Genomic DNA, 108,664 nt, shown 5'->3' on the forward strand with positions numbered 1-108,664 from the left:
CGCGTCCGCTTTGGCCGGTTTGGGGTCGGGACAACTGTTTGCCGGCGGTGGTTACGCGCTCGTCGCGGTCGTCGGCGGCGTGTTGGCGCTGCTTCCGTTGGCACTACTGGTATCCCGTGACGGCCGGTAGCCGAGTCGTTGTCGGCAAATCTTCCGTCGCCGCGGTCGCGGTGCGCTGGCGAAGATGGGCCGTGGCTGACTCTGTGCCCTTCACGGACAACTTCTCGGACCTCTCCAACACGCAGGGGTACCAGTTCGAGTTCCGCTGCGAACGCTGTGGGAACGGTTTCCGTTCCGCGTTCCAGCGCGACAACATGGAAACCGGGCGAAGCGTGCTTCGCACGGTCGGCTCGTTCTTCGGCGGGACGCTGCGGGACCTGAGCAACTCGGCCGACCAGTGGCGTTACGACCGCGCGACCAATTCGCCCGCGAAGGACCGCGCGCTGACGGCGGCGGTCAAGGAGATCACCCCGAGCTTCCGCCAGTGCCGCGGCTGCGGCGACTGGATGTGCCACGACCAGTGCTGGAACGAGGAGATCGGCCAGTGCCTGCGCTGCTCGCCGAGCGTCGCGGAGGAGGTCTCGCGCGCCCAGGCGTCGGCGCAGCGCGACCAGATCTGGGACAAGGCCCGCGAGAAGGACTGGACGGCCGACCTCGACCTCGACACCCGGGCGAAGGTCACCTGCCCGGGCTGTGGCCTGAAGGCCGAGGGCGGGAAGTTCTGCTCGTCGTGCGGGACCTCGCTGGCGCTCAAGGTCCGCTGCGGCGGCTGCGGGAGCGAGGGCAACAAGCCCGGCGCGCTGTTCTGCTCGGACTGCGGCGGCAAACTCTGACCGGAGTTCCCGGCACTTCATAACGAATCGATAACCAGCAGCCTCGGCGTTCAGGCGCTGGGGCTGCGCCATTGTGACCAACCGTGACGCCGCCGGTTGGCTCAGAACCGCCGCTAACCCATTCGGCGCAGTGGGTGTCGTCAAATCGGCCCACGTCGTGGGAGATTCACCCGATTGGGCCGAGTCTCATCCTTTGATCACGGCTGGACGCTTTGCCCGCTTGGCGCGAATATCCCGTTCAGATCTGCTGACGTCAGATTTCCGTTGTGCCCCAACGGTTTCCGTTCGTGGTGAAGAACAGGGAGAACCATGCGATCAACTCCGTCGCGCCCGGGCCGGTGGCGAAAGGTGGTGACCGGCGCCGCCGCGCTCGCTCTCGCGGTCGGCGCCGTCACGTACACCGGTTCGGCCACCGGCGCCTACGCCGACGTGCAGACCGTCACCGACGCGAAGACCGCGTCCGACGGCAAGCAGTACTGGGTGCAGAACCACCTGGTGACGAAGGATCTGGCCGCGCAAGCTCGGTCCGCGAGCGGTACGCCCAAGAAGTGGCTGCTCGTCTGGGCCGGTGACGAGAACATCGCCGACACCCTCGTCAAGGACATCAAGAACCTGCCGGGCACGCTCGGCGGTGGGCTCAACAAGATCAAGAACGCCTTGCCCGGCCCGGACTTCCTCGCCGTGATCGACGCGACGCAGGGTTCGCCCACCTACGGCAAGGTCGTCAACACCGCGACCGTGGGCCCGCTGGTCGAGAACGAGCCGCACCACATGCAGTACGTGTGGCACCAGGGCGACACGATCTACGCCGGCGCGCTGTTCGCCGCGGCGACGTACGCCTTCGACGTCAGCGCGCTGCCGCAGCTGAAGCTCAAGGGCGTCAGCCTGCCGACCAACACCCTGGGCGGCAGCGTCCCGGACGCCTACTGGGTGCTCAAGGACGGCACCGCGTACGGCACGTACATGGGCGGGCCGGTCGTCCCCGGCCCGCACAGCTACGCCGACGGCTCGACCCAGATCGGCAACGGCTTCGCGGGCAGCCCCGGCGAGGTCGTCCACTTCGGACAGAACGCCGAAGTCCTGTCGGAGTCCCCGGCGGCGACCCCGCAGGGCGACAACCAGAAGCTCTGCGACAACCTGCCGCAGCTGGGCAAGCCGACCTGCGCCAACCCGCACGGCATCCAGGCCCGCGAGGATCTCAACACGCTCGTCACGAGTGACTACGCCGAGCCGCGCAACATCATTCTCGACCCGGTGAAGCAGCCGTCGCCGTACCTGCGCCGGCCGACCGTGCGGACCTGGGACATCTCCGACCGCAACCACCCGAAGCTGAAGTCGGTGTCGTACCTGCAGGACGGCCCGCGCGCCGATCCGGCCGACCCGCTGCACGCCGAGAGCCGCGCGGTCATGGAGACCACGGTGACGAACGTGGCCGGCCACAAGGGCGCGTTCGCCCAGACCATGCAGGGCGGTGCGGTGTTCTACACGCCGGACATCACCGCGGCCGAGCCGCACTGGATCGAGGTGTTCGACGACGGCGCCGCCAACAAGTCGATCTACGCCAACAACGACTCCAACGGCGCCAGCTCCAACGGCGGCTGGATCCAGACCAGCCCGGACGACAAGTACCTCTACCGCGCGATCGTCGGGCGGCAGAAGGGCACCCTCTCAGCCGACGACCCCGGCACCACCGGCGGCGTCTACGTCCTCGACATCCAGAAGCTGGTCAACGCCGGCGACCGGATCGAGGACATCGAGGGCCGGGTCGACACCAAGGCGAAGGCGCAGCAGGGCGGGGGCGGCGACCTGCCGACCGTCGTCGGCGCCGCCCCGATCAACCCCGGCACGCCGGGCGCGGGCCCGCACTGGGGCGCCTACGACAACTGGGCGCTCGGCAGCGACGGCTTCTACCACGAAACCACGTCGCCGCAGCATCTCGCGGTGTCGAACTACTTCGTCGCGCGGTCCGGTTTGGACGGTGACCACAAGGTAAACCTGCTGAACCTCGGGCCGGACGGGAAGGTCGCGGTCGACCAGAACTTCCGGGACGAGTTCACCGGCCAGGTCGGCATCAACTTCAACCGCAAGTCGTGGCCGCACGGGGACTTCGGCAACGCCAAGCCGCACTCCGAGCTGTTCGTGGTCGCGGACGCGGACATCAAGTAGCCGACCGCGGGCGGGGTCGTCCGCGGCCCCGCCCGCTCTCCCGGAAGGTCCCTGATGGAACACGACCACTCCGCGCCCACCGGATCGTCCACTGTGGACGTCTTGGCGCTGGTGCTCCGGCTGTTACTGCTGCTGTCCACGGCGTTCCTCGCCGGTGGTGGCCTCCTGCGGCCGCCGGGCCGGCGGCCGCCCCGCGTGCTGTACGTCCTCGGCGGGGTCTCGGCGCTGCTCGCGGTGGTGTCGTCCTTCGCCGTCGACATCAACGTCGTCGCGCTGGCGATCCACGTCGTCCTTGCGGTGGCGGTGCCGGTCCTCCCGCGGGCCACTCGCTGGACGTCGCTCGCCCTGCTGGTGCTGGTCGTGCTGGAGACGTCGTCGGGAGGCACGGGCGTCGAGTTCGCGCTCGACTCGGTGTTCGTCGCCGGGGCCGCCGTCTGGTTCGGCTTCGCGCTGTCCGGGCCGGTGACGACGTCGTCGATCCGGCCCGGTCCGCTGGCTCTCACCCTCGGTGGCCTGCTGGTCCTGGCCGGCGCGGTGCGGTTCGGCGTGTCCGGTCTCGGGTTCGACCGGCGGCTCTACACCACGCTCTTCGGGCTCGCCGTGCTCGCCGTGGTGGTCGTCCCGGTGGTGGTGAGCGGGCTCGCGGTGGCCCTGCGCGGGCGCGCCTACCGGTTCGGTGCCGCCGGCGTGGCCCTCGGGTTCCTCGCGTGGAGTGCGCTGGGCGCGATCCCGGCGCCGCCGCCGCTGCCCGTGCCGGGTGTGCCGCTGCTGGCCGACGCGCCGGGGTTCCCGGTACTGGTGAGCCCGCAACGGCCGGGGCACAACGTCGTCCACTTCCCGCCGGGCGCGGGCGACGACCTCTCCGCCGGCGTTCGCGGTGGCCTGGTCACCAAGGCCGTCGCCCGGCCCGGCGCCGAGGGCACGTGGGCCGACGTCGACCTGCCGCCCGGCCGCAGCGACCTGGAGATCCGCCGCGGCGACACCACAACGGTCGTCGAGGTCGACGCGGGCAACGCGCCCGGCCCGTCGATCACCGAGGCCGACGCGCCGGAATGCGCGTCAGCGGCCCTCGGCAGCCTGGTCGCCGGCCGCGCCGATGTGCTGGCGGCGTGCCCGTCCGACGCGCTGACGCCGGAGGACAGCGGGGCGCTGGTCAAGCTCGTCGAGTTCCTCGCCGGGCGGAAGCCGTCCGCGATCACGCTGGCCGAGGACGACTCCCCGCGCGGAGTCGCGGCGGCGAAGCTGGTGCGTGAGACGGCGGCGCGCACCGGGCTGGCCGTGCGGCCGGACGCCGGGCCCGACACCGCGCTCGTCGTCGTCTCCGGCTGGGCCACCGGGTACACGGCGATGACGCGGGCCGCCGAGCTGCAACGCCTGGAGCCCACCCACCAGTACGGGCTCTACCTGGCGCCGTGGCTGCTGAACGGCCCGATCGTCAACGCGGTCGCGAGCGCGTCGCTGCCGCTGCGGTTCGACCCGCGGGAAGCGACCGCGGTCGGGTACGCCGTCGCGGTCGGCGACCGCTTCGGCGGCGAAAGCCCGACGCTCGGCGGCTTCCGGAACTGGCTGGGCGCCGAGCACGCGGCCGGCGACGTGCAGATCTTCGCCGCCGCGCAGGTCAACGCCATGCCGATGTACCCCACCGAACCCCACGCCACCGGAATGGTGATGGACCGCGACTACGCGGGCCAGTGGGTCCCCGACGGAACCATCGTGCCGATCACGTCGGTTCTCCGCTGAACCCCCCTCAGGGGGAAAACACTGCTAGGAAAGGAAAGTCATGAAGCGTCTTGCTGCCCGCGTGCTGCTGCCGCTCGTCGCGGCGACGGCGTTCACCGGCCTGGCCGCCGGTGTCGCGAGTGCCGACCCGACCGACGGCTCGGTCTGGCTCGTGCCCGGCGTCGACCTCGGCAGCCTGCTCGGGCCGATCGGCCAGCCGGTCGACCTGCTCGCCCCCGTCTTCGACCTGATCACCGCTGTTTCCTGAAAGGGAGAGAACCCATGAAGAAGAACCTCGTTCGCGCGGCCGGTGCCGCGGTCCTCGCCGGTGCGGCCCTGTTCGGCGCGGCGGCGCCCGCGCTGGCCGCCGACGCTCCCGGCGTCGTCGTGGTCGACGAGCCGGACACCAGCGGGCTGAACAACATCTGGACGTTCGCGCCGCTCGGGGTCCCGGTGCTCGGCCTGATCCAGTCGATCAACGGCGTGCCGGGCAAGATCCTGCCCTCCTTCTGACCCTCCGGCGGCCCCTCGCCCGAGGGGCCGCCGTTTCCCTTGGGAGTCCCCATGAACCGGCAGCTCGCCGGCAGGCTCGGCATCGCGGTGATCGCCATCGCGGCGGTGACCGCCGGCATCTTCATCCTGGGAGACAACGGTTCTCCGCCACCATCGCCGTCGGTCGCGGTGGTGGGGGAGCCGTCGCTGTCGTCGGTCCCGCCGCGCACGATCATGGCGACGGCGACGTACACCTCGACCCCGCCGGCGCCGTCCGGCTACCAGGTGACCTACGAGCTGGCCGGCACCGGCACGGCGACGGTCGTCTACGACTCGAACGGGCTCGGCCTGGTCCACCAGGAGCCGGCCGTCGCCTTGCCGTGGCGGAAGGAGCTCTCGTGGCCGTCGGCCGGGTCGGTCCAGCTGCTCGGGCAGGGGAGTGGCGCGGTGGAGTGCCGGATTTCGCTGGGCGGGCGCGTGGTGACCTCGCAGAAGTCGGCGCCGGGCGAGGTCGCGGCCTGCACCGGCCGGCTCAGCTGAGGGTCTTCGCGAACCAGTGCTCGGCGAACTGCTCGTCGTTGAAGGGCTCGACCTCGTCATAACCGAGCTTCGCGTAGAGCGCGCGGGCCTCGACGAGGTCGTGGCGGGTGTCGAGCCGCATGAGGGTGGAGCCCAGCCGGAGGGCGGCGTCCTCGGCGGCCGCCACCAGCAACGGCGCGATCCCCGAGCCACGGTGTTCCGGCTTGACGAACACCTTCGTCAGCTCGCTGATCCCGGGCGCGACGACCCGGGTCCCGGCGCACCCGGCGACCTTCCCGTCCCGCCGGCCGAGGAGGAAGGCCCCGGTGGGCGCGACCAGGTCGGTGCCGGGTGCCTCGGCCACGTAGTACGTGAGCTCGGCCTCGGTGATCGGACGCCCGTAGTAGCGCGAAGCGACTTCATCCATGTACTCGCGCATGATCGCGACGGCGGCCGGGTGAGCGACGTCGATCTGGGTGATCTTCCAGTTCACGTCCTCATCTTGGGGACGCTGTCCAGCGAATTCGGCCGGCCCCGGGCACCATGAAGGTATGACGACTGTCACGAAACGCCTGACGGTGGTGGCCGTCCTGCTGATCACGGCAGGAGCGATCCTGCTGTCGGTGGGCGCGCTCGGCTTCCGGTCCGACGAGCAGGCCGACGCGAACATCGGCGCGGGGTTCGCCCTCCTGGCGGGGCCGTACATCGTGGGGCTGGGGCTGGTGTTCGCCCTCTCGGCGGGCCTGACGCACCTGACTACCCGGCGCCGCTGACCCCCTGGGCCCACAGCGCCGCGGGAAGCTGCTCGGCGAGGTCGGTGAGGAACTCGGCCTCGGCGGCGATGTTCTCGCGGGTGGCGCATCCCTGCGCCCAGGTCCGCGCGGACCCGTGTTCGATCGCGACTGCCTGCTGCCCGAACCGCGGGTTCGCCGCCAGCCACTGAGCCAGCGCACCCTCCAGCCGTGAGTCCGGCGGCAGCGTCGGCATCGAGAGCGCCTTCCCCGGGACGATCCGCAGCTCCGGGCACGGCGGCACCGCCACCTGCGTCACGTGGATGTCGCGGAAACCCGTGTGGTCGTCCGAGCGCCGGTACGACTCGCGCGTGTCGATCGCGATCACCGGGCGGTCGCGGTGGCGGAACTCCACCCACGCCGTGCGGGTGCTCTCCGCCAGCGGCCGGCCCGACGGGTGGGCCACGCCGAACGTCGGGGCCGGACCCGGGCCGACGCCGCTGTGGAACGTCCCTCCCCGCTCCGCCGCGAACGCCTTGAACCAGTGCTCCTCGCGGCCCTGAACGAACTTCGTGTTCGAGCGCCACCAGATCGCCACGGCTGCCGCGACCACGACGACGCCGATCAGCACGGCGACCACCGTCACCATCAGAAGTCCAGGTCCGAGCGGGTCTCCTCGTCGGACTGGTCCTCGCCCGTCGAGCCGTAGCCGCTCGCCTTCTTGGCGTTCTTGACGTGGCTGTTCAGCTTGCCGAGGTGGTCGTTGACGTTCTTCGCGTCGTTGTCGCTCGGGTTGGCCGGGTTGAACCCCAGCACGCCCTTGACCGCCGCTTCGCCGCCCTTCTTCAGGGCCTCCTCGGCGCCGGTCTTCAGGATCGACGGCTTGTACTGGATGTTGCCCGCCGCGTCCTTGACCGGGTTTTCCCACGCCTTCGCCCAGCGCTTGCCGAGCATGCCGTCCTCGCCCATCGTCTTCTCGAGCAGCGACTTGCCCGAGTTCTTCTCGGCGATCTCCGACAGCTTCGTCGCGGTCTTGCCTTCGGCCAGCTTCTGGCCGAGCTTCGTGGCGGCCAGCTTGTCCTTGAGCTTCTTCAGCCAGTCGAGCACCTTCTGCAGGAGCTCCCGCAGCTTCGACACCTTCTGCGTGGTCCGCGCGGTCGTCGCGACCGCTTCGCCCTCGGTGGCCGCGCCCGCCGCCGCGGTCGACGCGCCGCAGGTCGGGACCGCGGCCGCCAGCGCCGGCACCCACAGCATGACCAGCCAGGTGATGAACTCGGTGAGGATCGCCTTGATGAGCTCTTCGATGAAGCTCATCAGCATGCTGTTGAGCTGCAGCATCTGCGCGAGGTCGCCGGACTTCCCGGCGACGCCGCCGATGCCGTGCGCGAATTCGCCGAGCGACGTCCTCGCCGCGTTGCCGGCGTCGCCCTGCCAGCCCTGCAGCCTCTCGTCGGCCACCTGGCCGAAGTTCTTGGACAGCTGGTCCAAGCCGGTGGCGATGGCGCCGAAGTTCTCGGCCGCGACGCCGAGCGCCGGGCCGTCGCCGCTGACGAAGTGGATCGCGTCCTGGACCGGCTGGACGACACTGATCAGGAAGTTCAGCCCCTGCCCGACCAGCCAGCCGAGCGGGTCGGTGGCGATGTCGGTGATCGTGCTGGAGCTCGACTGGATGAAGCTCGCCGTGTCCGTGGCGATCGTGCCCAGGCCCAGCGTGATGTCGGCGCCGTCCGGGTGCGGCGCGGTCACCGCCTTGGCCACCGACACGAAGTCCTTGCCGACGGTCACGGCGCCGCCGACGAACGGCGTCGCCTTGACCGCGTTGTCGACGTTCATCCCGAGCACGGTCTTCGGGTCGTCGGACTTGACGGTGATCCCGCTCGCGACGTCTTCCACCTCGGCCATCGCGTCCCCCTTCAGTGCTTCGGCTCGCGCGGCCCGTCGAGGAGGACCTCGAGCTGGCCGAAGAACGTCGTGTGGTCGTCCTCGACGCCCTGGTAGACGTTCGCCGCTTCGGTGAACTTGCCCTGGGCCGAGGTCAGGCCGTCGGCCATCGACTTCAGCAGGTCCTGCAGCTCGCGCAGCGTCTCGTCGTAGCCGCCCTTGGTGAAGACGCCGACCACGCCCCAGGACTTGTCGCCGACGTCGGCCTGGCCCACCTTCTCGGTGATCTTCGCGCCCTGCTCCTGGTACTTGCCGAGGTCGCCGACGTACTTGCGCAGCGCGTCGACCTCCACCTGGTAACCGCCGGCTCCGTCGGGCATCAGTCCTCCTCGTCGAACAGGGTGCGCAGGAAGGAGTCGCCCGCGGACCCGCCGCGCGCGGGCGGTGCCTGCGGCGGGGGCGGCGCGTCGGCCTGGCGCAGCACCCGCTCCTCGGAGAAGTCCTCGGCGGGGGCCGGCGGCGGCTCCGGCGTTCCTTCCGCCAGCTTCGACCGCATTTCCTCGACGGTGGTTCCGAACACGACGGCCTGGGTTTCGAGGACCTGGTCGACCAGGCCGAGGTTGTCGCCGAGGTGCTCCTCGACGAGCACCGCCTGCCGGCGGGCGGCCTCGCCGACGGCTTCGCGCAGCGTCGTCAGCAACGCCGCCGACAGCGCCTGTGGGCCCTTCGCGAGCGCCGCGTCGGTGAACTCGACGTCGAGGACCGCGCCGCCGGGGCCGGTGACCACGGTCACGCCACCGTCCGGTGAGGACGCGCTCGCCCGCAGCTCCGTCAGCTCCTGCCGCATCGCGCCGACGCCGGCGAACCGGTCGTCGACGTTCCGGATGCTCGACTGGAACCGCTCGAACTCCGCCACCAGCTGGTCGAACTCGGCCGACATGCTCTTGTTCCTCCCCGATCGCCCGGTGCCCGCCACCCATCGTGGCTCGTCGGCGACAGTGTGACGAACGAAACGCCCGATCCGATCCCTGTGCGTCACCCGACCGGGTAATGGGTAGGTTTCCGGCCGCAAGGGGAAGCAGGGGAAGAGCGCTAGGAGTGCGTGATGAGCAGCAGCGAAGGGGCCGCGGGGCCCGACGAAGAGAAGAAGCCGACCGGCAGCCACGCGGCGCCCGAGGGGGCGGGCGTGCACCCGCTCATCGACCTCTCGCGCGACCCGAACCCGGGCAAGCCGGACCACGCGAAGCCCGACGAGGACTGATCCACCGCCCGGCGCCGCGCGCGCTCCGAACGACTCGTTCACGTCGTCCGGCGATGTGAACGAGTCGTTCGAGACGCCACCCGCCCGCGGAACATCCGCGAGGCCGGACGTGTTGTAAGAGATGGCCGCGGAGCCTGGTTGCCCGCGGCAGCCTCGAAAACGCGGGACCCGGCGACGCCGGGCGCGTCGGCACGACCGGACTGCGGAACATCCCGCGGCCCGGTGCAGTTCAGAGGTAGGCTGGACGTTCGCCGACCTTCGGACCCCCCGCCGCGCTCTGCCCGTACCCGGGCGGGTATCTTTGGAGACCGTGCCCGGCAGGCGTCGGGCCGCTCCGCGTGCCGTGCGGCATGGGCGGGGTGCTCAGGCACCCGGTCACCGGCTTCGGCAGGTCGGGGTTACCGACGGAAAATCCCTCCGGGAAGTTACCGGTCGAGAGACCGTGACGCGGGCCGACACGCCCGACCGCGGGGGCCGGTGAAGACACGAAGAAGCAGATCACGACAGGAAGCTGGTCCATTGCCCACGATCCAGCAGCTGGTCCGCAAGGGCCGCCAGGACAAGGCTGCCAAGCAGAAGACCGCGGCCCTCAAGGGGAGCCCGCAGCGGCGTGGCGTGTGCACTCGCGTGTACACCACGACCCCCAAGAAGCCGAACTCGGCGCTTCGCAAGGTCGCGCGTGTGAAGCTGACCAGCGGCATCGAGGTCACCGCCTACATCCCCGGTGAGGGCCACAACCTGCAGGAGCACTCGATGGTGCTCGTGCGTGGTGGTCGTGTGAAGGACCTTCCGGGTGTCCGTTACAAGATCATCCGCGGTTCGCTCGACACGCAGGGTGTCAAGAACCGCAAGCAGGCGCGCAGCCGGTACGGCGCGAAGAAGGAGAAGAGCTAATGCCCCGCAAGGGTCCGGCCCCCAAGCGGCCGCTGATCTCCGACCCCGTCTACGCCTCCCCGCTGGTCACCCAGCTGGTGAACAAGGTGCTAAAGGACGGGAAGCGGTCCTTGGCCGAGCGCATCGTTTACGGCGCGCTCGAAGGCGCTCGCGAGAAGACGGGCACCGACCCGGTCGTCACGCTGAAGCGCGCTCTCGACAACGTGAAGCCCACCATCGAGGTGAAGAGCCGCCGCGTCGGTGGCGCCACCTACCAGGTGCCGATCGAGGTCAAGCCGGGTCGCTCCACCACCCTCGCGCTGCGCTGGCTGGTCTCCTTCTCGCAGGCCCGCCGCGAGAAGACGATGATCGAGCGCCTGCAGAACGAGCTCCTGGACGCTTCCAACGGCCTCGGTGCCTCCGTGAAGCGTCGCGAGGACACGCACAAGATGGCCGAGTCCAACCGGGCCTTCGCGCACTACCGCTGGTGATGACCGCCCGGCTGTCGATCAAGCCATGCCGGGCCCCAAGCTTGAGAACAGGGGAACACTCTCGTGGCACGTGACGTGCTGACCGACCTGAACAAGGTCCGCAACATCGGCATCATGGCCCACATCGACGCCGGCAAGACGACGACCACCGAGCGGATCCTGTTCTACACCGGGGTCAACTACAAGATCGGTGAAGTCCACGACGGCGCCGCCACCATGGACTGGATGGAGGAGGAGCAGAAGCGGGGTATCACCATCACCTCGGCTGCCACCACCACCTTCTGGGACGACCACCAGATCAACATCATCGACACCCCGGGCCACGTCGACTTCACCGTCGAGGTGGAGCGCAACCTCCGGGTGCTCGATGGCGCGGTCGCGGTCTTCGACGGCAAGGAAGGCGTCGAGCCGCAGTCCGAGCAGGTCTGGCGGCAGGCGGACAAGTACGACGTCCCGCGCATCTGCTTCGTCAACAAAATGGACAAGCTCGGCGCGGACTTCTACTACACGGTCCAGACGATCATCGATCGTCTCGGCGTCCGGCCGCTGGTCATCCAGCTGCCGATCGGTGCCGAGAACGACTTCGAAGGCGTCATCGACCTGGTCCGCATGAAGGCGCTGACCTGGCGTGGCGAGGTCCAGAAGGGCGAGGACTACTCCGTCGAGGAGATCCCGGCCGAGCTGGCCGAGAAGGCCGCGGAGTACCGCGAGAAGCTCGTCGAGACCGTCGCCGAGGCGGACGACGCGCTGATGGAGAAGTTCCTCGAGGGTGAGGAGCTGACGGAGGCCGAGATCAAGTCCGGCATCCGCAAGCTCACCATCACCAGCCAGGTCTTCCCGGTGCTGGCCGGTTCCGCGTTCAAGAACAAGGGCGTGCAGCCCATGCTCGACGCGGTCATCGACTACCTGCCGACCCCGCTGGACGTCCCGGCCGTCGAGGGCCTGCTGCCCGACGGCGAGACCGTGGCGTCCCGCAAGGCGTCGGTCGACGAGCCGTTCGCCGCGCTCGCGTTCAAGATCGCCGCGCACCCGTTCTTCGGCAAGCTGACCTACATCCGGGTGTACTCGGGCAAGGTCGCCGCCGGGGCGCAGGTCGTCAACGCGACCAAGGAGCGCAAGGAGCGCATCGGGAAGATCTTCCAGATGCACTCCAACAAGGAGAACCCGGTCGACGACGCCCAGGTCGGCCACATCTACGCGGTCATCGGCCTGAAGGACACCACCACGGGTGACACCCTGGCGGACCCGCAGAACCCGATCGTGCTGGAGTCGATGACGTTCCCCGAGCCGGTCATCCGGGTCGCGATCGAACCGAAGACGAAGGCCGACCAGGAGAAGCTGTCCCTGGCGATCCAGAAGCTGGCCGAAGAGGACCCGACGTTCCAGGTCAAGCTGGACGAGGACACCGGCCAGACGATCATCGCGGGCATGGGCGAGCTGCACCTCGAGGTGCTGGTGAACCGGATGAAGTCCGACTACAAGGTCGAGGCGAACATCGGCAAGCCGCAGGTCGCCTACCGGGAGACCATCAAGAAGACGGTGGAGAAGCTCGACTTCGTCCACAAGAAGCAGACCGGTGGTTCCGGCCAGTTCGCGAAGGTCATCGTGAAGCTGGAGCCGCTCGAGCGCACCGATGGCGCGCTCTACGAGTTCGTCAACAAGGTGTCCGGTGGCCGTGTGCCGCGGGAGTACATCCCGTCGGTCGACGCGGGCGCGCAGGACGCGATGCAGTACGGCGTCCTGGCCGGCTACCCGCTCGTCGGGTTGAAGTTCACCTTGCTGGACGGTGCTTACCACGAGGTCGACTCTTCCGAGATGGCGTTCAAGATCGCCGGTTCCATGGCGATGAAGGAAGCCGCGAGGAAGGCCGGCCCGGTGATCCTGGAGCCGATGATGGCGGTCGAGGTGACCACGCCCGAGGACTACATGGGTGACGTCATCGGTGACCTCAACTCCCGTCGTGGTCAGATCCAGGCCATGGAGGAGCGGGCGGGCATCCGCGTCGTGAAGGCGCTGGTCCCGCTGTCGGAGATGTTCGGCTACGTCGGTGACCTCCGGTCCCGTACCCAGGGCCGGGCGAACTACTCCATGTTGTTCGACTCCTACGCCGAGGTTCCCGCGAACGTCGCGAAGGAAATCATCGCGAAGGCGACGGGGGAGTAACTCCCCCACCGCGCGCGGGCATTAAGGGACTCTCCTGAACGTCCGCAGCACCGACGAAGGAATCCCGCCGACGCACTTTTCCCGCGGAGGCGGCGTCAACACAGCGGGGGTCGGCAGCCACGCCGGCCCCCGAGCACAAAGCGAAATCAGTCCAGGAGGACATTCCAGTGGCGAAGGCGAAGTTCGAGCGGAGCAAGCCGCACGTCAACATCGGGACCATCGGTCACGTCGACCACGGCAAGACCACGCTGACCGCGGCGATCACCAAGGTTCTGCACGACAAGTACCCGGAGCTCAACGAGTCCCGGGCGTTCGACCAGATCGACAACGCGCCGGAAGAGAAGCAGCGCGGCATCACGATCAACATCTCGCACGTCGAGTACCAGACCGAGAAGCGTCACTACGCGCACGTCGACGCCCCCGGTCACGCGGACTACATCAAGAACATGATCACCGGTGCCGCCCAGATGGACGGCGCGATCCTGGTGGTCGCCGCGACCGACGGCCCGATGCCGCAGACCCGTGAGCACGTGCTGCTCGCCCGCCAGGTCGGCGTGCCCTACATCGTGGTCGCGCTGAACAAGGCCGACATGGTCGACGACGAGGAGATCCTCGAGCTCGTCGAGCTCGAGGTCCGCGAGCTGCTGTCCTCGCAGGAGTTCCCGGGCGACGACGCTCCGGTCGTGCGCGTCTCGGGCCTCAAGGCCCTTGAGGGCGACGAGAAGTGGGGCGACGCCGTCCTCGAGCTGATGACCGCGGTCGACGACAACGTGCCGGACCCGGTGCGCGAGCTCGACAAGCCGTTCCTCATGCCGATCGAAGACGTCTTCACGATCACCGGTCGCGGCACCGTCGTCACCGGCCGCATCGAGCGTGGCGTGGTCAACGTCAACGAAGAGGTCGAGATCGTCGGCATCAAGGAAAAGTCGACCAAGACCACGGTCACCGGCGTCGAGATGTTCCGCAAGCTGCTCGACCAGGGCCAGGCGGGCGACAACGTCGGCCTCCTCGTCCGCGGTATCAAGCGCGAGGACGTCGAGCGCGGCCAGGTCGTCGTGAAGCCGGGTACCACCACCCCGCACACCGACTTCGAGGGCCGGGTCTACATCCTGTCGAAGGACGAGGGTGGCCGTCACACCCCCTTCTTCAACAACTACCGCCCGCAGTTCTACTTCCGCACGACCGACGTGACCGGCGTCGTGACCCTCCCCGAGGGCACCGAAATGGTCATGCCGGGCGACAACACCGACATCTCGGTCGCGCTGATCCAGCCGGTCGCGATGGACGTGAACCTGCGGTTCGCCATCCGCGAGGGTGGCCGCACCGTCGGTGCGGGTCAGGTCACCAAGATCATCAAGTGATTCGACGCCCGGCCCGGGGGCAATACACCCCCGGGTCAGGGGCGTCAAATCACGTGTGCGACACTATTCAGGTTGCTCGTCCTGGGGCGGCCGATCCCTTCAAGGGTCCGGCCGCCCTGGCGCGAGTGGCCACGGTCCGCCGAGCTCTTCCTTCGGGTGAGGCGAGCGGGCAAAGGCGGTGAGACGGTCAGCCGGCTCATAGCCTCCTCACGTTGAGGAAGACCAGGCAAGACGACGATCCCGCGGGATCCGTCTGTGCGTCGGGCGCGACACGCCCGACCGCGTGGACCGGGGACAGGGCCGTTGAACTGCGGAAACCCAGGCCCAGGGTGGCAACACCCGGCCGGGTTTGTGAGATAGCGGCACGAGACGACAAGGAACGAGCAGCCACCATGGCGGGACAGAAGATCCGCATCCGGCTCAAGGCCTACGACCACGAGGCGATCGACACCTCGGCGCGCAAGATCGTGGAGACGGTCACGCGCACCGGCGCCCGTGTTGTCGGGCCGGTGCCGCTGCCCACCGAGAAGAACGTTTACTGCGTCATCCGCTCGCCGCACAAGTACAAGGACTCGCGCGAGCACTTCGAGATGCGCACGCACAAGCGTCTGATCGACATCCTCGACCCGACGCCGAAGACGGTCGACGCGCTCATGCGCATCGACCTGCCGGCGAGCGTCGACGTCAACATCCAGTAAGCGTTGGGCGAGCGGCGGAGATAAGAGACTCATGTCTGACAGGCAAATGAAGGGCATCCTGGGCACCAAGCTCGGCATGACCCAGGTCTTCGACGAGCAGAACCGGGTTGTCCCGGTCACCGTCGTGAAGGCCGGTCCGAACGTGGTGACCCAGGTTCGGACGCAGGACAAGGACGGCTACACGGCCGTGCAGCTGGCGTTCGGCGCGGTCGACCCGCGCAAGGTGAACAAGCCGCGCACCGGCCACTACGACAAGGCGGGCGTGACGCCGCGCCGCTTCCTTGCCGAGCTGCGCACCACCGACGCCGAGACCTACGAGGTCGGCCAGGAGATCACCGCCGAGGTGTTCGCCGCCGGCGTCGAGGTCGACGTGACCGGTACCAGCAAGGGCAAGGGCTACGCGGGCGTCATGAAGCGCCACGGCTTCAAGGGCCAGGGCGCGAGCCACGGTGCCCAGGCCGTGCACCGCCGTCCGGGCTCGATCGGTGGCTGTGCCACCCCGGGCCGCGTTTTCAAGGGCGTGCGCATGGCAGGCCGGATGGGTGTCGACCGGGTCACCACGCAGAACCTGACCGTGCACGCCGTGCGTGCCGAGGACGGCCTGCTGCTGATCAAGGGCGCCGTGCCCGGTCCCAAGGGCGGCCTGCTGTTCGTGCGCAGCGCCGCGAAGGGTGGTAACTCCGAATGACAAGCGTCGAGCTGAAGACCCCGGCCGGTAAAGCCGACGGCACCGTGGACCTCCCCGAGGAGATCTTCGACGTGCAGGCCAATGTCGCGCTGATGCACCAGGTGGTGGTGGCCCAGCAGGCCGCCGCGCGCCAGGGCACGCACGACACGAAGACCCGTGGTGAGGTCTCCGGTGGCGGCAAGAAGCCGTACCGGCAGAAGGGCACCGGCCGTGCCCGCCAGGGTTCGACCCGCGCGCCGCAGTTCGTCGGCGGTGGCGTCGTCCACGGCCCCACGCCGCGCGACTACTCCCAGCGCACCCCGAAGAAGATGAAGGCCGCCGCTCTGCGTGGCGCCCTCTCCGACCGGGCGCGCGCCGGCCAGCTGCACATCGTCACCGAGCTGGTGACCGGTGAGAAGCCGTCCACCAAGGCCGCCAAGGCCGTCCTCGCCGCGGTGACGCAGGCGAAGCGTGTGCTCGTGGTGCTGCACCGGGACGACGAGTACAGCTGGGTTTCCCTGCGGAACCTGCCCGAGGTGCACCTGCTCTGGGCCGACCAGCTCAACACCTACGACGTGCTGGTCAACGACGACGTCGTGTTCACCAAGGCCGCGTACGACGTGTTCGTCGCCGGCCCCGCCCGCGGCAAGACCGTCAAGGCTTCGGCGCGGTCGGGCGAGGTCACGGAAGGGAGTGACGAGAAGTGAGTTCGGTCGCCATTCCGGACCCCCGCGACATCCTGCTCGCGCCGGTCATCTCCGAGAAGTCCTACGGGCTGCTCGAGGACCACAAGTACACGTTCATCGTCCGCCCGGACGCCAACAAGACCCAGATCAAGATCGCGGTCGAGAAGGTGTTCGGCGTCAAGGTGGTCAGCGTCAACACGGCCAATCGCCAGGGCAAGCGGAAGCGGACTCGCGCAGGCTTCGGCAAGCGCAAGGACACCAAGCGCGCCATCGTGACTCTTTCGCCTGAGAGCAAGGCGATCGAGATCTTCGGCGGACCCACCGCGTAAAGGACTGAGCTGACAATGGGCATCCGCAAGTACAAGCCGACGACCCCGGGTCGTCGCGGTTCGAGCGTCTCGGACTTCGCCGAGATCACTCGCTCCACTCCCGAGAAGTCGCTGCTTCGTCCGCTGAGCGGTTCGGGCGGTCGCAACTCGTCCGGCAAGATCACCACCCGGCACAAGGGTGGCGGCCACAAGCGCGCTTACCGAGTCATCGACTTCCGTCGCAACGACAAGGACGGCATCCCCGCCAAGGTCGCGCACATCGAGTACGACCCCAACCGGTCCGCTCGCATCGCGCTGCTGCACTACGCCGACGGCGAGAAGCGCTACATCATCGCGCCGGAGAAGCTGAAGCAGGGCGACCTGGTCGAGAACGGCCCCCGGGCCGACATCAAGCCGGGTAACAACCTGCCGCTGCGCAACATCCCGGTCGGCACCGTGATCCACGCGATCGAGCTCCGCCCCGGTGGCGGCGCGAAGATGGCGCGGTCCGCGGGCGCGAAGGTGCAGCTCGTCGCCAAGGACGGTCCGTACGCCCAGCTGCGTCTCCCCTCGGGCGAGATCCGCAACGTGGACGTGCGCAACCGCGCCACGGTCGGCGAGGTCGGCAACTCCGAGCACGCCAACATCAACTGGGGCAAGGCGGGTCGTAACCGCTGGCGCGGCAAGCGCCCCACGGTCCGTGGTGTCGTCATGAACCCGGTCGACCACCCGCACGGTGGTGGTGAGGGTAAGACCTCCGGTGGTCGCCACCCGGTCAACCCGAACGGTAAGCCCGAGGGTCGTACGCGCCGGCGCAAGCCGAGCGACGCCCTCATCGTCCGCCGCCGGCGTACCGGCAAGAACAAGCGCTGAGCAGGGAGGTAGAACAACATGCCACGTAGCCTTAAGAAGGGCCCCTTCGTGGACGACCACCTGCTCAAGAAGGTGGACGCGCTGAACGAATCGGGCAAGAAGACGGTCATCAAGACCTGGTCGCGCCGCTCGACGATCATCCCGGATTTCCTGGGTCACACGATCGCCGTGCACGACGGCCGCAAGCACGTCCCGGTGTTCGTCACCGAGGCGATGGTGGGTCACAAGCTGGGCGAGTTCGCCCCGACGCGGACCTTCAAGGGTCACATCAAGGACGACCGCAAGTCGCGCCGCCGCTGAGCGGGCACGAAACCAGACAGGAAGTAGCGATGAACGCCCAGAACGACGTGACGACCGAGGCTGAACTGCCTACGGCGTACGCGCGGGCTCGCTTCGTCCGGGACTCGCCGACCAAGGTGCGCCGGGTGATCGAGCTCATCAAGGGACGTAGCGCCGCCGACGCCTTGGCCGTGCTCCGGTTCGCCCCGCAGGCGGCCAGCGAGCCGGTCGCGAAGGTGCTCGCCAGCGCCGTGGCCAACGCCGAGAACAACCTTCAGCTGGACCCGGAGACACTCTGGGTCAAGAACGCGTACGCCGACGAGGGCCCGACCCTCAAGCGGATCCGCCCGCGGGCCCAGGGCCGTGCGTACCGGATCCGCAAGCGGACCAGCCACATCACCGTCGAGGTGGAGTCGCGTCCGGCCGTCGCGCCGAAGGCTCAGAGCAAGAAGAAGGCAGGTGGCCGGTAGTGGGCCAGAAGATCAACCCGCACGGTTTCCGCCTGGGTATCACCACGGACTGGAAGTCGCGCTGGTACGCCGACAAGCAGTACGCCGAGTACGTGGCCGAGGACGTCAAGATCCGCAAGCTGCTGGCGACGGGCATGGAGCGCGCCGGCATCTCCAAGGTCGAGATCGAGCGCACCCGTGACCGCGTCCGCGTCGACATCCACACCGCCCGGCCGGGCATCGTCATCGGCCGCCGCGGCGCGGAGGCCGACCGGATCCGCGGCGCGCTGGAGAAGCTGACCAAGAAGCAGGTCCAGCTGAACATCCTCGAGGTCAAGAACCCCGAGGCCGACGCCCAGCTGGTCGCCCAGGCGGTCGCGGAGCAGCTTTCCAACCGCGTGGCGTTCCGCCGCGCGATGCGGAAGGCGATCCAGACCTCCATGCGCTCGCCGCAGGTCAAGGGCATCCGCGTGCAGTGCGGCGGTCGTCTCGGCGGTGCCGAGATGTCCCGCTCCGAGCACTACCGCGACGGCCGCGTCCCGCTGCACACGCTGCGCGCCGACATCGACTACGGCTTCTTCGAGGCCAAGACGACGTTCGGTCGCATCGGCGTCAAGGTGTGGATCTACAAGGGTGAGCTCGTCGGTGGCCTGAAGGCTCGCGAAGCCCGTGACGCCGCCGAGCGCGCGCCGCGTCGCGACCGTGACCGCAGCGACCGGCCGTCCCGCCCGCGTCGTTCCGGCGCGTCGGGCACGACCGCCACCTCGACCGAAGCCGGTCGCGCCGCCGCGGCCGCCACGACCGAGGCGGCCCCGGCCACCGAGACCGCAGAAAAGACGGAGGGCTGAGACGTGCTCATCCCGCGCAGGGTCAAGCACCGGAAGCAGCACTCCCCGAAGCGCCACGGCGCCGCCAAGGGTGGCACGAAGGTCAGCTTCGGCGAGTACGGCATCCAGGCGCTTGAGCACAGCTACGTGACGAACCGGCAGATCGAGTCCGCTCGTATCGCCATGACCCGTCACATCAAGCGTGGTGGCAAGGTGTGGACGACCATCTACCCGGACCGCCCGCTGACCAAGAAGCCGGCCGAAACCCGCATGGGTTCCGGTAAGGGTTCGCCCGAGTGGTGGATCGCCAACGTGAAGCCGGGCCGCGTGATGTTCGAGATCTCGTTCCCGAACGAGGAGACCGCCCGTGAGGCGCTCCGCCGCGCGATCCACAAGCTGCCCATGAAGTGCCGCATCGTGACCCGTGAAGGTGGTGAGTTCTGATGGCGAACGCAGGTGCTTTGGCATCGGAGCTGCGTGAGCTCACCGCGGAAGAGCTCGTCCTGCGTCTGAAGGAATACAAGGAGGAGCTCTTCAACCTCCGCTTCCAGATGGCGACCGGGCAGCTCGACAACAACCGCCGTCTGCGCACCGTCCGCACGGACATCGCGCGGATCTACACGGTCATGCGCGAGCGCGAACTCGGCCTGTCCGTTGCCCCCGACGCCGAGAGTGAAGGTGCCGCATGAGCGAGCCCACCACCGAGACGCCGGCCCGGAACGACCGCAAGGTCCGCGAGGGCTACGTCGTCTCGGACAAGATGAACAAGACGATCGTGGTCGAGCTCGAGGACCGCAAGAAGCACCCCCGTTACTCGAAGGTCGTCCGCACCACCTCCAAGGTGAAGGTGCACGACGAGAACAACGAGGCGGGCGTGGGCGACCGGGTCACCTTGATGGAGACCCGCCCGCTGTCGGCGACGAAGCGGTGGCGCCTGGTGCAGATCGTGGAGAAGGCCAAGTAAGCAGGGCTCTTCGGAGTTCTTAGTTCCGCAAGGCTCGCTCGTCGGGCGAGAACCGGCGCGACATACAGGAGTTGACGTGATCCAGCAGGAGTCGCGGCTTCGGGTAGCCGACAACACGGGTGCGAAGGAAATTCTCTGCATCCGCGTTCTCGGTGGTTCCGGGCGGCGCTACGCCGGCATCGGTGACATCATCGTCGCCACCGTGAAGGACGCCATCCCGGCCGCCGGGGTGAAGAAGGGCGATGTCGTCAAGGCCGTCATCGTCCGCACGGTCAAGGAGCGTCGTCGTCCGGACGGTTCTTACATCCGGTTCGACGAGAACGCCGCCGTGCTCATCAAGAACGACAACGAGCCCCGGGGCACCCGCATCTTCGGCCCGGTGGGCCGCGAGCTGCGCGACCGAAAGTTCATGAAGATCATTTCGCTCGCGCCGGAGGTGCTGTGATGAAGGTGAAGAAGGGCGACACGGTCGTCGTCATCGCCGGCAAGGACAAGGGCGCCAAGGGCAAGGTCATCCAGGCCTACCCCGAGCGCGACCGCGTGCTGGTCGAGGGCGTGAACCGGATCAAGAAGCACACGCGGATCACCCAGACCCAGCGCGGTGCGCAGTCCGGCGGCATCGTCACGCAGGAGGCCCCCATCCACGTCTCGAACGTGATGGTGGTCGACGCGGAGGGCAAGCCGACCCGGGTGGGTTACCGCTTCGGCGAGGACGGCAAGAAGGTCCGGGTTTCGCGCCGGAACGGTAAGGACATCTGATGACCACCGCAGAAAAGGTCGCGCCGCGCCTCAAGGTGCGCTACCGCGAAGAGATCAAGGGCCAGCTGCAGGCGGAGTTCTCCTTCGCCAACGTCCACCAGATCCCGGGCGTGGTGAAGGTCGTCGTGAACATGGGCGTCGGTGACGCCGCCCGTGACAGCAAGCTGATCGAGGGCGCGGTCAAGGACCTCGCCCTGATCACCGGCCAGAAGCCCGAGGTCCGCAAGGCCCGCAAGTCGATCGCGCAGTTCAAGCTGCGCGAGGGCCAGCCGATCGGCGCGCGCGTCACGCTGCGCGGCGACCGGATGTGGGAGTTCCTCGACCGGCTGCTGACCATCGCGCTGCCGCGTATCCGCGACTTCCGCGGGCTTTCGCCGAAGCAGTTCGACGGCCACGGCAACTACACGTTCGGTCTCAACGAGCAGTCGATGTTCCACGAGATCGACCCTGACTCCATCGACCGCCCGCGCGGCATGGACGTCACCGTCGTCACGACCGCCACGAACGACGACGAGGGCCGGGCGCTGCTGCGCAAGCTCGGCTTCCCGTTCAAGGAGAACTGAGCCGATGGCCAAGAAAGCACTGGTCCACAAGGCCGCGAAGAAGCCGAAGTTCGCCGTGCGCGGCTACACCCGCTGCCAGCGGTGCGGCCGCCCGCACGCCGTGTTCCGCAAGTTCGGTCTCTGCCGGATCTGCCTTCGCGAGATGGCACACGCGGGCGAACTGCCCGGCGTCCGCAAGTCCAGCTGGTAAGAGCGTTTCTTTAAAACTCCACTTCGCCACAGGCCCCGCCCGCTCCGGCGGGCGGGGAACCAGGGCGAGAAAGGTTGACAGGTCACCATGACGATGACCGACCCCATCGCAGACTTCTTGACGCGTCTGCGTAACGCGAACTCGGCGTACCACGACGAGGTCGTGCTTCCTCACTCGAAGCTCAAGGCGAACATCGCCGAGATCCTCAAGCGCGAGGGCTACATCGCGAGCTACCGCGACGAGCCGGGCGAGAAGCACAAGAACCTGATCGTCGAGCTCAAGTACGGCCCCAACCGTGAGCGGAGCATCGCCGGCCTGCGGCGCGTCTCCAAGCCCGGTCTGCGGGTCTACGCAAAATCGACCGAACTGCCGTCCGTGCTCGGTGGCCTCGGCGTCGCGATCATCTCGACGTCCTCCGGCCTCCAGACGGACCGTCAGGCCAAGCGCAACAGCGTGGGCGGCGAAGTCCTCGCCTACGTCTGGTAAGGAAGGGGGCACAGACATGTCACGCATCGGAAAGCTGCCGGTCGCCGTCCCCTCCGGGGTCGAGGTGACCATCGACGGTCAGCACATCAGCGTCAAGGGCCCCAAGGGGACCCTCGAGCACACCATCGCCGAGCCGATCACGGTCGAGCGCGACGACGACGGCACCCTGCTGGTCAAGCGCCCGGATGACGAGCGCACCAGCAAGGCTCTGCACGGCCTCACCCGTACCCTGGTGAACAACCTGGTCGTCGGTGTGACCGCGGGCTACGAGAAGAAGCTCGAAATCCACGGTGTCGGTTACCGCGTGCAGGCCAAGGGCTCGGACCTCGAGTTCGCCCTCGGCTACAGCCACCCGGTGAAGATCGAGGCGCCGGAGGGCATCACCTTCAAGGTGGACAGCCCGACCCGGTTCTCGGTCTCCGGTATCGACAAGCAGAAGGTCGGCCAGATCTCGGCCGTCATCCGCAAGCTGCGGCGCCCGGACCCGTACAAGGGCAAGGGCCTGCGGTACGAGGGTGAGAAGATCCGCCGCAAGGTCGGAAAGACGGGTAAGTGATCATGAGCGACACGACTACGAAGCGCAAGCCGGTGGGCAAGGACATCTCGACCCGCCGCCGCGTCGCGAAGGCCCGTCGGCACTTCCGGCTCCGCAAGAAGGTTTCGGGCACGGAGCAGCGTCCGCGCCTGGTCGTCAAGCGGTCTTCGCGGCACATCGCCGTGCAGGTCATCGACGACCTGGCCGGCCACACGCTGGCCTCGGCGTCCACCCTCGAGGCGGACGTTCGGGCGCTGGACGGCGACAAGAAGGCCAAGGCCGCCAAGGTCGGGGAGCTCGTCGCCGCGCGTGCCAAGAACGCCGGGATCTCGGCTGTGGTGTTCGACCGTGGGGGCAACGCCTACCACGGCCGCATCGCCGCGCTCGCCGACGCCGCCCGTGAGGCGGGGTTGGAGTTCTGACGATGCAGAAGCTTGTTAACGGAAGGAAAGCCTGATGCCGGGACGTACACGGCAATTCGGCGGCGGACAGGGCGGACCCGGCGGGCAGGGCGGCAACGACCGCAATGACCGTCGCGGTGGCGGCCGGGACCGGCGCGACAGCGGCCGTGGCGGGGCCGGCCAGGACAAGACCCCGCACCTCGAGAAGGTCGTGACGATCAACCGCGTCGCCAAGGTCGTCAAGGGTGGTCGTCGCTTCAGCTTCACCGCCCTGGTGGTCGTCGGTGACGGCGACGGTCAGGTCGGCGTCGGCTACGGCAAGGCCAAGGAAGTTCCCGCGGCGATCGCCAAGGGCGTCGAAGAGGCGAAGAAGAACTTCTTCCGCGTCCCTCGCGTCGGCGGCACCATCCCCCACCCGATCACGGGTGAGGCGTCCGCCGGTGTCGTGCTGCTGCGTCCGGCGTCCGCCGGTACCGGCGTCATCGCCGGTGGTCCGGTGCGCGCGGTGCTGGAGTGCGCGGGCGTCCACGACGTGCTGTCGAAGTCGCTCGGCTCCGACAACGCGATCAACATCGTGCACGCCACCGTCGCGGCTCTGAAGGGTCTGCAGCGTCCCGAAGAGGTCGCGGCTCGCCGTGGTCTCCCGCTCGAGGACGTCGCTCCGGCCCGGATGCTGCGCCAGCGCGCGGGCCAGGGGGTCTGACATGACTCAGCTCAAGGTCACCCAGGTCAAGAGCAAGATCGGCACGAAGCACGCTCACCGCGAGTCGCTGCGCACCCTCGGGCTGCGCAAGATCCGCCAGAGCGTCGTGCGTGAAGACAGCCCCCAGGTGCGCGGCCTGATCCACACCGTCCGCCACCTGGTGGAGGTCGAGGAGGTCAAGGCATGACGGCCATCAAGATCCACCACCTGCGCCCGGCTCCGGGCTCGAAGCGCGAGAAGATGCGCGTCGGTCGTGGTGAAGGTTCGAAGGGCAAGACCGCCGGTCGCGGTACGAAGGGCACCAAGGCCCGGAAGAACGTGCCCGCCGGCTTCGAGGGTGGGCAGATGCCCATCCACATGCGGCTCCCGAAGCTTCGCGGCTTCAAGAACCGCTTCCGCACCGAGTACCAGCCGGTGAACGTGGGCGACATCGCCCGCGTCTTCCCGGACGGTGGCAAGGTCGGCAACGAAGAGCTCGCCGCGGCGGGGCTCGTCCGCAAGGGCAAGCTCGTCAAGGTGCTCGGCAACGGTGACGTCGACGGCGTCAAGCTCGACGTGACCGCCGACGGTTTCTCCGGCTCCGCCAAGGAGAAGCTCGAAGCGGCCGGTGGCTCCGCCAGCACCAACTGAGCTGATCCTCGTTCGAAGGCCCGCCTGGTTCGCCAGGCGGGCCTTCGGCGTTCCCGGGTTCGCTTGTGGTCGCCGTGGCCCGGCGGAAGGATCGGCGGGATGGACCCCACTCCCGGCCGGCCGGCCCGTGCTTTCCTGGCGCCCGCGCTCGTCGCGCTGGCACTGGCCTTGACGGTCGCCGGGACCTTCCTGCCGTTCTTCCGCACCGAGCAGGCGGTGGGCTGGGAGGCGGCCGGGGTCGCCCGTTCGGTCGTGGGTGCCTGGCGGGTCGACTTCACGTTCTCGGGTCAGGCGGAGATCAGCTCGCCGTCCGCGCCGCTCGGGCTCCCGTTGGTGCTGGCGAGCGCGATCCTCCTGGCCGCGCTGATCCTCGGCGTCCGCCGGGCGGCGACCCGCCACCCGGGCGCGGCCGCGACCCGGACGGCGTGCGGGGGAGCGGCCTTCCTCACCGGCGCGGTCTGCACGATCGGGATGCAGGGCGCGCGCGGCCTCCTGGACGGCCGTACCCAGACGGTGACGACCCTGATGCCCGGCATGTGGGTGCTCCTGGCCGCGGTCCTGGCCGCGGCCGCGGCGGCGGTGCTGAGCCCCCGCGGGCCGGTGGCCGACCGCCCGGAATGGGCGGATCCCGCGGTCGCGTTCGCGGACACGACGACGCCGCCGTCGGGCGTCGCGATCACGGTGCTGCCCCCGGAAGACGACTGACCGGACAGATTCCTTGCCGCGGCGTGGATCCGGACGGAGGATCACAGGGTGGACAGACCGTCGCAGAAGCCGCCCGAGCGGCCCGGCCCGCCGTCCGAGGCCGGGGAGTCGCCGCTGAGCTTCCCGGTCGAGGCCCCGAAGCTCGCGGATGTGGAGCCGGGTGCGGGGGAGCCGCTCAGCTTCCCGGCGGAGGCCGGTTCGTCGCCCGCGGACTCGCTGAGCTTTCCGGCCGAGCTTGCACCGGCCTTCCCGGCAGAAGCCGCGCCTGCCCCGTCGCCTGTCCCGGCGGAAGCGAATCCACTGCAGTTCCCGGCAGCGGCCACCGCAGCGCACGCCGATCCGCTCGCTTTCCCCGCGCCACCCCTGCCGAGCACAGACCCGCGCGCCCAGGCAGCGCAACCATTCCAGCCCGTCGAGCAGCTGCCGTTCCCGGTCGCCCAGCTGCCCGGCGCAGTCACCACTCCGCCACCAGCGCCACCTGCCCCACCAGCCGAGCCCGCCCCGGCCGCCGAGGCACCTTCCCCAGCCCCCTCCGGGCTCCTGCGCTTCCTCCCAGCCGTCCTCACCGCCGTAGCCGCGCTCATGACCGCCTTCGGCTGCTTCCTCCCGCTCTTCCGGCTCCAGCAGCACGTCAGCGTCCGGCAGCGGTTCTTCGAAGCCCGGCTCACCGTCACCGAAACCGCCTGGGGCAGCCGCGTCGAAATCCCCGGGCAGGATGCCGTCGACCAGGGGGCCTCGCCGGTCGGCATCCCGCTGATCCTCGCCGTCATCGTGCTGGCCGTGGCCGCTTTCGCCGCCCTCTCGCGGCCGGGTCGCGGCGCCGGCCGGTGGCTGATCGGCGCGGGTGCGCTCTTCACCGCGGGTGTCGTCACCACCGTCGGGATGAGCGGGCTCGGGTGGTCCGCCATGGCCGACAGCATGGACCTCGAAGTCGTCACCGCGGCCGGCATGTGGCTGCTGATCGGGGCCACCGTCCTGGCCGCCGTCGCGGCCGTGCTGGCCTACCTGCCCGCCTGGCGGCGCACCGGCGACGACTGGGCCGACCCGGCTCTCGCCTACGCCGACACCCCGACCCCGCCCAGCGGCGTCGCCATCACCGTGCTCCCGCCGGAAGAACCCGGACAACCCGGGCAACCCGGATAACCCGCTCGCCACGGCGGTTACCGTGGGAACCATGTCGTGGCTGCTGGTCTTCTTCGGGGCGTCCGTGCTCATCGCGCTTACGCCAGGGGCGAACAACCTGCTCGGCCTCCACCACGGGATGACGCACGGTGTTCGCCGCGGCCTCGCCGGGCTGGCCGGCAGGCTGGCCGCGTTCACGCTGTTGATCACGGCCGTGGCGGCCGGGCTGGGGCAGCTGCTGGCCGCGTCCGAGACCGCCCTCGCGATCATCAAGTGGGCCGGCGCCGCCTACCTGCTCTACCTCGGTGTGCGCATCCTGTGGTCCACGATCCGGCGCCGGGACGACGCCGGCACCCCCCACACCAAGGCAGAACCGGCGACGGCGTGGCGCGTCGCGCGCAAGGAGTTCGGCGTCGCGATCACCAACCCGAAGGCGATCCTCATCTTCACGGCGTTCGTGCCGCAGTTCATCGACGCAGCTCACGGGCCCTTTTCGGCCCAGATCGCGCTGCTGGGCGCCGTCTACCTGCTGGCCGAGTTCCTGGCCGGCTCGGTCTACGTCGGCGTCGGCGCCGCGGTGAAGTCGATCGAGCTCACGCGGCGGGCCCGGCGCAACGTCGACCGCGGCACCGGTGTGGTCCTCGTGGGGCTGGCCGGCGTGCTCGCGACATCGAGCGCCTGAACCGGATCTTGCCCTCCTGTGTCAAGGAATCCGGGCAACCCGGTGATGTGGATCAACCCGCCGGAGCAACCTTGGTACGGAAAACGCACACGCACTGCGGACACGCCCTGTGAAGCTGTTAGAGTCGGCGACACGCTTCGGGACGAGTGTGCCCCGAAGCGTTCCTGGCTTGCGTGCCAGTAGTGCTGTGTGTTCCCGCCGGCCACCCGTGCCGGCCAAGCCGATCGTCGGTTGAGGACGGCCGACGACGCCGAGGAGGTCCCCCGCGTGTTCAGCGCCTTCCGCTCGGCTCTCGCGACGCCGGATCTACGCAAGAAGATCCTGTTCACGCTAGCCATCGTCGCGGTCTACCGAATCGGTGCGACCATTCCGGCACCCGGGATCTCCTACGGGGCGGTCCAGGCCTGTAGTTCCCAGGCGCAGCAGGAAGGCGTCTACCAGCTGCTGAACCTGTTCAGTGGCGGTGCGCTGCTGCAGCTGTCGCTCTTCTCGACCGGCATCATGCCGTACATCACGGCGAGCATCATCATCCAGCTGCTGACCGTGGTCATCCCGCGGTTCGAGGAGCTGAAGAAGGAAGGCCAGTCCGGCCAGAGCAAGCTGACCCAGTACACCCGGTACCTGACGGTCGCGCTGGCGATCCTGCAGGCCACCGGCGTGGTCGCGCTCGCGGACCGCAAGCAGCTCTTCCCGGACTGCGACCAGCCGATCATCCCGGACAACAGCGTCTACTCGCTCGCCATCATCGTCATCACCATGACCGCGGGCACCGCCGTCATGATGTGGCTGGGCGAGCTGATCACCGAACGCGGTGTCGGCAACGGCATGTCCGTCCTGATCTTCCTGAACATCGCCGCGCGCATCCCGGTCGAGGGCGGCAACATCCTCAGCAACGGCGGTGGCGTCGCGCTGACGATGATCTGCGTCTTCGGCTTGGTGATCATCGCGAGCGTCATCTTCGTCGAACAGGGGCAGCGCCGGATCCCGGTGCAGTACGCCAAGCGCATGATCGGCCGCCGGATGTACGGCGGCACGTCGACCTACCTGCCGATCAAGGTGAACCAGGCCGGCGTCATCCCGGTCATCTTCGCGTCGTCCCTGCTGTACCTGCCGGACCTGATCAGCCGCCTCGTCGGCGACCAGAACAGCAACTCCGGCTGGCAGGTCTTCATCAAGAACTACGTCGTGAACCAGTCCAGCTGGGTGCACATCGCGCTGTACTTCGCGCTGATCATCTTCTTCACGTACTTCTACATCACGATCACGTTCAACGTGGACGAGCGCGCGGACGAGATGAAGAAGTTCGGTGGCTTCATCCCGGGCATCCGCCCGGGCCGTCCCACCGCGGAGTACCTGAGCTTCGTCCTCGGCCGGATCACCCTGCCGGGCTCGCTGTACCTGGGCATCATCGCGATCCTCCCGAACTTCTTCCTGTCGGTGACCGGTAGCGGGAACAACCAGAACTTCCCGTTCGGTGGCACGGCTGTGCTGATCATGGTCGGTGTCGGGCTCGACACCGTGAAGCAGATCGAAAGCCAGCTGATGCAGCGCAACTACGAAGGGTTCTTGAAGTGACGCGGCTGGTTCTCGTGGGTCCGCCCGGCGCGGGCAAAGGTACGCAGGCGGTGGCTCTGTCGGAGCAGCTGCGCATCCCCCACATCTCCACGGGCGAACTGTTCCGCGCGCACGTCGGCCAGGAGACCCCGCTGGGCCAGGAAGCCAAGCGCTACCTGGACTCGGGCGAGCTCGTGCCCGACTCGGTGACGAACGAGATGGTCCGGGAGCGGCTGGCCGAGCCGGACGCGAAGGTCGGCTTCCTGCTCGACGGCTTTCCCCGCAACACCAAGCAGGCCGAGGTCCTCGGCGAGATCCTGAGCGACGCCGACGTCTCGGTCGACGCCGTGATCCAGCTGCAGGTGCCGGAGGACGTCGTCGTCGGGCGTCTCATGTCCCGCGGCCGCGCGGACGACACCGAAGAGGTCATCCGCCGCCGCCAGCAGATCTACGTGTCGGACACCGCGCCGCTGCTGGAGTACTACGCCGACATCCTGGTGACGGTCGACGGCGTCGGCAGCGTCGAGGAGATCTCCGGCCGGGTGCTGAAAGCGCTGCGCGACCGCACGTGAATCTCGGAGGGTTGCGTGTACTGCAAGTGCTCCGCCGTGGGCGCATGATCGAGGTCAAGACCCCGGACGAGCTGCAGGCGATGCGGGCCGCGGGCCTCGTCGTCGCCCGCACGCTGGCGGCGGTCCGCGCCGCCGCGAAACCGGGCGTCAGCACGGCCGAGCTCGACGAGCTGGCCGAGCAGACGATCCGGGACGCCGGCGCGGTCCCGTCCTTCAAGGGCTACCACGGCTTCCCGGCGTCGATCTGCGCGTCGGTGAACGAGCAGATCGTCCACGGCATCCCGGCGAAGAGCCAGGTGCTGGCGGACGGCGACATCATCTCCGTCGACTGCGGGGCGATCCTCGACGGCTGGCACGGCGACTCCGCCGTCACGCTGGCCATCGGCGACGTCTCCGGCGCCGACCTGGCGCTGTCCGCGGCGACCGAAGCCGCCATGTGGGCCGGTATCGAGGCGGTCAGCGCCGGCGGCCGGCTCACCGACATCTCCTACGCCGTCCAGTCGGCCGCCGAACGCGCGGGCCGCGACGACGGCATCGAGTACGGGATGATCGTCGAGTACGGCGGGCACGGCATCGGGCGCCAGATGCACATGGACCCGTTCCTGCCGAACATCGGCAAGCCGGGCAAGGGCCCGCGGCTGAAGGCCGGTATGGCCCTGGCGATCGAGCCGATGCTGACCGGCGGCGGCGGGGAGACCCGCGAGCTGGACGACGGCTGGACCGTGGTCACGGCCGACGGCTCCCGCGCGGCCCACTGGGAGCACACGGTGGCGATCACCGAAGAGGGTCCCTGGGTTCTCACCGCTCCTGAAGACGCCTGACCTGCGCATTCACCCGTCTGTGGTGATCGAGGTCACGCCCACCTGGGCGTTCTCCTAGCATGATTACCCCCGGTTTGGGGGTCGCGACACGGGTTGCGTACACTGTCAAGTCGGCGCACTTATCGCGCCCGGATCCTGCGCGTTCGTGAACTCACGGTCTTGGGACTCGGGCTGAAGTGTGTCGACGTTGCACCCAGACAGGCACTCGTGCTCATCTGATCACACAGTGTAGCGACAGGCAGTGTCGACAAGGAAAAGCGGAGGACATGGCGAAGAAAGACGGGGCCATCGAGGTCGAAGGCCGCGTAGTCGAGCCGCTCCCCAACGCGATGTTCCGCGTCGAGTTGGAGAACGGTCACAAGGTCCTGGCACACATCAGCGGCAAGATGCGGCAGCACTACATCCGCATCCTGCCCGAGGACAGGGTTGTCGTGGAGCTCTCGCCCTACGACCTCTCTCGTGGTCGCATCGTCTACCGCTACAAGTGATCACGAAGAGCAGCTAAACAGGAGAGCAGAAGACGTGAAGGTCCAGCCGAGCGTCAAGAAGATCTGCGACAAGTGCAAGGTGATCCGCCGTCACGGCCGGATCATGGTGATCTGCGAAAACCTGCGGCACAAGCAGCGGCAGGGCTGATCACTCGCACTCGACCAGAGTGGATTGACGGCTACACACCCTCCCCGCACCTGCCGGGCCACGCGAGTGGCCCGGTTCACCCCCGGACTTCAGGCCGGGGCCGGGACACCCGAAGCGCAAGCAGAGGGCACGACAGGCGAGTCGGTCCCGGAACCGGACGGGGAGCAGACCTGAAGATGAAATCTATGAAGGAGCATCAACGCCAATGGCACGACTCGCTGGCGTAGACCTCCCCCGCGAAAAGCGGTTGGAGATCGCGCTTACGTACATCTACGGCATCGGCCGTACCCGCTCGAAGCAGCTCATCAAGGCTGCCGAGCTCAACGCGGACACCCGCGTGAAGGATCTCGGCGATGACGACCTCGCGAAGCTGCGTTCGTACATCGAAGAGAACTTCAAGGTCGAGGGTGACCTTCGCCGCGAGGTGAACGCCGACATCCGTCGGAAGATCGAGATCGGGTGTTACGAGGGCATTCGGTGGCGTCGTGGACTGCCCGTCCGCGGTCAGCGCACGAAGACCAACGCCCGTACCCGCAAGGGTCCGAAGAAGACGGTCGCCGGCAAGAAGAAGGCTGGCAAGAAGTGAGCGTCCAGGGCAAGAAGGTCGTGCAGATGGGCGGCGTCCAGCGCCGCGGCACGGCTTGCGTTTCGCCCAAGGCGCTCTACGCCCGCCCGATGGCGCTCCGCAACCTGTACACCGACGCCGGGTCGATCATCCGGCGCGGACAGGCCGAAGCGGTCGCCGCTCACCAAGAGAACGCGCGCTAACAGGAGAACCCTCAGAACATGCCACCGAAGTCTCGTACCGCGGCGGGGGCCAAGAAGGTCCGCCGCAAGGAAAAGAAGAATGTCGCGCACGGCCACGCGCACATCAAAAGCACCTTCAACAACACCATCGTCTCGATCACGGACCCGACCGGTGCCGTGATCGCGTGGGCGTCGAGTGGGCACGTGGGCTTCAAGGGCTCGCGCAAGTCCACCCCGTTCGCCGCGCAGATGGCCGCCGAGAACGCTGCCCGCAAGGCTGCCGAGCACGGCATGAAGAAGGTCGACGTCTTCGTGAAGGGCCCGGGTTCGGGCCGCGAGACGGCGATCCGCTCGCTGCAGGCAGCCGGCCTCGAGGTCGGCACCATCCAGGACGTGACCCCGCAGCCTCACAACGGCTGCCGCCCGCCCAAGCGGCGCCGGGTCTGAGGAACGGGGAGGAGTAAGAAGAAATGGCTCGTTACACCGGCCCCGCGACGCGTATTTCGCGTCGCCTCAAGGTTGACCTCATCGGCGGCGACCAGGCTTTCGAGCGTCGCCCCTACCCGCCGGGCCAGCACGGCCGCGGGCGCATCAAGGAGTCCGAGTACCTCCTGCAGTCGCAGGAGAAGCAGAAGGCTCGCTACACCTACGGCGTTCTCGAGCGTCAGTTCGTCCGGTACTACAAGGAAGCCGTCCGGCGTCCCGGTAAGACCGGTGAGAACCTGCTGCAGATCCTCGAGTCCCGCCTGGACAACGTGATCTACCGCGCCGGCATCGCCCGCACCCGCCGTCAGGCGCGTCAGCTGGTGAGCCACGGCCACTTCCTGGTCAACGGCGTCAAGGTCAACGTCCCGTCCTACCAGGTCTCGAAGTGGGACATCATCGACGTGCGGCCGAAGTCGTTCACGATGCTGCCCCTGGTCGTGGCCAAGGAGTCCTACGGCGACCGCCCGATCCCGGCGTGGCTGCAGGTCGTCCAGTCCAACCTCCGCGTGCTGGTCCACCAGCTGCCGGAGCGTGCGCAGATCGACGTTCCGGTTCAGGAACAGCTGATCGTCGAGCTCTACTCGAAGTAATCGAGTTACGGCGGTGGCGCCTCCGGGCGCCACCGCCGCGCCATCCCTTCGACGTCATATGGCGGGCGTCGTCTGGAAAGGAATTAGGAAGAATGCTGATTTCCCAGCGGCCGGCTCTCGGCGAAGAGACGGTCAACGAGACCCGCTCCCGGTTCACCATCGAACCGCTGGAGCCCGGCTTCGGTTACACCCTCGGCAACTCGCTGCGGCGCACGCTGCTGTCGTCCATCCCGGGCGCGGCCGTGACGAGCATCCGCATCGACGGCGTGCTGCACGAGTTCACCACCGTCCCGGGGGTGAAGGAAGACGTCACCGACATCATCCTGAACCTCAAGGAGCTCGTGGTGTCCTCGGAAGAGGACGAGCCGGTCACCATGTACCTGCGCAAGCAGGGCCCCGGTGAGGTCACCGCCGCTGACATCGTGCCCCCGGCCGGCGTCACCGTGCACAACCCGGACCTGCACATCGCGTCGCTGAACGGCAAGGGCAAGCTCGAGATCGAGCTCGTCGTCGAGCGCGGCCGCGGTTACGTTCCGGCCCTGCAGAACAAGCAGGCGGGCGCGGAGATCGGCCGGATCCCGGTCGACTCGATCTACTCGCCGGTGCTGAAGGTGACGTACAAGGTCGAGGCCACCCGTGTCGAGCAGCGCACCGACTTCGACAAGCTGATCCTGGACGTCGAGACCAAGCCGTCGATCACGCCGCGCGACGCGGTCGCGTCGGCCGGCAAGACGCTGGTGGAGCTGTTCGGTCTCGCCCGCGAGCTGAACGTCGACGCCGAGGGCATCGAGATCGGCCCGTCGCCGCAGGAAGCGGACACCATCGCTGCCTACGCGATGCCGATCGAGGACCTGGACCTCACCGTCCGGTCGTACAACTGCCTCAAGCGCGAAGGTATCCACACGGTGGGCGAGCTGGTCTCGCGTTCCGAGGCGGACCTGCTCGACATCCGCAACTTCGGCGCCAAGTCGATCGACGAGGTCAAGCTCAAGCTCGTCGGCCTCGGCCTCGCGCTGAAGGACAGCCCGCCCGGGTTCGACCCGACCGCGGCTGCCGCCAGCTACGACGGTGAAGGCTGGTCGGAGGGTGTCGGTGGCATCGCCGACGGGATTTCGGACGGCCACGACGATGGCCAGGACTACGCAGAGACCGAGCAGCTCTAGGGCTCTGTGCCTGGACGCTGCGAGCTGAACTAGTAGGAGAACCAATGCCCACCCCTACCAAGGGAGCCCGGCTCGGCGGGTCGTCCGCGCACGAGCGGCTGATCCTGGCCAACTTGGCCACGCAGCTGTTCGAGCACGGCAAGATCACGACGACCGAGGCGAAGGCGAAGCGGGTCCGTCCGCTGGCCGAGAAGCTGATCACGAAGGCGAAGCGGGGCGACCTGCACAACCGTCGTCAGGTTCAGCGCGTCGTCCGGGACAAGGACGTCGTCCACAAGCTGTTCGCCGAGATCGGTCCGCACTTCGCGGAGCGCCCCGGTGGCTACACCCGCATCACCAAGACGATGGCCCGCAAGGGCGACAACGCCAAGATGGCCGTCATCGAGCTGGTGAACGAGAAGACCGTGACGAGCGAGGCCGAGCGCGCGCGCAAGACCAAGTTCGCCAAGGACGAGAAGCCGGCCGCCGTCGAGGCAGCCCCGGCCGCTGAGGAAGCCGCTTCGGAGGCTCCTTACGGTGAGGGCAGCCACGCCGCGCTCGAGGACGGGACGCAGCCCGAGGGCTTCCCGATCAAGGGCAACGACGAGTCGAAGTACTACCACACCGAGGAAAGCCCGTACTACGAGCAGACCAAGGCCGAGGTGTGGTTCGCCTCCGCCGAGGCTGCCGAAGCCGCGGGCTTCTCGCTGCCGCCGTCGCAGCAGGACGACGAGTCCTGACGACGGAATCCGTTCCGGACGAGCCCGCCACTCCCCCTGGGGAGGGCGGGCTCGTCCGTCTGCGTCTGGACGTCTCCTACGACGGCACGGACTTCTCGGGCTGGGCCCGCCAGCCGGAGCGCCGCACGGTGCAGGCCCTTCTGGAAGAGGCCTTGCAGCGCCAGCCGCCGGGGGCGTTGGTGCCGAAGTCCGTGGTGGTCGCGGGCCGCACGGACGCCGGGGTGCACGCGACCGGCCAGGTCGTGCACGTCGACGTCGTACCGCTCGATCCCGGCGCCGTGGGCCGCATCCCGGTCTCGGCCGAGGGTATCCCGGACCTGACCCGCATGGCCGGCCGCTGGAACCGTCTCCTGCCCGGCGACGTCCGGGTGCTGGGTGCCCGGGTCGCCCCCGAAGGGTTCGACGCCCGGTTCTCCGCGGTGCGGCGGCACTACCGCTACCGCGTCTCGGACGCCCCGTGGGGCGTGGACCCGTTGCGCCGCCACGACACGCTGGCGTGGAACCGTCCACTGTCGACGGACGCGATGAACGCGGCGGCGACGTCCCTGCTGGGCCTGCAGGACTTCGCGGCGTACTGCAAGCAACGCGACACGGGCACGACGATCCGCGAGCTGCAGCGCCTGGAGTGGCGGCGGGTGGACGAGCACCTGCTCGAGGTCGAGGTCTCGGCGGACGCGTTCTGCCACTCGATGGTCCGCAGCCTGGTCGGCGCGTTGCTGCTGGTGGGCGACGGCCGGCGAGGGCGTGACTGGCCTTCGGAAGTGCTGGCAAGTGGGGCCCGCGACAGCGCGGTGGCGCCCGCGCACGGCCTCACGTTGACGGCCGTGGACTACCCGCCGGACGCCGAGCTGGCGGCCCGGGCGGAGCAGACGAGGAACGTCCGCACGTCACCCGGACAAGATCAACAGATCAGGTGAAGGCGGCGAGTGCGCCGCCGGGAATGTGGCATGTTCGAGGCATGTCGACAAGTCTTCGTCGTATCACCGCGGGAATCGTGGCCGTCTTCGGCGCCGCCGTGATGGTCCCCGCCGCGGCCACCGCGGCGCCGATCCCGTTTCCCTGCGGGTACAGCTCGCAGGGCATGGACGCGCACTACCGGCACTGCGTCAACAGCTTCGCCCTGATCCACGTGGACTGGGACAACGGCAGCCACTACACCGACTGTTACGGCCCCTGGGACGAGCAAACGCTCTGGCACGACGGCACCCACCGCCAGGTCAACGCCTACTTCGTGAACACGCCGCCGAGGCTGCTGAAGAACGCCTCCGGCAACTGGATCTGCAGCGCGTCCCAGCCGGACGCCTAGAAAGCCGTGAGGGGCACCTTCAGGGACTTGTAGTCCCTGAAGGTGCCCCTCACGGCGTTGCCAGGAGCGGGTAGACCTCAGTCGCCGCGGCGGACCGGGCCGAGGAGCTGCTGCTCCTTGCCCGTCGTCACCAGGCGCAGCGGCCGCCACAGGTTGCGGCCCAGGGCCACCACCTGGTCGTCCTTCAGCATCGTCAGCTGGCGCATCATCTGCGGCGGCAGGTTCCAGATGCGGCCCGCCAGCTCGGCTTGACCGGCCGGGAGACGCTGCATCAGCACCAGGTCCGCCGCGTTCGCCGTCACGCCCGCCTGGGGGTGCAGGTACGGCAGCACGTACACCGTCGTCTGCCACGGCGACCGCGGCGGGAACAGGTCCTGCGGGGTCGGGCCGCCGTCGGTCACGACCAGCAGCGGCGCGTCCTCCGACGGCCGCGGCAGCTCGACCGGCGACAACCGCCTGATCTGCACCAGCGGCGACGGACGGCCGTCGCGGCTGCCGGCCGCCCGGGACAGCACCTGCCACTCGGTCGGGCGCCCGGTCGCGACCACGACCCACGCCCCGACCGCCATCGCGCGCATCGCCACCTGGCGGGCCAGGTACAGCCCGCCCACCAGCACGATGCGGGTCGGCGTCGAGCGCAGCGCCGAGATCGTCAGCGGCTCGCCCTTCAGGCCCGAGCCGAGCACGATGCCGCCGCGGTCGCCCGAGGGGCTGACCGCGTCGAGCATCGCGGGGTCGACGGTGAACTCCGGCGCCACACCGGTGTTCTGCCCGGCATCGCGGACACGGGAGCTCATGCGGTTCCTCCGATCGGCAGCGTCGCGGCGAACGCGGAGACCTGCAGCCCGCGCAGGGGCGTCAGGTTCACGTCCAGCCGCTCGGCCAGTCCCTGCAGCCGCTGGTCGGCGGCTTCGAGCTCACGCGGGTTGCGCGCACTCAGCCGGACCACGCCGCGCAGCCCGATCTTGCCCTCGTCGGACGCCGGGGAAATCGACATCGCCAGCGTCGCCGACAGCGCGCGGACGCTCGTCAGCGCGTCGAGGCTGCCGGCGATCTTGCCCTTCGGCCAGCCGGTGATCGCGTAGCTCGCGTGGCCGATGCCGGCCGCGGTCACGCCGGACCACCGCTCCTGCAGCGTCACCTTGCTCGGCGAGCCGGCGACGGACGTGAGCTCCGCGGCGGAAATACTCGCGCGCAGCAGCTCGTCCGGGTCGAGCGGCCGCGTCGGCACGCCCTGCGACTCCAACGCGTTGCGCACCCGCGAAAGCGCGCCGATCAGCGCGCGGTGGGCGCCGACGACGCCGCCGCCGCGCTCCCGGATCGCCGCCGGGCACCGCTTCGGGTCCAGCCGGATCGCGACCCACGTCGTCCGCCGCGCCGCCGCGGGCAGCGGCCCGAGCACCTCCATGTAGGAGCTCAGCGCGGGCGAATCCGCCGGCAGCGCCGCGCTGCCCGGGTAGCAGTGCCAGATCATCTGGATCGAGTCGAGGATCACGCCGCGGTCCTCGAGGCACGGCGCGAGCGCCGACAGCGGCAGGCTGGGCGCGCCACCGGCCTGGGTGATCAGTGCCGGCGCCGGCTCGACGAGCAGCACCGCCGTCCAGGTGCCGTCGTTCCAGGCGAGCCCGACCTGCTGGCGTTCGTGGTCGACGCCGTGCGCGACCACGAGGTCCGGCACGGCGACGCGCAGCAGGTTCACGCGGGCGTCGTCCGGGCCGGTGACGGTGGTCTCTTCGGCGGCCAGCTCCTCGACCGTGCTCGGCGGCAGCGGCTCCGCGATGCGGTCGTGGTTGCGGAAGGAGTAGCGCATCGTCAGCCCGATCCACTGGGTGAACCAGCGGCCGCGCCAGCGCAGCAGCGCGACGATGAGGGCGAAACCGACGACGCCGATCGCGACGTACTTCATCGACATGTTGATGGCCAGCAGCACGAGCCCGATCGCGAGGCCGACCTCGAGCACGACGAGGTTCGCCACGGGGAGCGGGCCGAGGTTCACGCCCGAGGACCGGCGCCGCGCGGGGGGCGCCATCCGCACCGGGCTGGGCGGCGGAGTGGAGGGGCCGCTGTCGTCGGGTCCCTGGGGCCCACCGGGGCCGCCACCGCCGGGGCCACCGGGACCACCAGGTCCACCGGGACCGCCGCCACCGGGACCGCCAGGTCCGCCGGGGCCACCAGGTCCACCCGGGCCAGGCCCACCGGGGCGTCCGCCGGGGCCACCAGGTCCGCCGGGACCGGGGCCGGGACCACCAGGACCGCGCGGGGGCATCCCGGGGCCGCCGGGGCCACCACCGGGTCCGCCGGGAACGCCACCCGGTCCACCCGGAACGGCTCCCGGACCACCTGGGCCACCGGGTCTCCCCGGCCGCGGCGGCGGGCCGGGCGGGCGGCCGGAAGGCGGGGGCCCGGGCGGGCCAGGCGGACGTGGAGGAGTGGTGACGGACATCCGCGCTTTCTCTTCCCCTCGTGCTTGCTGCGTACCCGGAAGCCGGGTCCCGGGGGATCCGACCCTAGCCGGAGTTGGTAGAAACCCCACACCAGACGGTCCCCGTACGGCTATCCTGCGGAACCGTACCGCGACGGGGAGAGCTGTAGGTCGAGAATGCCATCAACACCCACGACTAAGTCTCAGGTTCAGGCGTACAAGTTCGTCCTGCGCCGGATGCAGTCGGCGCTGGTCCGGCGCGACGCCGTGATGTTGCACGACCCGATGCGCACCCACACGAGGGCCACGATCGTGGGAGTGGTGCTGGGCGCTCTCGGCATGATCGTGTTCGTCGTCTGGGGGCTGCTCAGCCCGGCCCCGTCGGTCCCGGAGGCCGGCGGCATCGTGATCGGCGAGCAGTCCGGCACGGTCTACGTGGTGATGGGGAACCCGAAGATGCTCGTCCCGACGTTCAACTTGGCGTCGGCGCGGCTTCTCCTGCTGGCCCAGTCGAAGCAGCCGAGCACGGGCGACAACCCCGGCGCCGCGCCGGCGGCCGCCCCGGCCGCGGCGAGCACCGCGGCTGTGAAGAATCCCACGGTCGTTTCCGACGACCAGCTGAAGGACATTCCGCGCGGAAAGCTGACCGGAATTCCGGACGGGCCGCAGCTGATCCCGACGGATTCCCAGCGGATCACCCCCAATTGGGCGGTGTGCGACCAGGTTCTGCTGGACCCGACGCAGCCGAACCCGGACATCGGCAAGACCGAGACCTCCGTCTTCGGCGGCGTCGCCCCGAGCAGCCTCGGCACCGAGCTGGGTGAGAAGGAAGCGCTCCTGGCCGCGGCGGACAACGGCAAGACGTACCTGATCTACCGCCTGCCGAGCACGCAGAACCGCCCGAACGCCAACACCGTCCGCGCCGAGATCGACACCAGTGACTCGCACAACTCGGTCTCGACCGCCCTGCAGCTGCTGAACCAGCGGCCGCGGAAGATCACCCAGGGCCTGCTGAACGCGATCCCCGAGGTCCCGCGCCTGACCCCGCCGCAGATCCCGGACGGCGCGGCCCCGGCCGACCTCGACGGGCTGGCGTCGGGCGACGTCTTCTCCACCCAGCCCACCGGTGAGCAGCCGCAGTACTGGGCCATCACCACGACCGGCATCCAGCAGGTGTCCCAGGCGGTCGCCGACGTCATGCGCGTGGCGAAGCACGGCAGCGCGAGCGAGCTGCGGACCCTCGGGCTCGACAAGCTGTCCGGCATCCGCGTGCTGCGGTTCGGCGACCCCGACTACATCGCGGTCGACGAGTTCCCGCGGACGGTCCCGACGATCCTCGACGCGACGAAGAACTCGGCGGTCGCCTGCCTCGGCTGGTCCGTGGTCGGCGACGGCACCAACCGCGACGGCCACACCTCGGTCTACATCGACACCCAGCTGCCGGGCCAGAACAGCCACGGCCCGAAGTTCGCCACGACCAAGGTGACCACGCCGGGCCCGAACCGCGTGCCGATCAACGGTTTCTACCTCCAGCCCGGCTTCGGCGCGGTGGTCCAGTCCGCGACCGGCCAGGCCAGCTTCGGCAAGGGTGCGATCCAGCTGATCTCCGACCGCGGCATCCGGTACAGCGTCCCGGACGCCGCGACCGCCGACGCGATCGGCTTGAACAACCGGCAGCCCGCGCCCGAGTCGATCATCGGCCTGCTGCCGACCGGCGCTTCGCTGAACACCCAGGACGTGCTCAAGCAGTTCGACTCGGTGCCGATCGACCCGAATGCCGGCGCGTTCCCGAGCCAGACCCCGCAGGCGGGCGGCTGAGGCGGAACCATCGGGCGGCGGCGGACGTCACACGCTCGAAGGATCTTCTGGTGAGCGGAGAGGTGCCATGGCCGGCTTGCGGATGGACGGCGTGGTCGTCGCCGAGTACGCCCGGACGGCCGAGGAGGCCGCTGACGACCTGAACGCGGCGGCGGCCGACGTCTGCGGCGAGGGGGTCTCCGGCGAGTCCTACGGCGCGCTGGGGGCGCAGATCGGGCTCGGTGAGTCCTACGGGCGCGCGGCCGGCGCGCTGCGGCGTCAGCTGACCGACGGCGCCGAGGCGCTGAAGTCGGCCGCGGAAGCGCTGCGGCACGTGACGGTCCGCCACAGCGAGCAGGACGCGGAGGCCGCGGAGCTGATCGAGCGCGCGGGCCGGGTCGAATGATGTTCGCCGAACCGGAAGGCTCCACGGAGTCCATCGCGCACCCGCTCGCCAAGCCGGCCGCCGCGGTGCCCGCCGTTCCCGCGGTGGCCTTCGGGGCGGACGCGGAAGGCGACGAGATCGCCGCGACGGCCGAGCCGTACCTGGCGTACCTCACCGACGTTTCGCACCAGCTCGGGCTGATCGATCCCGTCGAGACGTACTTCCGCCCGCTGATCGGCCGCTGGGGCGACCTCGGCGCCGAAGCCGGACGGCTGCGCCAGGCGGCCGGTGCCGCGGCCGAGGTGTCCGCGCGGCTCGACGACCGGCTCGGCCGCCTCGACGCCGGCTGGGAAGGCCGTGACGCCGACGCGTTCGTCGCGTACATGCGGGAGATCGGCTCCGCGGGCGGCGACCTCCAGGAGGCGCTCACCGTCCTCGCCGGCGCGCTCGACGAGCTGGTGACCACCCTCCGCCACGTCGTCGTCGACCTCGCCGAAGTGCTGGTCGACGCCGCGGACCTGATCTCCGAAACGATGTCGCTGCCGAGCGGCGGCACCAAACGGGCGCGTGTGCAGCTGCGGGAGACGCAGGACTCGGCGAAGGCGCTGTACGAGACCGCGCGGGACGTCCTCGAAGCGTTCGACCGGCTTTGCGACGGTGTGGACGATCCCGACGCGACCGCCCGGAGCATCGAGATCGCGCACCGGTACCCGGAGGAGCGGTTCCGGCTGCAGGCAACGGAATCCGGCGCTGCTGCCGTCTCGGGTGAAGCTACGGCCCCGGCGTCGGCCGGTTCGGACGAGGTGATGACACCCTCGTCAGCGAGCGGAGACCCGGCGGAGCCGAAGCAGACCGGCGCGGGCACGCCACCGGAGGGAGCGGCAGCTTCGGCCGCTCAGCCCGCTGTCCCGGATCAGCCGGACACGGCGAACAACGCGACGTCGGGCATGCCGATGATGCCGATGATGGGCTTCGGGTCCTTCGGCGGAGGCGGCGGCCAAGGCCGGCGCCAGCCGAAGACGCGCTCGACGACGTCGCCGTCGGAGCTGCTGGGGGAGCCGGGCCTGGTGGCCCCGCCGGTGATCGGTGAGGACGAGAACGCGGCGCAGCAGCAGAAGAAACCCTCGGCGCCACCGGCGAAGTGAGGCGGTTCCCCGGCCCGCGGGCCGGGGAACGTCAACGCCGGGAAGCCGTTTCCTCGGGCCGGTTGCGGCGGATCGTGCGCATCACGAACAGCGTGATCAGCAGCGCCACGATGCCGCCGCCCGTGCCGGCCAGTGCCACGATCATCGGGGTCGAGTTGTGGTCGTTCGCCGGCGGAAGCTGGGCCAGCTGCGGGGACGGGATCGGGGCCTGGTTCCCCAGCTCCGACGGCAGGCTCTGGGTCAGCGCGGCCACCGGGTCGATGACGCCGTAGCCGACGAAGTTGTCCCGTCCGCCCGGAGCCGCCGGGTGCTGGGCGGTCTCCTTGATCCGGTTGATGATGCCCCGCCCGCTGAGCTGGGGGAACTTCGCCTTGACCAGGGCGGCCAGGCCCGCCACGTACGGCGCGGCGAAGCTCGTCCCCTGGATCGCGCTGGCCTTGTCGCCGCTTTCGAACGTCAGGTTCGCCAGGCTGTTGGAGCCTTCGGCGGGGTCGAGCGAGATGATCTGCGTTCCCGGCGCCGCGACGCCGACCCACGGGCCGTGGACGCTGAACGGGGCCACGCTGCCGTACTCGTCGATCGCGCCCACGGACAGCACGTCGTCGGCGAACCACGGCGGCGTCACGATCGTCTTGGGCTTCTTGGCGTCCGGCTGGTCGTTCTGCGGGCAGGTGTCCGTCGCGTTGCCGGCCGCGGCGACGATCACGATGCCCGCCTCCGCCGCGTAGTGCACGGCGGCCTGGACCTGCTGCTCGCCTTCGGTGATGTTGCCGTCGGCGGTGCGGCAGTTGTCGACCGACATGTTGATGACGTCGGCTTCCTTGCGGTCGGCGATGCCGCGGATGATCTCGGCCAGCGTCTTCAGCGTGCCCGCCGTGCCGGCCTTCTCCAGCTGGCGTCCGCCGTTGGACTGCCCGGGAGATGTCTGGTCGCCGTCACCGGAGCCGGTACCGCCACCACCGCTGCCGGTCGGCGGGAGCGAAGACTCCGACCCGGTGGGCGGGGTGGTGCTCGACGACGGCGTGCCCCCGGCGGTGTTGCTCGCCGGCGGCGTCGACGTCGAGGTGTCGGGCTCGTAGTTCTCGCTCAGCTGGCGGTAGGACACGATCGTCGCGTCCGGGGCGACGCCGATGAACCCGACCTCCGGGTTGTCCGGCTTGCCGGCGATGATGCCGGCCACCTCGGTGCCGTGGCCGTCGCAGTCCTCGAGCCCGTCCGGCTGGCCGTTCGTCGGCTTCGCGACGTACTCGCCGCCGCTTTGGAGGTTGCGCAGCCACGGGTGGCGCGTCACGCCGGTGTCGACCACGGCCACCTTGACGCCGCCGCCGGCGCTGCCGCCGGTGGCCCCCTTGACGATCTCCTGCGCCTTCGAGATCTGCAGGTACTCCTGGCCCCACGGACGGTTCTTGAGCACGATGTTCTGGCCGAGCGTGCTGCGCTGGACGCACGCCTTGCTCGGCTTGTACTTCTTGTCCGGCTGGCGCGAATCCGGGATCAGCTTGCCCATGTCCACCGGCGGCGGCGTCGCGAAGTAGCCGTTGGCCGGCGCCGTCTGCGCCCAGACCGGCAGCGCGACGGCCAGGGAGGACAGGATGCCGATCGTGCCGGCCAGCACCGCGGTCGTGGTCCGCCGGGTGGGGCCGAAACGCCGTCCTACTGCCATCCGAGATTCACCCGATCCGGTCACTTGAAGTTCAGGTGCCGCAGGGTGGTGTACAGGTCCATCACACCCAGGGCGAGCGGGAGCACGGACGCGATGCAGAGCGCCTCGATGATCTCCACCGTGCGCCGCAGCGGCGGCGAGAAGCGCTGGTTCGGGAAGATCACGCCGACCACGAGCGCGCCCGCGGCCAGCAGGATCAGGATGCCGAAGACGTAGAGCAGGCGGTTCTGCGCGCTCGCCGAAACCAGCCAGCCGATCGCGATCCCGGTCGCCGAGACGAGGCCCGTGGTGAGCAGGGCGACCGCCTGGCTGCCGTTCGCGTACGCGCGGGCGCGCAGGAGAAGAACGAGCGTCGCGACGACGCCCAGGATGATCCCGAACGTGCCGGGCCCGGAGGCGGCGATGATCGCGGACACCGCGACCGTGACGCCGCAGCCGACCATCAGGCCGGTCATGTAGTTGTGCGCGATCGCCGTGCGGCGCTCGATCGCCCGGTAGTCCGGGAAACCGGAGTCTTCCTTGAGCTCCTCCGCGCTGCCCGGGACGTGCGGCAGCGGCAGCTTCGCGAGCCAGATCGTGGCGCGCGGCAGGATCGAGATGCAGGCGAGGGCGACAGCCACCGTGCCGGCCGCGATGCCGGCCGCCGGGTGCGCGACGAGCGTGCCGAACAGGAACGCCAGCGCCCCGAAGGTGCCCGCGGTCGCGGCGGCGATGAACGTCGTGATGCCGGCGCCGATGACCATGATGCAGACGGAGGCGACGATGATCACGAGGACCGCGCCGAGCAGCAGGTTCGCCCGCAGCGACAACCCCGGCACGATGTAGAAGCCGCTGACGAACGCCAGCGGCAGGCCGCCGGCCGCGGCGACCAGCACCCCGGTCGCTTCCGCCTGGTAGGCCTTGGCGAGCGTCGCGCCGACCGCGACGCACGCGATCGCGCCGATGCCACCGGCGATGGCCGCGCCGAGCGCGCTGCCGCCGTAGAACGACCCGCTCATGAACAGCGCGATGGCGGCGGCGACCAGCGCCAGCCCGCCCGCGACGTGCCCGAAGCGGTTCGCCGTCTCCTTGGTCCAGGGACGGAAGCTGTCGGGGGAGGACTCCGCGATGGCGTCGACGACGTCGTCGTACAGCGGCGGCGGCGGGTTCTCGTTGCGCTTGCGCAGCTGCAGGAGCTCACCGTCGACGACGCCGAGCGAGGCCAGCGTGCGGCTCGGGTCGAGCGGGGCGTCGCCGAGCTTCGCCAGCGCCCAGCCGCCGTGGCGGGCCCCGCCGTCCGGCGAGGACTCCTTGGCCATGTCCAGCAGCATCGGCAGGAGATCGGCCACCGCGACATCGGCGGGCAGCGCCACGTCGATCCGGGTAGAGGGCGCGACGACCGTCACCCTGCTGAAAACTGTCGTGCCCGTAGCCACTGCACTGCCCCCGCTCTGATGAGACTGCTCCCGGGGGAACTTATACCGGACCGGGGTGCCGACATCATCGAACGTCCGAAATTCACCGTCATCCGCTGGTCGGCGGCCGGAGCCCGGGATTACTGTCGGTGGCGGGCCCTACACTCGTCAGGCGAGGTCAGGGTGGGCAGGCGGGCGGTTCCGGCATCCGCCGGAAATCTTCCGCGGCGTTCGATAGGTTGTTCCGCGCACCTTGCGCACTAAACGGTGGCCGCCATCGTCGAGTTTGAATGAGGGGTCCTTCGATGAGCACGCTGCAGTTCAAGAAGTCGCCGCGGCTGGCGGCACCGCGTCCGCCGGGCGGTGAGGTGCACCTCGAGCCGCCGCCCGAGGTGCCGCGCGTCATCCCCGGCAACATCGTCATGAAGGCGCTTCCGGTCGTCATGATCGTCGCGTCGCTCGGGATGATGGTCTTCATGTTCCAGGCCAGCAACCGGAACCCGATGATGATGGCCATGGGCGGCATGATGGTCGTCGGCACGCTCGGGATGATGGCCGGCGGTGGCGGCAAGGGCGGCGGCGCCAAGCGCGCCGAGATGGACGAAGACCGCAAGGACTACCTCCGCTACCTGGGCCAGATGCGCGACCGCGCCCGCGAGGCGATGGTCGACCAGCGGGCCGCGCTCGAGTGGGTGCACCCCGACCCCCAGTCGCTGTGGCCGCTGGCCGGCAGCCGCCGCATGTGGGAGCGCCGGCAGAACGACCAGGACTTCCTGCACCTGCGCGTCGGGCGCAGCTCGCACCGCCTCGCGACGCGGCTGGTCCCGCCGCAGACCGGGCCGGTCGACGAGCTGGAGCCGATCGCCACCCTCGCGCTGCGCCGGTTCGTGCGCGCGCACTCGATCGTGCCGGACCTGCCCACCCAGATCACCCTGCGCGGGTTCGCCGCGGTGAGCATGCAGGGCGACCGCACGCTGACCCGCGGCCTGACCCGCGCGATGCTCGCGCAGATGGTCAGCTTCCACAGCCCCGACGACGTGCTGATCGCGGTCGCCACCGCGGGCCGGGCGAAGGAGGAGTGGGAGTGGGCGAAGTGGCTCCCGCACGCCCAGCACCCGACGCTCGCCGACGGCATCGGCCAGCTGCGGATGATGGCCGGTTCGCTGGCCCAGATCGAGAACTGGCTCGACGAAGAGCTGCGTGACCGCCAGCGGTTCTCCCGCAACGCCACGCCGGCCCCGGACCAGCCGCACGTCGTGATCATCATCGACGACGCCGAGGTCACCCGCGAAGAGCAGATCATCCTCGAAGAGGGCTTGGTCGGCGTCACGCTGGTCGACCTGTCGGACTCCATCGGCAACCTCGCCGCCCGCCGCGGGCTGCGGCTGGTCGTGGAGGCCGACAGGCTGGGCGCGCGCAGTGCCGGTGGCGTCGAATGGTTCGGCCGGCCGGACACCCTGAGCCTGGTCGAGACCGAGTCGCTGGCCCGCCTGATCTCGCCGTACCGCGTCGGTGGCGGTGCCGGGCAGGAGGTCGGCGACGAAGAGCCACTGCTGTCCAACCCGTCGCTGCTGGAGCTGCTCGGCATCCCGGGCGACCCGATGACGTTCGACGTGCAGCAGGCGTGGCGCCCCCGCCCGATCCGCGACCGCTACCGCGTGCCGTTCGGCGTCGGCGAGTACGGCCAGCCGGTCGAGCTGGACATCAAGGAAGCCGCCGCCGAGGGGATGGGCCCGCACGGCCTGTGCATCGGCGCCACCGGTTCCGGCAAGTCGGAGTTCCTGCGCACGCTGGTGCTGGGCATGCTCGCCACGCACTCGTCGAGCACGCTCAACTTCGTCCTCGTCGACTTCAAGGGTGGCGCGACCTTCCTGGGCCTGGACAAGGCGCCGCACGTCTCCGCGGTCATCACCAACCTCGCGGACGAGGTCACGCTGGTCGACCGCATGAAGGACGCGCTGGCCGGCGAGATGAACCGCCGGCAGGAAGCGCTGAAGAACGGCGGTAACTTCAAGAACGTCTGGGAGTACGAGAAAGCCCGTGAGAACGGCGCCGACCTCGACCCGCTGCCCGCGCTGTTCATCGTCTGTGACGAGTTCTCCGAACTGCTCGCGGCGAAGCCGGACTTCATCGACCTGTTCGTCGCGATCGGCCGGCTGGGCCGGTCGCTGCAGATGCACATGCTGCTCGCGTCGCAGCGCCTGGAAGAGGGCAAGCTGCGCGGCCTCGACTCGCACCTGTCGTACCGCATCGGCCTGAAGACGTTCTCCGCGGCGGAGTCCCGCGCCGCGATCGGCGTGCCGGACGCGTTCGAGCTGCCCTCGGTCCCCGGTGGCGGGTACCTCAAGTTCGACACCTCCACGCTGGTCCGGTTCAAGGCGTCCTACGTCTCGGGCCCGTACCGGCCGGCCGGCATCCAGGCCGCGGGCCCGGCGGCGACCGTGGTCCGCGCGGACAAGCGGCCGCAGCTGTTCGTCCCGGACTTCATCGAGCTGCCGAAGGAGCCGGAGCCGCAGGAGATCGAGGCGGCGCCGAAGGTCGAAGAGCGCCAGCAGCCCGAAGAAGCGGTCGAACCCAGCGAGCTGGACGTCATCGTCTCGCGGCTGATCGGGCAGGGCCCGCCGGCGCACGAGGTGTGGCTGCCGCCGCTGAAGGACCCGAACTCGCTCGACACGCTGCTGCCGAACCTGAACCCGACCGACGACCGCGGCCTGTCCCCGGTGGGCTTCTTCGGCAACGGGCGCCTGCAGGTCCCGCTGGGCATCGTCGACCGGCCCTACGAGCAGCGCCGCGACCCGTTGTGGGCGGACTTCTCCGGTGCGGCCGGGCACGGTGTGATCGTCGGTGGTCCGCAGGCGGGCAAGTCGACGATGCTGCGGACGCTGATCATGTCGATGGCGCTGACGCACACGCCGGAAGAGGCGCAGTTCTACTGCCTCGACCTCGGTGGTGGCACCTTGGCGGGGCTGGCCGACCTGCCGCACGTCGGTGGCGTGGCCGTGGCCCGGCGCGAGCCGGACAAGGCCCGCCGGATCGTGGCCGAGCTGACCACCCTGCTCACCGAGCGGGAAGGCCGCTTCGGCGCGATGGGCATCGACTCGATGACCGAGTTCCGCAACCGCAAGCGCCGCGGTGAGATCCGGCCGGACCAGGACCCGTTCGGCGACGCTTTCCTGATCGTCGACAACTGGCGGGCCCTGCGGGACGACTTCGAAGAGCTCGAGGGCACGATCACCCGGCTCGCCACCCAGGGTCTGTCCTACGGCGTGCACGTCGTCATCGCCGCCAACCGGTGGGCCGACATCCGCCCGGCGATCAAGGACATGATCGGCACCCGGTTCGAGCTGCGCCTCGGTGACCCGACCGAGTCCGACATCGACCGCCGCGTCGCGGTCAACATCCCGGCCGGGCGGCCGGGCCGCGGCCTGACCCGCGAAAAGCTGCACATGCTCGGCGGCCTCCCGCGGATCGACGGCTCCAGCGACCCGGAGACGATCGCGTCCGGCGTGGCCGACGCCGTGGCGAAGATCAAGGGCGCCTGGCGTGGCCGCGCCGCACCGCAGGTCCGCCTGCTGCCGGACATGATCAGCTACGAGGACGTGCTGAAGCTCGACCAGCACCGCGACTCCAAGCTGATCCCGATCGGCGTCAACGAAGAGGACCTGCAGCCGATCTACCTCGACTTCAACGCCGAGCCGCACTTCTACGCGTTCGCGGACGGCGAGTCGGGCAAGACGAACCTGCTGCGCCAGATCGCCCGCGGTATCTCCGAGCGGTTCACCTCCAAGGAGGCGCTGATCCTGCTGGTCGACTACCGGCGCACAATGCTCGGTTTCGTCCAGGGCGACTCGCTGCTCGGGTACGCGGTGTCGGCGGCGCAGCTGGAGAGCATGGTCAGCGACGTCTTCAACTCGATGACGCGGCGCCTGCCGGGCCCGGACGTCACGCAGGAGCAGCTGAAGACGCGGTCGTGGTGGAAGGGGCCGGAGCTGTTCGTCCTGGTCGACGACTACGACCTGGTGGCCACCTCGTCGAACAACCCGCTGCGGAAGATCTCGGACTTCCTGCCGCAGGCCAAGGACGTCGGCCTGCACCTGGTGGTCGTCCGCCGCACCGGTGGTGCCAGCAAGGCGATGTACGACCCGATCATCGGCAAGCTCAAGGAGATCGCGGCGCCGGGCATGGTCATGAACGGCTCGCGGGAAGAGGGTGCGCTGGTCGGCACCATCAAGGCCAGCGCGATGCCGCCGGGCCGGGGCAACCTGCTGACCCGCAAGGCCGGCAAGCAGCTCGTCCAGGTGTCGTGGATCCAGCCCGACTGAGCACGGCGGTGGGGCGCACCCGACGAAGGGGTAGGTTCCTCCCCGAGGGTGCGCCCCGTCGGCCGGGCGCGGGGGAACGCGACAAGTACTGCGGGAGTTGCTGGTGACGGTCCGGGTTGCGGTGGACTTCGGGACGTCGAGCACCTGCGTCGTCGCCTCGGTGAACGGCCGCGAGCCGCAGGTCGTGGTGATCGACGGCCAGCCGCTGATGTCCTCGGCGGTGTTCGCGGCGGCGGACGGCACGCTCTTCGTCGGCCAGGAGGCCGAGCGGCAGGCGGCCGTCGACCCGTCGCGGTACGAACCGAACCCGAAGCGCCGGATCGACGAGGGCGAGCTGCTGCTCGGCGACAGCGTCCTGCGCGTCACCGACGTCGTGCACGCCGTGCTGGGCCGCGCGGTCGCCGAAGCGCGCCGCCTCGCCGGCGAGGCCGAGGTCGACCTGCTGGTGCTGACCCACCCCGCGGACTGGGGCGCCATCCGCACCCGGCTGCTGCGGCAGGCGGCCGGTGGGCTGGCGCGCGAGGTCGCGCTGGTGCCCGAGCCGGTCGCGGCGGCGGTCTACCACGCGGCGACGTTCGCGCCGCAGGACGTGACGAACGACCGCACCGTCGAGTTCAGCGGCCGCCCCGGCGACGCGCTGGCGGTGCTGGACCTCGGCGGCGGCACGGTCGACGTGAGCGTGGTCCGGCGGCTGCCGCCGGACACCGCGCGCGACCGCGCCGGCCGTCCGCAGCGCGGCGGCTTCCAGGTGCTCGCCACCCGGGGCGACCCGGCCTTCGGCGGCGCGGACATCGACCAGGCGCTGCTGGAGCACGTCGGCTCGCTCGTGGCCGGGGCGGACCAGGACGCGTGGCGCCAGCTCGTCGAAGGGCGTGAGCTGGTCGACCGGCGCCGCCGCCGCGTGCTGCGCCAGGACGTGCGGGGAGCCAAGGAAACGCTGTCGCGGCACGCCTACACCGACGTGCCGATGCCGCCGCCGTTCGCCGACGCGCACGTGACGCGCGAAGACCTGGAACGGCTGATCACGGCGCCGCTGGGGCGCGCGGTGGAGCTGACGGTCGCGTCGATCGGCGACGCCGGCCTGCGGCCGAAGCAGCTCACGGCGATCTTCCTGGTCGGCGGGTCGAGCCGGATCCCGATGATCTCGCGGCTGGTGCACGAACGCACCGGCGTCGTGCCGACGAGCCTCGACCAGCCCGAGACGGTGGTCGCGCGCGGCGCGCTGCGGGCGGTGCTGGTCGACCCGGACCGCACGGGCGCGCTGCCCGGCGAGGCGATGGCCCGGCTGGGCGCGGTGCCGGGAGGTGCCCTCAACCCGGCGGCGCAGCGCACGGAGGTCGTCCGCCCCGGCGACGTCGCCCCGCGCCCCGGTGACGCGGGCCAGCGGCCGGTACCGCCGCGCACGCCGTCCTCCGGGCCGGTTCCGGCCGCCGCCAACGGGTTCCCGAACCGCGCGGCCCCGCCGCCGTCCCCGCCCCACGGGCAGCCGGTGGCCCGGCCGCCGTGGACCCCGCCCGCCGGCCAGTCCGCCCCACCGGGCAACCGCCCCGGCGGGGCCACCGCGTCGCCGGAGAAGAAGCCCGGCCGGGGGAAGCTCTGGGGGATCGTCGCCGGCGCCGTGGTCGTCGTGGCCGCGCTGGTCGTCACCGGGATCGTCGTGTTCGGCGACTCCGGCGGCCAGGCCGAGACGGGCCGGACGCTTTCGCAGTACGACTTCAAGTTCGTCTCGCCCGAGGACTGGGTCCAGACCGACGACCGGGTCGCCCAGCGCCAGGTCGTCATCCACCCGCTGGAGTCCCGCGACGGCAACGACCTCCTGGTCGCCCAGGAGTTCGTCATGGACTACGACGCGACGGCGGAGCCGCAGAAGCTGGTGGACTTCCTCAAGGGCGGCGTGGACGGCGATACCGAGCACTACAGCTCCTTCAACCCGAGCCTGTCGTACGCGGGCAAGACCGTGATCGGTTACCACGAGATCAAGAAGGACCGCCCCGACCTCCAGGTCGACTGGTACGTCGTGGCGAAGGGCCGGATCCGGGTCCACGTCGGCTGCCAGTACGCCACGGCGCAGCTGCGCGACCGGGTCGCCGCCGCCTGCACGCAGGCCGTGCGCACGGTCGAGATCCTCAACTGAGAGAGGAGGGCACGCGGTGCCGTCCGAAGAGTTCGAAAGCGCCGCGTCGGCCTTCCGGCGCGCCGGTGAAGACGCGGTGACGCACGCCCGGCGCGTCGCCGGGAACGCGAAAGCGCGCAGCCGGCGCCACCACAGCGAAAACGTCGAACTGCTGAAGCGCAGCGGCCGCGGCGCGAAGTCCGGCGACCCGACCCCCGGCACGCTGCGCGCCGCCGCCGAACGGTTCCGCCGTGCGCGCGGTTTGCCGGTCCCGGCGGTTCCGGATCCGGCCGATTCGGTTCCTTCGCGTTCGCAATCCTCCGCTCGTGCCCCTCGAACGGGTGACGAGGATGAAGACTTTTCCCAGATGCGAATCATGAAACGCGACAGCTGAGTTCCGGTCGGTGATCGCTGTGCGTGTGCTAACCACGCTGGTGGAGAACACTTTTTCGGGTGACGCGTCGCCGTCTCGGGGCACTTTCGGAATACGCGCGGCGATCGGTTCCCGGCGCGAGCGTTCACGCAAGCAACTACTTGCCGGCAAAGCACGACACGGGGGAACCGGACGTGGCAATGTCTGCGTCGTAGGGCCGTACGAACGAACAAGCTTGGTACGGCCAACCACCACTCTTCAGAAGGGGGTCACCGGTATGTCCGCCGGACAGGGATTCCAGGGAACAGTCGAGCAGTTCACCCAGGCCGAGGAGCGTGTCACCGAGGTGCGCGCCGGCATGGACCACAACCTCGTGCAGCTGCGCGACCGCATCGAAGCCACCCGCGCCGGCTGGCAGGGTATGGCGCAGAAGGCGTTCGACAACGTCATGCGCCGCTTCGACGACGACGCTCGCCAGATGAACCAGGCGCTGCAGCGCATCGGTGACCTGCTTCGCGAAGCCGGTTCGAAGTACGAGAAGTCCGAGCAGCAGCAGCAGGAGATCCTGGCCGCCGTCAACAAGGGCTTCGACGCGCTCGGCTGATCGCCATCCTGACCTTTTCTTCCACTCACTCAAACTTTCTCAGCACAGAAGGAGCGCACCATGCCCAGTGACGCCGGCATTGTCGTCAATTACGCCACGATCCAGCTGGCCGCGGACGACTGCAACTCCACCGGTGGCGAGCTTCAGCAGGCGTTCGACCGCCTGAAGGACGACCTCAAGCCGCTGGTCACCACCTGGACCGGTTCGGCGAAGGAGCAGTACGACCAGGCCCAGCGCACCTGGGACGCCAAGTTCGAGGACCTCAAGCAGGTTCTGGCGCAGATCGCCGCCGCCCTGCCGGAGATCGCCAACGGCTACCAGGCGACGGACAACGCCGTCGAAGGCCTGTTCTGATCCGCTAGCCCCGGGAACCACGGCGGGCCCGCACTCCGGTGCGGGGCCCGCCGTTTTCGTTTGGAGCGTAAGGAAAAACTCAGTGCGGCGCGCCGACCTCGTACTCGGGCCGGTCGTTGAGCACCCGCACGGTCACCTTCTTGTCCTGCTCGCCGATCTTCACCGTGCAGTCGAACGTCGTGCCGTTCTCGGCGGCTTCGTTCGACGGGCACTGCGCGTTCTTCACGTCCGGCTCGCCGTAGTTCTCGTTGAGGACCTTGACCACACCGTCCTCAAGGGACTGTTGCTCGAGCACGTTCCCGCGGAACGCGCCCAGGAGCCACGCGGCCCCGCCGCCGACGACGAGCACCAGGACGACGGCGCCGGCGATCAGCAACGGCTTCTTCGACTTCGGCTTCTTCCCGGGCTCGGCGGCGAACGCGCCGAGACCGCCGTACTGCGTCGGCTGGAACCCGCCGCCGTACTGCTGGTGCTGGGGAGGCTGCGCCGGCCAGCCACCACCGGGCGTACCCGGCTGCTGCGGCGTCGGCTGGGACGGCGGCTGCCACGGGCCCGGATTCGGCTGCCCCGGCTGCCACGGCCCCGAGAACGACCCGCTCGTGCCGGGCGGCGGCCCCGGGTTCCACTGGCCGGTGTAGGCCCCGGAGACCGCACCCGGTTCGGCGTTCTGCTGCCACTGCCCGGCGTGCGGGCCGGTCGCCTGCTGGTCCGGTTGCCACCCGGTCGGGGCGCCGGGCGGGTTCGCCGGCGGCTGCCACCACTGCGGCTGCTGCTGCGGGTCGGGCGGCTGGGTCATCGGAGCTCACCTCGGGTCGTGGCCACGGTTCAGCTGCCCTGCGCTTCGCCGAGCCGGCGGTAGAAGTCGTCCATCGCCGCCCGGTCGGGCAGCACTGTGATCTGCGACGCGTCCGGCAGCTTCGGCATGTCCTGCAGGCTGGCCTTGCCGGTGAACCGGAAGTCGTACTTGAGCTCGAGCTGGTGGCCGTCGCCGGAGAACTTGGCGTCCATCACGAACGAGGCCAGGCTGCCGTCCGGGTTCAGCGTGATCGTGGTCGGCACCGCGGCCTTCTTCAGCTCGGGCCCGACCTGGTCGACGATGCTCTGCGGCAGGATCTCGACCCGGTTCTTGACGAAGATCTCGAACGGCACGTTGACCGTCAGCGCGGTCTTCCCGTCGCCGAGGCTCTTGGCCCCGCGGACCGCGCGCTTGTCGGCCTTGTAGGCGTCCACGGTCGAGTCCGCCATCCGGCACGGGGTCAGCACCCCGCCCCAGGCGCACGGCAGGATCAGGCCGGCCTCCGGCTTCGGCATCGACACCCACGCCGTCGGCGAGACGCCCTTCTGGACGTACATCGGGCCGAGGTAGGTGTACTCGACCGCGCCGGTGGCCGGCGTGTACGTGTCGATGATCTCGTCGGGGTTCTTCTGCGACCGGTGCCGCACCGCCCGGTTCTCCGGGCTGCCGGTGCGGGCCGACGTCACGGTGCTGTGGACCCACTTGTCGTCGAACTTGAAGTACGCGTCCAGCGAGTTGGTGACGTCGCGCGTGTCGGTGATGGCATCGCCGAGCTTGCCGATGACCTGCTCGAACTTGCCGCCGACGTAGTCCGCCGCGTCGTCGCCCTTGGGCAGCGCGGTCCCGGCCTTGGCCGTGCCGCACGCGCTGACCAGTGCCAGGACGGCAGCCAGGACGAAGATCGCCGTCGGTCGTTTGCTCATCGCCGTCCCCTGCTCGACTGGGCCGCCAAGATCGGTCGCCCGGATCGTCTCATCCTCGCGTGTCGGGGCGGCGAGTGCAGGCACTTCGGCGGGAAAACCGGGTACAGTCACCGCGGGCCGGGACTGTTCCGGCCCCTGGACCCACCCCCGATGCGTGGTCGCGGTGGACGTGGGGGTATCTTCATATGTCGTTGTGCGTTGCGGCGCATCAGCGCGCTAGGCCCGCACAGAACCCACACGCAATGTTGACGACGAGGTAGACCCTTGCCCACGTACAGCCCCAAGCCCGGCGACGTCACTCGTGCCTGGCACGTGATCGACGCCGAGGATGTCGTGCTCGGCCGGCTCGCGACCGAGGTCGCCACGCTGCTGCGCGGCAAGCACAAGCCGACCTTCGCCCCGCACGTGGACACCGGTGACTTCGTCATCATCGTCAACGCCGAGAAGGTCGCGCTCACCGGAAACAAGCGCGAGCAGAAGTTCGCGTACCGGCACAGCGGTTACCCGGGCGGTCTGCGGAAGCGCTCGTTCGGCGAGCTGCTCGACACGAAGCCCGAACACCTTCTCGAGAAGGTCGTCAAGGGCATGCTGCCGAAGAACAAGCTCGGCCGCGCCCAGGCGAAGAAGCTGAAGGTCTACGCCGGCCCGCAGCACCCGCACACCGCGCAGCAGCCGCAGGTGCGCGAGATCACCAAGATCGCGCAGGTCGCGCAGTGAGTGAGGAACAGTCTGTGAGCAGCACCGAGCCCGAGACCGCCGAGGTCACGACCGAGGCGACCGAGACCGGCGCCGTCGAGACCAGCGAGCCCCCCGCCGTCGCCGCCGAGGAGACCCCGGCCGAGACGACCGAGACCCCGGCGGAGACGACCGAAACGCCGGTCGCCACCAGCGAGACCCCGGTTGCGACCAGCGAGACCCCGGTCGCCACGAGCGAGTCGGCCACCGCGCCGCGCCCGTCGCGTGCCGCCGGCGGCAACGCGCAGACCGTCGGCCGCCGCAAGGAAGCCGTCGTCCGCGTGCGTGTCGTCCCGGGCACCGGTGAGTTCAAGCTCAACGGCCGCACCCTCGAGGAGTACTTCCCGAACAAGGTGCACCAGCAGCTCATCAAGGACCCGCTGGTCCTGGTCGAGAAGCCGGACGCGTTCGACATCTTCGCCAACCTGCACGGTGGCGGCGTTTCGGGTCAGGCCGGCGCGCTGCGCCTGGCGATCGCCCGTGCGCTCATCGAGGTCGACGCCGACGACCGCCCGGCCCTCAAGAAGGCCGGCTTCCTCACCCGTGACGCGCGCGCCACGGAGCGGAAGAAGTACGGCCTCAAGAAGGCCCGTAAGGCCCCGCAGTACAGCAAGCGCTGATCGCGCCTCTGGCGCAACCCACCGGAGCGCCCATCCGTCCATCGGATGGGCGCTTCGGCGTTTTTACGGTTCGGCCGTGACTGTGGCCGGATCGGTGACGCACGAGCACTGTGTCGTTTCCGGGGTCCGGAGCGACATCCAGGGGTAGCGCGGCCCGCGAGGGTCGCTACGTTGTCGTGGTTGGTTGCGCTGTCGTAACCGCCGCTGTCGTAACCGCACTGAGGAGGTCGATCGATGGCACGCCTGTTCGGTACCGACGGGGTACGTGGTCTGGCCAACGCCGAGCTGACGCCCGAGCTGGCACTGGCGGTGGCGGCCAGCGCCGCCCGCGTGCTCGCCGCGCACGACCGCTCGCACCGGCCGGTCGCAGTCGTCGGCCGCGATCCGCGCGCCAGCGGTGAGATGCTCGAGGCCGCCGTCGTGGCGGGCCTGACCTCCGCGGGGGCCGACGTGCTCCGCGTCGGCGTGCTGCCGACGCCGGCCGTCGCCTACCTGGTCGGCTCGCTCGAGGCCGACCTCGGCGTGATGATCTCCGCGTCGCACAACCCGATGCCCGACAACGGCATCAAGCTCTTCGCCTCGGGCGGGCACAAGCTCCCCGACGGCATCGAGGACGAGATCGAAGCCGGCCTCGCGGCCGGCAAGGTCCGCCCGACCGGCGCCGGCGTGGGCCGCGTCCACGACGTCGACGACGCCCTCGACCGCTACGCCACGCACCTGCTCGGCGCGACGCCGCACTCGCTCGCCGGGCTGAAGGTCGTCGTCGACTGCGCGAACGGCGCGTCGTCGGCCGCCGCCCCCGAGGTCTACCGCCGCGCCGGCGCCGAGGTCGTCGCGCTGTACGCGGAGCCGGACGGCGTCAACATCAACGAGCACTGCGGCTCGAACCACCCCGACAAGCTGCGCGAGGCGGTCGTCGCGCACGGCGCCGACCTGGGCATCGCCCACGACGGCGACGCCGACCGCTGCGTGGCCGTCGACTCCGCCGGCGAGCTGGTGGACGGCGACCAGATCATGGCGGTGCTGGCGCTCGCGTTCGCCGAGTCCGGCGAGCTGGTCAAGGACACGCTGGTCGCGACCGTGATGAGCAACCTCGGCCTGCACCTGGCCATGAAGGCCCACGGCATCGCCGTCGTCACGACGGCGGTGGGCGACCGGTACGTCCTCGAGGAGCTGCGCGCGAGCGGTTTCGCCCTCGGCGGCGAGCAGTCCGGTCACGTCGTGCTGCCGGCGCACGCCACCACCGGCGACGGCCTGCTCACGGCGCTGCGCCTGATGTGCCGCATGGCCGAGACGGGCAAGTCCCTCGAGGACCTGGCGGCCGTGATGAACCGGCTGCCGCAGGTCCTGGTGAACGTCCCGGTCGCGGACAAGGCGGCGGTGGCGGACTCCAGCGAGGTCCGCGACGCCGTCGGCGAGGTCGAGGCCGAGCTGGGCGAGGAAGGCCGGGTGCTGCTGCGCCCGTCCGGCACCGAGCAGCTGGTCCGCGTGATGGTGGAGGCACCGGCCCAGGCCACGGCTCAGGCCGCGGCCGACCGCCTGGCGGGCGTCGTCTCAGCCGTTTCCTGACGCGAGGGTGACCACGGCCTGGGCCAGGCCGTGGAACACCGGGTGGGCCTTCCATTTCACTTCGCCCACCCGGCACCCGCCGCTCAGGACTTTCGCCAGTGCCGTGAGCGCGATCTCGCCTTCGGCCAGTGCGACTCCCGAGCCCGGGCACGCGTGCCGGCCCAGGCCGAACGGGAGACCGTCGGTCAGCGAGATCGCCACCGCGCCCTCCGGGCCGAAGCGCAAGACGTACCGGGCCGGGCAGACCGACGTCACCAGCTCGCGCACACTTTTCGGCGTGAGCGACGAAGCCAGCTCCAGCCCGGCGCTCGCCAGGAAGTTCAGCGAGTTCTCGTAGGCCGCGTGCGCCAGCACCACCGGGTTCAGCATCAGCTCGTCGTCGTCGAGCCGGCCCGCCGCGTGGGCCTCCCGCAACGTCGTCAAGCCGCCCGGCCCGGCCGGGGTCCGGCTCAGCTGCACCGCGAGCCGGAACGCCGACGCCTGCCCGGTGCGGTCGGTGCCGCCGAAGACGTCGAGGTTCGCCGTCGTCTTCTCCAGGTGGTCCAGGAAGACGTCGTCGAGGGGCACGCCCAGCACCGCCGACGTCACCGTGCCCGCGACCGGCCGCGCGAAGTCGCGCACGAGGTCGAACGACGTCCCCAGCCCGCCCACGACGGCTTCGATCGACGCGCGCACGGAGTCCGGGAGCGGCTCCAGCCCGGCGATGATCTCCCGCAGCACGCCGCGCACCCGCGTGTGGCCGTCGCCGTCGCGCAGCAGCACGCTGGGCGAGCCGCCACCGGGATCCGACGTCAGGTCGGGGGAGCGCAAGGCGTGTACGCACGCGTCGCGGCCGGAGACCACGCCGATCCCGTGCCGTTCGAACTCGTCCATCGCCTGCTCACGGTAGGGCAGGATGAGCCCGTGCCGCCCGCAGCTGTCCCGGAAGAGGTCCTGACCACCCCGTTCACGAACTACCTGCTCCGCAACGCCGCCGAAGACCGCCCCGCGTTCACGTGCCGCACCTTCCCGGGTCCCGCCGACCACACCCTGAGCTGGCCCGAGGTGCTCGACCGCGTCCGCGGTGTCGCCCGCGAGCTGCGGCGCTTCACCCGGCCGGGCGACCGCGTGGCGATCGTCGCCCGCCAGGACCTCGGGTACATCGTCGCCTTCCTCGGCACGCTCTACGCGGGCCGCGTCGCGGTGCCGCTGTCCGTGCCGACCGGCCGGACCGGCCGCGCCCGGATCGAGTCGGCCTTCGCGGACGCCACCCCGGCGGCCTGCCTGACCTCGGCGGACCTCCTGGAGAAGGTCCCGGCGCCGCCGGACGTCCTGCTCGCGATCGAGGACATCGCGCCCGACGACGCCGAGCCGCCCGCCGAGGTGGCGATGACCGACCCGGCGTACCTGCAGTACACGTCGGGCTCGACGCGCCGCCCGGCCGGCGCCGTGATCTCGCACCGGGCGCTCGTGGCCGCCTGCTGGCAGAGCACCCGGCCCTACCACGCGGACGCGTCGAGCCGGCTCGTCGGCTGGGTGCCGTTCTTCCACGACATGGGGCTGATCCTGCTCATCGGGGTGCCCGTCTTCCTGGACGCGCACTCGGTGTTCTTCACGCCGATGGAGTTCGTGCGCGACCCGCTGCGCTGGATCCGGCTGCTCGCCGAGCACCCCGGCGCGATCACCGCCGCGCCGAACTTCGCCTTCGACCTGGTCACCGAGGCCGCGGGGGACCTGGAAGACGTCGACCTGTCGCACGTCAACTCCGTGCTGAACGGCAGTGAGCCGATCCGCGCGGCCAGCGTCGAGGCCTTCGACCGCGCCTTCGCACCGTTCGGGCTGCCGCGCGCGGCGCACAAGCCGTGCTACGGCCTGGCCGAGGCGACGGTGTTCGTCGCGAGCGCGGGCGACGAAGGTCCGACGGTCACGACGTTCGACGGCGGCGAGCTGGTCTCGGTGGGCCGGCCGTACGGCCAGCGGATCCGAATTGTCGACAAAGAGATCTGGGTGTCCGGCCCCAACGTCGCGGACGGCTACTGGGGCCACCCGGACCTCGGCGAAACCTTCACCGGGGACGGCTGGCTCCGCACCGGCGACCTCGGCTTCGTCCACGACGGCGAGCTGTACGTCACCGGGCGGCTGAAGGACCTGATCATCGTCGACGGCCGCAACCACTACCCGCAGGACATCGAAGCCACGGTCGAAGCCGCGCACCCGAGCGTCCGGGCCGGCCGCGTCGCCGCGTTCGCCGTGCGGGACAGCCGCGGCGAGGGCCTCGCCGTGGTCGTCGGCTGCACCGGCCACGACGGCGTCGAGACAGCCGTGCGGCGAGCCGTGTCCGCGGGCCACGACCTCCCGCTGCGCGCCCTGTGGCTGGTCCCGCCGGGCGCGGTGCCGCGGACCTCCAGTGGCAAGGTGTCCCGCGCCGCGGCCCGCGACCGCTGGTGGGGCGAGAATGGGCGCCATGACTGACCCGGCCCCCGTCGACGAGATCCGGAAGATCGTCTGCACCGCGCTGCAGCTCCCGCTCGAGCGGCTGACCGACACGACGCCGTTCGACGACATCGGCATGACGTCCCGGCAGCGCATTCAGCTGCTCGCGCGGGTCGAGGTGCGCTACGGCGTGTCCGTCGATCTGGACGAGCTCGACCGGCTCGTGGACGTCCGCGGCGTCGCCGAAGTCATTTCCGAAGCACGGGCCGCACAGCACCCCACCGGGTGAGTGCACTTGGGCAAAGCCCAGGTCGGCCGGTCGGCCGAACGCTAGACTCTGTGTGCATCTGCGACGGCACCGATCGGCGTCCGGGTGCGTCACAGTCTTGACACCCGGAACAGGGGCTGTGGATCGAAGGGGGCAAGCCGACCATGCCAGACGGTTACGAAGCGAGTTCTGAGGCGATGACGCGGGCGCAGGTCCGCCTCAACGACGTCGCGGACGACCCGGCCAACGAGGCCAAGAAGGTCGCGCCGACCGAAATCGCGCAGGCGGACTTCGGCCGTGTCCACGGTGACGGCTACAGCAAGTACAAGTCCGGGATCGACGAGATCGGCGCGGGCATGACCGGGCTGTCGAACGCGCTGATGAACCTCGGCAGCGGCATCGGGACGGCGGGCTCCAAGTACACCGCGCAGGAATCGAACGCCGGTGCGCAGGCGAACGCGGCGGGGAGCAAGTAATGGCCGACTGGGCGGAAGTCAAGAAGATCCTCGATGACCCGAACGTCTCCATGGAGACGAAGACGGAGCTCATGGAGGAGTACGACCGCAACACCTTCAACTTCAACGAAGAAGAAGAGAAGTACGCCAAGGAGTACATCGAGAACTACTCCGACGACGGCGGCGACTACCGGGTCTTCGAAAACGACGACACCGACGAGATCGTCGCCCGGGCGAAGCAGGAGTCGCAGGCCAAGGGCAAGGAACAGCAGGCCCAGACCGACCGCAAGAACACGGCGAAGAAGAACCTCGACGGAATCGGCACGCCGACGCTGGGGGCCGGCGCGAAGACCTCCGACGAAATGCTCGACCAGGGCAACGTCACGGTCGACTTCCTGGTGCAGTGGACCGACGAGATCTGGAACAAGATCAAGGGCGGGTCCGGCCACATCGACTCGCAGAAGGACCTCAAGGACAAGTTCCACGAGAACCGCGGCATCCAGTTCCAGAAGTTCCTCACCGAGGCCGACGACCTTTCCAAGGCGCACAAGGTCGTCGAGGATTCGCTGTCGAAGAGCGACACCGAGCTCCAGACCCTCTTCGGGGAGTGGAAGGGCAAGGGCGCGAACGCGGCGGAGATCAAGTACGACGAGGCGATCAAGCCGCACGCCAAGGAGCTTTCGCAGCAGATCGACGGTGCCGCGAAGCTGATCCCGCAGACCGTGACGCACGTCTACGACGCCGTCAAGAAGAAGGTCGACGAGGTTCTCCAGCTGCACCGCACGACGATCGCCCAGGCCGACATCAACATGGCCAAGGACGTCCTCAAGATCGCCAACGGCGAGACCGAGGAGTTCGACGACTTCATGAAGGTCGCCGGCTGGGTCGACGCCGTCAACGCGAAGAACGGCAACCAGACGGACCTCGCCGAGCGGCTGCAGAACGACGACTGCGGCTTCAACGACGAGAACAAGGAGTACGGCCGCAACGTCTGCCGCTACTGGCGCGACGGCGCGTTCGCGACCGAGTACCAGGGCCTGATCAACGCCTTCAACGGCTCGTGCAAGTCCGCCAAGGACACGATCGACCAGCAGTTCGGCGCGCTCGAGCGGTTCATGGACGGCTACCGCAACCAGCTCACCGAGGCCAAGGACACCGGTGGCGGCGCCGACAAGGGCGACGGCAACGACAAGGGCGGCGACAAGGGCGGGGACACCGGGGGCGGCACCGGAGGCGGCACGGGTGGCGGAACCGGCGGCGGGACCGGTGGGGGCACCGGCGGTGGCGCCACGACGCCGTCCGCGGCCGAGCCGCCCGCGACCGAGGACCCGGCGAAGCCCGAGGACGGGAAGAACCCGATCACCGGCCAGCCCCTCGAGGTCGACCCGGCCACCGGCAAGCCGTACCCGATCGACCCGACCACCGGTGAAGCCATCAAGGACACCGACGACACCGACACGGTCTCGGTCAAGAAGGGCGACAACACGATCGAGATGTCCGAGCCCGACAAGGAGGGCAAGCAGGACATCTCCGTGGACGACGGCCACGGCAACAAGAAGGACTACCACCTCGACTGGGGTGACGACGACAAGGCCGAAGCCGGCAAGGACGGCAAGGACGGCGCCAAGGCCGACGACGGCAGCTTCGGCCCGCAGGGTTCGCAGCAGCAGGGGGCGGTCAAGGACGGCCAGCCCTCGGCCGACGGCAGCTACAAGCCGGGTCCCGACGGCAAGATCCACATCAAGGACGGCAACCTCGAGATCACGGCCGAGCGGCCGGAGGGGCCGGACGGCCCGACGATCGTGACCGTCGACGACGGCAAGGGCGAGCCGACGACGTACACGCTCGACGAGAAGGACGACCCCAAGGCGAGCGACCTCAAGACCGACCCCGCGTCGACCGACGCCAGCAGCTCCGCGATCCAGCACGACAAGGACGCCGAGTCGCCGCTGACGAAGGACCCGGCACCGGCCAACCCCGACCCGGCCTTCACGCAGGGCGCGGCGGCCGGTTCGGGCGGGGGCGGGTTCAGCACCCCGGGCGGCCAGGACTTCTCCGGCGACTTCGGCGGCGGTGGGGGCGGCAGTGTCGGCGCGGAGCCCGCGATGGCGATGGCCGACGCGGGTGTCGGCGGCGGGGACTCCGGCGTGGCCGGCGGTGGCGGCGGCGACTCGACGTCCACCGCGGGGGCCAGCGACTTCGGGTCCGCCGTCACGGGCGCCGGAACGGCCGACTTCGCCGGCGCGGTGTCGCTCGACCCGGGCGCGCAGACCGGCAGCGACACGTCCCTGCCGTCCGCCGACGGTGGCGGTCTCGGCGCGACCCCGGTCGACGCGGGCGCGCACCAGGCCGCCGCGAGCTCGGGCGGCGGGATGAGCGGCATGGGTGGCATGGGCGGCATGATGGGCGGCATGGGTGGCGCGCCCGGTGGCGGTGGCGGCGGTGACCAGCAGCGCGGGCCCAGCCAGTACCGCATCGAGGGCGGCGTCTTCGAAACGAGCGGCGCCAAGGGCCGGATCAGCGGCTCGCTGGACGACGAGGGCGACCGTTCGATCCGGTACGACCGGTGACCAGGGCTGAGGAGGGCCGATGAGCAGCGCCGAAGACCGCTATCGCACGGCGATCTCGACGATGGACGCCGCGGCGCGCGAGCAGGACGAGCAGCGGGGGCTGCGCGAACGCCGCGTCGCGGAGGCCGAGACGCAAGCCCGTGACGGGCTGAAGAACGAGCTGGCCGCCGCGCAGAAGTACGCCGAGCACATGGATGAGCTCAACAAGCGCAAGCAGAGCGCGGGCGGCTGGGCGACGGAGAAGACGCTGGCCGACAAGGGCCGCGAGTCCTTGATGCAGTTCGGCGCCGAGGACGAGGAAGCGGACACCGGCCGCACGCCCTACCCGACGCCGAGCTACGGGACCCCGATGCCCGCGGCGGTGGCGCCTCAGACGGAACCTCCCGCGCCCCCGCCGGCGCCGGAACCGCCGAAGCGGGGCCGGCACGCGCGTCCGGTGGAGGACGAGGACGACTTCTCCAGCACGAGCTGGCTGGTCTGAGGTTCTTCGGAAGGGCCCGGCTTCGGCCGGGCCCTTTTCGCGTCAGTGCGCGGGTTCTTCTTCGCGCTCGATGGGGGCGAGCTTGACGTCGGCTTCCAGCAGGGGCCGGTACTTGTCCGTGCCCGTCAGGTGCGTCAGGAAGAACGCCGTGAACAGCGCGCGCGTCACCTTCTGCGTCTTGCGGTGCGGCTTGCCGTGCATGATCAGCTGCGACCAGTGCCGGCCTTCGGTGACGCCCAGGTGGGTCGACTTGCCGAGGGTGCGCAGCTGGACGTCTTCACCGCCCCAGTTGTCGGTGATCGCCTCGGCGTGCCCGACCTTCGGGGCGACGAGGTCCTCTTCGGCGGCGAGGTGCAGGCCGGGAACGGTGATGGCCTTCGCCGACTCGGTGGCCGGCGGGAGCGTCTGGGCGGCGGTGATCGTCGCGACGGCTTTGATCCGCGGGTTGTCGGCGTGCGCGTCCTGAGCCGCGGCGAGGACGGCGGAGCCACCGCCGGTCGAGTGCCCGGCGAGCCCGAGCTTGGCCGGGTCGACGCTGATGCCGTCCGGCCCGAGCCGCACGGTGGTGACGACGTCGAGGGTGGTCAGCAGGTCGGCGGCGAGCAACCGGTGCGACGGCAGCGGACCCCGCTGGGTAGCGGGCGCGGCGACGACGATGCCCCAGCTGGCGAGGTGGTGCAGCAGCTGCCGGTACCGATCGGGCGGCTGCAGCCACCCGTGCCCGAAGGCCACGGCCGGCAACCCGAGCCCGGCGCGCGGCGTGAACACCACGCCGGGCAGCCCGACCAGGGCGAGGTTGCCCCGGAGGACCTCGTGCGGACCCGGGTGCGTCAGCTCCGCGAGCAGCTGCTTGGGCTTGCTGGCCATGGCCGGAACCCTACTGTGCGGAGGGAGCGGCGGCTCGCCCGCCGCCCGGCGCGCCGCCCGCGTGGGTGCCCGAGGCTGCCCCGCGGGCCCGTTCGCCGGCTCGCCACCGAGGCCATGAACGACTCTTTCATGCCGCCTGGCGAGGTGAACGACTCTTTCATGCCATCCGGTGAGGTGGGCGCGGTCGGCTCGCGCACCTGGACAGTCGGTTCGTGTCCGGCCGCCGGTCTTCTCGGCGCGGTGGGTCCCGGGCCCTCACCCACGTGCGCACCAGGGCGCATTGGTCCGGACCATCTCGCCCCGGATCTCCGCAGGTCAAGGCGGGTTCTCGGACCCCGTCAACCCGCTGAACATCCCTCGTTAGGCTGGTGCGCGTGTGTGGAATCGTGGGATATGTCGGGCACCGCCCGGCTCTGGACGTCGTCCTCGGCGGGCTCCGGCGCATGGAGTACCGCGGGTACGACTCGGCCGGGGTCGCGGTCCTCGACGGTGCCGGGACGCTGACCGTCGAGCGCAAGGCGGGCCGGCTCGCCAACCTGGAAGCCGAGCTCGACAAGGTCGGCCGGGACAGCTTCGGCGGCACCGCCGGCATGGGCCACACCCGCTGGGCCACCCACGGCGCGCCGATCGACCGCAACTCGCACCCGCACCGCGACGCCTCCCAGCGCGTCGCCGTCGTGCACAACGGCATCATCGAGAACTTCGCCGCCCTCCGCGCCGAGCTCGAGGCCAGTGGCATCGAGATGGCCAGCGACACCGACAGCGAGACCGCCGCCCACCTCGTCGCCCGCTGCTACACCGAGGGTGAGACGAAGGGTGACCTCGCCGCCAGCGTCGCCGCCGTCTGCCGTCGGCTCGAAGGCGCGTTCACCCTGGTCGTGACCCACGCCGACGAGCCGGACACCATCGTCGCCGCGCGCCGGTCGTCGCCGCTGGTCGTCGGGGTCGGGGAGGGCGAGCACTTCGTCGCTTCCGACGTCGCCGCCTTCATCGAGCACACCCGCGAGGCCGTCGAGCTCGGCCAGGACCAGCTCGTCGTCATCACCCGCGAGGGCTACGAGGTCACCGACTTCCACGGCGACGCCGCCCAGGCGAAGCCGTTCACCGTCGACTGGGACCTGAGCGCCGCCGAAAAGGGCGGCCACGAGTACTTCATGCTCAAGGAGATCGAGGAGCAGCCCGAAGCGCTGGCCAACACGCTTCGTGGGCACTTCGACAACGGCCGGATCATCCTCGACGAGCAGCGCATCTCCGACCAGGACCTCCGCGACGTCGACAAGGTCTTCGTCGTCGCCTGCGGGTCGGCCTACCACTCCGGCCTGGTCGCCAAGTACGCCATCGAGCACTGGACGCGCCTGCCGGTCGAGGTCGAGCTGGCGTCCGAGTTCCGCTACCGCGACCCGGTCCTCGACCGCGCGACGCTGGTCGTCGCCGTCTCCCAGTCCGGCGAGACGGCGGACACGCTCGAAGCCGTCCGGCACGCGCGTGAGCAGAAGGCGCGCGTCCTGGCCGTCTGCAACACCAACGGCGCGCAGATCCCGCGTGAGTCCGACGCCGTCCTCTACACCCACGCCGGGCCCGAGATCGGCGTCGCGTCGACCAAGGCGTTCCTCGCCCAGATCGCGGCGAACTACCTGGTCGGCCTGGCGCTGGCGCAGGCCCGCGGGACCAAGTACCCGGACGAGGTCGCGCGCGAGTTCGCCGAGCTGGAGGCCATGCCCGCGGCCGTCCAGAAGGTACTGTCCACTGTGGACCAGGTGCGGGATCTCGGCCGCCGGATCGCCGACTCGAAGGCGGTGCTGTTCCTCGGTCGCCACGTCGGCTTCCCGGTCGCCCTCGAAGGTGCGCTGAAGCTCAAGGAACTGGCGTACATGCACGCCGAGGGCTTCGCGGCCGGCGAGCTCAAGCACGGTCCGATCGCGCTGATCGAAGAAGGCCTCCCGGTCGTCGTCGTGATGCCGTCGCCCAGGGGCCGCGCGGTGCTGCACTCGAAGCTGGTGTCGAACATCAGCGAGATCCAGGCGCGCGGCGCCCGCACGATCGTGATCGCCGAAGAGGGTGACGAGACGGTCCGGCCGTTCGCGGACGAGCTGATCGAGGTCCCCGCGGTGCCGACGCTGCTGCAGCCGCTGGTGTCCACGGTGCCGCTGCAGGTGCTGGCCGCGGAGATCGCTCGCACGCGCGGGTACGACGTCGACAAGCCGCGTAACCTGGCGAAGTCCGTGACTGTCGAGTAGCGGGAGGCCTTCGCCGTGCAGGGAATCTGGACCACGGAACGGATTCGCGAGGCGGAGGGGCGGGCGTTCGCGGTGACGCCCGACGGCGAGCTGATGCGCCGGGCGTCGTTCGGGCTCTCGGTGCAGCTCGCTGACTTTCTCGAGGACCACGCAGGCGGTGTTTCCGGACGTCGCGTCGTGCTCCTAGTCGGTTCGGGCGACAACGGCGGTGACGCGCTTTGGGCGGGGGCCTTCCTCCGCCGACGCGGAGTCGCCGTCACGGCGATCCTGCTGAAGCCCGAGAAGGCGCACACCAAGGGACTGGCAGCGCTGCGCCGGGCGGGCGGCCGGGTGGTATCCGCCGAGGATGGTCCACAGTGGATCGCGAAGGCTGACGTCGTCGTGGACGGCATCGTCGGCATCTCAGCCAGCGGATCCTTGCGGCCGGACGCGGCGCGGCTCGTCGAGCTGGTCGAAGCACCGATCGTCGCCGTCGACCTGCCCAGTGGCGTCGACCCGGACACCGGCGCCGTCGACGGTCCGGCGGTGAAGGCGACCCGCACGGTGACGTTCGGTGCACTCAAGCCGGTGCACGCGCTGGCGCCGTCGTGGTGCGGCGAGGTCGTGCTGGTCGACATCGGCCTCGAGCTGGCGGACCCCGATCTGCAGCGGCTGGACATCGTGGACGTCGCTGCGGCCTGGCCGGTGCCGGGACCGGAGGACGACAAGTACAGCCAGGGCGTGGTCGGCGTCGCGGCGGGTTCGGCGACGTATCCGGGCGCGGGGGTGCTGACGGCGGGTTCGGCGGTGCGCGCGACGGCCGGGATGGTGCGGTACGCGGGCCACGCGGCCGACGTCGTCCGGGCGCAGTGGCCGGAGGTCATCGCGACGGGCACGGTCGCGGACGCCGGGCGCGTGCAGGCGTGGGCAGTCGGGCCGGGCATCGGCACGGGCTCGGAGGGCAAGGACGTGGTGCGGTACGTCCTCGGCCGCGGCCTGCCGGTCTGCGCGGACGCGGACGCGACGACGATCATCGCGAAGTCCCCGGACGTCCTCGACGCGCGCGACCCGGACACCCCGCTGGTCCTGACCCCGCACGCGGGCGAGTACGAGCGCCTGATGGGCCGGAAGCCTGGCCCGGACCGCGTGACGGCGGCGCGCGAAGCGGCGAAGAAGTACGACGCGGTGGTGCTGCTGAAGGGGCACGTGACGGTGATCGCGGCCCCGGACGGCCGGGTGGCGGTCAACAAGCCCCACGGTGCCTGGCTGGCGACCCCGGGCTCGGGTGACGTGCTGTCGGGCCTGATCGGCGCCCTCCTGGCGGCCGGCCTCGACCCGTGGCTGGCCGCGGCCGCGGCGGCTCACGTGCACTCGCTGGCGGGGGCGATCGCGGCCCAGAACGCCCCGACGTCGGCGTCGGGGCTGGTCCACGCCATTCCGGAGGCGATCCGCGCGATCCGCTCACTAACGTCCTGAGAAGAGTTATCGAGTTCTCTGTTAACTCCGGGCGATAAATCTGGTAAGAATGCCGTGTGTCCAGGACCCGGCCGTCGGATGCCGTCGTTGAGCAGCGGCGGCAGAGCATCCTCGACCACGTCATCGAACAGGGCGAAGCGCGGATCGACGACCTGACCGCGCGGTTCAAGGTCAGCCTGATGACCATGCACCGGGACCTCGACGAGCTGGCCGAGCGCCGCCTCCTGCGCAAGCTCCGCGGCAAGGTCGAGGCCTACCCGGCCCTCACCATCGAGACCGCCGCCCGCTTCCGCGACACGCTCCACCACGGCGAAAAAGAGGCCCTCGGCGACGCCGCCGCGAACCACGTCCAGCCCGGCCAGACCGTCTTCGTCGACGACTCCACCACCCTCCTCCCGCTGGTCAAGCGCCTGGCCGAGATCGACGCCCTCACCGTCGTCACCAACTCGCTGCACGCCGCCCGCCTGCTCGGCCCGCGGGTCGAGGTCGTCCTCGCCGGGGGCCGCTACTCCCACGAGTACGACTCCTGCGCCGGCCCCGAGGTGCTGAACCTGCTCGACTCGCTCCGCGCCGACGTCTCGTTCGTCTCGGTCACCGCCGTCGCCGTCGGGCGGCTCTTCCACCCCGACCGCGACTACGCCGAGCTGAAGAAGGCGGCCCTCAAGGTCGCGAACCAGACGGTCCTCGTCGTCGACCACTCGAAGTTCGGCCGCACCGCCACCTACGCGCACGGCGACGTCGGCGACTACGACCTGCTGATCACCGGGCAAGCCACGCCCACCGAGGAGATCGAGGCCGCGCTCAACGCCGGTACCACGATCGAGATCGTCGAACACGTCGCAGAGGGGCAGCCCTATGACAGCTGAGCTGGTCGCCGGCATCGACTCGTCCACCCAGTCGACCAAGGTCGTCGTGTGCGACGCGCGCACCGGTGAGATCGTCCGCACCGGCCGCGCGCCGCACCCCGAGGGCACCGAGGTCGACCCCGCCGCCTGGTGGGACGCGTTCCGGGAAGCCACCCGGGGCCTGCTCGACGACGTCCGGGCCATCGGCGTCGGCGGTCAGCAGCACGGCATGGTCACCCTCGACGAAGCCGGCGAGGTCGTCCGGCCCGCGCTGCTGTGGAACGACACCCGCTCCGCGCAGTCGGCGCTCGACCTCATCGACGAGCTCGGCGGGCCCTCGGTCTGGGCGAAGTCCGTCGGCTCGGTCCCGGTCGCCAGCTTCACCGTCACGAAGCTGCGCTGGCTGGCCGACAACGAACCCGAACTCGCCGACCGCGTCGCGCGTGTGCTGCTCCCGCACGACTGGCTGACCTGGAAGCTCACCGGCGGCGACCCGGTCACCGACCGCGGCGACGCGTCCGGCACGGGCTACTTCTCGCCGTCCGACAACGCCTACCGCCCCGACGTCCTCGCGCACGCCTTCGGCGGCCGGACGCCGGAGCTGCCGGCCGTGCTCGGCCCGGCCGACACCGCCGGCCACACCTCCGATGGCGTGCTCGTCTCGGCCGGCACCGGCGACAACATGGCCGCCGCGCTCGCGCTCGAACTGCAGCCGGGCGACGTCGTCGTCTCGCTCGGCACCAGCGGCACGGTGTTCGGCGTCGCCGAAAGCGGCGCGGCCGACGCGTCCGGCGAGGTCGCCGGGTTCGCCGACGCCACCGGCCGGTTCCTGCCCCTCGCCTGCACGCTCAACGCCGCCCGCGTCCTCACCGCGACGGCCGCCATGCTCGGCGCGACGCTGAGCGAGTTCGACCGGCTCGCGCTGCGGGGCGAGCCCGGCGCCGGCGGCCTGACCTTCCTGCCCTACCTCGACGGCGAGCGCACCCCGAACCTGCCCGGCGCCACCGGCTCCCTGGCCGGCCTGACCCGGGCGAACATGACCCCGGAGAACCTCGCGCGCAGTGCCGTCGAAGGCATGCTCTGCGGCCTGGCCGCCGGCCTCGACGCGGTGCGCGCGCACGGCCTCGACGTCCGCCGCGTGCTGCTGATCGGCGGGGGCGCGCAGTCGGCCGCCGTCCGCGCGGTCGCGCCGCTGGTGTTCGGCGTGCCCGTGCAACTGCCCGAAGCCGCCGAGTACGTCGCCATTGGTGCGGCGCGGCAGGCGGCCTGGGCCTTGACTTCCAGTGCGGAACCCCCGTCCTGGCAAGGAAATCAGAAGACGCGGCTCGAGCTGGACGAGCCGACCGAGGCGCAGCGCGCCGAGGGCCACCGGATCCAGCAGCGCCACCTCGAAGCCCGCGAAGCGGCGTACGGGGTCCGGCGGAATCTCGGAGAGGACTGACCGATGGCTTCCATCACCTACGACAAGGCGACCCGGCGCTACCCGGGGTCGGAGCGGCCCGCGGTCGACGCGCTGGAACTGGAGATCGCCGACGGCGAGTTCCTGGTGCTGGTCGGCCCGTCCGGCTGCGGCAAGTCGACCAGCCTGCGCATGCTCGCCGGCCTCGAGGACATCGACGACGGCGCCGTCTGGATCGGCGACCGCGACGTCACGCAGCTGCCGCCGCGCTCGCGGGACATCGCCATGGTGTTCCAGAACTACGCGCTGTACCCGCACATGACGGTCGCGCAGAACATGGGCTTCGCGCTGAAGATCGCCGGCCGCCCCGCGTCCGAGATCAAGCAGAAGGTCCTCGAGGCCGCGAAGCTGCTCGACATCGTGGACTACCTCGACCGCAAGCCGAAGGCGCTCTCCGGTGGTCAGCGCCAGCGCGTCGCCATGGGCCGCGCGATCGTGCGCGAGCCGCAGGTCTTCCTCATGGACGAGCCGCTGTCGAACCTCGACGCGAAGCTGCGTGTGTCGACGCGTACGCAGATCGCCGCGCTCCAGCGCCGCCTCGGCGTCACCACCGTGTACGTCACGCACGACCAGGTCGAGGCCATGACGATGGGTGACCGCGTCGCCGTGCTGTCGGACGGCCTGCTGCAGCAGTGCGACACCCCGCGCGCCCTGTACGACCGGCCCGCGAACGCTTTCGTCGCCGGGTTCATCGGCTCGCCGGCGATGAACCTCGCCACCGCGAAGCTCACGGCCGACGGTGCCGAGGTGGGTGGCGCGCGCGTGCCGCTGACCCGCGAGACCATCGCCGCGGCCGACGGCGACACCGTGACCCTCGGTTTCCGGCCGGAGGCACTCGAGGTCGCCAACGGCGAAGACGGCACCCTGCCGATCAAGGTGGACCTGGTCGAGGAGCTCGGCTCGGACGCCTTCGTCTACGGCAAGCTCGCCCAGACCGACGCCGACGACACCCGCCCCAACGTCGTCGTCCGGGTCGACCCGCGCACCCCGCCGGCCATGGGTGACACGCTGCACCTGCGGATTCGTCCCGACGAGCTGCACGTGTTCTCCGCCACGTCCGGGTTGCGCCTGCCCTGACCTCGGGTCATGGGAAACTGGAGGGCGCTATGTCCTCCAGTTTCTCCCATGAACGCAGCCCGAGGGCGCAGGTCGACATCGACCTCGACGCCATCCGCCACAACCTCACCTTGCTGGGCGCCCGAGCGTCCGGCTCCGAAGTGATGGCTGTGGTCAAGGCCGATGCCTACGGCCACGGCGCGCTGCCGGTGGCGCGCGCCGCGGTCGAGGCCGGGGCGGGCTGGCTCGGCACGTGCTCGCTCGGCGAGGCCCTGGCCCTGCGCGAAGCCGGGATCACGACCCGGCTGTTCAGCTGGCTGGACACCCCGGACGTCGACTTCGCGCCGGGCATCGAGGCCGGCGTCGACCTCGCGGCCAGCTCCCTGGGTGAGCTACGCCGCATCGCGGCCGCCGCCGGAGCGGGTACCCGAGCGCGTGTGCACCTCAAAATCGACACCGGGCTCTCGCGCAACGGCTGCCCGCCCGCCCGCTGGGCCGAGCTGGTCGAAGCGGCGGCCGCCGAACCGCGGGTCGAAGTCGTCGCGATCTGGTCCCACCTCGCGTGCGCGGACGAGCCGGCGCACCCTTCGGTCGACATCCAGGCGAAGCGGTTCGCCGAGGCCTACGACGTCTCCCGCGCCGCCGGGCTCGACCCGAAGCGGCACCTGGCGAACTCCGCGGCCCTGCTCACCCGCCCGGACCTGCACTTCGACGTCGTCCGCCCCGGTATCGCGATGTACGGGCTCAACCCGGTGCCGCAGGCCGAAGACCTGCGCCCGGCCATGACGTTCCGGTCCGCGGTCGCGCTGGTCAAGCGCATCGAGGCCGGCGAATCGGTGTCCTACGGGCACACCTGGACGGCCGCGCGCGACACGAACCTGGCGCTCGTGCCGGCCGGGTACGCCGACGGCGTCCCGCGATCGTTGTCCGGGCGCATGGACGTCTGGCTCGGCGGGCAGCGGCGGCCGGTCGCCGGGCGCGTCTGCATGGACCAGCTCGTCGTCGACTGCGGCGACTACGAGCCCGCTGTCGGCGACGAAGTCGTCCTGTTCGGGCAGGGGACGCACGGCGAGCCGACGGCCCGCGAATGGGCCGACAAGCTGGGCACCATCGACTACGAGATCGTCACCTCGATGTACCGCCCGCGGGTCCGGCGCCGGTATCTGGGGGCGCCGTCGTGACACCTTCACGTCGACTGCTGGCCATCGCCGGCGGGGTCGGGGCCATCGCCACCGGGACCGCCGCCGCCGCTATCGTCGCCGCGCAGCAGCGGCGGCACAGTGAGGATCCGTACGTGGACGAGCCGCTGGGGGAGCTGAAGCCGGACCGCATGTCCACGGTCGCGGCCGACGACGGCACGCCGCTTTCGGTCGAGGAGATCGACCCGGAGGACGGCGGCAAACCCGAACTGACTGTCGTGGGCGTACACGGCTTCGCGCTTTCGCGGCGCTGCTGGCACTTCCAGCGTCGCGACCTCGCGACGCTTCGCCTGCCGCGCGTGCGTCAGGTCTACTACGACCACCGCGGCCACGGCCTGTCCGGCGCGGCGTCCGCGGAGAACTCGACGATCGAGCAGCTCGCGCGCGACCTCGACGTCGTGCTGCGGTCCGTGGTCCCGGACGGCCCCATCGTGCTGCTGGGGCACTCGATGGGCGGCATGGTGATCATGGAGCTGGCCGCCGAGTTCCCTTCGCTGTTCGAGGAGCGCATCGAAGGCGTCGCGTTCATCGCGACCGCGGCGGGCGAAGTGGGCGCACGCGGGTTGCCGCGTTCGCTGCTCTCGAAGTACAACCCGCTGACGCGCGCCGCCGGCGGTCTCGCCGGCTGGCAGCCGGGGCTGGTGGAGTTCGTCCGCGCGGCGGGCGGGCAGCTGACCCGGCAGGCCGTGCGGCGGCTGGCCTTCGGCAGCCGGGACGTCGCGCCGAGGCTCGTCGACTTCATGCTCGAGATGCTCGGGGTGACGCCGGTCCGCGGGCTCGTCAACTTCGTCGACACGCTCGGCAGCCACAACCGGTACGCCGCGCTGGCCGGGCTGAAGCACGCGGAAGTGCTGGTCATCGGCGGTGATTCGGACCGGTTCACGCCGTTCTCGCACGCCGAGCGGATCGCGGCCGAGCTGCCCGACGCGGAGCTGGTGCGCGTCCGCGGCGCCGGCCACATGGTGCAGCTCGAACAGCCCGAGCTGGTGAACAGCTATCTGATCGACCTCCTGCAACGCTGTTCCGGTGCGGACGGCGAAAACTCGTCCCGGCGATCCTGGTGGTGGCAGCGTTGACCATGGTGTTTCCCACGCCCGAAGAGACAATGGCTTTCGGGCGCGCGCTCGGCCGAGCGCTGCGCGCGGGTGATCTGGTGCTCCTGGCCGGCCCGCTGGGCGCGGGCAAGACGACGCTGACCCGCGGCATCGCGGACGGCCTCGGCGTCGGCGGCCGAGTCAGCTCACCGACGTTCGTCCTGGCCCGCGTCCACCCGGCGGGCGCCGCCGGAGTGCCCCTGGTGCACGTGGACGCGTACCGCCTGGGCGGCGACCTGTCCCAGCTGGACGACCTCGACCTGGACACGGACCTGGAACGCTCGGCGATCGTGGTCGAGTGGGGCGAGGGCTCGGCGGAGCGCCTGTCGGCCGACTACTTGGTGGTCAGGTTGGACCGCCGCGAGGACGACGTCCGCGAGGTGGCCCTGGAGCCGCACGGCACCTGGGCCGACCGAGTTCCGGAGCTGGTGCGGGCGTAAGTCCGCACCGGGCCAATCGGGGTTCGGAACTGCCGGAGGGCAGCGACCGCCCGGTGTCCACGGTGGTCGCTGCCCTCCGTAGCTGCTCTCAGCCGCCGTTGGACGGCTGGTAGGCCGGTGCCCGGAACGTCTTGGTGCCGGCGCCCGCGATCTTGTCGACCGCGCGCAGGAACTTCGGCCCCATCTTCGCGGTGGCCTGCCGGACCGGGTGCGTGGCCCCGAAGTCCTCCGGGTTCGCCTGGCCGTGCGCGAACATCGAGTAGATCAACACCGGCTTGCCCGCGGCGTCGAACATGATGCCCGCCTCGTTGCGGCCGTCGTTCAGCCAGCCCGCCTTCGTGGCGATCCTCGCCCGATCGGCGGACGACATCTCACGGCGGATACCGTCGGTGAACGCCACCTGCGACCGCAGGATGGACAGCAGGTAGTCCGTCGACGCCGGGCTCAACAATGTGCCCGCGAGCAGCGCCTTCAGCAGGTCGTGGGTCTCGCGCGGAGTGGTTTGGCCGAGGAAGTAGCGGTTCGGGTTGGCCACCGGCGTGACCTGGGTCTTGGGGAAGCCCTTGGCCACCAGGATCTGGTTGATCTCGGCCGCCGGAACCACGAGCCCCACCAGCCGGACGCACGTGTCATCCGAAACCGTGAGGAACAGCGACAGGACGTGCCCCAGCGTGAACGCGCTCGGGTACGCCTTGTCCAGGATGATGATGCCGTCGCCACCGGGCACGACGATGCTCTCCGGCACCTGGACCTGCTGGTCCAGCGTGAGCAGGCCACGGTCGATCTTGTCCATCAAGGTGACCGCGACGGCCACCTTGTTGACGCTGTACGCCTCGACGATCTCGTCGGACGCCACGTCGACGGCCACCTGGTCGGCCACGCTGATGCAGGAGTTCCAGATGCCGCCTGCCTCCGCGGCCGCGGTGTCGTAGACGCGCTTCACTTTCTGCCTGGCCCGGTCCGGTGTGGCCGGGCTGGCCTCGATGTCTGCCTCCTGCGCGAACGCGGGAGAACCGGTCAGAAGGCTTCCGGCGGCGACAGCGGTCCCCAAACCGAACGCCGCTCGCCTGTTGAGTTGAATCCCCATCGCGAGATCCAACCACGGATGGACCCACCGGCGGCAGTGATCGCGGTCCTGTTCGGACGTCGATCATCGAGCCGGGCTGACCACCGCCCGCGCCACGCCCAGGTCCACCAGGTCCTGTGGCCGCAGGTGCAGCTGGTTGGCGAGGTCCGGGACCTCCGAAGCGGGCCGCTTCAGGATCGCTGCCGCGGCTTCCGGGGACGTCACCGAGAAGTACGCGTCCGGCGCCACCCACGTCGACTCCGGGGCCGCGAACGCCAGCGCCCCACCTGAGCCGCCTTCGCCGATCACCAGGGTTGTCACCGGGATCGATGCCGTCGCCACCGCCTCGAACAACGCCGCGATCGCGCCGCCCGCGCCCGCCTGTTCCGCGGCCGCGTCGTTCGCCGCGCCCGGGGTGTCGACCAGGGTCAGCACCGGGATCCTCAGCCGCGAAGCCAGCTTGACCAGCCGGGCCGCTGTCCGGAAGCCCGAGGGCAACGTCGGTGTGCCGCACTGGGCCGCGTAGGCGATCGTCCGGCCGTCGCGCCAGCCGAAGCCGCATGACACCCCGGAATCAACGCCGCCGGCCCGGTCGCCGCTGACCTCCGAGCGCCAGTCGAAGTACGCGTCGAGGTACTCGACGGCCCGCGGCCGGCGCGGGGAACGCGCGGCCTGCACCGCTTCCCAGCCCGTTTCGGGCAACGGAACCGGCCGCAGCGCGGACGGCGGGGGAGCCGCCGCCGACGAATGGGCCGTCAGCAGGCGCAGCCACCGCTCCAGCGTCGCCCCGAGGTCCTCCGGTGCGACGATCGCGTCGACCTGGCCCCACTCGTACTTGGCCTCCGCCGTGTACGCCTCCGGCGAACCGGCCGGCCGCACCCGCGAACCCGCGAACCCGACCTGCGCCTCCGGCAGCGCGAGGATGACGTCGGCGCCCGCGCCGAGCGTCGCCCAGCCGCCGCCGGTCGTCGGGTCGCGCAGCACCGAGATCTGCGGGATGCCCGACGCCCGCGTCAACGCCGACGCCCGGGCCACCCGCTGCAGCTGCATCAACGCGCGCATGCCCTGCTGCATCCGGCTGCCGCCGGTCGAGATCAGCGAAACCACCGGCAGCCGCGCGTCGCGGGCGTGCGCGAACGCCGCCTCGATCCGGTCGCCGGTCCGCTGCCCGAGCGACCCGCCGAGGAACCCGAACTCGAACGCGACCAGCACGGCCTCGACGTCGCCGATCTTCGCCGTCCCGCAGACGACCGACTCCTTCTCACCGGTGCGCTCTTCGGCGGCGGAGCGTGCTTCGCGGTAGCCGGGCCAGCCGATCGGCCCATCGGCCGGCTCGTCACGCAGCGGTGTCGGGAACTCCTCGAAGCCGTTCGCGATCGCGTCGACGACCTCGCGCGCCGGCTGCCTAGTCACCGAGCGCCCGCTTCATGACCTTGCCCATGTCGTTGCGCGGCAACGCGTCCAGGTACCGGACGACCCGCGGGCGCTTGTGCGGCGCGAGCAGCTTCGCGACGTGGTCGGCGAGCTCGTCGGCCGGCGGCCGGTCGCCGCTGGGCACGATCCACGCGACGATCCGCTCGCCCAGGTCGTCGTCCGGCTCGCCGGTGACGGCCGCCTCCGCGACGCCGGGGTGTTCGAGCAGCGCGTTCTCGATCTCGCCCGCGCCGATCTTGTAGCCGCCGCTCTTGATCAGGTCGGTCGCCTTGCGCCCGACGATCTTCACGTACCCGTCGGTGTCGAGCGTGGCCATGTCGCCGGTGCGGAACCAGCTGCCGTCGAACGCGGCCGCCGTCGCATCGGGGCGGTTGAGGTACTCGGTGAACAGGTTGGGCCCGCGCACCTGGATCTCGCCGACCGTCTCGACGTCGCCGATCGCCTCCCCGGCTTCGCCGACCAGCCGGACTTCCACCCCGCGCAACGGGACGCCGACCGTGCCGGGCTTGCGTTCGCCGTCCGCGCGGACGCTCGTGTTCATCAGCGTCTCGGTCATCCCGTAGCGCTCGACGACCTGCTGGCCGGTCGCCGCGGTGATCCGCTGGTGGTCGTGCACCGGTAGCGCGGCGGACCCGGAGACGAGCAGCCGTGCGCTCTTCAGCGCCTCCGCCAGGGCGGTGTCCGCGGCGACCTCGCCGGCGATCCGGTGGTACATCGTCGGGACGCCGAACAGCATGGTCGCGCCGGCCGACAGCTCGCGCGCGACGCCCTCGGTCGAGAACCGGCCGAGGTGGCGCACCGAGCCGCCGCGGCGCAGCGGGCCGAGGATGCCGAGGATCAGGCCGTGCACGTGGAACAGCGGGAGCGCGTGCACCAGGACGTCGTCCGCGGTCCAGCCCCAGGCGTCCTCGAGCGCGTCGAGCGTCGTCGCGATCGAGCGGCGGGGGAGGACGACGCCCTTCGGCGGGCCGGTGGTGCCCGAGGTGTAGACGATCAGCGCGGGCGTCTCGGGGTCCGGCTCCTCGGCGAGCGCGGTCTTTTCCCCGGTCAGCGGGATGTCGAGCCGGGGCAGGCCGACCAGGCCCGAGGGCAGCTCGGCACCCGGTTCGGCCAGCACCAGCTGAGGCTGGCTGTCGGCGAGGATGTGGGCCAGCTCACGCTCGCCGATCTTCGGGTTGAGCGGCACGGCCGGGACGCCGGCCAGCAGCGCCGCGACGACGGCGACGCTCGTGTGGAGGGTCGGGGTCGCCCAGACGGCGACGCGGCCACGGGGCAGCTCGCGGGCCAAGCCGCCGGCGACGGCGGCAAGCTCGTCGTAGGTGAGAGCTTGTTCGCCGAACCGGAGGGCTTCCTTGCCCGAACCTGACACGAGGGTGGGGAACAACGGGTCGGGCACCGCGGGGACCTCCCAGAGTCGCACTCGCTTGGCACGTTACCGTGCGGATCAGTCCCCTGCAGCAAGCGGCCGAAGACCCTGGTCGTACGCTTGCTTACCGTGTTGGTACTGGCGATCGATACCTCGACTCCGGCGGTCACCGCGGGTGTGGTCACGGTGGACGCTGACGGGGTCGAGACGCGCGGCGAGCGCGTCACGGTCGACCCCCGCGCCCACGGCGAGCTGATCACGCCGCACGCGCTGGCCGCCGCCGAAACCGCCGGCGTGTCCCTCAAGGACCTCGACGCGATCGTCGTCGGCGTCGGTCCCGGCCCCTTCACCGGCCTGCGCGCCGGGATGGCCACGGCCGCCGCGTTCGGGCACGCCCTCGGCCTGCCGGTGTACCCGGTCTGCGGCCTCGACGCGCTGGCCGCCGACGTCGTCCAGGGCGACAGCGCTTTCCTCGTCCTCACCGACGCCCGCCGCCGCGAGGTCTACTGGGCCGCCTACGACGCCGCCGGGAACCGCACCGACGGCCCGCACGTCCAGCGTCCGGCCGACCTGGAGACGGACCTCAAGGTCGCGGCCGGCGACGGCGCGGTGCTCTACGCCGCCGCGCTCGACGTCCAGCCGATCGAGCCGCGCTTCCCGTCGCCGGCCGGGCTGGTGAAGGCCGCTCGGAGCGCGTTGCTCGCGAAGGAAACGCCCGCGCCGCTGACCCCCCTGTACTTGCGGCGTCCCGACGCCGCCGAGCCCACCGCGCCGAAACGGGTGACCGCGCCGTGAGACTCGAGCCGCTGCGCCGCCGGGACATCGCCCGGTGCGTCGAGATCGAGCAGATCCTCTTCCCCGGCGACGACCCGTGGAGCGCTCGCGCCTTCCACTCGGAGCTGGACGTCGGCAACTTCTACCTCGCCGCCCGCCCGGACGAGGGCGAGGAGCTCCTCGGTTACGCGGGGCTGGCCGTGGTCGGCCGCCGCCGTGGCGAGTACGAGGCGACCGTGCACACCATCGGCGTCGCGCCCGAGCACCAGCGCCAGGGCATCGGCAAGGCGCTGCTGCGCGCGCTGCTCGTCCGCGCCGACGAGTTCGAGGCGCCGGTGTTCCTCGAGGTCCGCACCGACAACGAGACGGCCCTCGCGCTGTACGAGAGCCACGGCTTCGAACGGCTGAGCATTCGGAAGCGCTACTACCAGCCTTCCGGTGCCGACGCGTACACGATGGTCCGCCCGGCGCGGACGCGAGACGAGGTGGCGGGCTGATGTCACGCATCATCATGGGCATCGAGAGCTCGTGCGACGAGACCGGCGTCGGCCTGGTCCGCCTGCACGACGACGGCACGGTCGAGCTGCTCGCCGACGAGGTCGCCTCCAGCGTCGAGCAGCACGCCCGCTTCGGCGGCGTGGTGCCCGAGGTCGCGAGCCGCGCCCACCTCGAAGCGATGGTCCCGACGACTTCTCGCGCCTTCGAAAAGGCCGGGCTTTCCTTGTCCGATGTGGACGCCATCGCGGTGACGGCCGGGCCGGGCCTGGCGGGAGCGCTGCTCGTCGGCGTCTCCGCGGCGAAGGCGTACGCGACGGCGTTGGACGTGCCGTTGTACGGGGTGAACCACCTGGCCGGGCACATCGCCGTGGACACGCTGCAGCACGGGCCGTTGCCCACGCCGTGCCTGGCGCTGCTGGTTTCGGGTGGGCACACGCAGCTGCTGCGCGTCGACGACATCGCGTCGTCGATCACCGAGCTGGGGTCCACTGTGGACGACGCGGCGGGCGAGGCGTACGACAAGGTCGCGCGGGTGCTCGGCCTGCCGTACCCGGGCGGCCCGCCGATCGACAAGGCGGCGAAGAACGGCGACCCGGCGGCGATCGCGTTCCCCCGCGGCATGACGGGCCCGCGCGACGCGAAGCACGACTTCTCGTTCTCCGGCTTGAAGACGTCGGTGGCGCGCTGGGTCGAAGGCGCGGCTCGTCGCGGCGAGGAGATTCCGGTGGACGACGTCGCGGCGTCGTTCCAGGAGGCCGTCGCGGACGTGCTGACCATGAAGGCGATCCGCGCGGCCGAGGAACAGGGGATCGGCACGATCGTGATTTCCGGTGGCGTGGCGGCGAACTCGCGGCTGTCGTCGCTGGCGGCCGAGCGCTGCGCCGCGGCCGGCATCGAGCTGCGGGTCCCGAGGCCCCGGCTGTGCACGGACAACGGCGCGATGATCGCGGCACTGGGTGCGCACGTGGTGGCGGCCAAGCGCCCGACGGCGGCGCTGGACTTCAGCGCGAACCCGGCGCTCCCGGTGAGTGTGGTCTCGCTCTAGCCGGTCGTCCCGCTCGAACGCAGTGGATGACTCATTCACTGCGTCGTGGCTGGGTCCCCGGCGCCACCCGGATGGCATGAACGACTCTTTCATGTCGTCGGATGGCATGAAAGAGTCGTTCATGCCATCGCGGGCGGGCGTCAGGAAGCTGCGGCGTGCCGGTGTGCCGGGGAGCCCACCCCGAGCAGCTCCTCGATCGCCGCCACCGCGAGCACCGCCGCATTGCCTTCGCCGTAAGGGTTTCCCACGTGCGCCGGCCGCAGCTCGCCGCTCAGCAGCCGCGCCGCCGTGTCCGCGATGCGCTCGGTGTCCGTGCCCACCAGCCACGCGCACCCCGCCTCCACGACCTCCGCGCGCTCGGTGACGTCGCGCAGCACCAGCACCGGCGTCCCGAACGTCGGCGCCTCCTCCTGGATCCCACCGGAGTCCGTCAGCACCAGTGACGCCAGCCGCAGGGCCCGCACCAGGTCCGGGTACTCCAGCGGGTCCGTGACCGTCACCCGCGGCATGCCGTCCAGCGCGGCTTCCACCTGGCCGCGGACCTGCGGGTTCGGGTGCGCCGGGAACAGCACCTGCACGTCCGGGTGCTCGGCGACGATCAGCTGCACCGCCGCCAGCGTCCGCTCCAGCGGCGCGCCCCACGACTCGCGCCGGTGCGACGTCACGAGCACCAGCCGCTCGCCCGCCTCCGCGATCTCCATCTCCAGCAGCGCCAGCGCCGTGTCGCGGGCCGGCAGGTCGCGCGCCGCGATCGCCAGCACCGCGTCGACGACCGTGTTGCCCGTGACCGCGATGCGTTGCCGCGCAACGCCTTCCGAGCGCAGCTCCGCCGCCGCGCCGAGGGTCGGCGCCAAGTGCAGCGCCGCCAGGCGGGACACCATCTGCCGCGCGCCCTCCTCCGGGAACGGTGCCGTGAGGTCGTGCGTGCGCAGCCCGGCTTCGAGGTGCACCACCGGGATGCCCAGCCAGAACGCGGCGAGCGCGCCGGCGAGCGTCGTCGTGGTGTCGCCCTGGACGACGAGCGCGGCCGGGCCGAACCGGCGCAGCACGTCGTCGAGCGCGGGCAGTAGACCCGCGACGAGCTCCGCCTGGCCGCCGGTGACGCGCGGCGGCACGTCCAGCCACGCGTCCGCGACCAGGCCGAACGGCGCCAAGGCCTGCTCGACCATGCCCGCGTGCTGCCCGCTGTGGACCAGGATCGGCCGCAAGGCCGGGTGCGCGTCCATGGCCAGGGCCAGCGGCGCGAGCTTGAGCGCTTCCGGGCGGGTCCCGGCCAGCAACATCACATCCACCCCGCGGTGCTCCTTCTCCACGTAGTCCAGTGTCCAGGAAATTTCTCCCGAGAGGCCGCCGGCGTGCGAGGGGCACACGCCGACGGCCCCATCTCAGTCCCGCGCCTGGGACAACCGGCGGTTTCGGCGGTGGACGGCGATCAGCGCGGCGGTCCCGAGCAGCACCAGCAGCACGCCGACGGCCAGCCACCACCCGATGTCGGCACCGGTGGCGGCGAGGGTGCCCACCCCGCCGCCGGCCACGCCGACGCCCGCACCCGGCATCTTGTACATCCGGGCCCCGCTCAGGCCGTGCGGCGGTTGCGGAAGAGGCGCGTCCCGGCCGGCACCGCGATGGCGCCGAGCAGGCCGAGCCCGATCCACAGGCCCGCGCCGGACGCCAGCGGCATCGGCGGCGCGGCCGGGCCGCACGTCGCCGACGACACGATGACGTCGCCCGAGCCCAGCGCGCCGACGACCCCGCCGAGCAGCTTCACGTGGAGGGCGTTGACCGTGAGGCTGCCGTCCTTGTTCCGGATCTGCTCGTTGAGGGTGATCGTCGCGATGTCGACGAGTCCGACGGCCACCTTGACCTGGGTGTTCGGCGCCGGGTGGGCGTCGATCGCGCCGATGCTGCCGAGCTTCGCGTCGGCCAGCGTGCTGCTGCCCTTGACGCCTTCCTGGGTGGCGGTGCACACGGCTTCGACGGTCTTGACGCCGACCGTGCCGAGTGCGGCCTTGAGCAGCGGCAGCCCGACGTCGGCCGTGGTCGCCTTCGCCGTCACCGCGCCGGAGTTCTCGTCGCGCTCGGCCTCGGCGGTGATCACGCCGGCGGTCAGGATGCCGGCCGCGTTCGCGCCGGCCACGGTGCTCGTGGTCGGCCCGGCGGTGCTCGCGGCCGCGAGCGGCCCGACCTTCACCGCGGGCTGGCCGAGCAGCGTCACGTCGACCTTGACGCCGTACGCGGACCCGTCGCCGGGCGCGGCCCAGGCGGGTGCCGCGCCGGCGAGCACGACGCTCGCCACGACCGCGGCGAGCAGGCCGCCGCGGCGCACGAGGGAGCTCTTCATCAACTGATCCTCCGAATTCGGTGAGGTTCCCGGGGATTCGCAAATCGACTATCGCCAAGAGTGGTCCGAATAGCACACGAAATTTCGCGGATCACCGCATCGGGTGTTTCCCGGCACTGTTTCCGCTGGTCGCGATCGCGATCACCCGGACGGCCTAGCAAGGTCGCCATTGATGCTGCCGAATGGGCGCTTGAACCCTGTCTTCAGCTTGTTCGAAGAATCGACACCGAGAGGAATGTCGTGGCCGTAGCGAGCGCTCCGAACTCAGGCATGACAAAGTTTCCGCTGGTCATCGCGCTCGGCGCGCTGGCCGCGGCGGGGGCCGCGGTGGTGCTGGCCGAGCGGTTCTACCGCGAACTGGAAGTGCGCCTCGCCGGCGCGATCCTCGACGTCGTCACTACATCGGGTGTTTACGTCGCGCCTGATCGCGAGTCTGTTTACTTTGGGTTGAGCGGCGCTGCGCCATTCGGGTTGAGAATGACGCCGGAATGTTCTTCGGCGTTCCTTTTGCTTCCGCTGCTCGTTGTGACCATGATCATGCTGTACTTCCGGCCGCGGAATGCGAAGCGCCTGTTCTTTTCCCTCGGCATTTCCGCGATCGTCGTCGTGCTGGTGAACCAGCTGCGCATTCTCACGATCGCCGGGCTCGTCCACGGCCTCGGCACCGGCGAGGGCTACTACTGGGGCCACACCCTGCTCGGCTCGATGGTCAGCGTGTTCGGCGGCGCCGTCTCGCTGGTCCTGTTCGTCTGGCTCGCGACGCGGAAGAAGAACGCATGAGCGTCAAGGTCCTGCTGGCGATCACGCAGGCGTTCGCGCTGACGATGAGCGTGGCGTTCCTCGTGTACGTCGTCGTGATCGTCGTGCCCTACCTGCGCCGCAAACCCGGCCCGGTGGGAGATCCGGCGGACTTCACGTGGCACTTCTTCGTGCCGTGCCGCGACGAGCAGACGGTCATCCGCGAGACCGTGCGCTACCTGCGCACGACGTTCCGCAAGGCGCACGTCTGGGTCGTCGACGACGACTCCGACGACCGCACCGCCCGCGTCGTCCGGATGCTGTGGCGGCGCCACGGCGGCTACGACCCGTACCTGCACCTCGTGCCGCGCGTGCGGCCCGAGGCCAGGACCGGCAAGGGTGACGCGCTCAACGCCGCCTACCGGGCGCTGAACGAGTGGATGGGCCCGGACACGGCCCGCGACGACGTCGTGGTCGTGGTGGTCGACGCCGACGGCCGCCCGGCCCCGAACTGCCTCGAGGTCTGCGCCGCGGACCACCTCTTCGGCGACGCGGGGATCGGCGCGGTCCAGCTCGACGTCCGGATGAGCAACGTCGGGACGCCGCCGCCGTCGCGCAACCCCGTCGGGCGGTGGTTCGGCCTCAAGCTCGCGCAGCTGCAGGACCTGGAGTTCCGCACGGCGATCGCGGCGATCCAGACGTCCCGCGGCTTCACCGGCACGATCTCGATGGGCGGCAACGGCCAGTTCACCCGGCTCACCGCGCTCGATTCGATCGCCGGCCCCGGCGAACAGCCGTGGCGCGGCTCGCTGCTGGAGGACTTCGAGCTCGGCGTCCACCTCTTGACGGAGGGTTGGCGCACCGGGTTCACGCCGGATTCCCATGTGGCGCAAGAAGGTCTGTACAGCCTGCGGCGGTTCCTGGTGCAGCGCACGCGGTGGGGCCAGGGCACCATGCAGTGCGCCCGCTACCTGCGGCGGATCTGGGACTCGCCGCACGTCAGCACGCTCGGCGCCGCGGAGATGATGTACTACCTCGCCCAGCCGTGGCTGCAGCTGCTCGGCTCGCTGCTGTACCCGATCCCGTTCGTCCTGCTGCTGGTGAGCACCGCGGGCGACCCGGCGCAGATGTGGACGTGGTTCACCGGCGGCGCCTGGATCCTCTTTGCCGTCTACGGCTCGTTCGGGCTGCTGCCGTTCCTCGTCTGGGGCCCGATCTACCAGCTGAAGTGCTTGCGCAGCAAGAACTTCCTGCGCGGGATCGGGATGGGATTCGCGTACGCGGCGTACATCTACACGTTCTACGTGACGTCGTGGCGCGCGCTGTTCCGGCTCATCCGCGGCCGCAACGGCTGGGCGAAGACCCGCCGCAACACCGAAGAGGCGGGCGGGGCGAAGGTCGCGCTGGATGCCTGAATGCCGTGAAGGCCTCCTTACCGGCCATGAGAGCCGGTAAGGAGGCCTTCACGGCATTTGGTCAGAACGCGGGGACGATCCGGACGTCGTCCGCCTTGACGAACGCGATCCGGTGCCCGAACTGGATCTGGACGTACTTGAGCTTGCCCTTCACCACCACGTGGTCGGCCACGTCGAACGTCGTGGCCGAGTAGTACTCCGAGCCGACCGTCCCGGCCGAGGAGTACTTCTGCCCGGCGGAAAGCGTGTACGGCAGCGGCGTGATCGCCTGCACCGTCACGTTCGCCGGGTAGGCCTCGGGCTCGGGGTAGGCGCGGCCGTAGACCGGCACCGTCGCGAGGCCGGGCTTCGGCGTCACGACCCAGCCGATCGCGGGCTTGGCGACGCGGGCGTTGCGCGGGTTGTGGAACCAGCCCTTCTGCCCGAGGTACCAGATCGCCGTCCAGTCGCCGCGGACGTCGGCGACCGCGTACTGCTGCCCGGTCGCGGCGCGGCTGCCGACGTCGGAGACGGCCATCGTGGACGGCGAGCCGTCCGGGTGCAGGCCGACGTCCTTCAGCAGCGGCGAAGCGTCATTCGGCTCCGAGTGCAGCACGACGGCTTCGGAACCCCTTGCGGGACAGGGGGTTCCGGCCGTGTCGCAGCCGGTGAAGATCGGCTGGTTCTTCACGAAGTCCGGGTCGATGGTGACCAGCGACGAGCCGGGCAGGCCGAACCCGCCGAGCGGCGCGCCCAGCAGGTCGAAGTAGTGCGACCAGTCCCAGTAGGGGCCCGGGTCCCAGTGCATGCCCGCGATGGTCGACGGGATCGTGCCCGGCACGTTGTCGTGGCCGATGATGTGCGCCCGGTCGAGCGGGATGCCGTACTTGCGCGAGAGGTAGCCGACGAGCTTCGCGCTCGACCGGTACATCGCTTCGGTGTACCAGGTGCCCTTCGCGGCGAAGCCCTCGTGCTCGATGCCGATGGACTTCGCGTTGACGTACCAGTTGCCCGCGTGCCAGGCGACGTCCTTGGTCGGCACGTGCTGCGCGATCAGGCCGTCGGCCGAGCGGATGGTGTAGTGCCAGCTCACGTACGTCGGGTCCTGGGCGAGGTCCAGGACGTTGTCCCAGTAGCCCTCGGTGTCGTGGATGACGATGTGGTCGATCTTCTGGCTGACCGGCCGGTTGGCGAGGTCGTGGTTGCCGTAGTCGTCGTTCGGCAGCTCCTGGTAGGGAGCCGGCACGGACTCGCAGGCCACGGTCCGCGGGCATTCGACGTTCGCGGCCGCCGTCTCGGCGTGCTTCGGCACCCGCAGGTCCGCGGTCGGGCTCAGGCTGACCTGCTGGCCGTCGTCGGTGGTCCGGGCGACACCGGTCTTGATGGTGTCGAAGACCTCGTCGGCGAAGGTCTGCGCGGCGGCGGTGTCGGCGGAGCCGCTGTAGCGCGCGACGGCGTCGTACCAATCGGTCTGGCCGGCGTGGTACTTCGCGAGCAGCGCGGCCCCACCGCGGATGTTCTGGGCGGGGTCGCTGCGAAGGGTCTTGGCATCGGTCTTGAGGAGCTGCGCGGCCTCGTCGACGGTCTGCAGGGTCGGCGGCGGAGCGGCGGGGCCGGCCTGCGGGTGCAGGGCGGGCCGCGCGTCGTCGCCGCGCGGGTCCTCGGTGCCTTCGTCGTGGTGGCTGCCCGCGACCCCGGCTTCGCGCAGGTCGGTGAGGTGCATCGGGCCGTAGCCGGCGGAGGTGCTGGGCGTCCCGGCGTTGAAGTCCCACCGGGACTCGAGGTAGGAGACGCCGAGCAGGACGTTGAGCGGAACCCCGAACTCGGTTGCGGCGGCGGAGAAGTCCCGCTGCCGCTGTTCGGTGGTAGCGGCCTGGGCGGGAGCGGCGGCGAGGCCGCTGAGGAGGGCGACAGCGGCGGCGAGGGCCGCCGATCTCGGCAGGGAACGGGACGACATGGGCATAAACCCCCAGGGTTCTGGTGCCAGGTGGTGAGAACCTAACCAGAAACTCACGCCGGGGGTAAGGGTCAGCTCTCCGGCTGCTCGGGCTCGCCGATCGTGGGGGGACAGGTGAACGGCAGGTCTCCCGAGAACAGCTCGTCGGTCGGTTCGAGGCGCACTCGCCGCCGCTGTGCGCCGGCCTGCTCACGGGCGTCGCAATCGGCGGAGTACTGGGCCATCGACATCCGGACGAGGCCGAACAGCACGCCGGTCACGCCATCGGCCGTGCCGGCCGAAATCTGGTGGGCCGACGCCACGACGTGGTCGGCGTTCGCGGGGTGGAGCAAGCTGTCGATCTTGGGATACTGCTCGCCCAGCGCCAGCCAGTCGGCGCGGCGGGGTTCCGGCATCGTGGCCACCTCTCGACGGACGCGGGTGGAGTGTCCTGCGTCACGAACGACGGTCCAACGCTGCCGCGGAAAGGCGCGTTCCCGCGTTCAGCCGGTGCCACTCGATCGGGGTATCGGCAGGTAGCTCACGTGGAACCACCGTGGACCAAAGCGGCCGGTCAGAGTGCTTCCGGGTGCATTCACCACGCCTGCGGCCACCCTCCTTGCACGACTGGCACTCCCGTGGCTAGAGTGCTAATCGCACGGCCCGACAGCCCCGGCACCCGCGACGGCGGGGGTGGTAGAGCCGTAACCACATCCTGCCAACGCTTTCGACGACCGTGGAGGTCAACCCGGTGAGCGTGAACATCAAGCCGCTCGAGGACAAGATCGTTGTCCAGACGAGCGAGGCCGAGGAGACGACCGCTTCCGGCCTCGTCATCCCCGACACCGCCAAGGAGAAGCCCCAGGAGGGCAAGGTTCTGGCCGTGGGCCCGGGCCGGATCGACGACAAGGGCAACCGCGTCCCGCTGGACGTGAGCGTCGGCGACGTCGTCATCTACTCGAAGTACGGCGGCACCGAGGTCAAGTACAACGGTGAGGACTACCTCATCCTGTCCGCCCGCGACGTGCTGGCCGTCATCAACTGACGTCCGCTCGCAGCGCATGACGCCCCGGGCCCCGCACAACGCCGGGGAGCGGGGCGTTCTTGCGTTCTGGACCCACCGAAAGGTAAGCGGAACACGCTATGCCCAAGCAGATCAGTTTCGACGAGGACGCTCGTCGCGCGCTCGAGCGCGGGGTGAACAAGCTCGCCGACGCGGTCAAGGTCACCCTCGGCCCGCGCGGTCGCCACGTCGTGCTCGACAAGAAGTTCGGCGGCCCGACCATCACCCTCGACGGCGTGACCGTCGCCCGTGAGATCGAGCTCGACGACCCGTTCGAGAACCTCGGCGCGCAGCTCGCCAAGAGCGTCGCCACCAAGACCAACGACGTCGCCGGCGACGGCACCACGACCGCGACCGTGCTCGCGCAGTCGCTGGTGAAGGTCGGCCTGCGCAACGTCGCGGCCGGCGCCAACCCGACCTCGATCGGCCGCGGCATCGAAGCCGCCGCGGCGAAGGTCATCGAGGTCCTCAAGGCCAAGGCCACCCCGGTCAAGGGCCGCGAGAACATCGCCCAGGTCGGCACCGTGACCTCCCGTGACGCCAACATCGGCGCCCTGCTCGGCGAAGCCGTCGAGAAGGTCGGCGAGGACGGCGTCATCACCATCGAGGAGTCGTCGACCCTGGCGACCGAGCTGGTGATCACCGAGGGTGTCCAGTTCGACAAGGGCTTCCTCTCGGCGCACTTCGCGACCAACCCGGAGGAGCAGAAGGCGATCCTCGAGGACGCCTACATCCTGCTCGTCCGCGAGAAGATCTCGTCGCTGGCGGACCTGCTGCCGGTGCTCGAGAAGGTCGTCGAGGCCAAGAAGCCGCTGCTGATCATCGCCGAGGACGTCGACGGCGAAGCGCTGTCCACCCTCGTGGTGAACTCGCTGCGCAAGACGATCACCGCCGTCGCCGTCAAGGCGCCGTTCTTCGGTGACCGTCGCAAGGCGTTCCTGGACGACCTCGCCGTCGTCACCGGCGCCGAGGTCATCTCCACCGAGATCGGCATGAAGCTGGCGGACGCGGACCTCGGCTCGCTCGGCAGCGCGCGGCGCATCGTCGTCACCAAGGACGTCACCACCATCGTGGACGGCGCCGGCACGAAGGACGCCACCCAGGCGCGGATCGCCCAGATCCGCAAGGAGATCGAGAGCACCGACTCCGACTGGGACCGCGAGAAGCTGCAGGAGCGGCTCGCGAAGCTGGGCGGCGGTGTCGCGGTGATCAAGGTCGGCGCGGCCACCGAGACCGAGCTGAACGAGCGCAAGCACCGCATCGAGGACGCCGTGGCGGCGACCAAGGCGGCCGTCGAGGAGGGCATCCTGCCCGGCGGTGGCTCGGCGCTGGTGCACGCGGTCAAGGAGCTCGAAGACGGCCTCGGCCTCGAGGGCGACGAGGCGACCGGTGTCCGCATCGTGCGTGACGCGCTGTCCGCCCCGCTGTTCTGGATCGCGACCAACGCGGGCCACGAGGGCGCGGTCATCGTCAACAAGGTCCGGGAGCAGAGCTGGGGCCACGGCTTCAACGCCGCCACCGGCGAGCTGACCGACCTGCTGGCCGCCGGCATCGTCGACCCGGTCAAGGTGACCCGGTCCGCGGTGGCGAACGCCGCTTCGATCGCGCGCCTGGTGCTGACCACGGAGAGCTCGATCGTCGAGAAGCCGGCCGACGAAGAGCCGGCCGCGGGCGGCCACGGCCACTCGCACTGACGCGGTCCTGAACGAAGAACCGGGCGGCACTCCAGCTGGAGTGCCGCCCGGTTCTTCGTCCGGACAGCACGGAGGGCGGCACCCCACCCGGTGCCGCCCTCCGTTGTCTGTGGCCGCTCAGCCGCCGGACATGCTGAGCGCGCGTTTGTCGGACTTGATGAGGTGCTCGCGTTCGGACTCCGAGAGCCCGCCCCAGATGCCGTAGGGCTCGTGCACCGCCAGCGCGTGGCTGCGGCACATCTCCAGGACGGGGCAGCTCAGGCAGACCGCCTTCGCCCTGGCCTCCCGCCGTGCCCGCGCCGGGCCGCGCTCGCCGTCCGGGTGAAAGAAGGACGCGCTGTCCATCCCCCGGCACGACCCTTCGAGCTGCCAGTCCCACATGTCGGCGTTGGGTCCTGGGAGCCTGCGCGTGTCTGCCATCCTGACCGCCTCCGTCAATCGGTCGATGCCGCTAGCTGCTCTGCTGTGGTGCCGATACTCCATTCGGTGCAACGGCGGTAACGTTAGAAGCGCGCCAATAGTTGTTCAAGCGATTCGGTTCGATTCAGCCGTTAGGCATCCCCCGGATGTGTGAGCAGGGGTTTCGCCTCCGGTTGCCGACTGCGCTGAGTGCCTGGATATTGAGGCTCGTGGGAGCTGGGTCGGGTACCGAAGAACCCACCCTGCCGGTGGCCTCGGTCGCCCGCCGGCTCGGGGTCGCGCCGTCCACCCTCCGAACCTGGGACCGCCGTTACGGGCTCGGTCCGAGCAGGCACACCGACGGCCGTCACCGCCGCTACGGCAGCTCCGACATCGGCCGGCTGGAACTGATGCAGCGAGCGTTGCTGAGCGGCGCGTCGACGGCCGAGGCCGCGCGCTACGCCCTCGAGCAGATGCCGCGCTCCGGCCCGCCCCAGCCGGAAGAGCCCGGGGAACCTCCGGGGGCCTCGGTCGCCGATGACGGTCTCGAGGTCCGTTCCCGCCTGGCCCGCCGCCTGAGCACGGCGGCGCTGGCGATGGACGTCGGCGCGGTCCAGCGGATGCTCGCGGACACGATCGCCGAGCTCGGCGTGCTCCCCGCGTGGGCGGGCGTGATCGAGCCGGTCCTCTCGGCACTGGGGCCGCGCTGGCGCGGCGCCAGCGCGGGCGCGGAGGTGGAGTACCTGCTGGCCGAGTGCGTGTTCGCGGCGCTGGTCCGCGCGACCCCGGTGCTCGACGAGCCGCGCAACACCCGCCCGGTGCTCCTGGGCTGCGTCCCGGAGGAACGCGACACGATGCCGATGTACGCACTGGCGGCGTCGCTGGCCGGGAAGCGGATCGGCGCCCAGCTGTTCGGCGTCGCGCTGCCGGCGGAGGTGCTGGCGGTGGCGGTGCGCCGGAGCGCGCCGTCGGCGGTGGTGCTGTGGGCGCACCGGCGCGGGGTGGCGGACACGCGGTTGTTCGCCCGGGTCTCGCGAGGGCGGCAGCGGAGCCGGTTGTTCGCGTGCGGGCCCGGGTGGGACCCGGCCGGGCTGCCGGACAAGGTGGAGCTGCTGGCGGACCTGCCGGGAGCGGCGGACCGCATCGAGCACGTCCTGGTGGGCGGGCGCCGGGAAAGCCGTGAAGAGCACCTTCAGGGCGCTCAGGTCCCTGAAGGTGCCCCTCACGGCGTGCCCGGGAACTTCGATCTTGGTGATTCTGTCGGTGGGACCCGCTAGAAAGGACGGGTGCACGAACCCGCCCTCCGGGCCGCCGCGTTCGGGAGCGACCCGCTGCCCGATCCCGCCGTCCTGCGCGGTGCCGGTGCCCCCAGGGCGCGGCTGCTGGCCGCGATCGTGCTCGGCGCCCAGGGCCGGTACGCCGCCGCCGCGGCGCTCCTGGACGTCCTCAGGCGGGTAAGCGACCCCCTCCTCGCCTCCCTCGCCGCCAGCACCCTCGCCGCGCACCGGCGGCAGCTGGGCGGCCACCGCCAGGCCCGCGCCCTCGATGGCGAGGCCCTCGCGAAAGCCGCTGGCCTGGAAAGTGCTCCCGACCCGGACGGCCTCGACGCGGCAGGCGCGCGAGCCGACGCCCTCCTCGGCCTGGCCGCCGACAACCTCGCTCTCGGCCGCCTGAGCGCCGCCCGCAGGCTCGCCGCCCGGGCCGCCGCCGAAGACGCCGGGTGGCGGGCCGGGGTCCGCCGCGGCTGGGTGGGCGCCGAGATCGAGCTCGCCGCAGGTCAGGGCGCCGCCGCCGTCCCGCACGCCGAGCGCGCATTCGAAACGGCCCGGGCGCGCGGTGCGCGGCGGCACGCGGTGAAATCCGGGATAGTGCTGGCCGTGGCCCTGCGGGCCGCCGGGGCTCCCGATCACCGGAAGATTTCGGACGGCCTTGTCGGAAAGGCAATGGCGACCGCCGCGGAATGCGAACTGCTTTCACTTTTGTGGCCGGCCGCCCTCGTCATGGCCGATCTGCGCCCAGGACACGCCGAGGAGTATCGATTCAGAGTGGCAGAGGTGTTGCACGCAGTGTTACGAAGCGCAGATCCTTGCGGGAGGAGGATCGCGGGGGAATCGCCATGGGTCCCCGCCCCGGGTGGTTGAGCCGTCGGAATGGGGTGTTCCGGCATCCGGGCTAAGAAACTTCAAAAAAAGCCACCGGATCGTGTCAAGGTTCGGGCTAAAGCGTCCGATAGGGGAAGTGGAATGTCACCCGGCTGCAGGAAGGAAACCCCGTGACGACGGTCTTGATCTGCGACGACCGACGCAGTGTCCGTGAAGGGCTCACCCGAGTGATGTCCGCGGTCCCTGGGGTCAGTCGCATCGACTGCGTAGCGCACGGTGACGAGCTGCTGGCCCGGTACTCCCGTCAGCCCGTCGACGTCGTGCTGGTCGGAACGCAACGCGCGGTTCCGACAGGTGTCGAAGCCACCCGACGGCTCGTCTCCGCGAACCCCCAGGCGAACGTCATCGTGTTCGGTGCCCCGGACGACGCGGGCAGCATCGCCGCCGCGATCGCCGGCGGTGCCCGTGGCTACCTCCGCTGGGACGCGTCCCGGCCGGAGCTGGTCGCCGCTCTGGCCCACACCCTCGCGAGTACCTCGGTGCCCGCGCCCCGTCAGCCGTCCGACCCGGGCGTCCAGCTGACCGAGCGCGAGCTTCAGGTGCTCCGCGGGATGAGCCAGGGCAAGAGCAACGGCCAGATCGGCCGCGAGCTCTACCTGTCCGAGGACACGGTCAAGACCCACGCCCGCCGGCTGTTCCGCAAGCTCGGCGTGCGCGACCGCGCGCAGGCCGTGGCTCACGGCTTCCGTCGCGGTCTGGTCAGCTGACCCGTCCTCGCGGCTTCTCCTCGATCCTGACACGGCCGGAATACAGGTGACGACGGGCCAGGGCGCACCGCCCTGGCCCGTACCTGTGTGGTCCCCATCACACTCCGGCGCCCATCTGGGCAGCCCCGGAGCGGATTCCCGCTCCGGCACCCGTCCCTCCGACGGATCTCGTAACCCGTGGCGCCGTTCGCTCGTTGAACGACGACATCGGCCGCGGGTCAGCAGGACAATCCGTATTTCCGCGCCGAAACTCGGCGCGGCGCGCCGGGGAGCACCTTGCGCGCCGGTCCGATGCGGGCCGAAGGTACGGTAGCGGTCACCGGCGCGCGGCGGAGGCGACCACGGGCCGGGTTCTTTGCACACCTACGCGTAACACTGGGACTGTTGTCTGCGATGGCCAATGTGGGGGATGGACTGGATGAACCGGTCGCCGCTGCTGTCGAGGGAGATCCCCAGGCAGTGGAGCGGCTGCTGGCTGCTATCCGTCCACTGGTAGTGCGGTATTGCCGCGCTCGGGTTGGCAGGCAGGAGCGATCGTTCGCTTCGGCGGACGACGTTGCGCAGGAGGTGTGTCTCGCGGTGCTAACGGCATTGCCCTCGTACCGCGACCAAGGCCGCCCGTTCCTGGCCTTCGTCTACGGGATCGCCCAGCACAAGGTGGCCGACGCGCACCGCGCCGCGGCGCGCAACCGGGCCGAACCGGTGGCCGAGATCCCCGACGAGGTCGAAGGCGGGGTCGGCCCCGAGCAGCGGGCGCTGCAAGGTGAGCTGAACGAGCGGATGTCCCAGTTGTTGCAGGTGCTGCCGGACAAGCAGCGGGAGATCGTGGTGCTGAGGGTGGTCGTCGGACTGTCGGCGGAAGAGACCGCGGACGCCGTGGGGTCGACCCCCGGCGCCGTCCGCGTCGCCCAGCACCGCGCCCTCGCGCGGCTGAGAAAGGTCCTGGCCGCGGAGGAGGTGATCTGAGTGACCGGTCCCGAGAAGGGTTTCGACCCGGACGACGTCTTCGGTGGTGGCTTGTCGTCGTCGGAGGCGGAGTTCGCTGCGGACCTGACGGCCGTGCAGGCGGATGATGCGCTGCTCGACGCGCTCGGCGGGTCCGACCCGGCGCTGGCCGACGGTCTCGGCGACCAGGAGCTCAACGCGTTGCTGGTCGCGTGGCGAAGAGACATCGACAGTGAGCCTTTGGCCGAACTGGTCGACGTCGACACCGCCGTGCGGACCGTCACCACCGCGAGTCTTGCGAAGAAACACGCTTCGAGCGGACGCCGCCGCAGGCTGCTCGTCCCGGTCGCCGTCGCCGCCGCCGTGCTGGCGATCGCGTTCACCGGCACCGGGCTGGCCGCGCGCTCCGCACAACCCGGCGACACCCTGTGGGGCCTCGCCAAGGTCCTGTACTCCGATCACACCCGCTCGGTCGAGGCCGCCGCGAACGCGAAGCTCGACCTCGAGAAGGCGAACTTGGCCATCGCCGGCGGCAACCTCGACGCCGCCCGCGAAGCGCTCGACGCCGCCCAGGCCGCTCTTTCGCAGGTCAGCGACGAGGACAACCGCGACCAGCTGATGGAGCAGCACCGGCAGCTCGCCGCGCAGCTGCAGAACCCGGACGCGCCGGTCCAGGGCCCGACCCAGACCAGCTCGCCGCAGGTCCCGCCCGGCGGAGCCTCGTCGTCGCAGGTGCCGCCGGCCGGCTCGGCGACGTCCATCCCGGGCAGCGGCAGCGGCACCACCAGCCTGCCGGGCACCGGGACGCCGACCCCGACGCCCCCGCCGCCGACCACCGAGCCGCCGCCGCCGACCACGGAGCCGCCGCCGAGCACCACGGCCGCGAGCGGCAACGACCCCGGCACGAACACCGGCCGCAGCGAGTCCGCCGGTCAGCAGAGCGTCGGCGAAGGCCAGTAAGTCTCTAGACCACGAAAAAGCCCTGGTGAGCAACGTCACCAGGGCTTTTTCGTAGTCTAGGAAGGCTCAGTAGGCGCTTTCGTTGGCCGTGACGCCGTCGGCGAAACCGCGGCAGTAGTCCCAGCTCACGTAGTCGCCGGGGTTCGGGTCGTAGGCCGGCTCGTGCGGGCGCATCCGCCCGTCGGCCAGCAGCTGCTCCAGGCTGGCCCGCAGCAGGTGCCAGTCGTGGTAGTGCGGTTCGTCGCACTCACCGCAGTCGACGACGATCCCGCGGACCCCGCGAGGCTCCAGGAGTGCCTGGTAGACGGCCAGATCGGAGAGGTCGGCCAGCAGCTCGGTGCGTTCCTGGTCGCTGATCGGCTCGTCCAGCCGGTCCTCGTCGACGAGGAACGCCCGGGCCGGGTCGTCCGGGTCGTTCGCGAACGGGTCTGGAGGCAGAACATCATGCGCCACGGCCTGCACGGTACCGGTCGGTCCCGGCGGCTCGCCCACCGCCCGGGCCGGGGCCACGCGGCGGATATCATGAGGAGAAGGCTCCGAGTCGCCACAGCGACCCCGCTCATCCCGCGTCAGGAAGGCCCTTCACCCGCTATGACCAGCGACGGCATCACCGCCCCCGTGCCGGCCAAGTTCGCCATGCTCGGCCTCACCTTCGACGACGTGCTGCTGCTGCCGGCCGAATCGGATGTCGTGCCCAGCGCGGTCGACACCAGCACGCGGCTCACCCGGAACATCACCCTCGGCATCCCGCTGGTCTCGGCCGCGATGGACACCGTCACCGAAGCGCGGATGGCCATCGCCATGGCCCGCCAGGGCGGCATCGGCGTGCTCCAGCGCAACCTGCCGATCGACGAGCAGGCCGCCGCCGTCGAGGTCGTCAAGCGGTCGGAGGCCGGCATGGTCACCGACCCGGTCACCTGCGCGCCCGACGCCACGCTGGCCGAGGTCGACGCGCTGTGCGCGAAGTTCCGGATCTCCGGAGTGCCGGTGACCGACGCGTCCGGGGCGCTGGTGGGCATCATCACCAACCGCGACATGCGGTTCGAGGTCGACCACAGCCGCCCGGTGTCCGAGGTCATGACCAAGGCGCCGCTGATCACCGCGCAGGTCGGCGTGTCCGCGGACGCGGCGCTCGGCCTGCTGCGCCGGCACAAGATCGAGAAGCTGCCGATCGTCGACGGCGCGGGCAAGCTGCGCGGGCTGATCACGGTCAAGGACTTCGTGAAGACCGAGCAGTACCCGAGGGCGACGAAGGACCCGGACGGCCGCCTGATCGTCGGCGCCGCGGTCGGCGTCGGCCCGGACGGCCACAAGCGTGCGATGGCGCTGGCCGACGCGGGCGTCGACGTCCTGATGGTCGACACCGCGCACGGGCACTCCCGCGCGGTCGTCGACACCGTCTCGCTGCTGAAGAAGGAGCTGGGCGACGCGGTCGACATCGTCGGCGGCAACGTCGCGACCCGGGCGGGCGCGCAGGCGCTGGTCGACGCGGGCGCGGACGGGGTCAAGGTCGGTGTCGGCCCGGGCTCCATCTGCACCACCCGGATCGTCGCGGGTGTCGGCGTCCCGCAGATCTCCGCGATCTTCGAGGCCGACCAGGCGTGCCGCCCGGCGGGCGTCCCGGTGATCGGCGACGGCGGCATCCAGTACTCCGGCGACATCGCCAAGGCGATCGCGTCCGGCGCGTCCACGGTGATGCTGGGCAGCCTGCTGGCCGGCACCGCCGAGTCGCCCGGTGACCTGATCCTGGTCAACGGCAAGCAGTTCAAGGTCTACCGCGGCATGGGCTCGCTCGGCGCGATGCAGTCGCGTGGCCAGGCGAAGTCGTACTCGAAGGACCGCTACGCCCAGGACGACGTGCTGAGCGAGGACAAGCTGGTCCCCGAGGGCATCGAAGGCCGCATCCCGTTCCGCGGGCCGCTGGCCAACGTCGTGCACCAGCTCGTCGGCGGGCTGCGCTCGGGCATGGGCTACGCCGGCGCGAACACGATCGCCGAGCTGCAGGACGCCCAGCTCGTCCGGATCACCGCGGCGGGGCTCAAGGAGAGCCACCCGCACGACATCACGATGACCGTCGAGGCCCCCAACTACACGACGCGGTAGCTCCTTCGACTACCGGAAGCAGCGGAACCCGCACCTCGGACCGGTCCGAAGTGCGGGTTTCCCGCTGAGTCACCGTGACCCACAGTGCTTACGGTAATCGGCCTATCGCCTTGCGTGGCCATCGTGGTGTGCACTGAACGGCATGACGGTCAGCCGCTTCACGCGCGTGCTGCGCAAGGTGTTCTTCACGGCCGTCGCGCTCGTGTCCCTGTTCCTCGGCGGGATCGTCTGCTTGATGTGCCAGGTGCTGGCCGGCCGGGACGCGCCCACCTACCGCGTCGAGGGGCACATCGTGTCCCACGAGCAGGGAGCCCTCTCGGTCGGCGGTGACGAAGACGCGGTCAGCCACACCATCGCGGTCGACGCCGGGAGCCGGCTCTACCGCGTCACGGCCGTCGGCCCCGACCTCGACCTGCCGGCCGGGCAGCCGGTCGCGCTCGACGTCTCGACGGCGGACGGCAGCATCGCCTACCTCCGCGCCGGCGGCGGCGTGATCGACCTGCGGCCGGGCGTGATCCGGCCGGTGCTGCTGATCTGCGCGGCCCTGCTCGCCCTGGGCGCGACGTACTTCGGCGCGGTCCGGCTGAACGTCTATCCACCACTGGCGACCTGGCTGGCCCTCGCGCTGGGCGCGCTGCTGGCCCCGGTCGTCGTGTTCGTGCGGGTGTAGCCGTGTCCGGGAAAGGCCTTCTGGTGCCCGCGCTGTTCGGGCTGTTCGCCGGCGCCGCGCTGACCTTCGCGGCGTTCTGGCTGCTCCAGGCGGTCGGTCCGGTCGAGCGCGTGGAAGCCGTCGTCGAGGCGCGGGACACCTGGCGGTCGGGTTCGGAGCCCAGCTACCACCTCGTCCTGCGGACGGCGTCCGGCGAGCACTTCGAGGCCTGGAGCGGCGACAAGAGCTTCGGCGCGCCGCCCGGGCAGCCGGTCCGGTTGGAGATCTCCGACGTCGGGCGGACGGTGCGGGCCGTCGAGGTCTACGGGGACCGCGTCGAGGCCGACACCAGTGGCGTCCTGGTGTTCTGGGCCACGCTGTTCGGGGGCGGGATGCTGGTCGGCACGCTGGCCGGCGCGGTCGAAAGCGGCCGTCCGGTGGCCGCGGCGGTGACCACCGCGGCGAGCCTCGGGGTGGGCGCGCTGCCGGTGTTGCCGCTGTTCTAACCCCCGTGCGCGGGTCACCCACGCGGACTAGCGACAATGGGGCACGGCAGATTGTCGTCGTCGGAGGAGGCTTCACGTGCGGGACCTGGTCGAGATCGGGATGGGCCGCACCGCGCGGCGGGCGTATGACCTCGACGACGTCGAGATCGTGCCTTCGCGGCGGACCCGGTCGTCTTCGGTGGTGTCCACCTCCTGGCAGATCGACGCCTACCGCTTCGACCTGCCGCTCGTCACGCACCCGACCGACGCGATCGTCTCGCCCGGCACCGCGGTCGCCGTCGGCGAGCTGGGCGGCCTGGGCGTGCTCAACGCCGAAGGGCTCTGGGCGCGGCACGCGAACGTCGAGGACGCCATCTTCCAGCTGGTCCGCGCGGCCGAGGACCTCGAGGACCCGAACGCGGTCGGGCGCGTGCTGCAGGAGCTGCACGCCGCGCCGATCCGGCTCGACCTGCTGACCGAGGCGATCAAGACCGTCCGCGAGTCCGGCGTCACCGTGGCCGCGCGCGTCAGCCCGCAGCACGCCGCGGAGCTGACCCCCGACCTGATCGCGGCCGGCGTCGAGATCCTCGTCGTGCAGGGCACGATCATCTCCGCCGAGCACGTGGTGCGCGAAGCCGAGCCTCTGAACCTCAAGGACTTCATCGGCCGGCTCGACGTGCCGGTGATCGCCGGCGGCGTCAGCGACTACCGCACGGCGATGCACCTCATGCGCACCGGCGCGGCCGGCGTCATCGTCGGCCACGGGTACACCCCGGGCGTCACGAGCACCGATCGCGTCCTCGGCATCGGTGTCCCGATGGCCACGGCGATCATCGACGCCGCGGCCGCCCGCCGCGACTACCTCGACGAGACCGGCGGCCGCTACGTGCACGTCCTCGCCGACGGCGGCATGACGGTGTCGGGCGACATCGCCAAGGCCATCGCGTGCGGAGCGGACGCCGTCATGCTGGGCTCACCGCTGGCCGCCGCGTCGGACGCGCCCGGCCAGGGCCTCTACTGGACGGCGGCGGCCGCGCACCCGTCGCTGCCGCGCTCACGCGTGGCAGCCGGGCCGGACTACGCCGTCGACCTCAAGACCCTGCTGTTCGGGCCGTCGTCCGACGCGGAAGGTGTGGTGAACCTCTTCGGGGCGCTCCGCCGCGCGATGGCGAAGACGGGCTACTCGGACCTCAAGGAGTTCCAGCGGGTGGGGCTCACCGTCCGCCGGTGACGTGCGCGAGGAACGCGCTGAAGGCCTCTTCGGAGTAGACGAGGATCGGGCGGGGCGCCGGCTGTTTGGTGTCCCGCACCCCGACGGCACCTGGCGCGGAACCGATCTCCACGCAGGCGTTCTCCTCGAAGTGGCTGTGGCTCGACTTGCGCCAACCGGTGAGCTGCTGGGGGCCCATGTCGGTCCCTCCCGGAAATCGTGTCCCGCCGACGGGTCTCGCCGGCGTCGGACATCGAGCACTTAGATAATTACCCACATACGCCTCGATGGATGCGCCAAAACGGGTGACTGGCCGGTAACTTACCTCTGGTCAGGACGGGAACCCCGGGTTACGCTCAAGGTGTGACTGCCAGTAACACCACCACCAGTGCGGATGGTCTCGACTACGACGTCGTCGTGGTGGGGTCGGGGTTCGGCGGCAGCGTCGCGGCGCTGCGGCTCACCGAAAAGGGCTACCGCGTAGCCGTCGTCGAGGCGGGACGAAGGTTCGCCGACGACGAGTTCGCGAAGACGTCGTGGGACCTCAAGCGCTACCTGTGGGCACCGCAGGTCGGCTGCTACGGGATCCAGCGCATCCACATGCTCAACGACGTCATGGTGCTCGCGGGCGCGGGCGTCGGCGGCGGGTCGCTCGTCTACGCGAACACGCTGTACCGGCCGCTCAAGCCGTTCTACGCCGACCGGCAGTGGTCGCACATCACCGACTGGGAAGCCGAGCTCGCGCCGCACTACGACCAGGCGAGCCGGATGCTCGGCGTGGTCACGAACCCGACGATCACGCCCTCGGACGTCGTGATGCGCGACGTCGCGAAGGACATGGGCGTCGCCGATTCCTTCCACCCGACGCCCGTCGGCGTCTACTTCGGGAAGCCGGGGGAGCGGGCTCAGGACCCGTTCTTCGGCGGCGCCGGGCCCGAGCGGGTCGGCTGCACCGAATGCGGCGCGTGCATGACCGGCTGCCGCGTCGGCGCGAAGAACACGCTGGTCAAGAACTACCTCTACCTCGCGGAGCAGGACGGCGCGAAGGTCATCCCGCTCACCACGGTGACGTCCGTGACGCCCTTCGACGGCGGCTACGAGGTCTCGTTGAAGAAGACCGGGACGACGTCCAAGCGCTTCCGGACCACCATCACCGCCGAGAAGGTCGTCTTCGCCGCCGGTACCTGGGGCACGCAGAATCTGCTGCACACGCTGAAGGACACCGGCACGCTGCCCGCGCTCTCGCGCCGGCTCGGCGAGCTGACCCGGACGAACTCCGAGGCGATCATCGGCGCGGCCCGGACCGACGTCGACGAGAGCCGCAACTTCAGCCGCGGCGTCGCGATCACGTCGTCGATCCACCCGGACCAGAACACCCACATCGAGCCCGTGCGGTACGGCAAGGGCAGCAACGCGATGAGCCTGCTGCAGACGATCGCGACCGACGGGGCGTCGCCGGTCCCGCGCTGGCGGCAGGCCGTCAGCTTCATGGTCAAGCACCCGGTCCAGACGGCGAAGCTGCTCAACGGCTACCGCTGGAGCGAGCGCACGGTGATCCTGCTGGTGATGCAGAGCCTCGACAACTCGATCACGACGTACACGAAGCGCGGGCTGTTCGGCCGGCGCAAGTACACGTCGAAGCAGGGCCACGGCGAGCCGAACCCGAGCTTCATCCCGGCGGGCCACGAGGCGAACGAGCGCACGGCGGACCGCATCGGCGGCATCGCGGGCGGCACGTGGGGCGAGATCTTCGACATCCCGCTGACCGCCCACTTCATCGGCGGCGTCCCGATCGGCGCGACGGCCGAGGAGGGGGTCATCGACCCGTACCACCGGGTGTTCGGCTACCCGGGCCTGTCGGTGGTCGACGGCGCGGCGATCACGGCCAACCTGGGCGTGAACCCGTCGTTGACGATCACGGCCCAGGCCGAGCGGGCGTTCTCCTTCTGGCCGAACAAGGGGGAGCCGGACCTGCGGCCTTCGCAGGACGCGTCGTACGTCCGGCTGGAGCCGGTGGCGCCGAAGAACCCCGCGGTCCCGGCGGACGCCCCGGCCGCGCTGCGGCGGTCCTAGACTCGGGGCCGTGACGACGGCATCCGAGAAGGCGCACGCGCTGCTCGACGGGGTACGGAAACTCGATGACGAATGGGCGCGGGCCATCGGTGGCCTCGGCGAACCCGAGCTGCGCGCCCCCAGCGCGTTGCCCGGCTGGTCGCGCGCCCACGTTCTCGCGCACGTCGCGCGCAACGCCGATGGGCTGCGCAATCTGCTGACCTGGGCGAACACCGGGGCCGAGACGCCGATGTACGCCAGCCCCGAGGCCCGCGAAGCCGACATCGAGGCCGGGGCCCAGCGCGGGGCCGCCGACATCCTCGCCGACTTCGTCGCTTCGGCGGCGCGCTTCGAGGAGTACGCCGCCGGCCTGCCGGACGACGCCTGGGCGCGGGAGGCCCGCAACCGGCAGGGCGCGCCCGTCAGCGGGACCGTCGTCGCGCGGATGCGGGTGTCCGAGCTGACCATCCACCTCGCCGACCTCGACCGGGGCTACGACCTCGACCGCGTCCTGGGTCTGCTCGGCCCGCTCGCCGGGGAGGTCGTCCAGCACGCGATCACCTCCCGGAGCGCGCACCTGCCCGCTCTGCGCCTGGTCGCCGAGGGAACCGGGGAGTGGACGATGGGCGCCGTCCCCGGCGCGACGGTCACCGGTACGAGCGGACAGCTCCTGGCCTGGCTGAGCGGCCGCTCCGGCGGCGAGGCCCTCGACGGCGACGTGCCGCGGATCCCCGCCTGGTCGTGAAGTGCTCGTGAACTGACCGCGACCGTCCTCCGTGTACCGATCAGGGGCGCGGAAAGCCGGGGCCGGCCCTAAGCTGGGCGTCCCCCGCAGCGAGGAGTCCGATGTGGACAGCGTGAGCAGGCCGGCCCGGTGACCGGGCAACCCGCCGGACGGCCACACGTCCCCGACCACCTGGACCGAAGGGCGTTCCTCCGCGTCGCGGGCGTGTCGGCGGCCGGTGCCGTCGCCGCCGCGTGCGGGACGGGCAATCCCTCGGCGCCGCCCGTCACTTCGCCGAGCGCGCCGCCGCCGACCACGTCCGGGCCGCCCCCGTCCCGGCCGCCCACCGGACCGCCGAACTGGGACGACCTGCGCACCAAGCTGGCCGGCGGCCTGGTGCGCCCGGGCGGCGACGGCTACGGCACCGCCAAGCGCGCCTTCAACCCGCTCTTCGACGGCAACAACCCGGTCGCCGTGGCCGTGACGTCGAGCCCCGAGGACGTCCAGGCCTGCGTCCAGGCCGCCGCCGGGCGCGTGACGCTCGCCGCGCGCAGCGGCGGTCACTGCTACGCCGGCTACTCGGTGCCCGAGAGCGGGCTCGTCATCGACGTGGCCGGGATGAACAAAGTGGACATCCGGGGCACCCAGGCCGTCATCGGCGCCGGCGCGAAGCTGAAGGACGTCTACGCCGGCCTGGCGCAGGCCGGCCGTGCGCTGCCCGCCGGCTCCTGCCCGACGGTCGGGATCGCCGGGCTGACCCTCGGCGGCGGCATCGGCGTGCTCTCCCGCAAGTACGGCCTGACCTGCGACCACCTGAGCTCCGCCCAGGTCGTCACGGCCGACGGCAAGCTGGTGACGGCGTCCGCGAGCTCCGAGCCGGACCTGTTCTGGGCCCTGCGCGGCGGGGGCGGCGGCAACTTCGGCATCGTCACCGAGTTCACCTTCGACACCGATCCCGCGCCCAACCTGACGGTGTTCTCGCTGCACTTCCCGTCCGGTTCCGCGGCCGGCGTGCTCGGCGCGTGGCAGGAGTGGATCGCCGCGCAGCCGCCGGAGCTGTGGGCGAACATCGTGATCTCCGGCGGCTCGCCGGTCCAGTGCCGGGTGGGCGGCTGCTACGTCGGCAACGCGCCCGCGCTGAACACGCTGCTGAACAACCTCACCACCAACGCCGGCGCGCGGCCCACGCAGCGGACCGTGAAGAGCCTGGACTACCTCGGTGCCATGAACTACTTCTCCGGCAGTTCGGCCCGGCAGTCGTTCGTCGCGTCGTCGCGGATCATCACGAGCCCGGTCGACCCGGCGAAGGTCGTCGCCCTCGCCGACGGCCGGGCGGGGATGGACCTGCTCATCGACGGCCTCGGCGGCAAGGTCGCCGAGCCGGCGAAGAACGCGACGGCGTTCTGGCACCGCGACGCGCTGGCCAGCGTGCAGATCTACGCGCCCGCGACGGCGAAGACCCGGGCGAAGGTGGCGCAGTCGGTCGGTGACGTCGTCACGGGCCTGGCGGCGGCCGGCGCGGGCGGCGGGTACGTCAACTACATCGACCCCGCCCTGCCCGAGTGGAAGGCCGCCTACTACGGCGACAACGTCAAACGGCTGCAGGACATCGCGAAGAAGTACGACCCCTACAACGTCTTCCGGTTCGGGCAGAGCGTCGTCGCCTAGAGGTCGATGCCGGTGAAGACCGTGACGCGCTCCTCCGTCAGGTCGTGCATGGCCGCGAGCACGCCTTCGCGGCCTACGCCGGAGCCCTTCACACCTCCGTAGGGCATCTGGTCCGCGCGGTAGGACGGGACGTCGCCGATGATGACGCCGCCGACCTCGAGCTCCGCCGACGCGTGGAACGCCAGCTGGACGTCGGTGGTGAAGACGCCGGCCTGCAGGCCGTACGCGGATTCGTTGACCGAGCGGAAGGCCTCGTCCACACCGTCCACAACGGACACCGCGAGCACCGGGCCGAAGATCTCTTGCGCCCAGGCCTTCGTGTCCGGCGGGACGTCGGTGAGCAGGGTCGGAGCCACGGTCGCGCCGTCGCGGGTGCCGCCGGTGAGCAGCTTCGCGCCCGCGACGACGGCGTCGTTGACCCACGCGACGATCCGCTCGGCGGCGGCTTCGTCGACGACCGGGCCGACGTCGGTGTTGCGGTCGTACGGGTCGCCGGTCCGCTGCGATTCGACGGCCTCCACCAGCGCGGGGACGAACTCGTCCGCGATGGCGGCGTCCACGATCACCCGCTGCACGGCGATGCAGGACTGCCCGGCCTGGTAGTTGCCGAAGGTGGCGATGCGGTGCGCGGCGCCTTCGGGGTCGGGCCAGTCGCGCAGCACGACGGCCGCCGCGTTGCCGCCGAGCTCCAGCACGACGTGCTTGCGCGGCGCGGCGTCCTTGAGCGACCAGCCGACCGGCCCCGAGCCGGTGAACGACACGACGGGCAGCCGCGGGTCGGCGACGAGGGCCTTCGTCTCGTCGTTTCCCAGCGGCAGCACGGAAAACGACCCCTCCGGCAGGTCCGTCTCGGCCAGGATCTCGCCGAGGACCAGCGCCGACAACGGCGTCCGCGGAGCCGGCTTGACGATGATCGGCGCACCGATCGCGAGTGATGGCGCGACCTTGTGGGCCACCAGGTTGAGCGGGAAGTTGAACGGCGCGATGCCGAGCACCGGCCCGCGCGGCACGCGGCGGGTCAGCGCCAGCCGCGCCTCGCCCGCCGGGTCGGTGTCGAGGCGCTGGACGTCGCCGCTGAACCGGCGGGCCTCCTCGGCGGCGATGCGGAACACCGACACCGCCCGCTTGACCTCGGCCTCGGCCCACTTGAGCGGCTTGCCGTTCTCGGCCGTGATCACCTCGGCGATCTCCTCGGCGCGCCCGGCGAGCACGCGCGAGACGTGCTCGAGCGCGCCGGCGCGGACGTGCGCGGGGGTGCTGCGCAGCTCCTTGGCGACCGACACCGCGGCGGCGACCGCGCGCTCGACCTGCTCCGGCCCCGGCACGGCGACCGTGGCGACCTCGCTGCCGTCGTACGGGTGGTGCACGACGAAAGTGGTGGCGCCCGGCTCCGGGCGGCCGGCGATCCAGGCGGGGCGCGGCTCGGGGGTGATCATGTCCATGCGTACCAACGTAATCCGGGTGGGTGGCGCGCCGCGGGACCCCCACCCGGACGGGTCACGGCTTGATGAGGACCTTCAGCGCCTCGCGGTCCGCCATGGCGCGGTAGCCGGCCGGCACGCCCTCGACGTCGATCGTGCGGTCGAAGACGCGACCGGGCTGGTACTTGCCGTCGAGGACGTCCGGGAGCAGCTCGGGGATGTAGTGCCGCGCCGGGGCGACCCCGCCGGTGACGGTGACGTTGCGGCGGAACACCGACACGCCGATCGGGCCCTCTTCGTACTGCGGCAGGCCGACCCGGCTGACCGCGCCGCCCGCGCGCACGACCCCGACGCCCATCTCGAAGGCACCTTTGGTGCCGACGCACTCGAGGACGGCGTGCGTGCCCTGCCCGTTCGTCAGCTCGCGCACCTTCTCGACGCCCTCCTCGCCGCGCTCGGCGACGACGTCGGTCGCGCCGAACTCGCGGCCGAGATCGGTGCGAGCCTGGTGGCGGCCCATGAGGACGACCCGGTCGGCGCCGAGGCGCTTCGCCGCGAGGACGGCGGAAAGCCCGACGGCGCCGTCGCCGATGACGGTGACGTTCTGGCCCTCGCTCACCCGCGCCTTCACCGCGGCGTGGTGGCCGGTGGAGAAGACGTCGGACAGGGTCAGCATCGACGCGAGCAGGTCTTCGTCCTCGGTGTGCGGGAGCTTGACCAGCGTCCCGTCGGCCTGCGGCACGCGCACGGCCTCGCCCTGGCCGCCGTCGACGCCCTTCGCGCCCCAGCCCCCGCCGTGCAGGCAGGACGTCTGGAGGCCTTCGCGGCAGAACTCGCAGGTGTTGTCGGACCAGACGAACGGCGCGACGGCGAGGTCGCCCTTCTTGACGGTGGTGACGTCGGCGCCGGCCTCCTCGACGATCCCGAGGAACTCGTGGCCGATCCGGCGCCCGCGCTCGCTCGGCTTCATGTCGGCGTAGGGCCAGAGGTCACTGCCGCAGATGCAGGACCGCACGACCCGCAGGACGACGTCGGTCGGCTCCACCAGCTCCGGGTCGGGAACGGTCTCGACCCGGACGTCGCCGGCGCCGTAGATGACTGTCGCTCGCATGCAAGGGCCTTTCCTGGGTGGAACGTGACAAACGTCGGGGGTGCGGCGCCGCTGTCGCGCCTAGATTTTCGTCCATGACCACGCGTACCGCATCCCGCAACCCGTTCGGGGCCCTCGCGACGGGCCCGCGACTCCCGCTCGTCACGGCCTCGGTGTTCCTCGTGACGCTGGGGTGCGGGATCGCGCAGCTGGTGCACCGGCCGCTCTACGACGCGGTCGTCCGCGACGCGGCGCGCATCAACGACGGCGAGTGGTACCGCCTGGTCACGGGGATGTTCTTCCAGGACGGCTGGGCCTTCGGCCTGGTCTCGAACCTGCTCTGGCTGGCGGTGTTCGGCACGCTCGCGGAGCGCGTTTTCGGCCGTGGGCGCTGGCTCGCGCTCTACTTCGGCTGCGGGCTCTTCGGGCAGTTCATGAGCTACGTGTGGCTCAACCCGGTCGGGGCGGGCAACTCGATGTGCGTCGCCGGCCTGATCGGCGCGCTGGCGGCCGTGGTCATGGTGGCGTCCCGCCGCTACGGCGTGGTGCTGCCGGTGCAGTTCCGGGTCATGGCGTTCGCGGTGCCGGTGCTGGCGGTGGCCGACACGGTCGTCCACGACAACCACGGCCTCCCGTGCCTGCTGGGGATGGCGCTGGGCTTCCTGCTGCGCCCGCGGCCGGTCGTGAGTGGGAAACAGGGTTAGCACACTGTGCTGCAGCTCAGGACGTCCTTCAGTCCGGGTAGTGGCCGCCGAGCCGGATCCAGTGCGCGACCAGGTGCGGCTGCACGGGCAGCGCGAGGATCTCGGCGAGGTCCGCTTCGGCCCGGCGAGCCGCTTCCTCGGTGTGGTCCCACTCCTGCTCTTCCCGCCGGGCGTTCGAGCCCGGCACCCCGACCAGCTGCTCCGCCCGGGCCTGGGCGGCGGCGATCCGGTCGCACCGCAGCTCGTCGGCCCGGCCCAGGTCCTCGGTGTGCCGGGCGTCGAGGACGATCCCGCCACCCGAGCGCACGCCGCACCGGACGGCGATCCGCAGAAGATCGCTGCTGAACGCACGCGTTTCGGCGGGCACCCACGACAGCCGTTCCCAGTCGGGCTGGGGCTGGTCGTCGGCGCGGCAGACCGCGTACCCGGGCACGTCACACCAGGTCAGACGACTCGGCGGCCGGAGTCGGTAGAGCATGCGCGGTCCCCTCGGCGCGGCGGCCCCGGTCGGAGCCATCCTCGATACCCGGTGAATCGGGCCGATGATGACTCGGTGTTACAGATCACCTGCCGCGGTGGAGATCGCGCAGCAGCAGGACTTCGGCGCAGTGGTGGATCATCTCGCGGTGGATGTGCAGCACCAGCGTCGCCATCGGGTACTCCGCGTACGGGCCTTCCGCCGGGCCGCACGGCCTCGCGAGCGCGTCGTCGTCGAGGGATTTCACCCCTTCGAGCCACCGGGCGTAGTACTCGTCCAGCAGGTCGAGCGCCTCGGCCGCGGTGCCCGGGTACGGGTAGTCGTCGTAGGTCATGGCGGGGCCGCCGAAGTGCGACGCGATCCGCATCCCCAGGACGCCGACGAGGATGTGGTTGAGTCGCCACGCGATCGTCGTGACCGGCGGCGGGGTCGGCTCCGGGAAGGCGAAGTCGATGGTGAACGGGCCCGTGCCGGGTTCGTCGTCGGACTTGCGCGGCCGCACGGTCCAGCAGTCCGCGACCGGCTCCCAGAGGTATTCGTCGTCGGTGAGTCCTTCGAGCTTCGGACGCACCAGCGCGGTCCAGTGGAAGTCCAGCTGGTCGGTCAGTTCCTTCGTCCAGTTCACAGCCATACCGCGCACCGTAGGACCGATCGAGGACAGGTGCGGCCCTGAATCCCGGGTGACCCAGCCCACCTGGGACGATGGAGGGGAATCCCGCCGCTGCCAGGAGGTCTCCAGGTGCCCAACCCCACCGGTCCGGTTCTCGTCGTGGACTTCGGGGCGCAGTACGCGCAGCTGATCGCCCGGCGCGTCCGCGAGGCGCAGATCTACTCGGAGGTCGTGCCGCACAGCGCGTCCGTCGAGGAGATCCTCGCGAAGAACCCCGCGGCCATCATCCTCTCCGGCGGCCCCTCGAGCGTGTACGCCGAAGGCGCCCCGGGCATGGACCCGAAGCTCACCGAAGCCGGCGTGCCGATGCTCGGCATCTGCTACGGCCACCAGCTGCTGGCCAGCGCGCTCGGCGGCGTCGTCGAGCCGACCGGCGTCCGCGAGTTCGGCCGCACCGAGGTCCGCGTGACGGGTGACGGCGGTGTCCTGCACGCCGGCCTGCCCGCGACCCAGCCCGCCTGGATGAGCCACAACGACAGCGTCACCAAGGCCCCGGAGGGTTCGGTCGTCACGGCCTCCTCCGACGGCGCCGAGGTCGCCGGCTTCGAAGACGTCGAGCGCGGCTTCGCCGGCGTCCAGTACCACCCGGAGGTCGCGCACTCGCCGCACGGCCAGGAGGTGCTGCGCCGCTTCCTGCACGACATCGCGGGCATCAAGCCGCAGTGGACGACGTCGTCGATCGTCGAGGAGCAGGTCCAGCGGATCACCGACCAGGTCGGCGACGGCCGCGCGATCTGCGGCCTCTCTGGCGGCGTCGACTCCGCCGTCGCGGCCGCGCTGGTGCAGCGCGCCATCGGGGACCGGCTGACGTGTGTGTTCGTCGACCACGGCCTGCTGCGTGCGGGGGAGCGCACCCAGGTCGAGCGTGACTTCGTCGCCGCCACCGGCGTCAACCTGGTCACCGTCGACGCGCGCGAGCGGTTCCTCGACGCGCTCGCCGGCGTCACCGACCCGGAGCAGAAGCGCAAGATCATCGGCCGCGAGTTCATCCGCGTCTTCGAGCAGGCCGAGCGTGACCTCAAGGCGAAGGGCGACTACCGCTTCCTCGTCCAGGGCACGCTGTACCCGGACGTCGTCGAGTCCGGCGGCGGCGAGGGCACGGCCAACATCAAGAGCCACCACAACGTCGGCGGCCTGCCGGACGACCTGCAGTTCGAGCTGGTCGAGCCGCTGCGGCTGCTGTTCAAGGACGAGGTCCGCAAGGTCGGCACGGAGCTGGGCCTG

At 70.6% G+C, this 108,664-nt stretch carries 123 protein-coding genes and 1 pseudogene (2 of these 124 only partly in view); 95 read left to right on the plus strand and 29 right to left on the minus strand.

The genetic code is table 11. The features are described 5' to 3' along the window. The 7 genes from AB0C38_RS21110 to AB0C38_RS21140 all read left to right on the plus strand — a co-directional run. Window positions 1-130, plus strand: partial view of an MFS transporter gene (locus AB0C38_RS21110; RefSeq protein ID WP_360675753.1) — the 3' portion only. 1,049 nt of this gene lie to the left of the window's left edge; the window shows 130 of its 1,179 coding nt (coding positions 1,050-1,179); the start codon falls outside the window, past its left edge; the stop codon is at window positions 128-130. Window positions 131-191: 61 nt separating this feature from the next. Then, window positions 192-833 (plus strand): zinc ribbon domain-containing protein, encoded by a 642-nt coding sequence (locus AB0C38_RS21115; RefSeq protein WP_360675755.1) that lies wholly within the window; start codon window positions 192-194, stop codon window positions 831-833. A 309-nt stretch (window positions 834-1,142) separates the two neighbouring features. Next, on the plus strand, window positions 1,143-2,999 hold the full coding sequence (locus tag AB0C38_RS21120; RefSeq protein ID WP_360675757.1) for a hypothetical protein: 1,857 nt from the start codon (window positions 1,143-1,145) through the stop codon (window positions 2,997-2,999). 54 nt (window positions 3,000-3,053) lie between these two features. Next, window positions 3,054-4,739, plus strand: coding sequence for a hypothetical protein (locus AB0C38_RS21125; RefSeq protein WP_360675760.1), 1,686 nt, complete (start codon window positions 3,054-3,056; stop codon window positions 4,737-4,739). A gap of 40 nt (window positions 4,740-4,779) precedes the next feature. Next, window positions 4,780-4,986 (plus strand): hypothetical protein, encoded by a 207-nt coding sequence (locus AB0C38_RS21130; protein WP_284745374.1) that lies wholly within the window; start codon window positions 4,780-4,782, stop codon window positions 4,984-4,986. Between the two features lie 14 nt (window positions 4,987-5,000). Next, window positions 5,001-5,231, plus strand: a complete 231-nt coding sequence (locus AB0C38_RS21135; RefSeq protein WP_360675763.1) for a hypothetical protein — start codon at window positions 5,001-5,003, stop codon at window positions 5,229-5,231. A gap of 51 nt (window positions 5,232-5,282) precedes the next feature. Next, complete coding sequence (locus AB0C38_RS21140; protein WP_360675765.1) at window positions 5,283-5,750, plus strand: hypothetical protein; 468 nt, start codon at window positions 5,283-5,285, stop codon at window positions 5,748-5,750. Here the strand turns inward: AB0C38_RS21140 and AB0C38_RS21145 are convergent. Further along, complete coding sequence (locus tag AB0C38_RS21145) at window positions 5,743-6,222, minus strand: GNAT family N-acetyltransferase (RefSeq protein WP_360675768.1); 480 nt, start codon at window positions 6,220-6,222, stop codon at window positions 5,743-5,745. The genes AB0C38_RS21140 and AB0C38_RS21145 overlap by 8 nt on opposite strands. Window positions 6,223-6,280: 58 nt before the next feature. Between AB0C38_RS21145 and AB0C38_RS21150 the strand changes: the two genes are divergently transcribed. Then, on the plus strand, window positions 6,281-6,502 hold the full coding sequence (locus AB0C38_RS21150; RefSeq protein WP_360675770.1) for a hypothetical protein: 222 nt from the start codon (window positions 6,281-6,283) through the stop codon (window positions 6,500-6,502). On the opposite strand, the gene AB0C38_RS21155 is transcribed toward AB0C38_RS21150, so the two are convergent. From AB0C38_RS21155 to AB0C38_RS21170, 4 genes are read right to left on the minus strand one after another with little or no spacing between them, the layout of a single operon-like run. Next, complete coding sequence (locus AB0C38_RS21155; protein ID WP_360675773.1) at window positions 6,486-7,109, minus strand: hypothetical protein; 624 nt, start codon at window positions 7,107-7,109, stop codon at window positions 6,486-6,488. The two genes, AB0C38_RS21150 and AB0C38_RS21155, sit on opposite strands and share 17 nt — an antisense overlap. After that, window positions 7,109-8,362, minus strand: a complete 1,254-nt coding sequence (locus AB0C38_RS21160) for a hypothetical protein (RefSeq protein WP_360675775.1) — start codon at window positions 8,360-8,362, stop codon at window positions 7,109-7,111. The genes AB0C38_RS21155 and AB0C38_RS21160 overlap by 1 nt, the downstream gene beginning before the upstream one ends. Window positions 8,363-8,373: 11 nt before the next feature. After that, on the minus strand, window positions 8,374-8,721 hold the full coding sequence (locus tag AB0C38_RS21165; protein WP_360675778.1) for a hypothetical protein: 348 nt from the start codon (window positions 8,719-8,721) through the stop codon (window positions 8,374-8,376). Continuing rightward, window positions 8,721-9,281, minus strand: coding sequence for a YbaB/EbfC family nucleoid-associated protein (locus tag AB0C38_RS21170; RefSeq protein WP_360675780.1), 561 nt, complete (start codon window positions 9,279-9,281; stop codon window positions 8,721-8,723). The genes AB0C38_RS21165 and AB0C38_RS21170 overlap by 1 nt, the downstream gene beginning before the upstream one ends. Before the next feature lie 165 nt (window positions 9,282-9,446). On the opposite strand from AB0C38_RS21170, the gene AB0C38_RS21175 reads away from it, so the two are divergent. The 42 genes and pseudogenes from AB0C38_RS21175 (at window position 9,447) to AB0C38_RS21380 (ending at window position 35,611) form a co-directional block, all read left to right on the plus strand. Next, window positions 9,447-9,602: a hypothetical protein gene (locus AB0C38_RS21175; RefSeq protein WP_360675782.1), complete on the plus strand. Its 156-nt coding sequence runs from the start codon at window positions 9,447-9,449 to the stop codon at window positions 9,600-9,602. 519 nt (window positions 9,603-10,121) lie between these two features. Then, window positions 10,122-10,496, plus strand: a complete 375-nt coding sequence (gene rpsL, locus AB0C38_RS21180; RefSeq protein ID WP_003102113.1) for a 30S ribosomal protein S12 — start codon at window positions 10,122-10,124, stop codon at window positions 10,494-10,496. Continuing rightward, complete coding sequence (gene rpsG, locus AB0C38_RS21185; protein WP_003102106.1) at window positions 10,496-10,966, plus strand: 30S ribosomal protein S7; 471 nt, start codon at window positions 10,496-10,498, stop codon at window positions 10,964-10,966. Before rpsL ends, rpsG begins: the two co-directional genes overlap by 1 nt. A 63-nt stretch (window positions 10,967-11,029) precedes the next feature. Continuing rightward, window positions 11,030-13,129 carry an elongation factor G gene (gene fusA, locus AB0C38_RS21190; RefSeq protein ID WP_360675785.1) on the plus strand — a complete coding sequence of 700 codons (2,100 nt, stop codon included), beginning with the start codon at window positions 11,030-11,032 and terminating at the stop codon, window positions 13,127-13,129. A gap of 167 nt (window positions 13,130-13,296) precedes the next feature. Further along, window positions 13,297-14,490: an elongation factor Tu gene (gene tuf, locus AB0C38_RS21195; protein ID WP_284745384.1), complete on the plus strand. Its 1,194-nt coding sequence runs from the start codon at window positions 13,297-13,299 to the stop codon at window positions 14,488-14,490. 392 nt (window positions 14,491-14,882) lie between these two features. Then, window positions 14,883-15,188 (plus strand): 30S ribosomal protein S10, encoded by a 306-nt coding sequence (gene rpsJ, locus AB0C38_RS21200; RefSeq protein ID WP_003102098.1) that lies wholly within the window; start codon window positions 14,883-14,885, stop codon window positions 15,186-15,188. A gap of 31 nt (window positions 15,189-15,219) precedes the next feature. Beyond that, on the plus strand, window positions 15,220-15,876 hold the full coding sequence (gene rplC, locus AB0C38_RS21205; RefSeq protein ID WP_360675789.1) for a 50S ribosomal protein L3: 657 nt from the start codon (window positions 15,220-15,222) through the stop codon (window positions 15,874-15,876). Further along, a complete protein-coding gene (rplD, locus tag AB0C38_RS21210; protein ID WP_155548870.1) occupies window positions 15,873-16,562 on the plus strand; it encodes a 50S ribosomal protein L4 in 690 nt (229 codons plus the stop codon). Before rplC ends, rplD begins: the two co-directional genes overlap by 4 nt. Next, on the plus strand, window positions 16,559-16,870 hold the full coding sequence (gene rplW / locus AB0C38_RS21215) for a 50S ribosomal protein L23 (RefSeq protein WP_003102087.1): 312 nt from the start codon (window positions 16,559-16,561) through the stop codon (window positions 16,868-16,870). The genes rplD and rplW overlap by 4 nt, the downstream gene beginning before the upstream one ends. 15 nt (window positions 16,871-16,885) lie before the next feature. Further along, the gene (gene rplB, locus AB0C38_RS21220) at window positions 16,886-17,722 is read left to right on the plus strand and encodes a 50S ribosomal protein L2 (RefSeq protein ID WP_360675791.1); all 837 of its coding nucleotides are present in this window, start codon (window positions 16,886-16,888) and stop codon (window positions 17,720-17,722) included. A gap of 18 nt (window positions 17,723-17,740) precedes the next feature. Next, window positions 17,741-18,022: a 30S ribosomal protein S19 gene (gene rpsS, locus AB0C38_RS21225; RefSeq protein ID WP_003102083.1), complete on the plus strand. Its 282-nt coding sequence runs from the start codon at window positions 17,741-17,743 to the stop codon at window positions 18,020-18,022. Window positions 18,023-18,051: 29 nt separating this feature from the next. Continuing rightward, the gene (rplV, locus tag AB0C38_RS21230; protein WP_360675794.1) at window positions 18,052-18,471 is read left to right on the plus strand and encodes a 50S ribosomal protein L22; all 420 of its coding nucleotides are present in this window, start codon (window positions 18,052-18,054) and stop codon (window positions 18,469-18,471) included. Next, window positions 18,471-19,298, plus strand: coding sequence for a 30S ribosomal protein S3 (rpsC, locus tag AB0C38_RS21235; protein ID WP_086842942.1), 828 nt, complete (start codon window positions 18,471-18,473; stop codon window positions 19,296-19,298). Before rplV ends, rpsC begins: the two co-directional genes overlap by 1 nt. Before the next feature lie 3 nt (window positions 19,299-19,301). Beyond that, window positions 19,302-19,721, plus strand: coding sequence for a 50S ribosomal protein L16 (rplP, locus tag AB0C38_RS21240; protein ID WP_004558864.1), 420 nt, complete (start codon window positions 19,302-19,304; stop codon window positions 19,719-19,721). After that, entirely contained in the window at window positions 19,721-19,966 is a 246-nt protein-coding gene (gene rpmC, locus AB0C38_RS21245) for a 50S ribosomal protein L29 (RefSeq protein WP_086675500.1), read from the plus strand. Before rplP ends, rpmC begins: the two co-directional genes overlap by 1 nt. After that, the gene (gene rpsQ, locus AB0C38_RS21250) at window positions 19,963-20,241 is read left to right on the plus strand and encodes a 30S ribosomal protein S17 (protein WP_285456195.1); all 279 of its coding nucleotides are present in this window, start codon (window positions 19,963-19,965) and stop codon (window positions 20,239-20,241) included. The genes rpmC and rpsQ overlap by 4 nt, the downstream gene beginning before the upstream one ends. Window positions 20,242-20,317: 76 nt before the next feature. After that, complete coding sequence (rplN, locus tag AB0C38_RS21255; RefSeq protein ID WP_004558867.1) at window positions 20,318-20,686, plus strand: 50S ribosomal protein L14; 369 nt, start codon at window positions 20,318-20,320, stop codon at window positions 20,684-20,686. Further along, window positions 20,686-21,000 carry a 50S ribosomal protein L24 gene (gene rplX / locus AB0C38_RS21260; protein WP_360675799.1) on the plus strand — a complete coding sequence of 105 codons (315 nt, stop codon included), beginning with the start codon at window positions 20,686-20,688 and terminating at the stop codon, window positions 20,998-21,000. The genes rplN and rplX overlap by 1 nt, the downstream gene beginning before the upstream one ends. After that, window positions 21,000-21,563 (plus strand): 50S ribosomal protein L5, encoded by a 564-nt coding sequence (rplE, locus tag AB0C38_RS21265; RefSeq protein ID WP_247015084.1) that lies wholly within the window; start codon window positions 21,000-21,002, stop codon window positions 21,561-21,563. Before rplX ends, rplE begins: the two co-directional genes overlap by 1 nt. Window positions 21,564-21,567: 4 nt before the next feature. Continuing rightward, window positions 21,568-21,753 (plus strand): type Z 30S ribosomal protein S14, encoded by a 186-nt coding sequence (locus AB0C38_RS21270; protein WP_284745392.1) that lies wholly within the window; start codon window positions 21,568-21,570, stop codon window positions 21,751-21,753. Window positions 21,754-21,840: 87 nt separating this feature from the next. Further along, window positions 21,841-22,239, plus strand: a complete 399-nt coding sequence (gene rpsH / locus AB0C38_RS21275) for a 30S ribosomal protein S8 (protein ID WP_155548873.1) — start codon at window positions 21,841-21,843, stop codon at window positions 22,237-22,239. A 16-nt stretch (window positions 22,240-22,255) separates the two neighbouring features. After that, window positions 22,256-22,795, plus strand: coding sequence for a 50S ribosomal protein L6 (gene rplF / locus AB0C38_RS21280; RefSeq protein ID WP_360675801.1), 540 nt, complete (start codon window positions 22,256-22,258; stop codon window positions 22,793-22,795). Between the two features lie 2 nt (window positions 22,796-22,797). After that, complete coding sequence (gene rplR / locus AB0C38_RS21285; RefSeq protein WP_360675803.1) at window positions 22,798-23,196, plus strand: 50S ribosomal protein L18; 399 nt, start codon at window positions 22,798-22,800, stop codon at window positions 23,194-23,196. A 34-nt stretch (window positions 23,197-23,230) separates the two neighbouring features. Further along, on the plus strand, window positions 23,231-23,878 hold the full coding sequence (gene rpsE, locus AB0C38_RS21290) for a 30S ribosomal protein S5 (RefSeq protein ID WP_328445515.1): 648 nt from the start codon (window positions 23,231-23,233) through the stop codon (window positions 23,876-23,878). A 1-nt stretch (window position 23,879) separates the two neighbouring features. Further along, window positions 23,880-24,065 (plus strand): 50S ribosomal protein L30, encoded by a 186-nt coding sequence (rpmD, locus tag AB0C38_RS21295; protein ID WP_360675806.1) that lies wholly within the window; start codon window positions 23,880-23,882, stop codon window positions 24,063-24,065. After that, a complete protein-coding gene (gene rplO, locus AB0C38_RS21300) occupies window positions 24,062-24,508 on the plus strand; it encodes a 50S ribosomal protein L15 (protein ID WP_360675808.1) in 447 nt (148 codons plus the stop codon). Before rpmD ends, rplO begins: the two co-directional genes overlap by 4 nt. A 99-nt stretch (window positions 24,509-24,607) precedes the next feature. Continuing rightward, window positions 24,608-25,213 (plus strand): hypothetical protein, encoded by a 606-nt coding sequence (locus AB0C38_RS21305; RefSeq protein WP_360675810.1) that lies wholly within the window; start codon window positions 24,608-24,610, stop codon window positions 25,211-25,213. A gap of 48 nt (window positions 25,214-25,261) precedes the next feature. Then, complete coding sequence (locus tag AB0C38_RS21310) at window positions 25,262-26,356, plus strand: hypothetical protein (RefSeq protein WP_360675812.1); 1,095 nt, start codon at window positions 25,262-25,264, stop codon at window positions 26,354-26,356. A gap of 31 nt (window positions 26,357-26,387) precedes the next feature. Next, window positions 26,388-27,017 carry a LysE family translocator gene (locus AB0C38_RS21315; RefSeq protein WP_360675814.1) on the plus strand — a complete coding sequence of 210 codons (630 nt, stop codon included), beginning with the start codon at window positions 26,388-26,390 and terminating at the stop codon, window positions 27,015-27,017. Window positions 27,018-27,284: 267 nt separating this feature from the next. After that, a complete protein-coding gene (gene secY, locus AB0C38_RS21320; RefSeq protein ID WP_360675816.1) occupies window positions 27,285-28,592 on the plus strand; it encodes a preprotein translocase subunit SecY in 1,308 nt (435 codons plus the stop codon). Then, window positions 28,589-29,143, plus strand: a complete 555-nt coding sequence (locus AB0C38_RS21325; RefSeq protein ID WP_360675819.1) for an adenylate kinase — start codon at window positions 28,589-28,591, stop codon at window positions 29,141-29,143. Before secY ends, AB0C38_RS21325 begins: the two co-directional genes overlap by 4 nt. A gap of 44 nt (window positions 29,144-29,187) precedes the next feature. Further along, window positions 29,188-29,964, plus strand: coding sequence for a type I methionyl aminopeptidase (gene map, locus AB0C38_RS21330; RefSeq protein WP_360675821.1), 777 nt, complete (start codon window positions 29,188-29,190; stop codon window positions 29,962-29,964). A gap of 266 nt (window positions 29,965-30,230) precedes the next feature. After that, window positions 30,231-30,452: a translation initiation factor IF-1 gene (gene infA / locus AB0C38_RS21335; protein WP_004558881.1), complete on the plus strand. Its 222-nt coding sequence runs from the start codon at window positions 30,231-30,233 to the stop codon at window positions 30,450-30,452. Between the two features lie 34 nt (window positions 30,453-30,486). Next, on the plus strand, window positions 30,487-30,600 hold the full coding sequence (gene rpmJ, locus AB0C38_RS21340) for a 50S ribosomal protein L36 (protein WP_004558882.1): 114 nt from the start codon (window positions 30,487-30,489) through the stop codon (window positions 30,598-30,600). Between the two features lie 205 nt (window positions 30,601-30,805). Continuing rightward, window positions 30,806-31,186, plus strand: a complete 381-nt coding sequence (gene rpsM, locus AB0C38_RS21345) for a 30S ribosomal protein S13 (RefSeq protein WP_360675824.1) — start codon at window positions 30,806-30,808, stop codon at window positions 31,184-31,186. Then, entirely contained in the window at window positions 31,183-31,368 is a 186-nt protein-coding gene (locus tag AB0C38_RS21350; RefSeq protein WP_086681363.1) for a hypothetical protein, read from the plus strand. The genes rpsM and AB0C38_RS21350 overlap by 4 nt, the downstream gene beginning before the upstream one ends. Before the next feature lie 18 nt (window positions 31,369-31,386). After that, window positions 31,387-31,794 (plus strand): 30S ribosomal protein S11, encoded by a 408-nt coding sequence (gene rpsK, locus AB0C38_RS21355; RefSeq protein ID WP_004558885.1) that lies wholly within the window; start codon window positions 31,387-31,389, stop codon window positions 31,792-31,794. Window positions 31,795-31,817: 23 nt separating this feature from the next. Then, complete coding sequence (gene rpsD / locus AB0C38_RS21360; RefSeq protein ID WP_284745404.1) at window positions 31,818-32,423, plus strand: 30S ribosomal protein S4; 606 nt, start codon at window positions 31,818-31,820, stop codon at window positions 32,421-32,423. Window positions 32,424-32,515: 92 nt separating this feature from the next. Next, window positions 32,516-33,586, plus strand: coding sequence for a DNA-directed RNA polymerase subunit alpha (locus AB0C38_RS21365; RefSeq protein WP_004558887.1), 1,071 nt, complete (start codon window positions 32,516-32,518; stop codon window positions 33,584-33,586). A gap of 44 nt (window positions 33,587-33,630) precedes the next feature. Then, window positions 33,631-34,044: pseudogene (gene rplQ, locus AB0C38_RS21370) on the plus strand (50S ribosomal protein L17); the annotation flags it as partial. A gap of 326 nt (window positions 34,045-34,370) precedes the next feature. Next, the gene (truA, locus tag AB0C38_RS21375) at window positions 34,371-35,222 is read left to right on the plus strand and encodes a tRNA pseudouridine(38-40) synthase TruA (RefSeq protein WP_360676189.1); all 852 of its coding nucleotides are present in this window, start codon (window positions 34,371-34,373) and stop codon (window positions 35,220-35,222) included. 41 nt (window positions 35,223-35,263) lie between these two features. Then, window positions 35,264-35,611 (plus strand): DUF6355 family natural product biosynthesis protein, encoded by a 348-nt coding sequence (locus AB0C38_RS21380; RefSeq protein WP_360675826.1) that lies wholly within the window; start codon window positions 35,264-35,266, stop codon window positions 35,609-35,611. 77 nt (window positions 35,612-35,688) lie between these two features. Here the strand turns inward: AB0C38_RS21380 and AB0C38_RS21385 are convergent, their stop codons facing one another. Genes AB0C38_RS21385 through AB0C38_RS21395 form a run of 3 tightly spaced genes read right to left on the minus strand, consistent with a single transcriptional unit; the run spans window position 35,689 to window position 37,960 of the window. Next, window positions 35,689-36,408, minus strand: a complete 720-nt coding sequence (locus tag AB0C38_RS21385; RefSeq protein WP_284745407.1) for a hypothetical protein — start codon at window positions 36,406-36,408, stop codon at window positions 35,689-35,691. Further along, the gene (gene eccE, locus AB0C38_RS21390; RefSeq protein WP_360675828.1) at window positions 36,405-37,640 is read right to left on the minus strand and encodes a type VII secretion protein EccE; all 1,236 of its coding nucleotides are present in this window, start codon (window positions 37,638-37,640) and stop codon (window positions 36,405-36,407) included. The genes AB0C38_RS21385 and eccE overlap by 4 nt, the downstream gene beginning before the upstream one ends. Next, window positions 37,604-37,960 carry a hypothetical protein gene (locus AB0C38_RS21395; RefSeq protein ID WP_360675831.1) on the minus strand — a complete coding sequence of 119 codons (357 nt, stop codon included), beginning with the start codon at window positions 37,958-37,960 and terminating at the stop codon, window positions 37,604-37,606. Before AB0C38_RS21395 ends, eccE begins: the two co-directional genes overlap by 37 nt. 250 nt (window positions 37,961-38,210) lie before the next feature. Here AB0C38_RS21395 and eccB point away from each other — a divergent pair, with 250 nt between their 5' ends. From eccB to AB0C38_RS21410, 3 genes are all read left to right on the plus strand, one after another. Further along, window positions 38,211-39,851 carry a type VII secretion protein EccB gene (gene eccB / locus AB0C38_RS21400; protein WP_360675833.1) on the plus strand — a complete coding sequence of 547 codons (1,641 nt, stop codon included), beginning with the start codon at window positions 38,211-38,213 and terminating at the stop codon, window positions 39,849-39,851. 67 nt (window positions 39,852-39,918) lie between these two features. Further along, a complete protein-coding gene (locus AB0C38_RS21405; RefSeq protein ID WP_360675835.1) occupies window positions 39,919-40,236 on the plus strand; it encodes a hypothetical protein in 318 nt (105 codons plus the stop codon). Next, window positions 40,236-41,360, plus strand: coding sequence for a WXG100 family type VII secretion target (locus AB0C38_RS21410; protein ID WP_360675838.1), 1,125 nt, complete (start codon window positions 40,236-40,238; stop codon window positions 41,358-41,360). Before AB0C38_RS21405 ends, AB0C38_RS21410 begins: the two co-directional genes overlap by 1 nt. Window positions 41,361-41,391: 31 nt before the next feature. Here AB0C38_RS21410 and AB0C38_RS21415 read toward each other — a convergent pair whose 3' ends face one another. Then, window positions 41,392-43,023 carry a S8 family serine peptidase gene (locus AB0C38_RS21415; RefSeq protein ID WP_360675841.1) on the minus strand — a complete coding sequence of 544 codons (1,632 nt, stop codon included), beginning with the start codon at window positions 43,021-43,023 and terminating at the stop codon, window positions 41,392-41,394. A gap of 20 nt (window positions 43,024-43,043) precedes the next feature. After that, window positions 43,044-44,408: a type VII secretion integral membrane protein EccD gene (gene eccD, locus AB0C38_RS21420; protein WP_360675844.1), complete on the minus strand. Its 1,365-nt coding sequence runs from the start codon at window positions 44,406-44,408 to the stop codon at window positions 43,044-43,046. 314 nt (window positions 44,409-44,722) lie between these two features. Here eccD and eccCa point away from each other — a divergent pair, with 314 nt between their 5' ends. The 5 genes from eccCa (at window position 44,723) to AB0C38_RS21445 (ending at window position 52,183) form a co-directional block, all read left to right on the plus strand. Further along, window positions 44,723-48,739, plus strand: a complete 4,017-nt coding sequence (gene eccCa / locus AB0C38_RS21425; RefSeq protein ID WP_360675847.1) for a type VII secretion protein EccCa — start codon at window positions 44,723-44,725, stop codon at window positions 48,737-48,739. Window positions 48,740-48,842: 103 nt separating this feature from the next. After that, entirely contained in the window at window positions 48,843-50,873 is a 2,031-nt protein-coding gene (locus AB0C38_RS21430; protein ID WP_360675850.1) for a type VII secretion-associated protein, read from the plus strand. A gap of 16 nt (window positions 50,874-50,889) precedes the next feature. Next, complete coding sequence (locus AB0C38_RS21435) at window positions 50,890-51,246, plus strand: hypothetical protein (RefSeq protein ID WP_360675852.1); 357 nt, start codon at window positions 50,890-50,892, stop codon at window positions 51,244-51,246. A 256-nt stretch (window positions 51,247-51,502) separates the two neighbouring features. Then, the gene (locus AB0C38_RS21440) at window positions 51,503-51,829 is read left to right on the plus strand and encodes a WXG100 family type VII secretion target (RefSeq protein WP_360675854.1); all 327 of its coding nucleotides are present in this window, start codon (window positions 51,503-51,505) and stop codon (window positions 51,827-51,829) included. Window positions 51,830-51,889: 60 nt separating this feature from the next. Next, complete coding sequence (locus tag AB0C38_RS21445; protein ID WP_360675857.1) at window positions 51,890-52,183, plus strand: WXG100 family type VII secretion target; 294 nt, start codon at window positions 51,890-51,892, stop codon at window positions 52,181-52,183. A 79-nt stretch (window positions 52,184-52,262) separates the two neighbouring features. Here the strand turns inward: AB0C38_RS21445 and AB0C38_RS21450 are convergent, their stop codons facing one another. Together AB0C38_RS21450 and AB0C38_RS21455 are read right to left on the minus strand one after the other, a co-directional pair. After that, on the minus strand, window positions 52,263-52,979 hold the full coding sequence (locus AB0C38_RS21450; protein WP_360675859.1) for a DUF4333 domain-containing protein: 717 nt from the start codon (window positions 52,977-52,979) through the stop codon (window positions 52,263-52,265). A 29-nt stretch (window positions 52,980-53,008) separates the two neighbouring features. Beyond that, window positions 53,009-53,902 (minus strand): hypothetical protein, encoded by an 894-nt coding sequence (locus tag AB0C38_RS21455; protein ID WP_360675862.1) that lies wholly within the window; start codon window positions 53,900-53,902, stop codon window positions 53,009-53,011. Window positions 53,903-54,166: 264 nt separating this feature from the next. On the opposite strand from AB0C38_RS21455, the gene rplM reads away from it, so the two are divergent. The 3 genes from rplM (at window position 54,167) to glmM (ending at window position 56,826) form a co-directional block, all read left to right on the plus strand. Beyond that, window positions 54,167-54,619 carry a 50S ribosomal protein L13 gene (gene rplM / locus AB0C38_RS21460; RefSeq protein WP_360675864.1) on the plus strand — a complete coding sequence of 151 codons (453 nt, stop codon included), beginning with the start codon at window positions 54,167-54,169 and terminating at the stop codon, window positions 54,617-54,619. Between the two features lie 14 nt (window positions 54,620-54,633). Further along, window positions 54,634-55,257 carry a 30S ribosomal protein S9 gene (gene rpsI / locus AB0C38_RS21465; protein WP_360675867.1) on the plus strand — a complete coding sequence of 208 codons (624 nt, stop codon included), beginning with the start codon at window positions 54,634-54,636 and terminating at the stop codon, window positions 55,255-55,257. Between the two features lie 234 nt (window positions 55,258-55,491). Further along, window positions 55,492-56,826, plus strand: a complete 1,335-nt coding sequence (glmM, locus tag AB0C38_RS21470) for a phosphoglucosamine mutase (protein ID WP_360675869.1) — start codon at window positions 55,492-55,494, stop codon at window positions 56,824-56,826. On the opposite strand, the gene AB0C38_RS21475 is transcribed toward glmM, so the two are convergent. Then, window positions 56,812-57,699 carry a cytochrome P450 gene (locus AB0C38_RS21475; protein ID WP_360675872.1) on the minus strand — a complete coding sequence of 296 codons (888 nt, stop codon included), beginning with the start codon at window positions 57,697-57,699 and terminating at the stop codon, window positions 56,812-56,814. The two genes, glmM and AB0C38_RS21475, sit on opposite strands and share 15 nt — an antisense overlap. Window positions 57,700-57,729: 30 nt before the next feature. Between AB0C38_RS21475 and AB0C38_RS21480 the strand changes: the two genes are divergently transcribed. From AB0C38_RS21480 to AB0C38_RS21500, 5 genes are all read left to right on the plus strand, one after another. Then, window positions 57,730-59,277: a fatty acyl-AMP ligase gene (locus AB0C38_RS21480; protein ID WP_360675875.1), complete on the plus strand. Its 1,548-nt coding sequence runs from the start codon at window positions 57,730-57,732 to the stop codon at window positions 59,275-59,277. After that, window positions 59,270-59,527: an acyl carrier protein gene (locus tag AB0C38_RS21485; protein ID WP_360675877.1), complete on the plus strand. Its 258-nt coding sequence runs from the start codon at window positions 59,270-59,272 to the stop codon at window positions 59,525-59,527. Before AB0C38_RS21480 ends, AB0C38_RS21485 begins: the two co-directional genes overlap by 8 nt. Before the next feature lie 176 nt (window positions 59,528-59,703). Continuing rightward, on the plus strand, window positions 59,704-59,982 hold the full coding sequence (locus AB0C38_RS21490; RefSeq protein WP_360675879.1) for a hypothetical protein: 279 nt from the start codon (window positions 59,704-59,706) through the stop codon (window positions 59,980-59,982). Next, window positions 59,982-62,531 (plus strand): WXG100 family type VII secretion target, encoded by a 2,550-nt coding sequence (locus AB0C38_RS21495; RefSeq protein ID WP_360675881.1) that lies wholly within the window; start codon window positions 59,982-59,984, stop codon window positions 62,529-62,531. The genes AB0C38_RS21490 and AB0C38_RS21495 overlap by 1 nt, the downstream gene beginning before the upstream one ends. Before the next feature lie 19 nt (window positions 62,532-62,550). After that, the gene (locus AB0C38_RS21500) at window positions 62,551-63,012 is read left to right on the plus strand and encodes a hypothetical protein (protein WP_360675883.1); all 462 of its coding nucleotides are present in this window, start codon (window positions 62,551-62,553) and stop codon (window positions 63,010-63,012) included. Between the two features lie 42 nt (window positions 63,013-63,054). Here AB0C38_RS21500 and AB0C38_RS21505 read toward each other — a convergent pair whose 3' ends face one another. Continuing rightward, a complete protein-coding gene (locus AB0C38_RS21505; RefSeq protein ID WP_360675885.1) occupies window positions 63,055-63,879 on the minus strand; it encodes an alpha/beta hydrolase in 825 nt (274 codons plus the stop codon). Between the two features lie 374 nt (window positions 63,880-64,253). On the opposite strand from AB0C38_RS21505, the gene glmS reads away from it, so the two are divergent. The 8 genes from glmS to tsaE are packed head-to-tail and all read left to right on the plus strand — an operon-like array spanning window position 64,254 to window position 73,664. Further along, entirely contained in the window at window positions 64,254-66,116 is a 1,863-nt protein-coding gene (glmS, locus tag AB0C38_RS21510; protein WP_360675888.1) for a glutamine--fructose-6-phosphate transaminase (isomerizing), read from the plus strand. Between the two features lie 15 nt (window positions 66,117-66,131). Beyond that, window positions 66,132-67,571, plus strand: coding sequence for an NAD(P)H-hydrate dehydratase (locus AB0C38_RS21515; RefSeq protein WP_360675891.1), 1,440 nt, complete (start codon window positions 66,132-66,134; stop codon window positions 67,569-67,571). 56 nt (window positions 67,572-67,627) lie between these two features. Further along, window positions 67,628-68,437: a DeoR/GlpR family DNA-binding transcription regulator gene (locus tag AB0C38_RS21520; protein ID WP_360675894.1), complete on the plus strand. Its 810-nt coding sequence runs from the start codon at window positions 67,628-67,630 to the stop codon at window positions 68,435-68,437. Then, on the plus strand, window positions 68,427-69,857 hold the full coding sequence (gene xylB / locus AB0C38_RS21525) for a xylulokinase (protein WP_360675897.1): 1,431 nt from the start codon (window positions 68,427-68,429) through the stop codon (window positions 69,855-69,857). Before AB0C38_RS21520 ends, xylB begins: the two co-directional genes overlap by 11 nt. Window positions 69,858-69,860: 3 nt before the next feature. Beyond that, window positions 69,861-70,952, plus strand: a complete 1,092-nt coding sequence (ugpC, locus tag AB0C38_RS21530; RefSeq protein ID WP_360675900.1) for a sn-glycerol-3-phosphate ABC transporter ATP-binding protein UgpC — start codon at window positions 69,861-69,863, stop codon at window positions 70,950-70,952. A gap of 29 nt (window positions 70,953-70,981) precedes the next feature. Beyond that, window positions 70,982-72,112: an alanine racemase gene (alr, locus tag AB0C38_RS21535; protein WP_360675902.1), complete on the plus strand. Its 1,131-nt coding sequence runs from the start codon at window positions 70,982-70,984 to the stop codon at window positions 72,110-72,112. Continuing rightward, window positions 72,109-73,206, plus strand: a complete 1,098-nt coding sequence (locus tag AB0C38_RS21540; RefSeq protein ID WP_360675905.1) for an alpha/beta hydrolase — start codon at window positions 72,109-72,111, stop codon at window positions 73,204-73,206. Before alr ends, AB0C38_RS21540 begins: the two co-directional genes overlap by 4 nt. Beyond that, a complete protein-coding gene (gene tsaE, locus AB0C38_RS21545) occupies window positions 73,203-73,664 on the plus strand; it encodes a tRNA (adenosine(37)-N6)-threonylcarbamoyltransferase complex ATPase subunit type 1 TsaE (RefSeq protein ID WP_360675908.1) in 462 nt (153 codons plus the stop codon). The genes AB0C38_RS21540 and tsaE overlap by 4 nt, the downstream gene beginning before the upstream one ends. An 88-nt stretch (window positions 73,665-73,752) precedes the next feature. On the opposite strand, the gene AB0C38_RS21550 is transcribed toward tsaE, so the two are convergent. The 3 genes from AB0C38_RS21550 to AB0C38_RS21560 all read right to left on the minus strand — a co-directional run bounded on the left by AB0C38_RS21550 (window position 73,753) and on the right by AB0C38_RS21560 (window position 77,560). Beyond that, the gene (locus AB0C38_RS21550; RefSeq protein ID WP_360675910.1) at window positions 73,753-74,607 is read right to left on the minus strand and encodes a serine hydrolase; all 855 of its coding nucleotides are present in this window, start codon (window positions 74,605-74,607) and stop codon (window positions 73,753-73,755) included. A 207-nt stretch (window positions 74,608-74,814) separates the two neighbouring features. Beyond that, complete coding sequence (locus AB0C38_RS21555; protein WP_360675912.1) at window positions 74,815-76,143, minus strand: carboxyl transferase domain-containing protein; 1,329 nt, start codon at window positions 76,141-76,143, stop codon at window positions 74,815-74,817. Continuing rightward, entirely contained in the window at window positions 76,136-77,560 is a 1,425-nt protein-coding gene (locus AB0C38_RS21560; protein ID WP_360676192.1) for an acyl-CoA synthetase, read from the minus strand. Before AB0C38_RS21560 ends, AB0C38_RS21555 begins: the two co-directional genes overlap by 8 nt. 99 nt (window positions 77,561-77,659) lie before the next feature. Between AB0C38_RS21560 and tsaB the strand changes: the two genes are divergently transcribed. From tsaB to tsaD, 3 genes are read left to right on the plus strand one after another with little or no spacing between them, the layout of a single operon-like run. Then, on the plus strand, window positions 77,660-78,325 hold the full coding sequence (tsaB, locus tag AB0C38_RS21565) for a tRNA (adenosine(37)-N6)-threonylcarbamoyltransferase complex dimerization subunit type 1 TsaB (protein ID WP_360675915.1): 666 nt from the start codon (window positions 77,660-77,662) through the stop codon (window positions 78,323-78,325). Beyond that, entirely contained in the window at window positions 78,322-78,801 is a 480-nt protein-coding gene (gene rimI, locus AB0C38_RS21570; RefSeq protein WP_360675918.1) for a ribosomal protein S18-alanine N-acetyltransferase, read from the plus strand. The genes tsaB and rimI overlap by 4 nt, the downstream gene beginning before the upstream one ends. After that, window positions 78,801-79,847 carry a tRNA (adenosine(37)-N6)-threonylcarbamoyltransferase complex transferase subunit TsaD gene (gene tsaD, locus AB0C38_RS21575; protein WP_360675920.1) on the plus strand — a complete coding sequence of 349 codons (1,047 nt, stop codon included), beginning with the start codon at window positions 78,801-78,803 and terminating at the stop codon, window positions 79,845-79,847. The genes rimI and tsaD overlap by 1 nt, the downstream gene beginning before the upstream one ends. Before the next feature lie 140 nt (window positions 79,848-79,987). Here the strand turns inward: tsaD and wecB are convergent, their stop codons facing one another. From wecB to AB0C38_RS21590, 3 genes are all read right to left on the minus strand, one after another. Then, entirely contained in the window at window positions 79,988-81,139 is a 1,152-nt protein-coding gene (gene wecB, locus AB0C38_RS21580; protein ID WP_360676194.1) for a UDP-N-acetylglucosamine 2-epimerase (non-hydrolyzing), read from the minus strand. Between the two features lie 93 nt (window positions 81,140-81,232). Beyond that, on the minus strand, window positions 81,233-81,412 hold the full coding sequence (locus AB0C38_RS21585) for an LPXTG cell wall anchor domain-containing protein (protein ID WP_360675923.1): 180 nt from the start codon (window positions 81,410-81,412) through the stop codon (window positions 81,233-81,235). An 11-nt stretch (window positions 81,413-81,423) separates the two neighbouring features. After that, on the minus strand, window positions 81,424-82,188 hold the full coding sequence (locus AB0C38_RS21590) for a choice-of-anchor P family protein (protein ID WP_360675925.1): 765 nt from the start codon (window positions 82,186-82,188) through the stop codon (window positions 81,424-81,426). Between the two features lie 270 nt (window positions 82,189-82,458). Here AB0C38_RS21590 and xrtP point away from each other — a divergent pair, with 270 nt between their 5' ends. Continuing rightward, on the plus strand, window positions 82,459-82,968 hold the full coding sequence (gene xrtP / locus AB0C38_RS21595) for an exosortase P (RefSeq protein WP_360676196.1): 510 nt from the start codon (window positions 82,459-82,461) through the stop codon (window positions 82,966-82,968). Continuing rightward, window positions 82,965-84,341: a glycosyltransferase gene (locus AB0C38_RS21600; protein WP_360675928.1), complete on the plus strand. Its 1,377-nt coding sequence runs from the start codon at window positions 82,965-82,967 to the stop codon at window positions 84,339-84,341. Before xrtP ends, AB0C38_RS21600 begins: the two co-directional genes overlap by 4 nt. A gap of 61 nt (window positions 84,342-84,402) precedes the next feature. Here AB0C38_RS21600 and AB0C38_RS21605 read toward each other — a convergent pair whose 3' ends face one another. Both AB0C38_RS21605 and AB0C38_RS21610 read right to left on the minus strand, forming a co-directional pair. Continuing rightward, window positions 84,403-86,283: an N-acetylmuramoyl-L-alanine amidase gene (locus AB0C38_RS21605; RefSeq protein ID WP_360675931.1), complete on the minus strand. Its 1,881-nt coding sequence runs from the start codon at window positions 86,281-86,283 to the stop codon at window positions 84,403-84,405. 65 nt (window positions 86,284-86,348) lie between these two features. After that, window positions 86,349-86,672 carry a hypothetical protein gene (locus AB0C38_RS21610; protein ID WP_360675934.1) on the minus strand — a complete coding sequence of 108 codons (324 nt, stop codon included), beginning with the start codon at window positions 86,670-86,672 and terminating at the stop codon, window positions 86,349-86,351. A gap of 335 nt (window positions 86,673-87,007) precedes the next feature. Here AB0C38_RS21610 and groES point away from each other — a divergent pair, with 335 nt between their 5' ends. Both groES and groL read left to right on the plus strand, forming a co-directional pair. Then, complete coding sequence (gene groES / locus AB0C38_RS21615) at window positions 87,008-87,301, plus strand: co-chaperone GroES (RefSeq protein ID WP_007031106.1); 294 nt, start codon at window positions 87,008-87,010, stop codon at window positions 87,299-87,301. Between the two features lie 98 nt (window positions 87,302-87,399). Beyond that, complete coding sequence (gene groL / locus AB0C38_RS21620) at window positions 87,400-89,013, plus strand: chaperonin GroEL (protein ID WP_360675936.1); 1,614 nt, start codon at window positions 87,400-87,402, stop codon at window positions 89,011-89,013. A gap of 117 nt (window positions 89,014-89,130) precedes the next feature. Here groL and AB0C38_RS21625 read toward each other — a convergent pair whose 3' ends face one another. Then, a complete protein-coding gene (locus tag AB0C38_RS21625; RefSeq protein ID WP_043792619.1) occupies window positions 89,131-89,433 on the minus strand; it encodes a WhiB family transcriptional regulator in 303 nt (100 codons plus the stop codon). Window positions 89,434-89,642: 209 nt separating this feature from the next. Here AB0C38_RS21625 and AB0C38_RS21630 point away from each other — a divergent pair, with 209 nt between their 5' ends. The 5 genes from AB0C38_RS21630 to AB0C38_RS21650 all read left to right on the plus strand — a co-directional run bounded on the left by AB0C38_RS21630 (window position 89,643) and on the right by AB0C38_RS21650 (window position 94,186). Then, window positions 89,643-90,689, plus strand: coding sequence for a MerR family transcriptional regulator (locus AB0C38_RS21630; protein WP_360675939.1), 1,047 nt, complete (start codon window positions 89,643-89,645; stop codon window positions 90,687-90,689). Between the two features lie 9 nt (window positions 90,690-90,698). Continuing rightward, the gene (locus AB0C38_RS21635; protein ID WP_360675941.1) at window positions 90,699-91,553 is read left to right on the plus strand and encodes a hypothetical protein; all 855 of its coding nucleotides are present in this window, start codon (window positions 90,699-90,701) and stop codon (window positions 91,551-91,553) included. Between the two features lie 131 nt (window positions 91,554-91,684). Next, complete coding sequence (locus tag AB0C38_RS21640; RefSeq protein ID WP_003073605.1) at window positions 91,685-92,281, plus strand: response regulator transcription factor; 597 nt, start codon at window positions 91,685-91,687, stop codon at window positions 92,279-92,281. 393 nt (window positions 92,282-92,674) lie between these two features. Next, the gene (locus tag AB0C38_RS21645) at window positions 92,675-93,247 is read left to right on the plus strand and encodes a sigma-70 family RNA polymerase sigma factor (protein WP_026468912.1); all 573 of its coding nucleotides are present in this window, start codon (window positions 92,675-92,677) and stop codon (window positions 93,245-93,247) included. Then, window positions 93,248-94,186 (plus strand): anti-sigma-D factor RsdA, encoded by a 939-nt coding sequence (locus tag AB0C38_RS21650; RefSeq protein WP_360675944.1) that lies wholly within the window; start codon window positions 93,248-93,250, stop codon window positions 94,184-94,186. A gap of 66 nt (window positions 94,187-94,252) precedes the next feature. On the opposite strand, the gene AB0C38_RS21655 is transcribed toward AB0C38_RS21650, so the two are convergent. Next, a complete protein-coding gene (locus AB0C38_RS21655; protein ID WP_360676199.1) occupies window positions 94,253-94,648 on the minus strand; it encodes a DUF5319 domain-containing protein in 396 nt (131 codons plus the stop codon). 129 nt (window positions 94,649-94,777) lie between these two features. Here AB0C38_RS21655 and guaB point away from each other — a divergent pair, with 129 nt between their 5' ends. The 4 genes from guaB (at window position 94,778) to AB0C38_RS21675 (ending at window position 98,654) form a co-directional block, all read left to right on the plus strand. Beyond that, window positions 94,778-96,289 carry an IMP dehydrogenase gene (gene guaB, locus AB0C38_RS21660; protein ID WP_360675947.1) on the plus strand — a complete coding sequence of 504 codons (1,512 nt, stop codon included), beginning with the start codon at window positions 94,778-94,780 and terminating at the stop codon, window positions 96,287-96,289. A 142-nt stretch (window positions 96,290-96,431) separates the two neighbouring features. Further along, complete coding sequence (locus AB0C38_RS21665) at window positions 96,432-96,959, plus strand: hypothetical protein (protein WP_360675950.1); 528 nt, start codon at window positions 96,432-96,434, stop codon at window positions 96,957-96,959. A 2-nt stretch (window positions 96,960-96,961) separates the two neighbouring features. Then, complete coding sequence (locus AB0C38_RS21670; RefSeq protein ID WP_360675952.1) at window positions 96,962-97,444, plus strand: hypothetical protein; 483 nt, start codon at window positions 96,962-96,964, stop codon at window positions 97,442-97,444. Window positions 97,445-97,520: 76 nt separating this feature from the next. Next, window positions 97,521-98,654, plus strand: coding sequence for a GuaB3 family IMP dehydrogenase-related protein (locus tag AB0C38_RS21675; RefSeq protein ID WP_360675955.1), 1,134 nt, complete (start codon window positions 97,521-97,523; stop codon window positions 98,652-98,654). On the opposite strand, the gene AB0C38_RS21680 is transcribed toward AB0C38_RS21675, so the two are convergent. Then, window positions 98,638-98,832: a DUF397 domain-containing protein gene (locus AB0C38_RS21680; RefSeq protein WP_360675958.1), complete on the minus strand. Its 195-nt coding sequence runs from the start codon at window positions 98,830-98,832 to the stop codon at window positions 98,638-98,640. The genes AB0C38_RS21675 and AB0C38_RS21680 overlap by 17 nt on opposite strands. Before the next feature lie 164 nt (window positions 98,833-98,996). Between AB0C38_RS21680 and AB0C38_RS21685 the strand changes: the two genes are divergently transcribed. The 3 genes from AB0C38_RS21685 to AB0C38_RS21695 all read left to right on the plus strand — a co-directional run bounded on the left by AB0C38_RS21685 (window position 98,997) and on the right by AB0C38_RS21695 (window position 103,077). Continuing rightward, entirely contained in the window at window positions 98,997-100,706 is a 1,710-nt protein-coding gene (locus tag AB0C38_RS21685) for a GMC family oxidoreductase (protein ID WP_360675961.1), read from the plus strand. Window positions 100,707-100,716: 10 nt separating this feature from the next. Next, window positions 100,717-101,430: a maleylpyruvate isomerase family mycothiol-dependent enzyme gene (locus tag AB0C38_RS21690; protein ID WP_360675964.1), complete on the plus strand. Its 714-nt coding sequence runs from the start codon at window positions 100,717-100,719 to the stop codon at window positions 101,428-101,430. A gap of 129 nt (window positions 101,431-101,559) precedes the next feature. Continuing rightward, the gene (locus AB0C38_RS21695; RefSeq protein WP_360675967.1) at window positions 101,560-103,077 is read left to right on the plus strand and encodes an FAD-binding oxidoreductase; all 1,518 of its coding nucleotides are present in this window, start codon (window positions 101,560-101,562) and stop codon (window positions 103,075-103,077) included. Here the strand turns inward: AB0C38_RS21695 and AB0C38_RS21700 are convergent. After that, window positions 103,074-104,519, minus strand: a complete 1,446-nt coding sequence (locus AB0C38_RS21700) for an aldehyde dehydrogenase family protein (RefSeq protein WP_360675970.1) — start codon at window positions 104,517-104,519, stop codon at window positions 103,074-103,076. The genes AB0C38_RS21695 and AB0C38_RS21700 overlap by 4 nt on opposite strands. 55 nt (window positions 104,520-104,574) lie before the next feature. Further along, window positions 104,575-105,609 (minus strand): zinc-dependent alcohol dehydrogenase family protein, encoded by a 1,035-nt coding sequence (locus tag AB0C38_RS21705; protein WP_360675973.1) that lies wholly within the window; start codon window positions 105,607-105,609, stop codon window positions 104,575-104,577. Window positions 105,610-105,683: 74 nt separating this feature from the next. Between AB0C38_RS21705 and AB0C38_RS21710 the strand changes: the two genes are divergently transcribed. Then, window positions 105,684-106,292: a rhomboid family intramembrane serine protease gene (locus tag AB0C38_RS21710; protein WP_360675976.1), complete on the plus strand. Its 609-nt coding sequence runs from the start codon at window positions 105,684-105,686 to the stop codon at window positions 106,290-106,292. A gap of 28 nt (window positions 106,293-106,320) precedes the next feature. Here the strand turns inward: AB0C38_RS21710 and AB0C38_RS21715 are convergent, their stop codons facing one another. Together AB0C38_RS21715 and AB0C38_RS21720 are read right to left on the minus strand one after the other, a co-directional pair. Then, a complete protein-coding gene (locus tag AB0C38_RS21715; RefSeq protein ID WP_360675978.1) occupies window positions 106,321-106,770 on the minus strand; it encodes a hypothetical protein in 450 nt (149 codons plus the stop codon). A gap of 85 nt (window positions 106,771-106,855) precedes the next feature. Beyond that, window positions 106,856-107,401 (minus strand): DinB family protein, encoded by a 546-nt coding sequence (locus AB0C38_RS21720; RefSeq protein WP_360675980.1) that lies wholly within the window; start codon window positions 107,399-107,401, stop codon window positions 106,856-106,858. Window positions 107,402-107,509: 108 nt separating this feature from the next. Here AB0C38_RS21720 and guaA point away from each other — a divergent pair, with 108 nt between their 5' ends. Next, window positions 107,510-108,664 carry the 5' portion of a glutamine-hydrolyzing GMP synthase gene (gene guaA, locus AB0C38_RS21725; protein WP_360675983.1) on the plus strand. 402 nt of this gene lie beyond the right edge of the window, so only the first 1,155 of its 1,557 coding nucleotides appear in the window; it begins with the start codon at window positions 107,510-107,512; its stop codon lies off the right edge, out of view.

The organism is Amycolatopsis sp. NPDC048633 (assembly GCF_040650695.1).
GTDB lineage: Bacteria > Actinomycetota > Actinomycetes > Mycobacteriales > Pseudonocardiaceae > Amycolatopsis.

What these genes read in the sequence shown, in the direction of transcription:
- AB0C38_RS21120 (WP_360675757.1), top strand. Translation starts at nt 1,143, where the DNA reads ATGCGATCAACTCCGTCGCGCCCGGGCCGGTGGCGAAAGGTGGTGACC.
- AB0C38_RS21125 (WP_360675760.1), top strand. Translation starts at nt 3,054, where the DNA reads ATGGAACACGACCACTCCGCGCCCACCGGATCGTCCACTGTGGACGTC.
- AB0C38_RS21130 (WP_284745374.1), top strand. Translation starts at nt 4,780, where the DNA reads ATGAAGCGTCTTGCTGCCCGCGTGCTGCTGCCGCTCGTCGCGGCGACG.
- AB0C38_RS21135 (WP_360675763.1), top strand. Translation starts at nt 5,001, where the DNA reads ATGAAGAAGAACCTCGTTCGCGCGGCCGGTGCCGCGGTCCTCGCCGGT.
- AB0C38_RS21140 (WP_360675765.1), top strand. Translation starts at nt 5,283, where the DNA reads ATGAACCGGCAGCTCGCCGGCAGGCTCGGCATCGCGGTGATCGCCATC.
- AB0C38_RS21150 (WP_360675770.1), top strand. Translation starts at nt 6,281, where the DNA reads ATGACGACTGTCACGAAACGCCTGACGGTGGTGGCCGTCCTGCTGATC.
- AB0C38_RS21155 (WP_360675773.1), bottom strand. Translation starts at nt 7,109, where the DNA reads ATGGTGACGGTGGTCGCCGTGCTGATCGGCGTCGTCGTGGTCGCGGCA.
- AB0C38_RS21160 (WP_360675775.1), bottom strand. Translation starts at nt 8,362, where the DNA reads ATGGCCGAGGTGGAAGACGTCGCGAGCGGGATCACCGTCAAGTCCGAC.
- AB0C38_RS21165 (WP_360675778.1), bottom strand. Translation starts at nt 8,721, where the DNA reads ATGCCCGACGGAGCCGGCGGTTACCAGGTGGAGGTCGACGCGCTGCGC.
- AB0C38_RS21170 (WP_360675780.1), bottom strand. Translation starts at nt 9,281, where the DNA reads ATGTCGGCCGAGTTCGACCAGCTGGTGGCGGAGTTCGAGCGGTTCCAG.
- AB0C38_RS21175 (WP_360675782.1), top strand. Translation starts at nt 9,447, where the DNA reads ATGAGCAGCAGCGAAGGGGCCGCGGGGCCCGACGAAGAGAAGAAGCCG.
- rpsG (WP_003102106.1), top strand. Translation starts at nt 10,496, where the DNA reads ATGCCCCGCAAGGGTCCGGCCCCCAAGCGGCCGCTGATCTCCGACCCC.
- rpsJ (WP_003102098.1), top strand. Translation starts at nt 14,883, where the DNA reads ATGGCGGGACAGAAGATCCGCATCCGGCTCAAGGCCTACGACCACGAG.
- rplC (WP_360675789.1), top strand. Translation starts at nt 15,220, where the DNA reads ATGTCTGACAGGCAAATGAAGGGCATCCTGGGCACCAAGCTCGGCATG.
- rplD (WP_155548870.1), top strand. Translation starts at nt 15,873, where the DNA reads ATGACAAGCGTCGAGCTGAAGACCCCGGCCGGTAAAGCCGACGGCACC.
- rplB (WP_360675791.1), top strand. Translation starts at nt 16,886, where the DNA reads ATGGGCATCCGCAAGTACAAGCCGACGACCCCGGGTCGTCGCGGTTCG.
- rpsS (WP_003102083.1), top strand. Translation starts at nt 17,741, where the DNA reads ATGCCACGTAGCCTTAAGAAGGGCCCCTTCGTGGACGACCACCTGCTC.
- rplV (WP_360675794.1), top strand. Translation starts at nt 18,052, where the DNA reads ATGAACGCCCAGAACGACGTGACGACCGAGGCTGAACTGCCTACGGCG.
- rpmC (WP_086675500.1), top strand. Translation starts at nt 19,721, where the DNA reads ATGGCGAACGCAGGTGCTTTGGCATCGGAGCTGCGTGAGCTCACCGCG.
- rpsQ (WP_285456195.1), top strand. Translation starts at nt 19,963, where the DNA reads ATGAGCGAGCCCACCACCGAGACGCCGGCCCGGAACGACCGCAAGGTC.
- rplX (WP_360675799.1), top strand. Translation starts at nt 20,686, where the DNA reads ATGAAGGTGAAGAAGGGCGACACGGTCGTCGTCATCGCCGGCAAGGAC.
- rplE (WP_247015084.1), top strand. Translation starts at nt 21,000, where the DNA reads ATGACCACCGCAGAAAAGGTCGCGCCGCGCCTCAAGGTGCGCTACCGC.
- AB0C38_RS21270 (WP_284745392.1), top strand. Translation starts at nt 21,568, where the DNA reads ATGGCCAAGAAAGCACTGGTCCACAAGGCCGCGAAGAAGCCGAAGTTC.
- rpsH (WP_155548873.1), top strand. Translation starts at nt 21,841, where the DNA reads ATGACGATGACCGACCCCATCGCAGACTTCTTGACGCGTCTGCGTAAC.
- rplF (WP_360675801.1), top strand. Translation starts at nt 22,256, where the DNA reads ATGTCACGCATCGGAAAGCTGCCGGTCGCCGTCCCCTCCGGGGTCGAG.
- rplR (WP_360675803.1), top strand. Translation starts at nt 22,798, where the DNA reads ATGAGCGACACGACTACGAAGCGCAAGCCGGTGGGCAAGGACATCTCG.
- rpsE (WP_328445515.1), top strand. Translation starts at nt 23,231, where the DNA reads ATGCCGGGACGTACACGGCAATTCGGCGGCGGACAGGGCGGACCCGGC.
- rpmD (WP_360675806.1), top strand. Translation starts at nt 23,880, where the DNA reads ATGACTCAGCTCAAGGTCACCCAGGTCAAGAGCAAGATCGGCACGAAG.
- rplO (WP_360675808.1), top strand. Translation starts at nt 24,062, where the DNA reads ATGACGGCCATCAAGATCCACCACCTGCGCCCGGCTCCGGGCTCGAAG.
- AB0C38_RS21305 (WP_360675810.1), top strand. Translation starts at nt 24,608, where the DNA reads ATGGACCCCACTCCCGGCCGGCCGGCCCGTGCTTTCCTGGCGCCCGCG.
- AB0C38_RS21315 (WP_360675814.1), top strand. Translation starts at nt 26,388, where the DNA reads ATGTCGTGGCTGCTGGTCTTCTTCGGGGCGTCCGTGCTCATCGCGCTT.
- map (WP_360675821.1), top strand. Translation starts at nt 29,188, where the DNA reads ATGATCGAGGTCAAGACCCCGGACGAGCTGCAGGCGATGCGGGCCGCG.
- infA (WP_004558881.1), top strand. Translation starts at nt 30,231, where the DNA reads ATGGCGAAGAAAGACGGGGCCATCGAGGTCGAAGGCCGCGTAGTCGAG.
- rpsM (WP_360675824.1), top strand. Translation starts at nt 30,806, where the DNA reads ATGGCACGACTCGCTGGCGTAGACCTCCCCCGCGAAAAGCGGTTGGAG.
- rpsK (WP_004558885.1), top strand. Translation starts at nt 31,387, where the DNA reads ATGCCACCGAAGTCTCGTACCGCGGCGGGGGCCAAGAAGGTCCGCCGC.
- rpsD (WP_284745404.1), top strand. Translation starts at nt 31,818, where the DNA reads ATGGCTCGTTACACCGGCCCCGCGACGCGTATTTCGCGTCGCCTCAAG.
- AB0C38_RS21365 (WP_004558887.1), top strand. Translation starts at nt 32,516, where the DNA reads ATGCTGATTTCCCAGCGGCCGGCTCTCGGCGAAGAGACGGTCAACGAG.
- AB0C38_RS21380 (WP_360675826.1), top strand. Translation starts at nt 35,264, where the DNA reads ATGTCGACAAGTCTTCGTCGTATCACCGCGGGAATCGTGGCCGTCTTC.
- AB0C38_RS21385 (WP_284745407.1), bottom strand. Translation starts at nt 36,408, where the DNA reads ATGAGCTCCCGTGTCCGCGATGCCGGGCAGAACACCGGTGTGGCGCCG.
- eccE (WP_360675828.1), bottom strand. Translation starts at nt 37,640, where the DNA reads ATGGCGCCCCCCGCGCGGCGCCGGTCCTCGGGCGTGAACCTCGGCCCG.
- eccB (WP_360675833.1), top strand. Translation starts at nt 38,211, where the DNA reads ATGCCATCAACACCCACGACTAAGTCTCAGGTTCAGGCGTACAAGTTC.
- AB0C38_RS21405 (WP_360675835.1), top strand. Translation starts at nt 39,919, where the DNA reads ATGGCCGGCTTGCGGATGGACGGCGTGGTCGTCGCCGAGTACGCCCGG.
- AB0C38_RS21410 (WP_360675838.1), top strand. Translation starts at nt 40,236, where the DNA reads ATGTTCGCCGAACCGGAAGGCTCCACGGAGTCCATCGCGCACCCGCTC.
- AB0C38_RS21415 (WP_360675841.1), bottom strand. Translation starts at nt 43,023, where the DNA reads ATGGCAGTAGGACGGCGTTTCGGCCCCACCCGGCGGACCACGACCGCG.
- eccCa (WP_360675847.1), top strand. Translation starts at nt 44,723, where the DNA reads ATGAGCACGCTGCAGTTCAAGAAGTCGCCGCGGCTGGCGGCACCGCGT.
- AB0C38_RS21440 (WP_360675854.1), top strand. Translation starts at nt 51,503, where the DNA reads ATGTCCGCCGGACAGGGATTCCAGGGAACAGTCGAGCAGTTCACCCAG.
- AB0C38_RS21445 (WP_360675857.1), top strand. Translation starts at nt 51,890, where the DNA reads ATGCCCAGTGACGCCGGCATTGTCGTCAATTACGCCACGATCCAGCTG.
- AB0C38_RS21450 (WP_360675859.1), bottom strand. Translation starts at nt 52,979, where the DNA reads ATGACCCAGCCGCCCGACCCGCAGCAGCAGCCGCAGTGGTGGCAGCCG.
- AB0C38_RS21455 (WP_360675862.1), bottom strand. Translation starts at nt 53,902, where the DNA reads ATGAGCAAACGACCGACGGCGATCTTCGTCCTGGCTGCCGTCCTGGCA.
- glmM (WP_360675869.1), top strand. Translation starts at nt 55,492, where the DNA reads ATGGCACGCCTGTTCGGTACCGACGGGGTACGTGGTCTGGCCAACGCC.
- AB0C38_RS21475 (WP_360675872.1), bottom strand. Translation starts at nt 57,699, where the DNA reads ATGGACGAGTTCGAACGGCACGGGATCGGCGTGGTCTCCGGCCGCGAC.
- AB0C38_RS21485 (WP_360675877.1), top strand. Translation starts at nt 59,270, where the DNA reads ATGACTGACCCGGCCCCCGTCGACGAGATCCGGAAGATCGTCTGCACC.
- AB0C38_RS21490 (WP_360675879.1), top strand. Translation starts at nt 59,704, where the DNA reads ATGACGCGGGCGCAGGTCCGCCTCAACGACGTCGCGGACGACCCGGCC.
- AB0C38_RS21495 (WP_360675881.1), top strand. Translation starts at nt 59,982, where the DNA reads ATGGCCGACTGGGCGGAAGTCAAGAAGATCCTCGATGACCCGAACGTC.
- AB0C38_RS21500 (WP_360675883.1), top strand. Translation starts at nt 62,551, where the DNA reads ATGAGCAGCGCCGAAGACCGCTATCGCACGGCGATCTCGACGATGGAC.
- AB0C38_RS21505 (WP_360675885.1), bottom strand. Translation starts at nt 63,879, where the DNA reads ATGGCCAGCAAGCCCAAGCAGCTGCTCGCGGAGCTGACGCACCCGGGT.
- xylB (WP_360675897.1), top strand. Translation starts at nt 68,427, where the DNA reads ATGACAGCTGAGCTGGTCGCCGGCATCGACTCGTCCACCCAGTCGACC.
- ugpC (WP_360675900.1), top strand. Translation starts at nt 69,861, where the DNA reads ATGGCTTCCATCACCTACGACAAGGCGACCCGGCGCTACCCGGGGTCG.
- alr (WP_360675902.1), top strand. Translation starts at nt 70,982, where the DNA reads ATGTCCTCCAGTTTCTCCCATGAACGCAGCCCGAGGGCGCAGGTCGAC.
- tsaD (WP_360675920.1), top strand. Translation starts at nt 78,801, where the DNA reads ATGTCACGCATCATCATGGGCATCGAGAGCTCGTGCGACGAGACCGGC.
- AB0C38_RS21585 (WP_360675923.1), bottom strand. Translation starts at nt 81,412, where the DNA reads ATGTACAAGATGCCGGGTGCGGGCGTCGGCGTGGCCGGCGGCGGGGTG.
- AB0C38_RS21590 (WP_360675925.1), bottom strand. Translation starts at nt 82,188, where the DNA reads ATGAAGAGCTCCCTCGTGCGCCGCGGCGGCCTGCTCGCCGCGGTCGTG.
- xrtP (WP_360676196.1), top strand. Translation starts at nt 82,459, where the DNA reads ATGACAAAGTTTCCGCTGGTCATCGCGCTCGGCGCGCTGGCCGCGGCG.
- AB0C38_RS21600 (WP_360675928.1), top strand. Translation starts at nt 82,965, where the DNA reads ATGAGCGTCAAGGTCCTGCTGGCGATCACGCAGGCGTTCGCGCTGACG.
- AB0C38_RS21605 (WP_360675931.1), bottom strand. Translation starts at nt 86,283, where the DNA reads ATGCCCATGTCGTCCCGTTCCCTGCCGAGATCGGCGGCCCTCGCCGCC.
- AB0C38_RS21610 (WP_360675934.1), bottom strand. Translation starts at nt 86,672, where the DNA reads ATGCCGGAACCCCGCCGCGCCGACTGGCTGGCGCTGGGCGAGCAGTAT.
- groL (WP_360675936.1), top strand. Translation starts at nt 87,400, where the DNA reads ATGCCCAAGCAGATCAGTTTCGACGAGGACGCTCGTCGCGCGCTCGAG.
- AB0C38_RS21625 (WP_043792619.1), bottom strand. Translation starts at nt 89,433, where the DNA reads ATGGCAGACACGCGCAGGCTCCCAGGACCCAACGCCGACATGTGGGAC.
- AB0C38_RS21645 (WP_026468912.1), top strand. Translation starts at nt 92,675, where the DNA reads ATGGCCAATGTGGGGGATGGACTGGATGAACCGGTCGCCGCTGCTGTC.
- guaB (WP_360675947.1), top strand. Translation starts at nt 94,778, where the DNA reads ATGACCAGCGACGGCATCACCGCCCCCGTGCCGGCCAAGTTCGCCATG.
- AB0C38_RS21665 (WP_360675950.1), top strand. Translation starts at nt 96,432, where the DNA reads ATGACGGTCAGCCGCTTCACGCGCGTGCTGCGCAAGGTGTTCTTCACG.
- AB0C38_RS21680 (WP_360675958.1), bottom strand. Translation starts at nt 98,832, where the DNA reads ATGGGCCCCCAGCAGCTCACCGGTTGGCGCAAGTCGAGCCACAGCCAC.
- AB0C38_RS21700 (WP_360675970.1), bottom strand. Translation starts at nt 104,519, where the DNA reads ATGGACATGATCACCCCCGAGCCGCGCCCCGCCTGGATCGCCGGCCGC.
- AB0C38_RS21705 (WP_360675973.1), bottom strand. Translation starts at nt 105,609, where the DNA reads ATGCGAGCGACAGTCATCTACGGCGCCGGCGACGTCCGGGTCGAGACC.
- AB0C38_RS21710 (WP_360675976.1), top strand. Translation starts at nt 105,684, where the DNA reads ATGACCACGCGTACCGCATCCCGCAACCCGTTCGGGGCCCTCGCGACG.
- AB0C38_RS21715 (WP_360675978.1), bottom strand. Translation starts at nt 106,770, where the DNA reads ATGCTCTACCGACTCCGGCCGCCGAGTCGTCTGACCTGGTGTGACGTG.
- AB0C38_RS21720 (WP_360675980.1), bottom strand. Translation starts at nt 107,401, where the DNA reads ATGGCTGTGAACTGGACGAAGGAACTGACCGACCAGCTGGACTTCCAC.